This window comes from Pleurocapsa sp. PCC 7319, from assembly GCF_000332195.1.
In the GTDB taxonomy this organism is placed as follows: Bacteria; Cyanobacteriota; Cyanobacteriia; order Cyanobacteriales; family Xenococcaceae; genus Waterburya.
Genome location: NZ_KB235919.1, coordinates 375395 through 490737 on the forward strand (window position 1 = coordinate 375395; position 115343 = coordinate 490737).

The 115343-nt window shown below is 37.4% G+C and carries 104 protein-coding genes, 5 pseudogenes and 1 CRISPR repeat array (2 of these 110 running past the window's edge); of the genes and pseudogenes, 61 read left to right on the top strand and 48 right to left on the bottom strand.

Features of this window, described 5'->3' with window-relative positions; translation table 11 throughout:
* Nucleotides 1-1059: the final stretch of a hypothetical protein gene (locus PLEUR7319_RS42460; RefSeq protein ID WP_019503730.1), read on the top strand. 2016 nt of this gene lie to the left of the window's left edge; only the last 1059 of its 3075 coding nucleotides appear in the window; its start codon lies off the left edge, out of view; the stop codon is at nt 1057-1059.
* A 145-nt stretch (nt 1060-1204) separates the two neighbouring features.
* Here PLEUR7319_RS42460 and PLEUR7319_RS0103015 read toward each other — a convergent pair whose 3' ends face one another.
* From PLEUR7319_RS0103015 to PLEUR7319_RS0103025, 3 genes are all read right to left on the bottom strand, one after another.
* A complete protein-coding gene (locus PLEUR7319_RS0103015; RefSeq protein ID WP_237743499.1) occupies nt 1205-2527 on the bottom strand; it encodes a cell wall metabolism sensor histidine kinase WalK in 1323 nt (440 codons plus the stop codon).
* 391 nt (nt 2528-2918) lie between these two features.
* Nucleotides 2919-4277: a cell wall metabolism sensor histidine kinase WalK gene (locus tag PLEUR7319_RS34030; protein ID WP_051044368.1), complete on the bottom strand. Its 1359-nt coding sequence runs from the start codon at nt 4275-4277 to the stop codon at nt 2919-2921.
* Nucleotides 4228-4920, bottom strand: coding sequence for a response regulator transcription factor (locus PLEUR7319_RS0103025; protein ID WP_019503733.1), 693 nt, complete (start codon nt 4918-4920; stop codon nt 4228-4230). Before PLEUR7319_RS0103025 ends, PLEUR7319_RS34030 begins: the two co-directional genes overlap by 50 nt.
* Before the next feature lie 720 nt (nt 4921-5640).
* Here PLEUR7319_RS0103025 and PLEUR7319_RS0103030 point away from each other — a divergent pair.
* Nucleotides 5641-5949 carry a hypothetical protein gene (locus tag PLEUR7319_RS0103030; RefSeq protein WP_019503734.1) on the top strand — a complete coding sequence of 103 codons (309 nt, stop codon included), beginning with the start codon at nt 5641-5643 and terminating at the stop codon, nt 5947-5949.
* A 72-nt stretch (nt 5950-6021) separates the two neighbouring features.
* Nucleotides 6022-7296, top strand: coding sequence for a hypothetical protein (locus PLEUR7319_RS0103035; RefSeq protein WP_019503735.1), 1275 nt, complete (start codon nt 6022-6024; stop codon nt 7294-7296).
* A gap of 126 nt (nt 7297-7422) precedes the next feature.
* Here the strand turns inward: PLEUR7319_RS0103035 and PLEUR7319_RS37730 are convergent, their stop codons facing one another.
* Nucleotides 7423-8535 (bottom strand): DUF3102 domain-containing protein, encoded by a 1113-nt coding sequence (locus PLEUR7319_RS37730; RefSeq protein WP_019503736.1) that lies wholly within the window; start codon nt 8533-8535, stop codon nt 7423-7425.
* A 581-nt stretch (nt 8536-9116) separates the two neighbouring features.
* Nucleotides 9117-11828, bottom strand: coding sequence for an efflux RND transporter permease subunit (locus tag PLEUR7319_RS0103050; protein ID WP_019503738.1), 2712 nt, complete (start codon nt 11826-11828; stop codon nt 9117-9119).
* 349 nt (nt 11829-12177) lie between these two features.
* Between PLEUR7319_RS0103050 and PLEUR7319_RS0103055 the strand changes: the two genes are divergently transcribed.
* The 4 genes from PLEUR7319_RS0103055 (at nt 12178) to PLEUR7319_RS0103070 (ending at nt 15150) form a co-directional block, all read left to right on the top strand.
* Entirely contained in the window at nt 12178-12390 is a 213-nt protein-coding gene (locus PLEUR7319_RS0103055) for an NblA/ycf18 family protein (RefSeq protein ID WP_019503739.1), read from the top strand.
* A gap of 149 nt (nt 12391-12539) precedes the next feature.
* Nucleotides 12540-13349, top strand: coding sequence for a glucose 1-dehydrogenase (locus PLEUR7319_RS0103060; RefSeq protein WP_019503740.1), 810 nt, complete (start codon nt 12540-12542; stop codon nt 13347-13349).
* A 308-nt stretch (nt 13350-13657) separates the two neighbouring features.
* Complete coding sequence (locus tag PLEUR7319_RS0103065) at nt 13658-14545, top strand: sigma-70 family RNA polymerase sigma factor (RefSeq protein WP_019503741.1); 888 nt, start codon at nt 13658-13660, stop codon at nt 14543-14545.
* A gap of 167 nt (nt 14546-14712) precedes the next feature.
* Nucleotides 14713-15150: a nucleoside deaminase gene (locus PLEUR7319_RS0103070; RefSeq protein ID WP_019503742.1), complete on the top strand. Its 438-nt coding sequence runs from the start codon at nt 14713-14715 to the stop codon at nt 15148-15150.
* Nucleotides 15151-15253: 103 nt separating this feature from the next.
* Here the strand turns inward: PLEUR7319_RS0103070 and PLEUR7319_RS0103075 are convergent, their stop codons facing one another.
* Both PLEUR7319_RS0103075 and psb35 read right to left on the bottom strand, forming a co-directional pair.
* Complete coding sequence (locus PLEUR7319_RS0103075; protein WP_019503743.1) at nt 15254-15535, bottom strand: hypothetical protein; 282 nt, start codon at nt 15533-15535, stop codon at nt 15254-15256.
* A 50-nt stretch (nt 15536-15585) separates the two neighbouring features.
* Nucleotides 15586-15768, bottom strand: a complete 183-nt coding sequence (psb35, locus tag PLEUR7319_RS0103080; RefSeq protein ID WP_019503744.1) for a photosystem II assembly protein Psb35 — start codon at nt 15766-15768, stop codon at nt 15586-15588.
* 409 nt (nt 15769-16177) lie between these two features.
* On the opposite strand from psb35, the gene PLEUR7319_RS0103085 reads away from it, so the two are divergent.
* Both PLEUR7319_RS0103085 and PLEUR7319_RS0103090 read left to right on the top strand, forming a co-directional pair.
* On the top strand, nt 16178-16573 hold the full coding sequence (locus PLEUR7319_RS0103085) for a DUF2294 domain-containing protein (protein ID WP_019503745.1): 396 nt from the start codon (nt 16178-16180) through the stop codon (nt 16571-16573).
* 117 nt (nt 16574-16690) lie between these two features.
* Nucleotides 16691-17074: a Na-translocating system protein MpsC family protein gene (locus PLEUR7319_RS0103090; RefSeq protein WP_019503746.1), complete on the top strand. Its 384-nt coding sequence runs from the start codon at nt 16691-16693 to the stop codon at nt 17072-17074.
* Here the strand turns inward: PLEUR7319_RS0103090 and PLEUR7319_RS0103095 are convergent.
* Together PLEUR7319_RS0103095 and PLEUR7319_RS0103100 are read right to left on the bottom strand one after the other, a co-directional pair.
* Nucleotides 17037-17459, bottom strand: coding sequence for a PleD family two-component system response regulator (locus PLEUR7319_RS0103095; protein ID WP_019503747.1), 423 nt, complete (start codon nt 17457-17459; stop codon nt 17037-17039). The genes PLEUR7319_RS0103090 and PLEUR7319_RS0103095 overlap by 38 nt on opposite strands.
* Nucleotides 17460-17761: 302 nt before the next feature.
* Nucleotides 17762-18505: a response regulator transcription factor gene (locus PLEUR7319_RS0103100; protein WP_019503748.1), complete on the bottom strand. Its 744-nt coding sequence runs from the start codon at nt 18503-18505 to the stop codon at nt 17762-17764.
* 170 nt (nt 18506-18675) lie between these two features.
* Between PLEUR7319_RS0103100 and PLEUR7319_RS0103105 the strand changes: the two genes are divergently transcribed.
* The 5 genes and pseudogenes from PLEUR7319_RS0103105 (at nt 18676) to PLEUR7319_RS43345 (ending at nt 25221) form a co-directional block, all read left to right on the top strand.
* Nucleotides 18676-20658, top strand: coding sequence for a PAS domain S-box protein (locus tag PLEUR7319_RS0103105; RefSeq protein WP_019503749.1), 1983 nt, complete (start codon nt 18676-18678; stop codon nt 20656-20658).
* A 175-nt stretch (nt 20659-20833) separates the two neighbouring features.
* Nucleotides 20834-21265, top strand: coding sequence for a response regulator (locus tag PLEUR7319_RS0103110; RefSeq protein WP_019503750.1), 432 nt, complete (start codon nt 20834-20836; stop codon nt 21263-21265).
* A gap of 31 nt (nt 21266-21296) precedes the next feature.
* Complete coding sequence (locus PLEUR7319_RS0103115; RefSeq protein ID WP_019503751.1) at nt 21297-22571, top strand: hybrid sensor histidine kinase/response regulator; 1275 nt, start codon at nt 21297-21299, stop codon at nt 22569-22571.
* A 50-nt stretch (nt 22572-22621) separates the two neighbouring features.
* Nucleotides 22622-23686 (top strand): hybrid sensor histidine kinase/response regulator, encoded by a 1065-nt coding sequence (locus PLEUR7319_RS0103120; protein WP_019503752.1) that lies wholly within the window; start codon nt 22622-22624, stop codon nt 23684-23686.
* Between the two features lie 637 nt (nt 23687-24323).
* A pseudogene (locus PLEUR7319_RS43345) lies at nt 24324-25221 on the top strand (IS630 family transposase).
* Here the strand turns inward: PLEUR7319_RS43345 and PLEUR7319_RS34050 are convergent.
* Nucleotides 25193-25474: a hypothetical protein gene (locus PLEUR7319_RS34050; protein ID WP_019503389.1), complete on the bottom strand. Its 282-nt coding sequence runs from the start codon at nt 25472-25474 to the stop codon at nt 25193-25195. The pseudogene PLEUR7319_RS43345 and the gene PLEUR7319_RS34050 overlap by 29 nt on opposite strands.
* Before the next feature lie 102 nt (nt 25475-25576).
* Nucleotides 25577-26967: pseudogene (locus PLEUR7319_RS43350) on the bottom strand (IS4 family transposase).
* A 123-nt stretch (nt 26968-27090) separates the two neighbouring features.
* Here PLEUR7319_RS43350 and PLEUR7319_RS0103140 point away from each other — a divergent pair.
* Nucleotides 27091-27264, top strand: a pseudogene (locus PLEUR7319_RS0103140) (IS701 family transposase); the annotation flags it as partial.
* Nucleotides 27265-27282: 18 nt separating this feature from the next.
* Here the strand turns inward: PLEUR7319_RS0103140 and PLEUR7319_RS0103145 are convergent.
* The 9 genes from PLEUR7319_RS0103145 to PLEUR7319_RS0103185 form a co-directional block, all read right to left on the bottom strand.
* Nucleotides 27283-27681 carry a hypothetical protein gene (locus tag PLEUR7319_RS0103145; RefSeq protein WP_019503754.1) on the bottom strand — a complete coding sequence of 133 codons (399 nt, stop codon included), beginning with the start codon at nt 27679-27681 and terminating at the stop codon, nt 27283-27285.
* Nucleotides 27666-29870, bottom strand: coding sequence for an exo-alpha-sialidase (locus PLEUR7319_RS0103150; protein WP_019503755.1), 2205 nt, complete (start codon nt 29868-29870; stop codon nt 27666-27668). Before PLEUR7319_RS0103150 ends, PLEUR7319_RS0103145 begins: the two co-directional genes overlap by 16 nt.
* A 137-nt stretch (nt 29871-30007) precedes the next feature.
* The gene (locus PLEUR7319_RS0103155) at nt 30008-31273 is read right to left on the bottom strand and encodes a polysaccharide pyruvyl transferase family protein (protein ID WP_019503757.1); all 1266 of its coding nucleotides are present in this window, start codon (nt 31271-31273) and stop codon (nt 30008-30010) included.
* A 51-nt stretch (nt 31274-31324) separates the two neighbouring features.
* The gene (locus PLEUR7319_RS0103160; RefSeq protein ID WP_026102275.1) at nt 31325-32224 is read right to left on the bottom strand and encodes a sulfotransferase; all 900 of its coding nucleotides are present in this window, start codon (nt 32222-32224) and stop codon (nt 31325-31327) included.
* A 72-nt stretch (nt 32225-32296) separates the two neighbouring features.
* A complete protein-coding gene (locus PLEUR7319_RS0103165) occupies nt 32297-33634 on the bottom strand; it encodes an ABC transporter ATP-binding protein (RefSeq protein ID WP_019503759.1) in 1338 nt (445 codons plus the stop codon).
* Complete coding sequence (locus tag PLEUR7319_RS0103170; protein ID WP_019503760.1) at nt 33635-34513, bottom strand: ABC transporter permease; 879 nt, start codon at nt 34511-34513, stop codon at nt 33635-33637. It lies immediately after the preceding gene.
* Nucleotides 34514-34640: 127 nt separating this feature from the next.
* Nucleotides 34641-36827 carry a polysaccharide biosynthesis tyrosine autokinase gene (locus tag PLEUR7319_RS0103175; protein WP_019503761.1) on the bottom strand — a complete coding sequence of 729 codons (2187 nt, stop codon included), beginning with the start codon at nt 36825-36827 and terminating at the stop codon, nt 34641-34643.
* Nucleotides 36828-36857: 30 nt separating this feature from the next.
* Entirely contained in the window at nt 36858-38318 is a 1461-nt protein-coding gene (locus PLEUR7319_RS0103180) for a sugar transferase (protein WP_019503762.1), read from the bottom strand.
* A gap of 111 nt (nt 38319-38429) precedes the next feature.
* Nucleotides 38430-39245 (bottom strand): WecB/TagA/CpsF family glycosyltransferase, encoded by an 816-nt coding sequence (locus PLEUR7319_RS0103185; RefSeq protein ID WP_019503763.1) that lies wholly within the window; start codon nt 39243-39245, stop codon nt 38430-38432.
* A 1289-nt stretch (nt 39246-40534) separates the two neighbouring features.
* Between PLEUR7319_RS0103185 and PLEUR7319_RS0103190 the strand changes: the two genes are divergently transcribed.
* The 15 genes from PLEUR7319_RS0103190 (at nt 40535) to PLEUR7319_RS0103265 (ending at nt 59209) form a co-directional block, all read left to right on the top strand.
* Nucleotides 40535-41224, top strand: coding sequence for a cytidylyltransferase domain-containing protein (locus PLEUR7319_RS0103190; protein WP_019503765.1), 690 nt, complete (start codon nt 40535-40537; stop codon nt 41222-41224).
* A complete protein-coding gene (locus PLEUR7319_RS0103195; RefSeq protein ID WP_019503766.1) occupies nt 41214-43460 on the top strand; it encodes an N-acetylneuraminate synthase family protein in 2247 nt (748 codons plus the stop codon). Before PLEUR7319_RS0103190 ends, PLEUR7319_RS0103195 begins: the two co-directional genes overlap by 11 nt.
* 69 nt (nt 43461-43529) lie before the next feature.
* Nucleotides 43530-44639 carry a sulfotransferase gene (locus PLEUR7319_RS0103200; protein WP_144054230.1) on the top strand — a complete coding sequence of 370 codons (1110 nt, stop codon included), beginning with the start codon at nt 43530-43532 and terminating at the stop codon, nt 44637-44639.
* Nucleotides 44640-44716: 77 nt separating this feature from the next.
* Nucleotides 44717-45493: a glucose-1-phosphate cytidylyltransferase gene (gene rfbF, locus PLEUR7319_RS0103205; protein ID WP_019503768.1), complete on the top strand. Its 777-nt coding sequence runs from the start codon at nt 44717-44719 to the stop codon at nt 45491-45493.
* 63 nt (nt 45494-45556) lie between these two features.
* Nucleotides 45557-47029, top strand: a complete 1473-nt coding sequence (locus tag PLEUR7319_RS0103210) for a hypothetical protein (RefSeq protein ID WP_019503769.1) — start codon at nt 45557-45559, stop codon at nt 47027-47029.
* A gap of 84 nt (nt 47030-47113) precedes the next feature.
* Nucleotides 47114-48181, top strand: coding sequence for a glycosyltransferase family A protein (locus PLEUR7319_RS0103215; protein ID WP_019503770.1), 1068 nt, complete (start codon nt 47114-47116; stop codon nt 48179-48181).
* A gap of 144 nt (nt 48182-48325) precedes the next feature.
* A complete protein-coding gene (locus tag PLEUR7319_RS0103220; protein WP_019503771.1) occupies nt 48326-49537 on the top strand; it encodes a glycosyltransferase in 1212 nt (403 codons plus the stop codon).
* Nucleotides 49538-49577: 40 nt separating this feature from the next.
* A complete protein-coding gene (locus PLEUR7319_RS34065; protein ID WP_019503772.1) occupies nt 49578-50525 on the top strand; it encodes a hypothetical protein in 948 nt (315 codons plus the stop codon).
* Between the two features lie 6 nt (nt 50526-50531).
* The gene (locus PLEUR7319_RS0103230; RefSeq protein ID WP_019503773.1) at nt 50532-51599 is read left to right on the top strand and encodes a polysaccharide pyruvyl transferase family protein; all 1068 of its coding nucleotides are present in this window, start codon (nt 50532-50534) and stop codon (nt 51597-51599) included.
* Nucleotides 51600-51735: 136 nt separating this feature from the next.
* Nucleotides 51736-53070: a glycosyltransferase family 4 protein gene (locus PLEUR7319_RS34070; protein ID WP_019503774.1), complete on the top strand. Its 1335-nt coding sequence runs from the start codon at nt 51736-51738 to the stop codon at nt 53068-53070.
* 43 nt (nt 53071-53113) lie between these two features.
* Complete coding sequence (locus PLEUR7319_RS34075) at nt 53114-54436, top strand: O-antigen ligase (protein WP_019503775.1); 1323 nt, start codon at nt 53114-53116, stop codon at nt 54434-54436.
* Between the two features lie 94 nt (nt 54437-54530).
* A complete protein-coding gene (locus tag PLEUR7319_RS0103250) occupies nt 54531-55445 on the top strand; it encodes a sulfotransferase (protein WP_019503776.1) in 915 nt (304 codons plus the stop codon).
* A 110-nt stretch (nt 55446-55555) separates the two neighbouring features.
* Complete coding sequence (locus PLEUR7319_RS0103255) at nt 55556-56458, top strand: glycosyltransferase family 2 protein (RefSeq protein WP_019503777.1); 903 nt, start codon at nt 55556-55558, stop codon at nt 56456-56458.
* A 101-nt stretch (nt 56459-56559) separates the two neighbouring features.
* Nucleotides 56560-57975 (top strand): hypothetical protein, encoded by a 1416-nt coding sequence (locus PLEUR7319_RS0103260; RefSeq protein ID WP_019503778.1) that lies wholly within the window; start codon nt 56560-56562, stop codon nt 57973-57975.
* A gap of 31 nt (nt 57976-58006) precedes the next feature.
* Nucleotides 58007-59209, top strand: a complete 1203-nt coding sequence (locus PLEUR7319_RS0103265; RefSeq protein WP_019503779.1) for a glycosyltransferase family 4 protein — start codon at nt 58007-58009, stop codon at nt 59207-59209.
* 170 nt (nt 59210-59379) lie between these two features.
* Here PLEUR7319_RS0103265 and PLEUR7319_RS0103270 read toward each other — a convergent pair whose 3' ends face one another.
* The 6 genes from PLEUR7319_RS0103270 to PLEUR7319_RS39905 all read right to left on the bottom strand — a co-directional run bounded on the left by PLEUR7319_RS0103270 (nt 59380) and on the right by PLEUR7319_RS39905 (nt 64696).
* Nucleotides 59380-59757, bottom strand: a complete 378-nt coding sequence (locus PLEUR7319_RS0103270; protein ID WP_019503780.1) for a hypothetical protein — start codon at nt 59755-59757, stop codon at nt 59380-59382.
* A 303-nt stretch (nt 59758-60060) separates the two neighbouring features.
* Complete coding sequence (gene modB, locus PLEUR7319_RS0103275) at nt 60061-61890, bottom strand: molybdate ABC transporter permease subunit (RefSeq protein WP_019503781.1); 1830 nt, start codon at nt 61888-61890, stop codon at nt 60061-60063.
* A 59-nt stretch (nt 61891-61949) separates the two neighbouring features.
* Nucleotides 61950-62546, bottom strand: coding sequence for a class I SAM-dependent methyltransferase (locus PLEUR7319_RS0103280; protein ID WP_019503782.1), 597 nt, complete (start codon nt 62544-62546; stop codon nt 61950-61952).
* 24 nt (nt 62547-62570) lie between these two features.
* Nucleotides 62571-63398, bottom strand: a complete 828-nt coding sequence (gene modA, locus PLEUR7319_RS0103285; RefSeq protein ID WP_019503783.1) for a molybdate ABC transporter substrate-binding protein — start codon at nt 63396-63398, stop codon at nt 62571-62573.
* Nucleotides 63399-63608: 210 nt separating this feature from the next.
* A complete protein-coding gene (locus tag PLEUR7319_RS40470) occupies nt 63609-63890 on the bottom strand; it encodes a transposase (RefSeq protein ID WP_019503784.1) in 282 nt (93 codons plus the stop codon).
* Nucleotides 63884-64696 carry an IS630 family transposase gene (locus PLEUR7319_RS39905; protein WP_019503785.1) on the bottom strand — a complete coding sequence of 271 codons (813 nt, stop codon included), beginning with the start codon at nt 64694-64696 and terminating at the stop codon, nt 63884-63886. Before PLEUR7319_RS39905 ends, PLEUR7319_RS40470 begins: the two co-directional genes overlap by 7 nt.
* A 414-nt stretch (nt 64697-65110) precedes the next feature.
* On the opposite strand from PLEUR7319_RS39905, the gene PLEUR7319_RS0103300 reads away from it, so the two are divergent.
* From PLEUR7319_RS0103300 to PLEUR7319_RS34085, 4 genes are all read left to right on the top strand, one after another.
* On the top strand, nt 65111-66109 hold the full coding sequence (locus PLEUR7319_RS0103300) for an IS630 family transposase (protein WP_019503786.1): 999 nt from the start codon (nt 65111-65113) through the stop codon (nt 66107-66109).
* 99 nt (nt 66110-66208) lie between these two features.
* Nucleotides 66209-66751 carry a helix-turn-helix domain-containing protein gene (locus PLEUR7319_RS0103305; RefSeq protein ID WP_019503787.1) on the top strand — a complete coding sequence of 181 codons (543 nt, stop codon included), beginning with the start codon at nt 66209-66211 and terminating at the stop codon, nt 66749-66751.
* Between the two features lie 283 nt (nt 66752-67034).
* Nucleotides 67035-68276, top strand: coding sequence for a hypothetical protein (locus PLEUR7319_RS0103310; protein WP_019503788.1), 1242 nt, complete (start codon nt 67035-67037; stop codon nt 68274-68276).
* Between the two features lie 73 nt (nt 68277-68349).
* Nucleotides 68350-68682 (top strand): hypothetical protein, encoded by a 333-nt coding sequence (locus PLEUR7319_RS34085; RefSeq protein WP_019503789.1) that lies wholly within the window; start codon nt 68350-68352, stop codon nt 68680-68682.
* A 48-nt stretch (nt 68683-68730) separates the two neighbouring features.
* On the opposite strand, the gene PLEUR7319_RS0103320 is transcribed toward PLEUR7319_RS34085, so the two are convergent.
* The 5 genes from PLEUR7319_RS0103320 to PLEUR7319_RS0103340 form a co-directional block, all read right to left on the bottom strand.
* Nucleotides 68731-69240 (bottom strand): hypothetical protein, encoded by a 510-nt coding sequence (locus PLEUR7319_RS0103320; RefSeq protein ID WP_019503790.1) that lies wholly within the window; start codon nt 69238-69240, stop codon nt 68731-68733.
* Nucleotides 69230-69475, bottom strand: a complete 246-nt coding sequence (locus PLEUR7319_RS0103325; RefSeq protein ID WP_019503791.1) for a hypothetical protein — start codon at nt 69473-69475, stop codon at nt 69230-69232. The genes PLEUR7319_RS0103320 and PLEUR7319_RS0103325 overlap by 11 nt, the downstream gene beginning before the upstream one ends.
* A gap of 15 nt (nt 69476-69490) precedes the next feature.
* Nucleotides 69491-69820: a hypothetical protein gene (locus PLEUR7319_RS0103330; RefSeq protein WP_019503792.1), complete on the bottom strand. Its 330-nt coding sequence runs from the start codon at nt 69818-69820 to the stop codon at nt 69491-69493.
* Between the two features lie 57 nt (nt 69821-69877).
* The gene (locus PLEUR7319_RS0103335) at nt 69878-70300 is read right to left on the bottom strand and encodes a hypothetical protein (RefSeq protein ID WP_019503793.1); all 423 of its coding nucleotides are present in this window, start codon (nt 70298-70300) and stop codon (nt 69878-69880) included.
* A gap of 119 nt (nt 70301-70419) precedes the next feature.
* The gene (locus PLEUR7319_RS0103340; protein ID WP_019503794.1) at nt 70420-71280 is read right to left on the bottom strand and encodes a YafY family protein; all 861 of its coding nucleotides are present in this window, start codon (nt 71278-71280) and stop codon (nt 70420-70422) included.
* A 167-nt stretch (nt 71281-71447) separates the two neighbouring features.
* On the opposite strand from PLEUR7319_RS0103340, the gene PLEUR7319_RS43050 reads away from it, so the two are divergent.
* Together PLEUR7319_RS43050 and cas3 are read left to right on the top strand one after the other, a co-directional pair.
* Nucleotides 71448-71576: a hypothetical protein gene (locus PLEUR7319_RS43050; protein WP_256380620.1), complete on the top strand. Its 129-nt coding sequence runs from the start codon at nt 71448-71450 to the stop codon at nt 71574-71576.
* A 38-nt stretch (nt 71577-71614) separates the two neighbouring features.
* Nucleotides 71615-73795: a type I-D CRISPR-associated helicase Cas3' gene (cas3, locus tag PLEUR7319_RS0103350; protein WP_019503796.1), complete on the top strand. Its 2181-nt coding sequence runs from the start codon at nt 71615-71617 to the stop codon at nt 73793-73795.
* A 45-nt stretch (nt 73796-73840) separates the two neighbouring features.
* Here the strand turns inward: cas3 and PLEUR7319_RS0103355 are convergent, their stop codons facing one another.
* Nucleotides 73841-74134 (bottom strand): DUF3349 domain-containing protein, encoded by a 294-nt coding sequence (locus tag PLEUR7319_RS0103355; protein WP_019503797.1) that lies wholly within the window; start codon nt 74132-74134, stop codon nt 73841-73843.
* A gap of 387 nt (nt 74135-74521) precedes the next feature.
* Here PLEUR7319_RS0103355 and PLEUR7319_RS0103360 point away from each other — a divergent pair, with 387 nt between their 5' ends.
* From PLEUR7319_RS0103360 to PLEUR7319_RS0103405, 10 genes are all read left to right on the top strand, one after another.
* Entirely contained in the window at nt 74522-74722 is a 201-nt protein-coding gene (locus PLEUR7319_RS0103360) for a hypothetical protein (protein ID WP_019503798.1), read from the top strand.
* A 101-nt stretch (nt 74723-74823) separates the two neighbouring features.
* On the top strand, nt 74824-78369 hold the full coding sequence (cas10d, locus tag PLEUR7319_RS0103365) for a type I-D CRISPR-associated protein Cas10d/Csc3 (RefSeq protein WP_019503799.1): 3546 nt from the start codon (nt 74824-74826) through the stop codon (nt 78367-78369).
* A 101-nt stretch (nt 78370-78470) separates the two neighbouring features.
* The gene (cas7d, locus tag PLEUR7319_RS0103370) at nt 78471-79454 is read left to right on the top strand and encodes a type I-D CRISPR-associated protein Cas7/Csc2 (protein ID WP_019503800.1); all 984 of its coding nucleotides are present in this window, start codon (nt 78471-78473) and stop codon (nt 79452-79454) included.
* Between the two features lie 84 nt (nt 79455-79538).
* A complete protein-coding gene (gene cas5d / locus PLEUR7319_RS0103375; protein ID WP_019503801.1) occupies nt 79539-80243 on the top strand; it encodes a type I-D CRISPR-associated protein Cas5/Csc1 in 705 nt (234 codons plus the stop codon).
* An 87-nt stretch (nt 80244-80330) separates the two neighbouring features.
* Nucleotides 80331-81206 carry a CRISPR-associated endoribonuclease Cas6 gene (gene cas6, locus PLEUR7319_RS0103380; RefSeq protein ID WP_019503802.1) on the top strand — a complete coding sequence of 292 codons (876 nt, stop codon included), beginning with the start codon at nt 80331-80333 and terminating at the stop codon, nt 81204-81206.
* Between the two features lie 5 nt (nt 81207-81211).
* On the top strand, nt 81212-81802 hold the full coding sequence (gene cas4 / locus PLEUR7319_RS0103385; RefSeq protein WP_019503803.1) for a CRISPR-associated protein Cas4: 591 nt from the start codon (nt 81212-81214) through the stop codon (nt 81800-81802).
* 43 nt (nt 81803-81845) lie between these two features.
* Nucleotides 81846-82853: a type I-D CRISPR-associated endonuclease Cas1d gene (gene cas1d / locus PLEUR7319_RS0103390; protein ID WP_019503804.1), complete on the top strand. Its 1008-nt coding sequence runs from the start codon at nt 81846-81848 to the stop codon at nt 82851-82853.
* A gap of 3 nt (nt 82854-82856) precedes the next feature.
* On the top strand, nt 82857-83129 hold the full coding sequence (gene cas2 / locus PLEUR7319_RS0103395) for a CRISPR-associated endonuclease Cas2 (RefSeq protein ID WP_019503805.1): 273 nt from the start codon (nt 82857-82859) through the stop codon (nt 83127-83129).
* A gap of 237 nt (nt 83130-83366) precedes the next feature.
* A CRISPR array of direct repeats spans nt 83367-88451; the repeat unit is 37 nt; unit sequence GTTTAAACTACAATTAATTCCTATGAGGAATTGAAAC.
* A 57-nt stretch (nt 88452-88508) separates the two neighbouring features.
* Nucleotides 88509-89861: an ISKra4 family transposase gene (locus PLEUR7319_RS0103400; RefSeq protein WP_019503806.1), complete on the top strand. Its 1353-nt coding sequence runs from the start codon at nt 88509-88511 to the stop codon at nt 89859-89861.
* Between the two features lie 277 nt (nt 89862-90138).
* The gene (locus PLEUR7319_RS0103405) at nt 90139-91563 is read left to right on the top strand and encodes a DUF3854 domain-containing protein (RefSeq protein ID WP_019503807.1); all 1425 of its coding nucleotides are present in this window, start codon (nt 90139-90141) and stop codon (nt 91561-91563) included.
* A gap of 66 nt (nt 91564-91629) precedes the next feature.
* Here the strand turns inward: PLEUR7319_RS0103405 and PLEUR7319_RS0103410 are convergent, their stop codons facing one another.
* Nucleotides 91630-93342: an IS1634 family transposase gene (locus tag PLEUR7319_RS0103410; RefSeq protein ID WP_019503630.1), complete on the bottom strand. Its 1713-nt coding sequence runs from the start codon at nt 93340-93342 to the stop codon at nt 91630-91632.
* 90 nt (nt 93343-93432) lie between these two features.
* Here PLEUR7319_RS0103410 and PLEUR7319_RS0103415 point away from each other — a divergent pair, with 90 nt between their 5' ends.
* The 3 genes from PLEUR7319_RS0103415 (at nt 93433) to PLEUR7319_RS34090 (ending at nt 96443) form a co-directional block, all read left to right on the top strand.
* Nucleotides 93433-94161: a VapE domain-containing protein gene (locus PLEUR7319_RS0103415; RefSeq protein WP_019503808.1), complete on the top strand. Its 729-nt coding sequence runs from the start codon at nt 93433-93435 to the stop codon at nt 94159-94161.
* 96 nt (nt 94162-94257) lie between these two features.
* Complete coding sequence (locus tag PLEUR7319_RS0103420) at nt 94258-95499, top strand: hypothetical protein (protein WP_019503788.1); 1242 nt, start codon at nt 94258-94260, stop codon at nt 95497-95499.
* Nucleotides 95500-95585: 86 nt separating this feature from the next.
* Nucleotides 95586-96443, top strand: a complete 858-nt coding sequence (locus PLEUR7319_RS34090; protein WP_019503809.1) for a hypothetical protein — start codon at nt 95586-95588, stop codon at nt 96441-96443.
* Here the strand turns inward: PLEUR7319_RS34090 and PLEUR7319_RS40475 are convergent.
* Complete coding sequence (locus PLEUR7319_RS40475; RefSeq protein WP_144054231.1) at nt 96377-96841, bottom strand: hypothetical protein; 465 nt, start codon at nt 96839-96841, stop codon at nt 96377-96379. The genes PLEUR7319_RS34090 and PLEUR7319_RS40475 overlap by 67 nt on opposite strands.
* 24 nt (nt 96842-96865) lie before the next feature.
* Here PLEUR7319_RS40475 and PLEUR7319_RS0103430 point away from each other — a divergent pair, with 24 nt between their 5' ends.
* Complete coding sequence (locus PLEUR7319_RS0103430) at nt 96866-97657, top strand: hypothetical protein (protein WP_019503810.1); 792 nt, start codon at nt 96866-96868, stop codon at nt 97655-97657.
* A gap of 165 nt (nt 97658-97822) precedes the next feature.
* On the opposite strand, the gene PLEUR7319_RS0103435 is transcribed toward PLEUR7319_RS0103430, so the two are convergent.
* The 4 genes and pseudogenes from PLEUR7319_RS0103435 to PLEUR7319_RS43355 all read right to left on the bottom strand — a co-directional run bounded on the left by PLEUR7319_RS0103435 (nt 97823) and on the right by PLEUR7319_RS43355 (nt 100268).
* The gene (locus tag PLEUR7319_RS0103435; protein ID WP_019503811.1) at nt 97823-98176 is read right to left on the bottom strand and encodes a type II toxin-antitoxin system PemK/MazF family toxin; all 354 of its coding nucleotides are present in this window, start codon (nt 98174-98176) and stop codon (nt 97823-97825) included.
* Nucleotides 98163-98393 (bottom strand): hypothetical protein, encoded by a 231-nt coding sequence (locus tag PLEUR7319_RS0103440; protein ID WP_019503812.1) that lies wholly within the window; start codon nt 98391-98393, stop codon nt 98163-98165. Before PLEUR7319_RS0103440 ends, PLEUR7319_RS0103435 begins: the two co-directional genes overlap by 14 nt.
* A gap of 71 nt (nt 98394-98464) precedes the next feature.
* Entirely contained in the window at nt 98465-99127 is a 663-nt protein-coding gene (locus tag PLEUR7319_RS34095) for a hypothetical protein (protein WP_019503813.1), read from the bottom strand.
* Nucleotides 99128-99220: 93 nt separating this feature from the next.
* Nucleotides 99221-100268 (bottom strand): annotated as a pseudogene (locus PLEUR7319_RS43355) (ISAs1 family transposase).
* Between the two features lie 268 nt (nt 100269-100536).
* Between PLEUR7319_RS43355 and PLEUR7319_RS0103460 the strand changes: the two are divergent.
* A pseudogene (locus tag PLEUR7319_RS0103460) lies at nt 100537-100788 on the top strand (transposase); the annotation flags it as partial.
* Nucleotides 100789-101169: 381 nt separating this feature from the next.
* Here PLEUR7319_RS0103460 and PLEUR7319_RS0103465 read toward each other — a convergent pair.
* A complete protein-coding gene (locus PLEUR7319_RS0103465; RefSeq protein WP_019503815.1) occupies nt 101170-101532 on the bottom strand; it encodes an IS630 transposase-related protein in 363 nt (120 codons plus the stop codon).
* A gap of 102 nt (nt 101533-101634) precedes the next feature.
* Between PLEUR7319_RS0103465 and PLEUR7319_RS0103470 the strand changes: the two genes are divergently transcribed.
* The 5 genes from PLEUR7319_RS0103470 to PLEUR7319_RS0103490 all read left to right on the top strand — a co-directional run bounded on the left by PLEUR7319_RS0103470 (nt 101635) and on the right by PLEUR7319_RS0103490 (nt 103227).
* A complete protein-coding gene (locus tag PLEUR7319_RS0103470; protein WP_019503816.1) occupies nt 101635-101844 on the top strand; it encodes a hypothetical protein in 210 nt (69 codons plus the stop codon).
* Between the two features lie 157 nt (nt 101845-102001).
* Nucleotides 102002-102205 carry a DndE family protein gene (locus PLEUR7319_RS0103475; RefSeq protein ID WP_019503817.1) on the top strand — a complete coding sequence of 68 codons (204 nt, stop codon included), beginning with the start codon at nt 102002-102004 and terminating at the stop codon, nt 102203-102205.
* Between the two features lie 30 nt (nt 102206-102235).
* A complete protein-coding gene (locus tag PLEUR7319_RS0103480) occupies nt 102236-102577 on the top strand; it encodes a type II toxin-antitoxin system RelE/ParE family toxin (RefSeq protein WP_019503818.1) in 342 nt (113 codons plus the stop codon).
* Nucleotides 102570-102896, top strand: coding sequence for a helix-turn-helix domain-containing protein (locus PLEUR7319_RS0103485; protein WP_019503819.1), 327 nt, complete (start codon nt 102570-102572; stop codon nt 102894-102896). Before PLEUR7319_RS0103480 ends, PLEUR7319_RS0103485 begins: the two co-directional genes overlap by 8 nt.
* Nucleotides 102897-102954: 58 nt before the next feature.
* Nucleotides 102955-103227 (top strand): hypothetical protein, encoded by a 273-nt coding sequence (locus PLEUR7319_RS0103490; RefSeq protein WP_019503820.1) that lies wholly within the window; start codon nt 102955-102957, stop codon nt 103225-103227.
* Between the two features lie 13 nt (nt 103228-103240).
* Here the strand turns inward: PLEUR7319_RS0103490 and PLEUR7319_RS0103495 are convergent, their stop codons facing one another.
* Nucleotides 103241-104482, bottom strand: coding sequence for a hypothetical protein (locus PLEUR7319_RS0103495; protein WP_019503788.1), 1242 nt, complete (start codon nt 104480-104482; stop codon nt 103241-103243).
* A 122-nt stretch (nt 104483-104604) separates the two neighbouring features.
* Here PLEUR7319_RS0103495 and PLEUR7319_RS0103500 point away from each other — a divergent pair, with 122 nt between their 5' ends.
* Nucleotides 104605-104976 carry a type II toxin-antitoxin system VapC family toxin gene (locus PLEUR7319_RS0103500; protein ID WP_026102282.1) on the top strand — a complete coding sequence of 124 codons (372 nt, stop codon included), beginning with the start codon at nt 104605-104607 and terminating at the stop codon, nt 104974-104976.
* A 131-nt stretch (nt 104977-105107) separates the two neighbouring features.
* Nucleotides 105108-107063, top strand: coding sequence for a protelomerase family protein (locus PLEUR7319_RS0103505; RefSeq protein WP_019503822.1), 1956 nt, complete (start codon nt 105108-105110; stop codon nt 107061-107063).
* Here the strand turns inward: PLEUR7319_RS0103505 and PLEUR7319_RS42475 are convergent.
* The 4 genes from PLEUR7319_RS42475 to PLEUR7319_RS0103520 all read right to left on the bottom strand — a co-directional run bounded on the left by PLEUR7319_RS42475 (nt 107050) and on the right by PLEUR7319_RS0103520 (nt 109169).
* Nucleotides 107050-107202 carry a hypothetical protein gene (locus tag PLEUR7319_RS42475; protein ID WP_237743502.1) on the bottom strand — a complete coding sequence of 51 codons (153 nt, stop codon included), beginning with the start codon at nt 107200-107202 and terminating at the stop codon, nt 107050-107052. The genes PLEUR7319_RS0103505 and PLEUR7319_RS42475 overlap by 14 nt on opposite strands.
* A gap of 165 nt (nt 107203-107367) precedes the next feature.
* A complete protein-coding gene (locus PLEUR7319_RS0103510) occupies nt 107368-107910 on the bottom strand; it encodes a hypothetical protein (protein ID WP_019503823.1) in 543 nt (180 codons plus the stop codon).
* 28 nt (nt 107911-107938) lie between these two features.
* A complete protein-coding gene (locus PLEUR7319_RS0103515) occupies nt 107939-108742 on the bottom strand; it encodes a ParA family protein (protein WP_026102283.1) in 804 nt (267 codons plus the stop codon).
* Between the two features lie 205 nt (nt 108743-108947).
* Entirely contained in the window at nt 108948-109169 is a 222-nt protein-coding gene (locus PLEUR7319_RS0103520) for a hypothetical protein (protein ID WP_026102284.1), read from the bottom strand.
* A gap of 125 nt (nt 109170-109294) precedes the next feature.
* On the opposite strand from PLEUR7319_RS0103520, the gene PLEUR7319_RS0103525 reads away from it, so the two are divergent.
* A complete protein-coding gene (locus PLEUR7319_RS0103525; RefSeq protein ID WP_019503826.1) occupies nt 109295-109573 on the top strand; it encodes a hypothetical protein in 279 nt (92 codons plus the stop codon).
* Here the strand turns inward: PLEUR7319_RS0103525 and PLEUR7319_RS0103530 are convergent.
* Nucleotides 109561-110802: a hypothetical protein gene (locus PLEUR7319_RS0103530; RefSeq protein WP_019503788.1), complete on the bottom strand. Its 1242-nt coding sequence runs from the start codon at nt 110800-110802 to the stop codon at nt 109561-109563. The two genes, PLEUR7319_RS0103525 and PLEUR7319_RS0103530, sit on opposite strands and share 13 nt — an antisense overlap.
* 203 nt (nt 110803-111005) lie before the next feature.
* Between PLEUR7319_RS0103530 and PLEUR7319_RS34100 the strand changes: the two genes are divergently transcribed.
* On the top strand, nt 111006-112115 hold the full coding sequence (locus PLEUR7319_RS34100) for a GMC oxidoreductase (protein ID WP_019503827.1): 1110 nt from the start codon (nt 111006-111008) through the stop codon (nt 112113-112115).
* A 38-nt stretch (nt 112116-112153) separates the two neighbouring features.
* Here PLEUR7319_RS34100 and PLEUR7319_RS0103545 read toward each other — a convergent pair whose 3' ends face one another.
* Complete coding sequence (locus PLEUR7319_RS0103545) at nt 112154-112807, bottom strand: CBS domain-containing protein (RefSeq protein ID WP_019503828.1); 654 nt, start codon at nt 112805-112807, stop codon at nt 112154-112156.
* Nucleotides 112808-112858: 51 nt separating this feature from the next.
* Nucleotides 112859-113359, bottom strand: a complete 501-nt coding sequence (locus PLEUR7319_RS0103550) for a CBS domain-containing protein (protein WP_019503829.1) — start codon at nt 113357-113359, stop codon at nt 112859-112861.
* Nucleotides 113360-114039: 680 nt separating this feature from the next.
* Between PLEUR7319_RS0103550 and PLEUR7319_RS0103555 the strand changes: the two genes are divergently transcribed.
* Nucleotides 114040-115059, top strand: a complete 1020-nt coding sequence (locus tag PLEUR7319_RS0103555) for an aldo/keto reductase (protein WP_019503830.1) — start codon at nt 114040-114042, stop codon at nt 115057-115059.
* A 123-nt stretch (nt 115060-115182) separates the two neighbouring features.
* On the opposite strand, the gene PLEUR7319_RS0103560 is transcribed toward PLEUR7319_RS0103555, so the two are convergent.
* Nucleotides 115183-115343 carry the 3' portion of a hypothetical protein gene (locus PLEUR7319_RS0103560; RefSeq protein ID WP_144054232.1) on the bottom strand. Its footprint extends 142 nt past the window's final position, so 161 of the gene's 303 nt are visible here — the last part of the coding sequence; its start codon lies off the right edge, out of view — the gene reads right to left on this strand; it ends in the stop codon at nt 115183-115185.

Genomic DNA, 115343 nt, shown 5'->3' on the forward strand with positions numbered 1-115343 from the left:
CCCCAGAGATTAGCTGGTAAAGCACAAGAACAGTATGATCAAGCAACTTCGGCGATCACTAGTTATCTCCGTCGCACTGGGAAGCCTGAACTTAATCCCAGAGGTATTGAGCGAGATTTAACACTTTTGCTAGATAACCCCAAACTCGGCTCTAAAGCTATTCGTCAGCGATTAGCAGCAATGGATCGTGATACCTTGGTTCAATTACTCGCACAACGTCGAGACTTAAGCCAAGACGACGTAAATCGTGTAATTGATGATGTACAGTCTACTCTTCGTAGTATTGCTAAAGCACCTCGTCGTGCAGCCATTCGTACTCAAGAAAAAATCCAAGATTTCCAAAGTGCGATCGCCGATTATCTCCGTTCTACTGATAAGAGTGAATTGAATCCCTCTGGTATCAAACGAGATATGGAATTACTGTTAAATGATCCTCGTGCTGGTGCCGAAAGTCTTAAAGACAGATTGGCAAAATTTGATCGTGATACTTTAGTCGCACTATTAACCCAGCGAGGAGATATCTCAGAGGGAGATGTTAATCAAGTGGTAGATCAGGTTTTAGAAGTAAGAGATAATGTCTTAGCACAGCTACAAATTGTGCAAGATAAAATCAAATCTACACTTGACCGAATCTTGGCAAAAATTAAAGCTTATCTTAATAGCTTAGATCGTCCTGAATTGGCTTATGAAGGCATCAAGCGAGATATCAATATTTTATTTGATGATCCCCAAGCTGGATTTGAAGCTCTAAAAGATCGCTTTTCCAGTGTCGACCGCAATACCCTAGTTGCTGTGATGAGTTCTCGTGATGATATTTCCCAAGCTGATGCTGACCGAATTATTAGTCAGGTAGAGAGAACACGAGATCGTGCTCTACAACGTGCTGAACGTATTCAAACCGAAGCTGCTATGCGTTTAGAATCGGCTAAGAAACAAGCTGCTATGCAGGTCGAAGAAACTCGGAAAGCGGCTGCTACTGCTTCCTGGTGGTTATTCTTTACTGCTTTAATTTCGGCGATCGCCTCTGCTGCCGCTGGCGCTTTGGGAGTTGTAGGCTAAGTAAGATACGGTTAAAAACCAAAAGTATCAATTTTCCTGGACGTAGTTACTCATTGCTACGTCTTTTTTCTGATTTTAATGGATTTTAGTATTAGCTCCTTTTTTGCTTCAATTTTTCTTGTCGAACTCAGGTTAATTATTCCAGTCAGACAGATGGTAAACAAACTAACACATAACTACCTTTTCCCAACTGACTTGTAACTTCGAGTTGACCTCCATGTTGCTCAATCACGGCTCGGGCAATGGTCAACCCTAATCCCGAACCCTCTGCTACCTTCAGCTTGGCTGCTTCCCCTCGCCAAAAATATTGATAGATATGAGGTAACTCTTCGGGGCTGATCCCCATTCCGGTGTCTCTAATGGAGATGATGACCTCCTCCCCTCGTAATTTCCCTAATACCACTACCTTTCCTCCCGCTTCGGTATACTCAAAGGCATTCTCTAAAAGATTGTTCAATACTTTCGTTAATTTGTTGCTATTGCCCTTGACTGTTAGTTTCTGCTCAATTCTGACTTGAAAATCAATTGACTTTTTGGCTGCTGTGATTTGATACTTCCCTCTCAAATTTTGCAGCAGCAGATTCAACGACACATCCGAAAATTGCAACTCTTCTAAATTTGCCGTTAAGTCTAATCTGATTAAAAATAATAAATCTTCGATTAAACTTCTGAGTTGTTCGACCGCATCATTGATTATTTTCAGTTTTCTCGTATCTGAGGGTTGTATTTTGTCAGTGTGGGTCAACAATATTTCCGTCGCCATGCTGATTCTGGTTAAGGGGGTTCTCAGTTGATGTGATACGTCTGTCGTCATCTGCTTTAACTTGCGAAAACCTTGTTTGACCGGCATAATAGCTTGTTGCGTCAAATAGATGCTGCTCATACTAATGAGTATTAGAGCTAAACTACCTCCCAAAGCCAATCCTAGCTGCAAATTATTACGGATTTGGTCCATTTCCTCGGTCGATTCACTCGCCCGAATATACCCCTCTAACACTACTGTCTGATTCTGTTGACTATCTCCATACATGGCAATCGTTACTGTGCGCACCTGACCCTGGCGTTTAAATAAGGGAAAGTCCTCTGATTTGACCTGCTCACTGATAGTTGTCTTTAACGGGGCTTCCAAAAAGTTCTGTCCTTCTCTAGCCAACAACCGACCCTGACTGTCAAACCACTCTAAACTCTGTTTATGTTCGGCGAACAGCTCTCGCCACGATAATTGTTTCTCGATATTTTCTAGTCCTTCTGTCTTGACGATCCCTAAACTTGGTGCCGCTATTTCCACTAAACTCAGTAGCTCTTGATTTGATTCTTGATCGAGATTACGAATAATAAAAAAATATAAGAATATTTCAGATATACTAATGATTGAGATGGCTACGGTCAAATAAATTATGATTAAACGCCTTGGTGGTAGTGGAAAACCTCTCCTGAGAAGTTGTACGGAAATAGTTATTAATGACATAATCAAGATTCAGCTACTGAATGCTCACGTTTTAAACAGATATCACATCTTTTTATTTATTCTTACCACCATAGATGAAACATAGTTACAAACTCGGAACTAAATCTCGATTAGGGTCACACTTTGGGCAGGCTTGAGCTGTATATTACAGCCGTACCAAGTTGTATTAGGACAAGTTTATTTAATTGCTCGTCAGTAATCAGTAATCAGTAATCAGTAATCAGTAATCAGTAATCAGTAATCAGTAATCAGTAATCAGTAATCAGTAATCAGTAATCAGTAATCAGTAATCAGTAATCAGTAATCAGTAATCAGTAATCAGTGTCCTCATGTAAGTCCGTATTGCTATACCTTGACTACCAATGGTCTTGACTGGCTCTGGTTTTTTTTCTTAGCTACTGACTCTTTCTTTCCTTTCTTTCTCTTTGACTAAGGGTAAGTACACCTTAAAGCACGTCCCCAGCCCCAGCTCACTCTCGACGGTGATTTTTCCTTGATGTTTTTTGACAATCGTTTTGGCGATCGCCAATCCTAATCCTGAACCTTCTGTCTTTTGTTTCCTGACTCTTTCATCTCGCCAAAACCTTTGAAACACATAGCTTAAATTTTCCCGCGCGATGCCGATTCCTGTATCCTGAATCGCGATAACTGCATTCTGCTTCGATTTGGCCAACGACAGATTTACTTCTCCCCCTCTTTCGGTATACTTAATCGCATTGCCTAACAGGTTGGAAAACAATCTATTTAGTTGTGATGCATCTCCTTTGACTAGCAACCGACAATCGAGTTCACATTTAAGCTCTATTTCTTTACTCGATGCTACTGCCATCAATGGCTCTACTAGCTGCGGCAATAGTTGATCGATTCTAATTTCGGCTTTTTCGCTGTAGCTCAGACTGGTATTGGCATCGGTGCGGGCTAAAAATAACAAATCATCTAACAGATATTTCATTTGCTCTGTCGCCCGATTGATGATTTCTAATTTCTTTTTTCCTCCTGAGCTGGCTATCTGTTCGGGATAATTCAACAGTATTTCTGTGGCAAAGCTAATCTTGGTCAGTGGATTGCCTAATTCGTGAGAGGCATCGGCGGCAAACCGCTTCAGCTGCTGAAAGCTCTGTAGGGTCGGTTTGAACGCTTGATGAGTCAGATACACACTACTGAGCCCAATCAGCATGATTCCGGTCACTCCTCCTAACCACAACCCTAATTGCAGTTGATTTAAGGTCGCTTTTAGCTCTCTGGTCGATTCACTTGCCCTGATATAACCTTTCAGCTTTAAGACACTACCTTGGGCTTCATCGGCATAGACCGCGATCGTCACACTCCTGATATTATCTTCGTCTTGGAATAAGAGTGAATTTCTACTCGATGGCGAGGTTAACAGCTTTTTGTAAAACGGTGCTTGAGGAAAAAAATCCCCCACTCGATTCAACGTCTTGCCATCGACTTCAAACCATTCTAAACTCTGTTTCTTGCGCGAAAACAGTTCTTGCCACGCTAGTTCTCGGTCTAAATCTTGTTTTCCTTCTTCTTTGACTATGTCCAGACTCGGCGCTGCCGCATGAGCTAAGGTGATCAGTTCTTGGTTTAACTGTTGCTCGAGACTTCTGGCAAAGAATAGATACAATGATGTTGCCGACACGCCAAATATGGCCGCCATGACTGCCAAGTAACCCAGCATTAGGCGTCGGCGTATTTCAGGAAAATCCTGGTTGGAGATTTTGTTTGAGACGGTAACCCAATCCATAAACGGTTTCAATAAAATCATCCGCAGCTCCAGCTTTCGACAGTTTCTTTCTCAAACGTCTCATGTGAGCCTTAACTGTATTTTCATCCGGTGGCTCCTCAAATGACCAGAGATTATCTAAGATCTTGCTCCGACTCAATAAATTACCACCGTTGCGCAGAAACAGCTCTAATAAACCGTATTCTTTAGGAGTTAGTTTTAATCCTTTACCCCCATATGACACTTTACAGGTATTGGAATCGAGGCACAAGTCTCCCCACTGTAATATTGGCGATACAGAGATGGTTTTCCGCCTTAATAAGGCTCTGATTCTGGCGAGTAATTCGCCTAATTTATAGGGTTTGACGACATAGTCATCGGCTCCGGCATCGAGACCGTCGATTTGATCTTCGGTGGCATCTTTGGCGGTTAACATCATCACCGGCATTTGATATTTTTTGGCTCTCAATTGCCGACACAGCTCCACACCATTTAGTTTCGGTAACATCACATCGAGCAATACTAAGTCGTAATCACACGATTCGACAAAATCTCTTCCTTCTTCGCCGTCGCTGGCGACATCGACTAGATATTGTTCGTCACTCAATACTTCGCTGAGTAATTCACTTATTTCGCGATCGTCTTCGACTAACAACAGTTTCATGATTTATCTCTTTTTTTCTTAACTACACTACGAGGGACAAACTGATCTTCAATTGGTGTTATGTCTGCTACTTGCTTCTCAAATAGTCGCTTGTTTACTTTACGGTAATCTTTGGCCTGTTCTCAGCAGCTCACTCTATAACAACAATTTTTGGAGAGGCTCTGATTCCAACTGCTCATTTTAAGTCAGAAAGCTGCAATCTCATTCATCGCCTTATTCACAAGACGATTAAATTGAACCAACGAGACGACTTTCCCTTTACGCTGAAACTTAAACTATATCAGTCATTGATGGAAAACATCTCGTCAAGCCAAGTACGAGAGCAGTTTTAGATTATGATTTAATTGTAAAAAACTCGATAACTATAATTAACTATCATTAATTTCATCAATTATTAGTTATTTTTTGCCTTCTTTCTCTCATGATTATCGTTTTTAACCTTCCTGAGGAGACAGTTTTTATATTTTAAGTAAGTAGGCAAAATAATCTATAAAATCTGATAGCGAAATTTTTCCCCAAATCCTCAATTTCAGTTTTGCCATTTTATATTCAATTTCAACCAGTTACCTGTCTTTAAGATTATCTGCCTGACATTTTTACCAGTTTGTTACTTTTTTGTTCCGAGTTCGTTACTTTGATCGGTTTATTCTAAAGACGGAAATTAATTTCCACTGCGTCTATCCCTATTGCTATCTAGTCTAGAGGAATAATTTTTTGGTTATGACTTCTTCTTTATCTCAACTCACTAACTCCCAAAACCATTCTCACTCTATTCCCCATTACCGCCATCGCTCAATCATGACTCAAATTGCTAACGGTCGTCATGTTGTTGCTGGTGCCATTATTAACTCTCAAGTCACCGCTAACTGTTTACCCTCTGTTAATTCTGTTCAGCGCCGTAGACGCTCCAAGGCTGCTCGTCAAAAACTGTTTAATGGTAATTTTCTCTCTGTCGTTACCACTACCTCTTCCACTACTACTCAAAATAATAAAAATCATATTGTGGCCGATAGTTATCTCGCTGCCTGAAGCATAACCAGCTTGTTTTTAATAGCGATTTTTTCCCTTTAATTGTAATTTAATCTAACTTTTACCAACATAATGTCATCTGGCTTTTTCCAACGTAAATCTCCTTTGAGCCAACTCAAAGACCAATTTTTTGGCAACCCTGAGCAATCTCTCAAGACTGCTTATGAGGCTGCTTCTAAAATTAAGACGATTGAAAACCACTATTTCAGTGGCTATCGTGTCCCCATTGAATCTCTACAAAATGACCGCTTACAGGCTGAGGTCCTAGAAAATCTGGAGATTTTGCAAGCTGGAGTGGACCAATTCAACTCTAGCAGTTCCGCCTCGGGCAAACTCGGTTCCAATCATCTCGAGAAACTGATTTTTGCTGAAGGGATTTTAGCTAACTATAATCAATCTGGCTCTCCTGCTGCCTTGGTTCCCCTCTCTGAGCCTCCGACATCTGGCTCCTCCTTATCTACTAATCAGGTAGTCGATGTCCCCTCCAGCACTACCCCCATCTCTCCACCCCGAGCCCGCACTCAGCAGCCTCGTAATGTTTCTAACCCGGTTAATAACTTTTTAAACACTGGCTCGGTTGGTAAAACTTTTGACAAGATTAAAAATGACTTCAATCCCAAGTCTGAGCAAGAGGTGGTCAATGAGTTTCGCCGTTCTCGTGCCATGACTAAAGTCGCAGTGCGGCTATTAGCCTTACTGATTGTGATCCCGATTTTGACTCAGCAAGTCTCCAAGCATTTTGTGATTGCACCTATCGTCCAGGAGTATCGTGGTGACACTCCGGTTTCTCTCGATGAGTTAAATTCCGAATGGCGCGAAGAAGCACTCATGGAGCTTAATGCCTATGAAGAAGAGCTAAAGATGGAGCATATGTTCAAAGGTGTTCCTCCTATTGCTCCTGAAGTTCTCGAAGAGAAAGTTCAAGAGGAAGCTAATGAAATTGCTACTACTTACCATCGTAAAAATATCAATTCCATTAGTAATGTCTTCGCTGATTTTGTCGGTCTATTTGCCTTTGCCCTGGTGCTCTTAATTCGGCGCCGAGATATTGAGACTCTCAAGTCCTTTGTGGACAATATTATCTACGGTTTGAGTGATAGTGCCAAAGCCTTTGCCATTATTCTGTTTACCGATATGTTTGTCGGTTTCCACTCTCCTCATGGTTGGGAAGTTCTCTTGGAGAGTATGGCTAATCACTTAGGTGTTGCCGCTAATCATAGTGCTATTTCCCTGTTTATTGCGACGGTGCCGGTGGTGATGGATACTATTGTCAAGTACTGGATCTTTAGATATCTCAGTCAAATGTCTGCTTCCACTGTTGCTACTCTCAAGGAAATGGATGATTAATTTTGTTCCATCTTTCTTCAATTGCTTTCTCTCAAGTGGTTACTAGTAGATTAATAATTTAGATCGGCAACGTTTTAAAGTTAACTTGATAGAATAGCGTAGGCGATTCATTAACGAATCGCTTTTTTACTTAGCTAAAGCCATAGTTTCTACATCTCCACCAGTTTGTTTCCAAGCTTGAATTACAGCTTCACAACGTTCGAGATCTGATTCTGCGAGAAAGCATTGGCAGTCAAGACTCTCTGCTAGTAGAAGAAATGCAGGATCGGGAACAAAAGCCATAAATACTATTTCTTTACTTTCAGTATAAAGTTCTAAAGCATTACGTAATAATTCTCGTAATAGCCTTAAATCAATATCTTTATAACTACTAGAAAGAGTTAGAGAAGAATTTATTTTTCGCTCGATTTTTCCCCAATGCCAATTATGGTTAGGTGGAAAAGCAACAGCCAAAGCAATTTTCTGAGGTAATTGATTTTGAAACTGCTGTGAATTAGGTTCTCCATAGTAAAGCTTATGATTACCTAATCGCCACCACTTCTCATATTGCAGCGATTTGGAATCAGTAGATAAGGATAGATTTACAGTTTTTTGAGTAGTAGTTCTTGTAGGTTTCTCAGATAAGGGAGAATAAACTTCAAGAACTTTCTGCTGATTAAGTCGTTGCGACAAGATATGTGAATCTACTACATTAGTAGGTAGCACATGAGAATCTTTGGTGCTTTCTTTTCTATCTGTTATAACCAACTGAGATTTCCCAGATGATAAAGGCTGTTCAGTAGACTCTGATTTTAACTTAGCCAACTTATTTTGATGCTTTTGCTTAATCTGTTTAGAAACTGTGTAACTTATTTTTTTGCCAGCTTTAGCTAAAATAATTGCCTCTTTTCTAGCAGCCTCAGGGGTTGAAGGAGCTGCTAGCTCGTAAAGTGCCGAAGGTGCAAAGGTGTCCAAATTTTGGACATCAGAAAACTGTTTGGCGACATTTTCAAAAGAATTTGCTGTTGATTTACCCCAATTAAATTCAGCCTCAATCCACTTTCTGTATTGCCCATGACCCAAGCACTTTTTAACTTTGATTAACCTTTGACCGATCTCAATAATATCCTGAGCTGTTCGCTTCATCAGCGAACGGATTTCTCCAGTTTGCAGCTGTACAAAACTCAAGGTTTCAGGATCCAAGTTGGAATAATCGAAACTTTCATGAGATAAGACTTTGATCGATAAATTGGAAGACATAAAACTTGATTATGCTATCGAAACCAATGTAACTATGTAAGCAAAAATACGTATTGGATTGCTAGACATCTATCAGCATAACTGCTTAACATCTTTTATGGTTAATTATGGGAATCTAATCAATGCCCATAGTTTTATTTTTGTGATCCAAAAAGCAAAAAGTTATAGGATCAACTATGAGCATATTGCTAATATATCTGTTACTGATACTGGCTCAGAACCTTCCAGAGTCATCATATGCAGTATCTTTAGACCCTGTAACAGTAAATATCCCTAAAATCCATTTTAATTGGCTTATAAAAGACTTAGTTCCTGATTTTTGTGGCATATTGACTTATTGAACCTAAAAACAAAAATTTGTGAGCTAGATTTTGATAATGTCGAAATGTTAATTTTTATTACTATTAAAAACAATTGTTTGAAATATTAAAAGTTAAAAAATGAATAAATATAGTTTTGAATCTGCCATCCGCCAACTTCAGAAAAAGCTTCACTTAGTACCGATAGCCAATTCATTTTTAAACATAATAGCGAAGAATTAATGATTAATTGAGAATTGCCCAGGTCGCGAGAACTAAAATTCAATCATCTCCTTTGCTTACAAATAAATCTTCTAACATAGTGTACAGAACAGGAACCAGAATGAGACTAAGTAGGCTAGAAGTAATTAAACCACCAATAATGGTGACTGCCATTGGTTGACGTAATTCTGATCCTGCCCCCCAACCCAAAGCGATAGGCATCATTCCTAAAATTGTCGAAGCAGTAGTCATTAAAATGGGTCTTAGACGTACCATTCCCGTCTCTAAAATTGCTTTAGTGCGACTTAAACCCGATTTACGTAGCTGATTGGTATAGTCCATCAGTAACAGGGCATTTTTATCTAATAAACCTAGGAGAAAAATAACCCCAATTAAAGATATCATGCCAAAATCACTTTGAGTTAATAACAGAGCCAATACTGCGCCGATAATAGATAAAGGCAAACATAGACCTACTACTATTGGTTCTAATATTCTACCGAAAGGTAAGATTAACAATAACAACATACTGATAACAGATAAACTCAATGTACCAGCAAAATCTTGTAAAATATCACTACTGAGAGCAGAATCTCCTGATAATTCTATTTTTACTCCTTCTGGAATTATTGAACGTGCTATGGCTACTACTTCTGCCGTACCATCTCCAATAGCCTTGCCTTGACTAAGATTGGCATTAAGATAAACTACTCTTTGGCCGTGAAAATGTTCAATTTTGGCAGGTAAAGCGCCATTAATTTCTGACCCTGTAATCGTAACATCAACAAATTCTGGTAACTGTTGAACACGATCTTTTAAGATTTGAGCAGAGTCATTAAGGCTAACTAGATCTTTTCCTACCAAGGCAATTTGTAAGTTTTGTTGGTTTTCTATTTCTATAAAGGGAATATTTTCGACGCTTATAACTGCTTGAGGTATATCAGCTAAAGCAATTCGTAATTTTTCTTGTACTTGAGCAGTGTTGAGCAAGCGATCGCTTTTGAGCTTGACATAAAATTTGCCTTGATTAGGTTCGCCTTTAATTCCCACAATATTGTAGGTGGACTCTACTTCTGGTAGAGATAAGATGATTGGTTCAATTTGTTCTCCAACTCTTAAAGTTCTTCGGAGTAGTATTTTTTCTGGCGATCGCGCAAGATCACTTAACCAGGTAAAATTCTTTGATTTCTGACGAGCTGAATTTTGTCTGTTTACAGCATTATTCACTGGAGAGCTTGATGAGAGTTTCGGTAACGGAGTTCTATAAATGACGTTAAACTCTCCTCGGTCCAATTGAGGAATAAAACCCTTGGGAACATAGGGGATTAAAGCAATACCAATAGCAAAACTAGTTACGGCTATTCCTAAAACAATTTGTCGATGAGATAAAGACCAGTTGAGTAATCGACGATAGTAAATAGAAAATAAACCAAAAAGATGAGGAGTTTTAGGTTGTATTTCTTGGTTATTGATGTCTTCTCGCTTTTTTTTCTTAGTTTTTCTCAGCCAATAAACAGCTAAAACAGGAGTAAGAGTACGAGCAACCAATAAAGAAGTAATAACTGCGACAGAAACAGTCAAACCAAAGGGTTTGAAAAACTGTCCTACATCGTTGTTCATTAGTGCTATGGGCAAAAAAACAGCAACAATGGTTAAGGTAGAAACAGAAACAGTAAAGCCAATTTCGCGAGTAGCCAGAATAACAGCTTCCTTTACTGGATATCCAGTATCAAGATAGCGGACAATGTTTTCTACTTCTACGATCGCATCGTCAACTATGATACCAATAGTTAAGGCTAAAGCGAGTAAGGTAATTGTTTCTAAGTTAAACCCTGCTATTGCCATAACGATAAAAGTACCTAACAAGGAGATCGGAATAGCTAAAGCAGTAATTAGAGTCGCCGTAAAACTACGTAAAAAACCAAAGATGACAATAATAGCCAGTAAAATTGCTAACCACAGCACATCTATAGTTGCTTGGGTTGCTTCGCGAATATAATCTGCTTGAGTTTGAGCTAAGTTTATTTGTACTTCGGGTAGTTTTTCTTGCCAAGATTGAATCGCAATCTCTACGTGTTCAACAATCTCCAGAGTATTAGCTTGACTATCTTTGACTATCTCAATGGCTATAGCATTTTTTTGCTCAAAACTTACTAAAGTAGGAAAATCAATTTTTTGTTCTTTAGCAATACCAGTAGAATCGCCCAAAAGATTTACTTTTAAGACCCCTTCGAGTTGATTCAGAGAGGGAATTATTTTCGTTTTGGCAATTTGATTGAGCTCAGCTAAAGTTTTACTATCACTGGTTAGAGTGTAACTAACAGCCTTCGATTCATTTAAGTTAAACGGAATAATCTCCCAAGTAGTTGCAGCAGGAAGATTTGCTTGCTTAACTATCTCTCGGGTATCTTTGGTGGCTAATTCTAGATTAATACCGGGATCGAATATCGCCGTAACAATGCTTTGTTTTGCATAGGTAGAAGAAATAAACTCATCTAGTCCTGACAGAGATTGTAAAGACCTCTCCAAAGGAATTGTTACTTGTTCTTCTGTAGCGATAATCGTTTCTAAAGGTGCTTGCACTTTGACCAACACTACAGGAAAAGTGATATCAGGAAAAAGAGCATACTTAAGTGAAGTAAAAGCTAATATACCTGTGACAACAACCGCTAACCAAAAACTTAAGGTAAGACGAGGATGAGCAATTGCAAATAGAGATAAATTGAAACGATCTCTGAGAAATACTAACCTACGTGACTTGACTATGGGCATAAACTAAATGAGCTTAAGTTTAGAGATTCTATCTTTAAGCTAAAATTTTACTCTTTAATACACTTCTTACTTTCTACATCCTAATTCAGTTTTTAAAGTTTTTTCGTTCACCAAGGCTGTTGCCTTGGTCTGAAGCCCAGTCTTTCAAGACGGAATGAGTTTGGGAGAGGTTTAAATCCTCGCACCATTCTTGTCACTATTCCCTATTCCCTATTCCCTGTTCCCTTTAAACTTGTTTGGGGACTGAAACAAAAACTAATTACTATAGTTTCGGACATTACTACTCTTGATAGAGTCAAGAATTCTTAAAATTTATTTACAATATAGATAAATCAAGGAGATAGTAGTTATGGATAGCTTAGAAAACAATCTTTCTATAGAGCAAGAGTTGAATCACAGAATATTTAGCGATCGCGCGAAACAATTATCCCGTGAAGATGCTCAAGAATTGCTAATACAGATGCATAAACAAATGATGTTTAAAGATAATCTCTATAAAGAATTATTTTTAAGCCAGGAAAAAGATATTGTCGATGCTCTGTTTGGGGCAAAGAAGAATTGAATAGTCTTGATCTTGCGTCCGTACTTAAACTTCTTTCACCCAAGGAAGAAGTTTATTTTTATAGCTACAGAAAGATGCGTGCTGTCCTTTTAAGTTGCTAAATATAACTAGGTAATAAAAAATTTCACCAAATCAAAAATTCAAATAGAATGAAGGGATTAAAGGGTAAAAACGTATTGGTTACGGGGGCAACTTCCGGTATTGGACAAGCGATCGCCGCCTATTTTGCTCAAGAAGGTGCTAATGTAGCTCTAAACTATCGTAATGATCCAGATAAGCTTGACGATACAAAAGAGTTAATCGATCAAATGTGTAATCAAGTTAAGGGTTGCGGTGGAAAGGAATTACCAGTTGAAGGAGATGTCTCGAAAGAAGCAGACATTATTAGAATGTGCAATGAGGTTATAGAAAAACTGGGTAGCCTCGACATTTTAATTAACAATGCAGGCATTCAAACCGCAGCTCCTTCTCATGAATTAGAAACTTCTGATTTTGATAAAGTAATCGAAGTTAATCTGCGAGGTGCTTATCTTTGTGCTAGAGAAACCATCAAACATTTTATAAATCGAGGTCATAGTGGTATTATTATTAATGTTTCTAGCGTTCATGAAATTATTCCTAGACCTAACTATGTAAGTTATTCTATGAGTAAAGGTGCAATGGAAAATATGACCAAAACCTTAGCTTTAGAATACGCACCTCATGGTATTCGGATTAATGCAATTGCTCCTGGTGCTACTGCCACACCAATTAATAGCTGGACAGATAATCCTCAAAAAAGAAAAGAAGTAGAAAGTCATATTCCGATGGGTAGAGCAGGGACTCCCGAAGAAATGGCAGCAATTACAGCCTTTTTGGCCTCTGATGATGCGGCATATATCACTGGTCAAACTCTATTTGTTGATGGAGGTCTTACTCTATATCCAGACTTTCTTAAACCTTGGTCTGCGGGAGAATAATTTTTAGGAAACTAAGCAAGTAGGACTCCATTATCTTTTGAATCTAACTCCAATATTTAGCAGCAAAAAGTATAAGTAGGTAGGCAGAATAATCTATAAAACCATACTATTAAGCTGTTTCTCTATTCCCTATTTCCTGTTCCCTTCTTACGAAGTTTGCTCAAGCGGGGGAACCCCGCCACCGCAACTTCGCGCTGTTCCCTATTCTCTTGCCGTAGGCATTTTATATTTAATTGTACCTACCTACTTATTTCCATATCAATAAATACAAATTACTCAAATATACAAATATAGAAACAAAACATATTATGGCAAGTAACTCTAATAACACTGTCCGAAACTATTTAAAAGAAATTGCTCGTACCCCTTTATTGTCAGCGGAAGAAGAAGTCAAGCTTGCTAATCAAATTCAAGCAATGTTAGCTTTGCAAGATAAAAAAGATTTAACTCCCGAAGAGAGGAAAATTATTTACCAAGGGGAAAAAGCAAAACAAAAAATGGTGCAAGCCAATTTACGTTTAGTAGTTTCTATTGCTAAAAAATATCACAATCGTGGTTTATCAATGCTCGATTTAATTCAAGAAGGTAGTATTGGTTTGATGAGAGCAGCAGAAAAGTTTGATGCCACTAAGGGTTATAAGTTTTCAACCTACAGCTATTGGTGGATTAGACAAGCGATGACTAGAGCAATTGCTAATCACGCCAGGACGATTCGTTTACCAATTCATATTACTCAAGATCTAAATAAAATTAAGAAAGTAACTCGTCAACTATCGCAAGATTTGGGTCGAAAACCCAATGATCTCGAAATTTCCCAAGAGCTAGGTATAGATCTCAAAAAGCTAAGATCTCTGGCGCAATCGGCTAGAATTACTAGACCCAAAAGTCTGAATATTACTATTGATGAGAATCAGACTGAGTTAGGACAAATTTTAGCTGATGATTCTACCTCTCCTTCAGATTTTATAATCAATCAAGAAGTTAACTCACAAATTCAAAAACTATTAAATAGCCTATCCCCCAAACAAAGAAATATCATTACTCTACGCTATGGCTTAAATGACGGTAAAACCATGACCTATGAACAAATAGGCGAACTCTGCGGTGTTAGCCGTGAGAGAGTTAGGCAAATTACAAATAAAGCTATGAAATTACTTAAGAAAAGAGCGTTGCAACAGTCAATTTTGGCAGGATAATTTAACAATGATTCAATTTAATGCTATTCTCCATTGGTAAAATCATCAAGCATCTAAAGTTATCTTGATTTTGATTTTAGTTATTTCTCTAGTTTGAGATAATTAAACTAAGAGGGGTGCTTAGTATAGCGAAAATATATTTAAACTAAGGCAACAATCTAAAAATTATGAACCATGAAGATTTTATACGCGAAGCACTTATAGAGGCTAAAAAAGGTGACTTGCCCTATGGTGCTGTGATAGTTAAAGGGAATAAAATTGTGATTCGTAGTTACAATACAGCCCAGACAGACAATGATGTTTCGGCACATGGAGAGATAAATGCTTTGCGAGCTTTTACTAAGAAATATGGTTATTCGTTAGACGCACTGGAAAACCATACTCTTTATACTACTTGTGAACCATGTCCTATGTGTGCGGCAGCCTGTGTTTGGGCAGGAGTTTCTCAAATAGTTTTTGGTGCATCTACAGAACAACTGCTCGATTTAGGTACAAAACAAATTGATCTAGCTTGTAAAACTGTCGTTGAGAAAAGTTTTCAGAATATAGAGGTAATTGGTGGGATCATGGCTGATGACTGTTTAAAACTATTTAAACAACTTTAGAAGAGAATAAAGTCATTGCTAATTTTAGTGCTATAAACAAAATAATATAGCTCTAAAAACCTATTTTAAAGCTATATTATTCTTTCTGATATTAATTTTAAGCTTAGATTACACCAGGACCTTTGCCACCAGGAGTATTCACTTCTTCAATTTCTTTAGCACGCTGCTCTTTTTCCGCCTCTAAAATTTCTTTGCGATCGCCTGGTTCTTCATAATACATTTCAGGCTCGACTGCATAATTGTTAGCCAGCCCTTCTTTATCTACTGTTTGACCAGGATTAGAGGCTTGCTTAAAGTCTTCCCCTTCTCTTTCCATCCTGGCAGCAGTTTCTGCTGAGGTAATGGCACGATCATAATTAGCATCGTCGGGTGTTTTATTTTCCATTATTTTTATCTCCAAAGTAAAGGTATAAATACTGACTTAAAACAGAATAATTACTTATCAATATCGGGAACAATATCGGGGCGTTCTTTATTTTCCCAACCAGCAGGACGTTTAGAGTTATACCATGCAATAGAGCCAATAGTAACCGCTGCAATAAAGCCTAATCCTAAAACCGCTGTTGCTGCATAGGGGAAATGAGGTTCATTGCTGGCAATTTGTAATAGGAGATTCATAAATTTGCTTTTTCTTTTTCTTAACTACATATAAGCTTACCCCTTAAACTATATCTGTCGCATCTCTCTTACTATAGATAAGTAAGTATATCCAAAGATAGATAATTAAGAAAGTTAGAAGTACAAGCTTTTTTCAAAAATCAGTTACTATTATTAATTACATTAATTAGTGTAATTATATCTATTGGCAGATAGAAAATACTTTGGTTGATTGATAGCTTAGGTATAAGATAAATATAATTAAAAACTTTTTTTAATGTGAAAACATAAGAGTTAATGTAAGTAGTAACTCAGATTATAACTGGCTAAAACTACTTTAATTTGAAGTAACTTTTAAATTTTCACTATTGTTCGTAACCTGTAATTAATACAGCTTATAAGTAGTAGTCTAGATTTTGAGAATAAAGAAATGGATGATAATGTACCAACTCGCGGACAACTAGAAAGAAAACTTTCGCAAAAAATTCAAGCATTCTATCGCCAAAGTTTAGGACATCAACCTTCTAAAGTAACTTGTCAATTTTTTAATACTAAATTAGCACTAGTTATTGAAGATTCAATAACTAGTGCCGAGCAAATTTTATTAGAAGAAGGTAAAAACGATTTGGCTAAAAAAGTGCGTTCAAACTTAGACGATGCTATCCAGCCAGAACTAAAACAGTTGATTGAAGAAGTCACTGGCACTGGAGTAGTTGATATTCTGAGCGATGCTACTTTGAATACTGGTCGAACTGGAATCATTATTGTTCTAGATCAAATTCCCAAAGTGCGTAATCCACAGAGTATTCCTAAAGCTAAAATTTAGTTTTCTAGGAAAAAAATCAAGAAATTTAATAACGCTCTCAAGAAAGTATCGTTCTCTATAATAGTTGCTAGTTTTAGTATTGCATATATTTTTTAAAACCTTTATAGAGATAAAATCATGAATGAAGAAGCTTTAAAAATCAAAAAAATTGACTCATTACTTTCTCAGAAAATAAGAGATGTCTACAAATATAAATTAGAACATCAGCTAGACAACATTTCCTATCAATTATCTGGGCACACTTTAGTTATAGTGCTGGAAGGTATAATTACTACTCCAGAAAAGCTACTAACAGATAATGATAATATTTATTTAGCACAACAAGTAAGAGCAGAAATTGATAATGTAATTCATCTTCAAATTCAAAAAATCGTTGAAGAAATATTAGATGTTAAGATAATGGATTTTATAAGTGATACTAGCATTCATCGCAATTTGACAGGAGCGATCGCCGTTCTTGAATTTAAATCAAATTACACTTTAGATGATTATAAATCTTAAATTCTAGTTCTTCAATCATATACGGTTTGCAAAGATAATCATCAAATCCTGCCGCATTAAGCCTAGTCTTATCTTCTGTACTAGTTAACCCCGTAACAGCAATAATTGGAATTTGAGAGAAGTTTCTATTCTGTTTGATTAAATTAGCAATTTCTAACCCGTTAAGTTTAGGCATTACGATATCCAGTAAAATAATATCTGGTAATAGTTTAGATACTAAACTAAAACATTCCTCGGCATCTTTGGTAGTAATAAAATACATTCCCAAAGACTCAATTACACAACTTGCAAACAACAAATTATCGCGATCATTATCGACAATCAAAATTAAAGGTCGATAATCTTTTGACTGCTTCTCGAATTCTTTTTTCAATGTAGAATACATTCTTCTGCAACATATTTGTGTTAACAGAGGCACTCTAAAAGCGGAGATATACGCCTATAGTAAATTGGCTCTTAAAATAAATAAACTAAGTCAATAATCTTAATCTTTGCTCAATTGAGGAAAGTAGATTTTAAGTTAGAAAGTTATGCTTATAAATAAGCTATAAGTATCGTACTTTAAATATTCAGAACTTTCAATATATCTTAATAATTTTAATAACTTTTAAAAAGTGGACAGTTTGGAGAAAAAGTGCGGTGGCTATTTCTCTGTTACATTCCCCAGATAACTAACACATTTATTTATTACTTAACTAATCCCGCCCGCAGAGCTCTAACTGCTGCTTGAGTGCGATCGTCAGCACATAACTTGTTGAGAATATGGCAAACATGAGTTTTGACTGTTCCCACAGTAATATATAGCTTTTTAGATATGTCTGCATTGCTACAACCAGCTACAATTAACTCCAGAACTTCCAATTCTCTGTCAGTTAAAGGATAAGTTTCGATTAGCTGCTGGTATTCTTCGGCTACAGCTGTAATTGCTTGAGTTTCATCATCTTCCGTGGTTGAAGAGATATTGACATTTACTGGGGTAGAAGTTGCCTTACTAGATTGAGCTTGCTTGAGTACGATACGGGCGATCGCAGGATCGATCCAAGCATTCCCCTCATGAGTATTGCGTATTGCTTGAACCAAATTATCCATGCTGACATCTTTAAGACTATACGAATCAGCACCAGCCGCAAATGCAGCCATAACTGAATCTTCGCTATCGTGCATAGTAAGCATTAAAATCTTGGTCTTAAAATCTTGTTGATCTGCTTGATATTGTTTGAGTTGCTGAGTAACTTCAATACCGTCTATGTCAGGTAAACCAATATCCACTAAAGCAACATCAGGTTGATGAGTTTTGACTTTATGCAGGCCATCATTGCCATTAGCAGCGTTATCGATAACTTCGACATCTTCATACTGTTTTAAAGCAGCACATAAGCCAATTCGACTTAGATCGTGGTCTTCAATTAAAACAACGCTAATTTTACTCATCGCTACCAATACAACTGTTATTTAAACTAATTATTCATATACTTTAATTATCTAATCTTCGGTTTTTTATTTCATCGTCCTTAAGATGTATATTGATTAGTTGTCAGTTATCGATTATCAGTGTTGAAAGATAATTTATTATAGATATAAATTTTAGGTCTTGTGGTTAGATGAACGAGTTGGCTACGATTGCTTCTTTTATGCCTCACGGGATGTGCTATCTATGGAAGCCTGGGCTAGTAGGTTTACATCTGGTTGGCGATGGGATTATTGCTTTATCATATTTTTCTATTCCGATTACCTTGATGTATATCTTGCGTAAGAGAACAGATATTCCTTTTAATAGTATTTTTTGGTTATTTGCAGCCTTTATTCTATTTTGCGGTGCGGGTCATGCTTTTAATATTTGGACGCTGTGGCACCCTGATTATTGGATATCAGGTGTGATTAGACTATTGACTGGTTTAGTTTCTCTAGCAACTGCAATTGTATTAATAATCAAAATTCCTCAAATACTAACCTTACCTTCACCAAAGCAAATAAATAGGATCAATCAAAAGCTACAGGAGAAAATTGTTGAATTAGAACAGCAAAAATCGATTATTCGTCAGCAAGAAGAATTTCTTCGTAGTATCTACGATAATGTTCAAGAGGCAATTTTTGTAGTTGATATGGAAGCAGATGGGATATTTCGCTATCAAGGATTCAACTCTGCTGCTAAGAGATTAACCGGTATTGAAGATGTCAATAAGAAAACTCCCTCAGAGCTATTTCCTTCGGCAATAGCTGCCGTAGTTGAACAGCACTATCGCGAATGTCTAGACTCAAAAACAACTATTTCTTACGAAGAATGTTTGCCCTTTTGCGGAGAAGAAACCTGGTGGTTAACTACTATCAATCCCATTCCAGATAAGACAGGCAAAATAAACCGCATCGTTGGAACCAGCTTAAACATCACTGAGCGCAAACAAGCTGAAACAGAATTAGATCGGGAAAAAAACTTTTTGCAAGCACTACTAGATAATTTATCTGACGGGATTGTTAGTTGTGATGAAAATGGCTTTTTAACTCTGTTTAATAAGGCTACTCAAAAATTACATGGATTACCACACCAAGCTATACCTGCAAATGAATGGGCAAAATACTATGATCTGTATCTGCCAGATGGTAAAGCCATCATGTCCCAAGACGATATTCCCCTATTTCGAGCATTACAAGGAGAATCGGTTAGGGACGTAGAGATGATGATCATTCCCAAACAGGGAAAACCCCGAATTATATTAGCTAACGGAGATCCAATTGTCGATCGCCATGGTAAAAAAATTGGTGCGCTTGCAGCTATGCGGGATATTACCGAACGCCGTCAAGCAGAAAAGGCTTTAGCCCAATTAAATGATGATTTGGAAGCTAGAGTAAAACAACGTACTATCCAATTAGAACAAGTTAATGCCAAATTGTTAACTATCACTGCTCAGTTAGAGAAACGCAATCAAGAACTAGATCAGTTTGCCTATGTAACTTCTCACGATCTCAAAGCACCTCTTAGAGCGATCGCCAATCTTTCTGAATGGATTGAAGAAGACTTAGAAGACAAACTAGATGAAGATACTAGATATAACATGAGCCTTTTGCGGGGCAGAGTTCGTCGCTTAGAAAATCTGATTAATGGATTACTTGATTATTCTCGTGTAGGTAGATTACACTCTGAACCTCAATCTATAAATGTCGGAGAAATGCTGGCTGAAATAATTGATCTGCTAAATGTTCCTGCAGATTATACGATTGAAATCCAGGGAAATATGCCAACTCTTATCACCGAGTTAATCCCGTTACAGCAAGTATTTCACAATCTAATTAGTAATGCTATTAAGCATAGCGATCGCCAAAATAGTAAAATTACAATCTCAGTAAGAGAGCAGGATAATTTCTACGAGTTTGCTGTAGCTGACAACGGTAAAGGAATTGACCCCCAGTATCATGAACGCATCTTTAGTATTTTTCAAACTTTGGAAGCGCGAGATAACCAAGAAAGCACAGGAATTGGTTTGGCAATAGTGAAAAAAGCTGTTGAGAATCAAGGTGGCAAAATTGCAATTGAATCTCAAATTAATCAAGGAACAACCTTTTACTTTACTTGGCTCAGAAAAAAATAGCTTATAAGTAGATACTAAATAAATATATTCTCAATATTTTGTAGATTATAAATCTAACTTTTAGGTGAGGCTTCATTAAATATATAAGTGGTATCGTAATACTATACATTGAGAAATATCTAGTATTATTAGCCCATTTATACTAACTAGATTCTAAATTACAAGTAGATTAATTATGGCAGAAAGAATAATTAATATTTTATTAGTAGAGGATGATGAAGTTGATGTAATGAACGTCAAACGGGCATTTAAAAAATATAAAATAACAAATCCTCTATACATAGCAGGAAATGGTATAGAAGCCTTAGCAATGTTGAGTTCGCAAAATGGGCAACGTCCGGAAGTACCAGAAGACAGACGATTAATTTTATTAGATCTCAATATGCCCAAAATGAATGGTTTAGAGTTTCTCCATGAATTGAGAAAAGACGAAACTCTAAAACGTACCCCTGTAATTGTTCTTACTACTTCCGATGAAGATAGAGATAGAATTGAAGCATATAACCTAAACGTAGCAGGATATATTCTCAAACCAGTTACCTTTACTAATTTTGCCGAAGTAATGGTGGCATTGAATAAATATTGGACTCTGTGTGAAATGCCTTAATTAATGAGTAATGAGTAATGAGTGAGGAGTAATGAGTGAGGAGCAGTTTTCAATATTGTTAGTTGATGATGATGAAGTTGATCGCCTGACGGTCAAGCGAGCATTAAAAAAAGCTGGTCTCCGTGCTTTATTGATTGAGGCTAAAAAGGGTGCAGAGGCGATCACCAAACTTCAACCAAGTGGAAATAATTTAGTTCCCGTTCCAGACACTAATTACTCTTCCCAGACAGTTGATTCTACTAATCACATTTTTGACTTAATCTTACTTGATTATCGCCTACCAGATATTGATGGTCTACATTTAATTGCCAAGATTAAAGAGTTAAATCTAGATTTACCTTTAATTGTCTTAACTGGGCAAGGAGATGAAGAGCTCGCTGTCGAGATAATGAAAGCTGGAGCAGCCGACTATCTCTCAAAAGCTAAAATTGAACCGAAAAGTTTGGCTAAAGCAATTGAGAATGCTATTCGTATCCACAGAGCAGAACAAGCAGTACGTTTAGCTAACCAGCGTCTCCGCGCCAGTAATGAATTATTGGTGCTAAAAAACCAGGAATTAGAAAGACAACAGCAGCAAATTAAACTACAGAATATTAAATTACAAGAATCTTATAATTTAAAGTCAGAGTTTTTAGCAACCATGTCTCATGAACTACGAACTCCGATGAATGCGATTATGGGTTTTTCTCAACTGCTATTACGCCAATATCCCGATCCTCTCACTGAGCAACAGCAGAATCTTGTGCGGCGAATTTTTAATAATAGTAAAAGTTTGCTCGATATGATCAATGAAATGTTAGATTTTTCTAAAATTGAAGCGGGAAAACTAGAAGTAAATTCACAAAAGTTTGATTTAAATTATTTAGTTAAGTTGACCGTAGAAGAATTACGTTCTTTAGCTATCCAAAAACATCTTAATTTAGCTGTCGATATTCAATTAGAAGATCAATTCATTATTCAAGACTTAAACTTTGTTAAACGAACTTTAATTAACTTAGTATCTAATGCTATTAAGTTTACCGAAGCTGGAGAAGTAAAGGTAAAAGTTTGGTCAACAGATGAAACTAAAGTTGCAATTTCTGTTACTGATACGGGTATAGGAATTGCACCAGAAGATCACGAAAAAATTTTTCAAGCTTTTCGTCAAGGAGATCAAAGTTTCACTCGAAAACACTCAGGAACTGGTTTGGGTTTAGCAATTACTCAATCCTTAGTCAAAATGATGGGAGGCAAAATTTCATTAGATAGCGAATTGGGCAAAGGAGCGACTTTCACTGTAGAAATCCCTCGTAAGTATGATGTATAAATATATCAATATTATTTAATATAATTTGTATTTAAACTCTCCTTATAAAAATGCCTGTTACGAAACTCATTAAAGATAATTATATTCTGGCAGTTGATGATATTCCTGACAATCTTTTATTAGTTCAATTGGCTCTCGAACAAGAGGGTCATCAGGTCGTCTTGGCTCATAATGGAGAAACAGCATTAAAGCAAGTTAAACAAGCACCTCCTAGTTTGATTTTATTGGATGTGATGATGCCTGGAATGGATGGCTACGAAGTTACACGTCGTATTCGTCAAGACAAAAATATTCCTTTTATTCCCATACTTTTAGTTACTGCGCGAGCAGAATCTAGTCTGGTAGAAGGATTAGATGCAGGAGCAGATGAATTTGTCCGCAAACCATTTCAAATTGATGAATTACAAGCTAGAGTGCGTTCAATGTTACGTCTCAAGGAAACTATCGATCAAAGAGAAAATTTTGTCTCTTGTCTAACTCATGACTTACGTACTCCCTTGGTAGCTGCTAATCGAATGCTAGATCTAATTACTCAACAGGCTTTTGGTGAAGTTACCTGTGAGCAGGAAGAAGCGATCGCCAATATTGTCAGCAGCAATCAAAATATGCTAAAAATGCTCAACACTTTGTTAGAGACTCATCACTACGAGTTAGGACAAAAAAGTCTTAGTTTTATTCCTGTGGATATGCAACAGCTTATTTCTGAGGTCGTTACCGAACTCGAACCTTTAGCCATAGATAAAAATATTGAGTTACAACACAATTTAGAACATGATGTAGCTGAAATTCAGGGCGATCGCTTAGAGTTACGTCGGGTAATTACTAATTTAATTGGTAATGCGATCAAGTTTACCGACACCGGAAGTGTCAAGGTATCTCTATCCCAAAATGAGACAGAGATTTTAATTCAAGTGGTAGATTCAGGAATTGGGATCTCTCCCCAAGAACAAAAAACTATTTTTCAACGATATCATCAAGGCAATCACAGGCGATCGGGAAAAGGCTTAGGTTTATATCTTTGTCAGCAAATTATTAATGCTCATCATGGGGAAATTAAAGTGCGATCGCGAATAGACGAAGGAACTACTTTTACTTTTTCTATTCCCAAGCCTTAAACTGATCAAAGAGCTATCATATATTAGCTATTAGCTTTTATTGGTTCTAAAAAATTGTGTAACCTGAGTTTGACGGAATTAAAAACACGACTTGGAAGGTTTCTCTAAAATCTTTGCACAAAAAAGATTTTGCATATAGAACATATATACTATTTTACTGAAATTACGTTGTTTTAATAGTGGATAAATATGCTAATCTTCCAAGTTATGTTTAATAACTTTCCAAGTCGTGTCTGATACCTAAATTTTCTGGCACTTACCTTGCTAAATCAAAAGTTTTGCAGGAATTCTAGGGGGATAGTTAAAAAATGCTTGTCATATCCCATCTAGCTTCTGCTGGACTTTCGATCGTGCCACGAACCCAATGTTCAACCAAATCTGACTTTTCACGGTATCTTGGGTCGAAAAAAAACTAGGTAATAATGTTCGCTAACTTTTGTTCAATCTTGAGGTTTCCTCAACCAAATCTGACAAACCCATTGAAAGTGTACTCATCCCTCGCTCCAAAGCTTCAATTCGACCACGACGTGATAGAGCTTCAACCGCTTTCAAATAAGCTTGACTTCCAGCTTTATAGTCATTCTAAATAGGAAACATATGAAATAATATAAGCTAGATGAGAAATCAATCAGGTTAGATGACTTATAGTGTAGATTTGCGAAAGCGGGTAGTGGACTTTGTAGCGGCTGGAGGCTCCAAAGCCGAAGCATCAAGAAGATATGAGGTAAGTCTATGGTGTGTGAATGATTGGTGTCGAAGAAAGAATTTGACTCCAGCACCACAACTTGGAAGAAAGCGAAAACTAGACTCTCTAGCAATTGCCCAACATATTCAAGAAAATCCAGATGCTTTGTTAAGAGAAAGGGCGCAATATTTTGGAGTGCATACGAGTGCTATTGGGTATGCCCAGAAGCAAATGAAGTTAACTCGTAAAAAAAACGCTGAAATACACTGAACGTAAGCATAGTGAGCGAATCAGCTTTCTGAGAAATTTACGTAAAATTGTCATTCTTGACGGATCAAGCAATTTAGTTTACTTGGATGAATCAGGCTTTGAAGAATATGTCTATCGTCCTTATGGCTGGTCAAAACGAGGACAAAAAACTTACGGCGATTGCCCGAAGGGCAGTGGCTTCGCCAATCGCAATGGTAAAAGAGGAACAAGAACAAGTCTGATAGCTGGCAAAAGAGGCAAAGAGTTGTTAGCACCAGTTCTTTTTAAAGGAAGTAAATGGTGCTTTATGGTTTAATCAATGGCTCGAAGAGCATCTAATTCCCGAATTGAAACCAAACTCCACTCTAATTCTTGATAATGCGGCATTTCATCGCAAGGATGATGTGTTTCGCATTGCCGAACAAGCGGGTCACAAAGTTTTGTTTTTACCACCCTATTCACCTGATTTTAATCGTATCGAACAAGACTTTGCGACGCGAAGCTAATCCTTTAGGGCATCCTCAAAAAAAGACGTATTTATTCCGCTCCTGGTACTTCCTTGGATGACATCGTTAAATCATACGGAAATTATTTAGAATGACTATACCTAAATATTGATGACGAGAAGGATTGCCATTTTTGGTGACAAAAATCGGCTCATGGGACATCCATTTGTAATACCAATAACGACCACCCTTTTTTCCTTTAGCTTGGTAGCGCACAATCCAACAACCAGACGGAGCAATTTCACCTTCGTCCCTTATGTCTTGAATATCTTGTTGGAGTTGTTTAATAAGATGTTTAAGTTCATCTAGACGAGTGGCTAGATCCTTCTGTTGACGGGCATTAGCCATAGTTCAGCTCAGAAATAATCGGATATAGTTGTGTAACAAAGTTCGCCAACTATATTCTCATTCTAGTCCTCTCCAAAGTTACAATCAACTCGCTTCTAAACTTCAACCAGGGGAGCGTAATTGCCATCCTTCACATAAAGATTGCAGCTCTAAAAAGCCACGCCATAACACCGTGATGCCAATATTACTCTTTCGGCGATGACTCAAGTAACCGCCCAAACGAGCTACAGCTTGTATCGCCCAAGCTACCGTTAAATCTACTGCGGTGACTGATTTTCCAAATTTGGCAGCTAAAACCTCAATTTGTACCTGATTTAAAATTGAAGATGCAGGTGCATCTGGTTTGGTTCGATGAACATAGGTCATTTTTAACAATTGTGCAGCGATATTCGTTAAAAATCCCAGTAAAACTTGCATACTATCTCCAGATAGACGATAGCTTTCCGCTTTACACCCTGACTTGAGAATTTTATGATATTCTTCAATTCGCCAACGGTAAGTATACCATCGTAAAATGGTTTGTGCTTGTTCCCCATTGGTAACGGGTTCGGAGGTCAAGATCATCCATTCTACGGGTTCACAGCCTTCTGGGGGGTCAATTTCTACGGCATAAACCCCATAAACTTCAAAATATTCTGGTTCTTTCATTCTGGCAGGACTGCGAAGTTTGATGGGTGCATATCTAATTGCCAGAGTAGCGGTTCGCTCTTTTCGATTGGGGGTTTGGCTAATTCTACTGCTACTTCCATCTTGATAGATTGAGATGGGAGCCATGACCATAAATAACTGTTTGACTCTGATAATGCCCTATTATGTGCTGCTCTTACCACTAACCCTGTATTTGCGGTTTGACTGACTTGTTCAAAGACTTCCGCGATATCTCCTTCTCGGTCAAATACATGAATTACTTTGGTGCTAATACTCTCTGGTTCGGATTTTTCTAAGAGTTTCTGGACGGATTGGAGAGCTTCTATCCATTTATAAGATTCTTTTTGTTCAATCGGACGTCTTCTTGCTTCCGCTTGCTTTTTCTGCTTCTGTTTCTGAGTTAAACTCTTACTTTCTTCATGATTTCGATGCCACAGTTTTTCTGTTAATAATCCTATGGGTTGTCCATTCTCCCCATTTACAGCTAAGGTGCTATGTAAAATTAGTCCATTCCCACCATTGCCAATGGGTCCATATTCGGCTCTTTTTTCGCGGATTTTCTTGTAATCGAGATAGGTTGTATCTCCTACTGCTAATACGATTGAGAGTTCTTTAATCTGCTCTGCTGTTTGAAGATGATAGGGTTGGCACACACTGTTTAGGCTAGTTTTCGGATTGGCAAAGAATTCATAAGCTCTTTTCAGGTCACTTGCTCTCTCAAAAATCGCGGAGAGTGGTTTGCCATATTTTAACGATAATCTCGATTCGATGAACATAGCCCTTTTGGTTAAACGCTGATCTCCAAAGTCACATTTTTCGGTTATTAAATTTTTGGTCTGATTCATTCACCACTCAAAATCTGCTCAATTATTTTGCTCTATCGAGAGGGCAGATTTCTCGAAATGGATAAAATTGTTAGCGAATATTGTTACACAACTTATATACCCTTCAAAAGATGCCGTGAAAAGTCAGAATCAGGGAAGACTACTTTGAACAACCTACGTTTAATTATTCAACCAACAATTATCTTCTGGATGATTATTCCCTGGTTAGATGTTTTTCCCAATCGCTCTTTACTACTTGGTAAAGAGCGACTTATCGCTACCATGAACCAATTTTCTTTCTATTTGCCTGACGGGTAAATTTAATTTTTGCTACTCTTAAATCTCGGAGAGTGACAAAAGAGGGATAAATTCGAGAGCGTAGGTATTGGGTATATCTATATCCGAACGAAACACCTGAGTGGTTGTATCAGCATTATCAAAGAGACGCAGCATACTCTCAGGCAGGATTGATATATCAGTGCCATTCTGATTCCAACCAGACAAGCTATACCAATCCGTCGAGAAAATTGAAGGATCTTCGGCTACATTTACTGTGACATTAGCTTGGACATCTCCACCTCTACCATCACTCGCATCTGGAGGATCAATACTTTCTTCTGTCAACCATTCAAAATTAAAGCTGGCAAATGAAATATTAAATGCTGGATTGAGACTAGGGTCGGCATCAGAACTAAGACCTTCATACAACAAACCAAAAATTATGTTGTAAACCAAGTACTCGGAAGTTTTCTAAATCTTGAACCTCCAAAATCACCATCATTTTGCCCATAATAAGTTAGATAAGCATCTTTATTGCTATCAAAATAGATTGAGCTATAGTGAAAAGCAGTAGGGCCTCCATCATCACCTCCGTCATATTCGATTATTTTAAAATTTTCCCATGTTTCACCATCATCATTACTAATGAAAGAGCCTAAAACTGGTCTTCTAATATAATCAACAAGTATTTCATGCCAGGGTTCAAAGATTAAAACTAACGTGTTTTCTCCTGGTATTCTTGCAATATTGGGAGGGGATTTTGGTTGAACTATATTGGTCGTTTCTGGTTCAGACCATGTATCTCCATTATCAGTAGAGACAGATTTGTAAATAAAGCCTGAATCAGTTCTACCAACCATAAGCAATTTATCAAGCGTAGCAGTAGTTGTAATTGCACATTCCCAAAATCCAAAATCTTTCCTGTTTCCAGTTCCAATTAAATCTATTTCATTTCTTAGCGGTCCAGCTTTTCTAATCCAGTTTAGACCATTGTTATCAGAGATATAAACATACGTAGCCTGTTCATCATGACCACCACCAAAACTTTGAAACCTAGTATGTATCGGGTAAAGTAAACGATTATTTGATTGAATTAATCTATCGTGAGAACCAGTCATACGGGGAAAGACCCCATCTGAAATATCAATCGGTTCAGACCATGTATGGCCCGAGTTTTCTGAAAACCTAAAAATGCGCCTTCCACTATTACCTGAAGTATCTACATCGGCATAAGATAAGCCCAAATTTTCATTAGGTAAATTAATAATGCTGGGAAGGATATATGTACGGCCACTGGGAGGTTCAAAGAGAACCTCTTCGGATGACCATGTATCTCCACCATTATTAGAGGTTTGAAAAGTAATGGCAGCGGGGGCTGTGTCACCATTGCCTTGATATCGACCATAATAATATCTAACTAAATCATCTTTGACTACTATTGAGCCTTCACCTCGTCGAGGATAGATATTATCTTTGGGTGCAATAAGAAAGCCGATTGGTGCAGGAAAATGATTTGAAGTTGTCGCAAAATCTGCATTCACATAATTACTGACACCGCTATCATTAAAGGCTCGAATCCGATGATTCCAACTCTGATTTGCTCCCATTCCTACGCTTTCAAAGCTAGTTTGACTAGCAGAGGCATCGCCAATCCAGTCCCAGCTTCCGCTACCTTGCATACGTTCAATTCTATAACCTGTTACATTACTGGGACTGGCTTCCCAGGTAAGCCTCATACTGGTAGCTGAAGTGACTATCTGTGATAGGTTCGATGGAGGAGTAACGCTGATTGGAATTAGGGTTATTTTATCAACAGAGATTTTGTAGCCGCCTTGCTCGCCAACAGCAGTTGTTTGAAACCGGAATGTGTAATCCCCATCTGTTGCAAAGGATTTAGCTCCTAACTCAACCGTTCTGTAAGTGTTATCAGGACCTACTGACTGGTTCTCCGCTGCTCCTTGGTTTACTTGACCAGTACCATCGGCATTACCAATAGACATCTGGACAATGCCTCTTACGGAAAACGACTTATATCGATATTCAATCATATAGTCTCCAGCCAAGATATTGGGAACCAAGAATTGAATATAGTCACCCACATTATCTGCATCCAGAATGATCCAATTTCCTTCGCTGGCATTAGAATCAGATATTAAGCGTGAGCTAGCCCCAGAAACTAATTGAGTTAAATTTTCGGCCTCCAATTCTGCAATAGTGCTAATTGGAAATAGAGTTATTGAATCAACAGAGATTTTATAGCCGCCCTGATCGCCAACAACAGTTGTTTGAAAACGAAATGTGTAATCCCCATCTATTGCAAAAGATTTAGCTCCTAATGCAATTGTTCTGTAAGTATTATTAGGACCTACTGACTGGTTCTCTGCTGCTCCTTGGTTTACTTGACCATTACCATCAGCATTACCAATGGACATCTGGACAATACCCCGTACGGAAAACGACTTATATCGGTATTCAACCATATAGTCTCCAGCCAAGATATTGGGAACCAAGAACTGAATATAGTCACCCACATTATCTGCATCCAGAAGAACCCACTTATCTCCACTGGCGTATATGTCGTCGATTATGCGTGAGCCTGCTCCAGAAACTAATTGAGTTAAATTTTCAGCTTCAAACAATTGCATATTTCAGTACCTGCGTAAAATCAAATTTATCTTTAAAGATTGGTAAACGGGTAAGTGATTGTACTGTCAACTTTGATACTTCTAGAACTTGTTTGATCAATTGTAAGGTTGGAAAAATTCTAGTGTTCCTTCCTCCGTTATCTATGAGACGGGATTGCATTGAGCTGAGAATTTATAAGCTCAATAACTTCTCTAGATTCCTCTGCTCGCTTACTGACAACGTGTTTAATAGATTGTCGAAGACTATCTCCTCGATTAATTAAATCTTTTGCTAAGTACAAAATCTCATCACACTCCTCAGCTTCAGGAAAAACATCAAATTCCCTGATTTTTTCATATTCAAGTACGCTTTGTAAGCTTTTCGTTTTATGAGAGTTAGAGCCAAGAAATATACAAGGTGTTCCACCTAATGAAGCTAAAATAGACGGATGATAACGTCCTGATATAAATAGTCGAGCATTAGCTAAAACAGAAGCTCCCATTAGAATAGGAACATGAACAGGTACTATTGGGGTCTCTGTTAGTTCCGCTATTTTCTCCAGAAACCTATCTCCGTTACAAGTTGTAACCAAATAAACATTCAAGCCTAATTTTTTGATTGTTTCTACTAATTTTTTATAAACAAGAATAGCTTTTGCATGATTACGAGCAGCAAGAGAACTACCACCGATACATATATATGGCTGGGAAAAATCTAGTTTTCCCAAATATTTATCTGACTCTGAAAATGGAATGATGAAATCACCGTTGTCTGGAAGGTAATTTTTCTCTCCAAATTGATATCGTTCTTGCCAGCTAAAAAGGGCGTCTGGAATCATTTTACAGTTGACATCAGAAACATAATCTTTAATCATTTCATATGAATAATTATCTCTGAAAGAAATACCATGACATTTTAAAAGTGTTTTAATTGCAACTTTAAAAGTTAATGCATTACGACCACTAACAGGACAGTCAGAAACCATAGCATTAACATAATAAACTGGCTTGTTTAAAAAATTAGCCAATTCTATCATCATAAGTTGAAACTTTAAGTCTGTTCTAGGAGGAGTAGTAAATATCATACTACCCTCACCATTAATAACAACTATTTCTACTGATGATACTTTTTCGTAAATTGATTTCAAAGCCTGATTTTTTTCTTTAAGCTTAAAAAGCTGACTCAAACTTTGAGCTGGATCTTCACTTAAAAAATCTTCTCTAAGCTTAATATTTAATAAATCCGTAAACTTAGATAAATGTTTTATTTTCCCTCTTGGTAATTGTCCCTGATTGACAGTTCTTTTATCAATTGTTGCAGTAATACTATTTTCTTGAGATAGTAATTGGTGTAAGCTTATACTTGTAGCACGGCATCCCCAATTGGGAATGTCTCTATTATCGTCAACAAGAAGTATATTCATTTTTTTCTCTTTCTTTATTCTTTATTCTTTATTCTTTTGTATCGTCTACTTTCACTGTAGCCATTTTGAGAGATCGCGGTGAATCAAGTCTTGTAGCTTCAATATGTCTTCTCGGTAAACCTGGATCAACTGTTTACGCACCTGTGGCAAGAGTGGTGGTTTGGTGAGATTTTGACTTTTTAGCCTATTGATAAGATCATATCTGATTCCATTTGGGATAAGAGGCTTTAGAATTGATTTAAGCAAATTGGGCTTAGTTAATACATTATGCAAGTATTTGTTTTTAGGAATAACAGATACATTATGTCTTGAGGAAATATTTGGAACAAAGTTTTCCTCAACCCCTATGAATTGAAAGATATCTTTGAGGATATTAATGGGATCAGCATTCCAGTCTTCGTATAGATAAACTTTAATTTGATCGTGATTAAATCTATCAAAATATGGCTTTAGCTGATTATAATAAAAACCTCTATTTCTATATTGCCAAGTCCATCCCCAGTTTTTGCTTACACGGTATTCTTCTTCTTGTAAAGCTTGGGTAAAATCAGTAAGAACTTCACGACCATTGCGTACAAGATGTAAGAACTGAGAGTATGCCCTGTCAGCAGGATCGCGAAGTATAGCGATCAGTTTTACATCAGGTATGTGATATTGTATTCTTTCAGCAGCTCTCGGACTACAAATATACCAAGGAGAAGCTTCTCCAATAGCGATCTCATGGGAAACTTCTTCAAAAAGCTTATGGTAATCTTTGATATCAGTAATATAATTACTAAATGCTTCTTGATCGCCTGGGCCTTGCCAATCAACCTGTACTCCCTCAAAAGCAAAAAATTTTGGTTCCTTTACAGGACTCATATAAATTTGGGGATGCACTTTTAGAGAATGATACAATGCAGTCGTTCCAGCTTTAGCTGCACCTATAATGAGGAAATTTGGCATCGACATAATATTTTAATTCTTCTAAAAATCATCTAATTTTTCACTAAGACAGTCTTTCTCTCTAAACCTCAGCACGGTTCAAGGATTTTCAGGATTTTTATTGATTTCTTGCTGGCTTTTGCTTAGAACTTTCCACGCTCTTGGTTGATAAAATATGCAATTACTCATACTTCCATCTCCTTCCACCTTAAATCTATAAGACTCCACAACATCAAAGGTAAATATCGGAGCTTTCCTCAAAATAATTTTCATCGAATAGATGCCAGGTTTTAAGCCCACATATGGCATCTCTATTTGTATTTGATTTTCTCCTGATGACATAGTAAACGGTTGTTTATCATTATGGTTACTCAGCGTCAAAGCTACTTCGTCACCTCCAGAAATTTCTCTAATTATCACCCGTACTATGACATCTCTAATACTATTTTTGGCATGGCAAACTATACAAAGATAGGCTGGTTCACCACTTTTTAGTGAATCTTTGATATTACCAAAAATATCCCTAAATGAAAGTGCAATAATATCTAAACCGAAACTCTTATGTTTGGGTTTTTTTGGAAATATTATTTCTCCTGGATATGTTTCTACCCCTCCTAAAAATAAGTCTTCTTCATATCGATTCATGACTACGTCTGGAGCGTCAGATACAATCAATTTTCCCTTGATTAGGTAAACTGCAGAATTACATACAGATAGTACTGATTGTGGATTATGAGAAACTAAGATAAAAGCTACACCCTTCTGGCGTAGCTCATTCAATTTGCGATGACACTTAGCTCTAAATTTTAGATCTCCTACAGCTAGCACTTCATCAATCAATAAAATATCTGGTTCTGTATGAATCGCACTAGCAAAACCTAACCGCGCAGCCATACCAGAACTATAGGTTTGCACAGGTGCGTCAATCGCGTCACCAATTTCGGCAAACTCAACTACATCATCAAATCTCTCGTCAATTTCTTTTTTAGATAAACCCAAAATTGACATATTGGCATAGATATTCTCTCTTCCTGTCAAGATAGGATTAAAACCTGCTCCTAAAGCAATTAGCGGTGCTACTTTACCTTTTACTTCAACAGAGCCAAGATCGGGTTTGATTAAACCGGCAATAATCCGTAGCAAAGTTGATTTGCCACTGCCATTTTTGCCGACTAGTCCTAGAGCTTCTCCTTTACGCAGTTGAAAAGTCACATCATCTAAAGCCCAGAACTCTTTTGCTCGCAGGCGATCGCTTTTAGTTCGTAATCCTGTTAAATCTCCAGCAATGTCTTGTACTCCGTAAAATAAAGAACGTTTTAAATCTCGACAAAACTTTTTAGCAACTCCTTGGACAGAAAGAACAACTTCGCTATCGCTAGAGGAGTTATTATTTGGCTGTTGAGCGGTATCAATTTTGGGGTTTGTATCAATAATCATCTATGAACTAATCCTCTCAACTACATAAGGCATTGCTACTCGATAAAAAATCCAAGTCAAAAACAATCCCAGCATGGCAAAAATGCTCGCCAACCAAAATCCTTGAGGATTAGAAACCAGACCAGTAGTTGCTAACTCCCTGGTAGTAACTAATAAAGGAGTAACAGGATTGAATTGTACTATTGTGCCAAATATACCTTCATTGGGTACTGGATAAACAACTGGGGTAATAAACAGCCACCAGCTAGTGGCCAAAGTCAAACCCATAGAAAAATCTTTGTATAATGCTCCCATAGGCGCCAGAAGAAGACCAAAAAATGTTCCCAGCATCACTAAGTGAATCAAAGCTACAGGAGCTAAGATTACGCTCCAAGTAACAGGCATTTTAAACCAAATAAATAACCCAATTATTAATATCAGCTTAATTCCAAAGTTAAAAAATACTTCACCCAACTTAGCCATAATTAATGCTTCACGGGGAAAGTTAATTTTTGCCATCATTGCTTTGGCTTGGGTAACAGCTTGCACTGGTCCTTGCAATGATTCCACAAAGGTTTGCCACAGTGTCATACTAAACATGACATAGGCTGGATACGGCAGTTCCGTATTACCTAAATTAATTACTCCCCCATTTTTAGCCAAGGTAAAGCCAGCTGCGGTTATAATTGGCGGAATTATGGCCCAAAAAATACCTAAGAAAGATTGACGGTATTTGGCACTAATATCTCTAATTAATAATCGCCATGCTAGTTCTCTAGAGCCCAGTAAATCTCGCCACATCAATCCCAATAATTTCTTAGGACGACGCATTTGACTTTCAGGAGTGTAAACAGTTTTAATTAATTTACGTCTTTTTTTTCGTTTGATAAGAGAATTCATATTTTAAATATGACAGTTTGATTTGGTAAAAAATTAGAATGTTGTAAACAAAACTTGGTCATTCTTTTTTTGGCAATATACAGTGGATTAAATTTTTCATATTGCTTAAAATCCGAAAAGAGAAAAATTAAACCGTAGCGTCTAAATACTTTTGATCTTGATAGTAATAGCTATGACTATGAAGTTCTTGACTGATATCTACTCCATTGGCCACAACTCCTAATAAATTAAAATCCCGATCGCCTAATAATTCTGTAGCAGCTGCCACACTATTATAATTAGCAACTCCAGGTCGCACAATTAAAAGTAATCCATCAGCTAACTTACCTAAAATTTTACTGTCAGCTAAACCAACTAGAGGAGGCGTATCAAAAATAATACAATCGTAATAATCGGAGAGATCAGCAATAAAAGTCTTGATTAATAGAGAATTAAGCAAAGATATTGGATGTTTAGATGTTGTTCCTGAAGTAATTAAATCTAGATTTGGCATTACCTTCTGTATGGCATGGTGCCACTCAATTTCTTCTCGAAGTACATTGGTTAATCCTTCATCATTAGAAACTTCCCATAAATTATGTTGAGTTGGGCGACGTAAATCTCCATCGATTAACAAAACTCTTTGGTCGCACTGAGCTTGGGCTACAGCTAAATTAGCTGAAACAAAAGATTTACCTTCTCCTGAAACTGCGCTAGTGACAACTATAACTTTGTTGGCCACTTCGTTGTCTAGCAATTTTAGATTAAGTTGAATATTGTGATAAGCCTCTCTAATAGGCAATACTGAGATGTTTCTAGCTGCTATACGAGGCAAATTTACTGTCGAGCTATCGGGCAAAAGTAATAGTTCGCTGGCTTCAAATTTATTTAAGTCTGGAACTTCGCCAGTCAAGGAATAAGGAAAAATCGCTTTAATTTCTTGAGTATTTTTAATTGTCTGATCCCTTATATCAATTAAGAATGCCGCGCCTACACTTAGTAGAGCTCCAGCTACTCCAGCACCACCGACGATCATTTTTTTTCTCGGTCCAACAGGGTCTTCTGGAATATCAGCCTCAGATACCACCCGAACATTACCAACATTCTGTTGCTCGGCAATTTGGGTTTCTTGTAACTTATCAAGCAGAGTTTGGTAAGTAGATTGAGCAGCGTTGACGCGACGTTCAAGTTCTCTTTTTTGCTCTTGTAGTCTTGGTAAAGTGTCAGACTTTTGCTTGTGGGATTCGTAGGTATTTTTAAGAGTTTTTAATTGTTTTTCTAATCCTTCTTTTTGTAAGCCTAAGTTAGTAAATTCAGCTATCTGGTCCTGTTTTAGTTCACCCAAGCTCAGAATATTAATATTTTCAACTATGGCTTGCTGTCCCTGACCCAAAGTTTGAGCTATATGTCTATCCAACAGAGCAGCTAAATCTGCTTCTTCTTCTTTGAGGGTAATAACTTGGGGAGCATTATCGGATAAATAATTCTGCCTTTGCGCTAGTAATACTTTTACTTCTTGTAGTTGCTCTAATACCCTCTGTACGGCTAAAGATTGACTTAAAGCACTAACTGCCGAGGCTTCTTGTCTACTCATATTTAATTGCACCTGGAGCCAACTGTAGCGCGCGTTAACATTTTCTAGTTCAGCTTCTACTTCATCAATCTGATGGGAAACATTAGAGAGAGAATTAATATTAGCAGTTGTTTCTTCTTCCAAACTAGCGATACGATTTTGATTTTTAAAATCACGAAGATTTGCTTCAGCTTTTTTAACATTTGCTTCTACTTCGGGCAATTGTTTATCGATGAAATCTCTGGCTGAGGCAGTTTCAGAACGGTTATTTAAAGTATGATCTTCGACGTATAGTTCGATTAATTTGTTGACAACTAATGCTGCGAATCCAGGATCTTTATTAGTATAGGTTATCTCTAATATATCTGTTCCCGTAATAGGCTTTACCTTAACTGCTTCTTCCAGGTTTCTGGATCTTAATAGTTGACCATCATCATCTCTTAAATCTAGCTTTTGAATCAGCTTTTTAAGGACAGGTCGAGATTGTATAATTTCTGCTTCAGTTGATAGAGGATTACTATCAGTGGTTAGACCCTTTATTTCTCCAGTACCATTTTCTAACCCAGTAAGCTTTGCACTTCGGTCGACTTTAATTAGTAGTTTAGCTTCAGCTTCATAAATTCTATCTAGAGACAGTGCATATACTAAAGAAAAACCAACGACCCCCAAAAATATTCCTATGGAAGGTATCCAGCGCCGCTTTAACACCAACCAGTATTTTTGAAAGTCAATATACTCATCCAAATGTGCGTTTGAAGTCATCAAAATCTTATACCTATAGCTAATATGTATTTAATAAGCACCTTTACTATTTAGAACTACTCCAATAGTTCGTAATAAAATCTCAAAATCTAATGCCAAAGACCAATTTTGAATGTATTCAAAATCCAAGTTAAATAGATTTTCCGAATCAGTGTCAGAACGACCACTTACCTGCCAAAGACCAGTAATTCCTGGTAGAACTTCGTGACGAAAGTAGTGTTCGGGAGCAAATTTTTCAACATCTCGTAATGGTAAGGGGCGGGGACCTACCAAACTCATTTCTCCCCGTAAAACGTTAAATAACTGAGGCAGTTCGTCAAGGCTATATTTACGAAGATACTTGCCAACTCTGGTAATACGAGGATCGTCTTTAATTTTAAATAATACTCCTCCATTAATTTCGTTCTTGCTTTCCAATTGCTGTTGTAGCTGATTGGCATTTTGCACCATAGTGCGGAACTTCCAAACTTTAAAGTAATTACCTTTTAGCCCAACACGAGTTTGTTTGTAAAAGACCGCTCCAGGGGAGTCCAATTTGATTAACAAAGCGATCGCCATGATTGGCAAACTCAAAACAACTAACAAGATAAACGAGAATGTAATATCAAATATGCGCTTGCTTAAAAAATCAATCCCCACAATTGGTAGCTCACTGATACTCAAAGCTGTGATTCCCTCAAATTGGGAAATTTCTAGATCATTTCGATTGATTTGAGTTTCTAGCTCAAGTATGCGCCAGTATACACCACAAGAGCGTATTTTCCAGAGAAAGGCTTTTGACTCTTTGATTTGGTGCCCAGAGCAAATCAAAATTTCATCTATTTGTTTCAGATTGAGTTTATCAATCATGGTGACAACTTTATCGTAATCATCAAATTTTGATAAATCTAACTGAATTCCTATTTGATACTCTTTGCTGTTTTTTAATAGTGGTATGCACTTTTTCAGATCTTCCCGCTCTCCAATCAGCATTACTTTGACTTTCAAGGGAGAATATCTTTGACGTAAATGTAATAGCACCTTAAAGATCGCCAAACGAAAACTATTACTCAGCAACAAAGTAAGTAACCAAGCCCAAAATAGCTGAGAAAAGTGATTTGTTCCATACAGTTCCCAAACTATTGGGATTAAAGCTAAATAAGCTAGAGTTATTGCCTTTAATGAATTGATTGGATTTCTGCTTTTGTCTCCTCGACCGTAAGCTTGAAAAGCTGATAACAAGAATATACTAAGAAATAAGAAAGATGAAAACAATAAGTCGATTTCCGAACCCTGCCACTCGGAAGAAAACAAAAGTGTGAGTCTATTGTCATTAGTAGCCAAATGCCATCCTAAGGCGATCGCTACTAGATCGGATGTAGTTAGCACTACTAATCGTGTAATATTGCGAACGTCGAATCCTATATTTTGAGGTAAACGAAGATCACGAGCTTTATTGCTAACTGCATATATCTTTTTCTTGTTTGTTAAGAAATAAGCTGGTCTATACATTTTTTTGTTTTGTATTTAAATGGTCTTAACAGCATCACCTTTATCAGCTTCTCCAATACATTTTCTGAGGCTCGTGGGCTGAAAACTAGAAAAAAATTGCTATATAACTTATTAATTCCTGATTACGGAAGTGGACTGACTTTTCCTCTTCTTCCTCAAAAGATGAAGTTTACTGCCGATTTGATAAAGGAATTCTTGAAAAAGTAGTCCAACTATGAACCAAGGTTCTATCAAATACCGCCTCCATAGTCTTTTAGGTTCATTGATGAGGCGATACAGCCACTCTAGACATATTTTTCCCATCCAACGAGGAGGAGTTGCTACTGCTCCGGCTACATAGTCTATGCAAGCACCACTAGGAAGAATAGCATTAGTCTCGATCTTTTCGATATTATCGAGAATCCATTGTTCCTGACGAGGCATTCCCATCCCTACCATCAAGATATGAGGCTGATAAGCATTTATTTTACCTAAGATTACCTGGTTTTCTGAGCTATTTAGGTCAAAATGACCATTTACAGTAACCATTTGCAAACCTGGATACTTATCCTGTAGAATCTGAGCTCCTTTGTCAGCAATTCCTGGTTTAGAACCCAAATATAAGATACGCCAACCTTGTTGTGAGGCCTCTGCTATCAAAGACCATACCCAATCTGCATAAGTAACACGGTGTTTTCTTTTGCAGGGGAGACGAAAAAATTTACCTAAAAAGACTAAAGCCATACCGTCTATATGAATATAATCTGCAATACCGTAAAAGTCTCTCATTTTAGGATTGTGATGATAAATATACAGACTGTTGAGATTATGGTTAGCAATAATCCACTTGGTGTTGAGCGCAATAGCTTCACTAATTAAGGCGTTAAGCTGGGTCATACTAAGCAGGTTTATTCTAACGCCGAGCAACTCGTACCATTTATTTTTCATAATTTCTTTTATCAGAAGAAAATCGTACAGCTAAACTGAATAAAATAGTTAAATTGAGTGTCATGAATGCACCACAACTAGCTTGATTCGTCAAATCTTTACTGAATCAGGAAGAAGATTAAATGTTATTTGTAAAGTAAATAAGTTGAATCACTAAAAGTAAGTTAAGTAGTCAGGCAGATTGATTTATAAAATGCCAACAAGTAAATCAATACACTCTGAAACAATTAGACTAAAAGTTACCCAAATTTTGGTTTTACATTTTATTGTGCCTTTCTACCTAACTTAGGAAACATCATCAGCCAAAATTCTCCGAGAAAATACGTACGTGATATTACTGATCTAGTTAAACGACCACGAGCTTAAACGCTATTTCAGAAAACGACAAGAGTTATAACCAGATTGTTACAAATCTACAAATAAAAATATTAGTACATCACAAACATGAATAGATTACGAAACTCCTATTCTCTGTCAGATAAGCTTTACAGGTCATCTTTTTCTCCTTCCTAAAACCATCCATAAGGAGTGAGTAGTGAGAAGTCTCACTTCAGACGTGACACGCCATACTTCAAGTTTCAAATTAGGATGAAAATGTTATTTATTATACAAGACTGCTCGCTAAAGCTTAATTTTCATACCAATTCACTAAATGAACGCTGTACATCAGACAAGTACAGCCTTTGATTTAACTGAATTCATTTCTAGCAAAGTTAAAGTGAATTTATATCAGATGAGAGAGTTTTGGCTCTTTGATGGGGAAATTCGTCCCATTTTACTCTTCCTCAATCTCAAGTCACGCTATTCAACGCAACTTGGTGTTGTGAAATCAACTGTGTAAATGGATCAAATTCTCGATCATTGCCGAATGTGTAATTATTTTCTCTTAACTGTCTAGGGAAAAATAACATTTATAGATTTGATAACTACTAGGTATCATTACCCGATCAATAATGCCAATTCTCTGTGTCGCTTGATTCAGCTTATCTTACAGAAATTTTTGATAGCATCAAGTTCCATTTTCGTTGAATCCCAAACATTAATACGAATCTTTTATGTGTAGATTTATAACAATCTGGTTGTAACTCTTGTCGTTTTCTGAAATAGCGTTTAAGCTCATGGTCGTTAATCTAAATCAGTAATATCACGTACGTATTTTCTCGGAGTACTAGAGTATGAAAAGTAACTAATATGTGTTGCTTGTTTTTGAGTGTAAATCTATTCTTAAGTTCTTTCTTTTCAGAACGAGCTAATTAAAAGTAAACCTATTACCTGGGGAAGCATTGCAAATGTCAATAATTGCTATAATACCTGCCCGTGGTGGCTCTAGAGGTTTACCTGGTAAAAATATTAGGGAATTAGCTAATAAACCACTGATTGCTCATTCTATTATCAATGCTAAAGAAGCAAGATTTGTAGATCGAGTTTACGTTTCTACAGATGATCGCGAAATTGCCAGAATTTCTCTAGACTATGGTGCAGAAATAATTAATCGCCCTCATGAATTAGCTAATGATACTGCTTCTTCTGAATCAGCTTTAATTCATGCAGTTGATACTATTGCAGCTACTGGTGTTGCCATAGATTTGGTGGTGTTTTTGCAATGTACTTCTCCCATTAGAACGGGGAAGGATATTGACAATGCTATTCGAAAATTGAACCAAGAAAATACTGATTCTTTGTTGTCGGTTTCTCCTTCTCATCGATTTCTCTGGCAAGAAACTGATGGTATAGCCCAATCGATTAATTACGACTATCGTCACCGTTTGCGCCGTCAAGATATGGAGCCACAATATGTGGAAAATGGTTCAATTTATATTTTCAAACCTTGGGTATTAAAAGAATTAAATAATCGCTTGGGCGGTAAAATTGCTCTTTTTCCTATGAGTGAAGCAGCAAGCTGGGAAATAGATTCACTTCTCGATTTTGAAATTGCCGAATCTTTACTAAAAAAGCAGGTGACAGTAAATGCTTATTGATAGAAGTATTGCTAAATATATCGTTTTTTCCGAAGACAACATCATTAATGCCTTGAAAAAGATTAGTGATAATAAAAGTAAAGTTATCTTTTCTGTAACTGAATCTGGCAGACTTGAAGGAGTCATGACTGATGGTGACTTTCGGCGGTGGTTAGTCAGTCAAAATACCATCGATCTCAATCAGTCGGTTTCTAAGGTTGCAAATAAAAACTTTAAATATGCCTTTGACGGTGATGAACCGGAAAAGATTCAATCTTATTTATCAGACACAATTGAATTTATTCCCCTAATTGATAAAAACCACCATTTAGTAGCAGTAGCCAGAAAGCGATCGCAAGTTATTCAGATCGGTAAGTTCACTATCGATGCGGAATCTCCAAGCTTTATTATTGCTGAGATTGGGAACAACCATAATGGTAGTTTAGAAGTAGCTCGTCAACTGATAGACGCAGCATTGTTAGCTGGTGCCAACTGTGTCAAATTTCAACTACGGGATTTGAGTTCGCTTTATGTAAACGCTGGTAATGCTAATGATGCTAGTGAAGATTTAGGTTCTCAGTATACTTTAGATTTACTATCTCGTTTCCAGCTCAGTCCTGAGGAAATGTTTACCGCCTTTGATTATTGTAAAGAGCGGGATATTTTACCCTTATGTACTCCCTGGGATGAGAGAAGCTTAAGTCTGTTAGAAGAATATGGAATGCCAGCTTACAAGGTAGCCTCGGCAGATTTAACCAATCATGACTTTCTCAAAGCGTTGGCTAATACAGGAAAGCCATTAATCTGTTCCACAGGAATGTCAACTGAAGCTGAAATTACTGAAACTGTTAGTTTATTGCAGCGTTTAGGTGCAATGTATGTACTACTACACTGCAATTCTACTTATCCCGCCCCTTTTAAAGATGTGAACTTGGCTTATCTTGAACGTCTGCAAGAGTTGGGAAATTGTCCCGTTGGTTATTCTGGTCACGAGCGAGATATTAATGTTGCGATCGCATCTATAGCCAAAGGTGCCAAAGTGATCGAGAAACATTTTACGCTTGATAAATCCATGGAGGGCAACGACCACAAAGTCAGTCTGTTACCTCAAGAATTTCAGGCGATGGTGGAAGGAATACGCCAGGTAGAAGCAGCGATCGGTCAATCTGGCGATCGCCGTTTGAGTCAAGGGGAATTGATGAACCGCGAAACCCTTGCCAAAAGCCTTGTCATTAATTGTGACTTGCAGCTGGGAGAAGTAATTAGCGAAACCATGATTGAGGTTAAAAGTCCTGGAAAGGGTTTACAACCCAATCGCAAAGTGGAATTAATCGGCAAAAAAGCCAAAAGAACATTTAAAGCAGGAGACTTTTTCTTTCTCAGTGACTTAGAACGAGAACGTGTTTCTGCCCGTTCCTATAAGTTTAAACGTCCTTGGGGTTTGCCGGTACGCTATCACGACTTTAAAAGGATCTTGGCTAAAACTAATCCCGACTTATTAGAGTTCCACCTCAGCTATAAAGACTTAGAACAAGATATTAAGCAATATTTTGATCGCATTTACGATTTAGATTTAGTGGTACATAGTCCCGAACTATTTGCGGGCGATCTAGTTTTAGATTTATGCTCCACCAATGAAGACTATCGCCAGCAATCAATTAAAGAATTACAAAAAGTAATTGATTTAACGCGATCACTTAAACCATATTTTAGTCAAGCATCTCGGCCTTGTATCGTAACTAATGTGGGTGGCTTTAGTGAAGACAAACCCTTACCAAGTTCTCTCAAAACTGAGTTATACGAACTACTGATTGATAGCCTCTCAACTTTAGATAAAGATGAAGTAGAAATTATTCCCCAAACTATGCCACCTTTTCCTTGGCATTTTGGCGGACAACGTTACCACAACCTCTTTGTAGATCCTCAAGATACGGTTCAATTCTGCCAAGAACAAAACTACCGTATATGTTTAGATGTTTCTCACTCTAAATTAGCTTGCAACCATCATAAATGGTCGTTTAAAGAGTTTGTCGAACAGGTTAGTCATTACACTGCACATTTACACATTGCTGATGCGGAAGGTATAGATGGTGAAGGTTTACAAGTCGGTGAAGGTGATATTGATTTTCCTGCTTTATCAGCAGACTTAGCTAAAAAAGCAAGCCAAGCTTCTTTTATTCCAGAGATTTGGCAAGGACACAAGAATGAAGGAGAAGGTTTCTGGGTTGCGCTGGAGAAATTAGAGGAGTTTTTGTAAATTTTGCATTAAAGCAAGCTTAATTTGAGTGGAATCCACAGCATAAATCATGAGGGAGAAAAACGAGTTATGAGTTCAAAATTTCAAAATGAGCCGTTTTTTCTAGTTAGTTGTCCGCGCTCAGGAAGTACTATGCTGAGATTAATGCTCAACGAGCATCCCCGCCTAAGAGTCCCCGATGAATCCTTCTTCCTTACTGAATTGATGAATAAGCTACCACTAAATTCCCCTCTGAGTCAGGAGGATAAGCGGTTGGCTTTTGATATCATATCTAACCATGAGCGATGGGCAAATCCGAAATTTAAATTTCGAGCAGCCTCTAATAAAAAGCTCTGGGACACAATTTCTTGTCTAAAGCAGCCACTTCTTAGTCAGCTAATTGATGCTGTATTTCGGAATTGTACCCATCTAAAAAATAAACCTCGCTGGGGGGATAAAACACCACAATACATCAGTGACATAAATCGCTTGCATCAGGTGTTTCCTTCTGCTAAGTTTATTCATCTCATTCGTGATGGACGAGATGTTTGTATCTCTTTGCGCACTCTATATCTTAATAATCGTCATAAGGAAGGTCACGTAATCAGACGCTTTTTGTGGCATGCGGGTCGAACAATACATAGCGCAGCAAAACTCTGGCACAAAAGTGTTGAAGCAGGTATTGAATCAGGGCTGAAGCTGCCTACCGAATCATATCTTGAGATTCATTATGAAGACCTCATTCTTCGAACTGAAGATACTCTCAAAAATATCTGTTCATTTATTGGAGAAAACTATGACGACAGAATGCTTGGTTTTTATAAAAACTCATCTAAGGAGACTATGAAAGAACCAGAAGCATTCCAACCCCATGCTAAAACTCACCGTCCACCTACTCCGTCTGATACTTATCGCTGGCGTACAGAAATGAATTTGATTGAGGTGGCTCTTTTTGAATCATATGCTGGAAAAACAATGGATCGTATCGGACAGACGAGACATTTTCGAGGAGCGCTGAAATTCATTCCCTATAATTTAAGGGCTTTTGATAAACTTAGACGAATATTCATACCAACTAACCAAGATCGTGAGCTTCTAGAGCTACCAGACTTTGCCTATTTTCTTTACTATGTGCTTCGGCCTATTCGTTTGCTGGTAAAGTATACGCTAATTACGGGCAAACGTTTTCTTCCGACTTGATTATCTCTAGTTGAAAAGTTTTTTACGATTATTCCACATTAATAAAATGGACTTTAGATTGTTTTTGAGGAACTTTAATGAAAGCAATTATCCTCGCTGGCGGGTTTGGAACTCGATTGAGTGAAGAAACCAGTATTCGACCAAAGCCAATGGTAGAAATTGGTGGCAAACCAATCCTTTGGCACATTATGAAAATTTATTCTGCTCACGGTATCAACGACTTTGTAATCTGCTGTGGCTATAAAGGTTACATGATCAAAGAGTACTTTGCCAACTATTTTTTGCATATGTCCGATGTCACCTTTGATATGCGATTCAATAAAATGAATGTTCACAATGGTTATGCTGAACCTTGGCAAGTTACTTTGGTAGATACCGGTCAATCGACTATGACTGGTGGGAGACTCAAAAGAGTCAGAGAGTACGTTGGTGATGAAACCTTCTGCTTAACCTATGGGGATGGAGTAAGTAATATCAATATTACTGAGTTGATTGCTTTTCATCAAGAACAAAAAACCTTAGCCACCCTAACGGCAACTCAACCCCCTGGACGCTTTGGGGCGATTAATCTCGGACAAGAGCAAACGAAAATCACAAATTTTCAAGAGAAACCAGAGGGAGATGGAGCTTGGATCAATGGAGGTTATTTTATTCTTGAACCCCAAGTAATTGACATGATTGAGAATGACTCTACTGTTTGGGAGCAAGAACCCTTAACAAAACTAGCTCATCTAGAGCAGCTATCTGCCTATAAACATCAAGGTTTTTGGCAGCCGATGGATACTTTGCGAGATAAAAGATATTTGGAAAAGCTCTGGAATGATAGTCAAGCTCCTTGGAAGGTTTGGAAGTAGAAGTCAACTTCAGAACGCCAAAGAAGCAATTAAAAAATTAAAAATTTATATGCAATTTTTGAGATGAGTACCTCATTTATCAGCTGCGATGATTTCCAGACTAAAACAACTTGTGAGCTTTATCATGCAGTTAATCCTTCAGAATTTCGACTAAGCATTCAATCTTCTCTTTATTATTATCTACACCATGTATGGGTAGGTAGAACCAAATTATTAAAGCAAAAAAAAGTTGACTATCAATTAAAGCTTGAGATCAAAGAAAAGCTCAAAGGTTCAGCAAGAAATTTAAGGAATTCAGCAAATATTTTTTTTGATGATTATCAATTAAAGTATCGATTAAGGAATTACGATCAATGTGATGTAATATTCAATCATTTTATTTCTAGCCCTCATGGTCTTGGCATTCAGAAACTATTAGCGAAGCAATGCCAGATGCAGGGATTAAGAACTGGAATAGTTGGATTTAGTAATAATCTTTTGGCAATGGAATTGCCAGAGTTTAATGAGGTTTTACCCTTAAGACAATGTGATAGGGTTTCTGAATTCAATCTCTCATCGAAAACTTGTCAAGAAATCATTGAACAATGCAGTTATATTTACTCGTTTTTTGAAAAATTTCACTCATTTAAGGTAGCTCCAAAGGTTTTTGTACATTTAACTGAACTTGCAATTCAGATAGAGCAGAATTCATGTCTCTTGAAACACCTATTGGAAATGACAAATCCTAAACTAGTGATCTTGTCTCATGGAAAATACTTGGCAGATACAGCAATGCAAATTGCTTGCCAAAATACAGATATTCCATCAATGTTGATACCTCACGGTTTCCCACAGAGAAGTCTATCTCCATTAAGTGCATCATTTGTGATGTCTTATTGTCCTCATCATGACAATTATTTACGAAAAATTAGTTTAGCTTCTACTGAGATAATTAATTTAGGATGGTTGGAGCCTAAGGTTAGACTACCGAAAGATTTCGATATTTCTTCTGATCGCGTTACTCAAGAAAGAGGAAAATTCAACATTTTATTTTTATCCTCACTTTCTGGCTGGGATAGACATCGATGTGAATCTCTTTTAGAACGTGTTCCTGAAATCCTGAAAGCATTAAATAAAATGCCTGAAGTCGAGACGATTAATGTCCGTTTACGTAGTGATGAATACGATGATTTAGTTATCAAAACCTTGCTAACTGCATGCGCAGGTTCAAAGCTGCGGATATCGGGAATGAACAGTCCCATTACAGATGATGTGAAAGCATGCGATATTGCGATCTCTTTTAACAGTACGGGGGTACTGTATGCTCCATACTTAAGTAAGAAAGCTATAGAAATTCGCGATCAAAAAATTAATTCAGTTTGGGGCGGTACTGTACTTCCCAGTGAGCAAGTATATCAAATTGAAGATGTATTTGATGCAGAAGATTTTAGTCAATTTGTTTTAGAATCTCCGATACTAAATGGCAAAAATGTATTTTATAACTGGGGTAACGAGCTTGAAGCTTTTTCAGAATCCTTAAGCAAAATTGTCTCATAGCTTATTAATCAAATTTTATTTTGTGAATATATAGATCACGAAAAATAACCTTTAATCATCTAGTTTTCTCAATTTTTACTCCTTATGACTCCTCTTGTATCCGTTTGTGTTCCAACCTTCAATGCTGCCAAATATCTGAGAGAGTGTCTCGATAGCATTCTTGCGCAAATATTTACTGACTTTGAATTACTAATCGTCGATAATCATTCATCAGATGAAACTCTCAGTATTGTTAAGGAATATGCTGAGCTTGATTCGCGAATTCGTGTAATCATTAATCAGCATAATATTGGAGCCGTGCCTAACTTCAATCGATGTCTTGAGTTAGCTGAGGGTGAATGGATTAAATATGTTCATGCCGATGATTTTATTGCACCTGATTGTCTAGAGCAGATGCTCGCTGCAAGCCAACCTGAAAGTGCTATTATTTGCTGTCGTCGTAATTTTTTGTTTGAGCCTGATACAAACGAACAAACCAAAAAGTTCTTTCTCAAATTTTTGTCAGATTTGTCAATAGACAGTCTATTTCCCAATTCGACGGAGGTTTCTGCAAGTGATTTTTGTAACGTTATAGTAAACTACTTTTGGTTCAATATTGTTGGCGAACCAACCGCTGTAATGTTACATCGAAACGCATTTGATCGTTTTGGCACCTTTAATACTAATATTATAGGCATTTGTGACATTGAGCTTTGGGCAAGAATTGCGATCCATACAGGACTGACCTATATTCCACTGACTTTAGCAACATCACGAATACACGATCGCTCTTTAACAAATACTAATAAAATCAACCGTCATTTTCGTAAAAAATTGGATCAGCTCGTGCTGTTACATGATTTCGCGTTTCATCCCCTCTATACTCCACTGCGTGCTGCTGCCAGCGATCGCCAACCAGCGCTCAACTTTGAAGATTTACTGGCAGTGCAAGGATGTAAAGCACGAAAACTTGCGGCACAATCACAATCAAATTTCTCCGTTACGCAGGAGTGGGAAAAGATCGTACAACAATATCCCATATTGTCAGTTCTCTCAACTCCAAATCCATTACGCTACACAAGACGTTTACTCCGAAAAGCTCCAAGTTTACTTTCATTGCTGGTGCAGTCAATTGAGTCTTATCAGCGAGAAGCCCCAAGTTTCTACTTTTAAGTAAAAATTATCGCGCGATTGGGCTGAAGCCCACCGCCCTAAGGGCGATCGCTCAAGCAAAATAACCCCTTAAACTACAAATCCAAAAGTGTATCAGACTATATCATCAGATTCTCCAAAATCAATAACAGGGAGGTTAAAAAATTGAAAACTATTGCTCTCATTGAAGATAATTGGGGAGGGCATCGTCCAACATACCTCAAGATATTCACTAAAACTTTGCTTGAGTTTGGTCACCAAGTTATTGTCTTCTGTCCGGAACCTAAAGAACTGAGTGAATGGATTATCCAAAACTCTTGTTTACATCCAGAGAGACTCTACTCCTTTAAATTTCAAAAACCAGAACCTAGCTCATTTCCAGTCCTGCAAATTCGCCTAATTCTAAATGCAGTAAATTGTTGGCGTAATGTTAAAAAATCAATTCAGTATGTTTCCTTAAAAATAGGAAATTCACCAGATTTAGTATTTTTTCCCTGGCTTGATAGTTACTTGGCTCCCTATTTGACACATCATCTAATTGACACAATATTTCCTTACCAATGGTCTGGTTTGTACTTTCACCCTCGACACTTAAGACTCAGACAGAAGTTTTGGTCTATTTGTCGTGGTCCTTTGAGAGAACATGCAATGCTAAAATCTGCTCATTGCCCAGCGATCGCAGTTCTTGATGAAGGGATCTCGGAAAAATTGCAAAGTAAGATTGGAGGTAAATCTGTAATCACTTTTCCTGATTTTACAGATACATCACCACCTGACTTTAATTTTCCAATTATTCAGCAAATAAAAGAGCAAGCTCAGGGGAAAAAAATAATTGGTTTGTTGGGATCGCAAAGCAAGCGCAAAGGACTTTTGACACTTTTAGAAGTGGCTCAACAAATGGCGCAAGAAGAATATTTTTTTGTTTTTGCAGGTCGATTGGCAGAACAGACCTTTACAGTACAAGAGCTAACTAATATCCAAAATTTTGTTAATTCAGGACAGTCTAACTGTTTCTTTTATTTTGAAAGCATTCCAGATGGAACAGCATTTAATACTTTAGTTAATATCTGTGATATTTTATTTGCTGCCTATGAAAAATTTCCTCACAGTAGCAATATGTTGACCAAAGCAGCAATCTCAGAAAAGCCCATCATAGTTAGCAAGAAATTTTGCATGGCAGAAAGAATTGAAAAATTTAAGTTGGGTTTGAGTATCAATGAGGGAGATGTGGATCAATGTATTGAGGCAATAGAAGATCTATGTTATCAGGAAGAAATGAATAATAGAAACTTACAACCACATTTTGAAGATTATAGAAGTCTTCACTCTACAGCACAACTTAAAAGTGCGTTTCAAAAGATTTTAGATAAATTATAAAGTTTTTCAAAATTATGTTTTAGATATTGACTATTTACTCATGAAAACACCAGTTGCATTCATAATTTTCAAACGTCCAGATACAACAGAAAAAGTATTTGAAGCTATTCGCAAAGTAAAACCTCCAAAACTTTTAGTCATTGCTGATGGAGCACGTCTAGACCAACCAGGTGAATCAGAAAAATGTGCTGCTACTCGCGCCATCATTGATCGCGTTGATTGGGATTGTGAAGTCCTGAAAAATTATTCGGATGTCAATTTAGGTTGTGGAAAGCGAGTATCTAGTGGTCTAGATTGGGTTTTTGAAAATGTGGAAGAAGCAATTATTTTAGAGGATGATTGTCTACCCGATCTTACTTTCTTCAGGTTTTGCGAAGAATTACTCAAACATTACAGATACGACGAGAGAATTATGTCTATTTCTGCTCTAAATGTTCCTAATAGAATTAGATTGACTTCAGATAGTTATTTCTTTTCTCGCTATCAACGTTCCTGGGGTTGGGCTACTTGGAGAAGAGCTTGGAAATACTTTGACTTGGGTATGCATTGCTGGCCATTAGTCAAAAATAATAATTGGCTAGAAGATGTCCTAGAAAATAGTAATGATGCCAAAGATTGGACAAAAATATTTGAGTCTGTTTACGAAGAGCATGTAAATATTTGGGATTACCAATGGATGCTTGCCTGTTGGCTACAAAGTGGTTTAAGTATTTTGCCCAGCGTGAATTTAGTTACTAATATCGGTTTTGGTAAGGATGCTACTCATACTCATGATACTAATGAACAACGTGTCAATCTGAAAAGACAGTCTATGAGTTTTCCTCTAGAACATCCGCAATTTATTGTTAGGGATTCGCAAACAGATACCTTTATACAAACAAATATTCATCGGATGACTAATGTTGCACGCCTAAAAAATAATGTTAAACAACTTAAGGGCAGACTTGGACAATATTTAAATATGCAAAAATTAGGTTCAATAAAATAAGTAATCATGAAAGTAGCTATTTGGGGTTCATACAATCACGGCAATTATGGCGATGATTTAATGGCAATTCAATTTGCCAAATATTTTAAAGATTTAGGGGTACATCCCTGTGTTTATCGTCTTGATGAGCGTCTTGCTCAAAAATATTCAATAGAATCAGCAAAATCCCTAAATGATCTCTTGGAGAATGCTAGCTTTGGTGTTATTGGTGGTGGTGGAATGTTGACAGGAACTAGTGAAAAAAAATCTCCACAAAATCAAAGTAGTACTGATATTTTAGAAAATGATTTTCTTGAACTTACCAGGCTATGTTCTGAGAAGAAATGTAAGATTTTTCCTATTTCTGTAGGTGGAGATGGCAGAGGTATTGATACGCCCCTCAATCATCGAAGGGAAGAATTCTGGAAAAGTGATAACTGTGGTGATTTTACAGTTAGACTCCAAGAAGATGTGCCATTAGTAAAAAAATTAGGCAAAAATGCAGTTTATCATCCTGATATATTACTAACGGTATCTGATACGTGGGTTCTCCCTTCATCGCCCAACTCAGATGATAAGCTGCACGTAGGCATAAATATAGGTAAATCCAAAGCAAACTACTTCTTGGCTTTTTATTTGAGTTTGATTGCAACGATGCAAAAAAACATAGTTTTTCATTTTATCCGAACACACTTACCAAATTCCTCCCAAGATTATGAATTATTGCCAAAAATCAGATCCCCTTATATCAGACATCATACCTATACAGATCCAGATTTAACTCTTAAATTTTTAGCTAGTCTCGATTTATTAATATCATCAAAACTTCACCTTGGACTAACTGCTTTAGCTTTAAAAGTACCTTTTTATAGTTTTGAAGGACAAGCAAAAACTATAAGTTTTTTAAAAAGCATTAATGCTGACTTTGCTTTTTTCTCTCATAATGAATTGTTTAAGTTGGCAAAGCTTATTACCAATGTCGAACAGATAAATAAGGCAAAATCAAAATTTAATTTTGTAGCTCTAGAACATTTAAAAGTAGAGAGCAAGAGTCATCTTGATTTTCTTCAAGAGCTAGTTAATAGTTATAGCTAAAATTTCTCATGAAAACATCAATGATTAACACTTTCGATCCTCAAGACGGAACTTCTCTCTCTAGTTATTGTCTCCATCAAGGTTGGCAGAATATTGGTAACAATAGTATTCAGCATATTTGAGGTGTAATTTAACTATGAAAGCTTTATTATTGAATACTTCAGATATTAAAGGTGGTGCAGCTCGTGCAGCTTATCGCCTACATCAAGGTCTGAATCAGATTTCAGTCAAATCTCAGATGTTATCGCAACTAAAGTACAGCCAAGACCCAAATGTTTTCGGAACTAATCTTGCCTCAGGGATTGGACAAGTTAAAACTGGTCTTCGGCTGACTCTAGACCAGATACCATTGAAACTCTATAACCAAAGAGGAAAACAACGTTTTTCTGCCAATTGGCTACCTTATCAAATAACTACTCAAGTTGCTCAACTAGACCCAGATATCATTAATTTACACTGGATTGGTGCAGGTTATCTTCAAATCGAATCAATTGCTAAATTTAATAAGCCAATAGTCTGGACATTCCATGATATGTGGGCATTTACAGGAGGCTGCCATTACGACCAAGAATGTCAAAAGTATACTAATTCGTGTGGTGGTTGTCCTCAACTGGGTAGTGATAAAAATTGGGATTTGTCTAGTTGGGTCTGGCAACGCAAACAAAAAGCTTGGCAAAACTTAAACTTGACCATTGTTACCCCTAGTAAATGGTTAGCAAATTGTGCCAAGGCTAGCTCTTTATTTAAAAATAAACGAATTGAAGTAATTCCATACGGTTTAAATCTAAATATCTTTAGACCAATTAATCAGAAAATAGCTAGACAACTACTGAAACTACCACAAGATAAGCAGCTTGTTCTATTCTTGTCCTTAAAAGCCACCAGCGATCAACGTAAAGGCTTTCACTTATTACAGCCTGCATTACAAAAACTAAGTGCTTTAGGCTCGAATGACTGCATGGAATTAATTGTAGTAGGAGCTTCAAAACCAGAAAAAGCGGTTGATTTTGGTTTTAAATCTCATTATTTAGGAACTTTAACTGATGATTTAATGCTGGCTTTGGCTTACTCAGCAGCAGATGCATTTATTGCTCCATCTATCCAAGATAACTTACCTAATACTGTGTTAGAGGCAATTTCCTGCGGAACTCCTTGTATTGCTTTTAATATTGGAGGAATGCCTGACATGATTGAACATCAGCAAAATGGCTATCTAGTAAAACCCTACGAAATTGATGACTTAGTTCAAGGTATTACTTGGACATTAAAAAACAAAGAACGGAATCAGAAACTAGCTTATCGTGCTCGTGAAAAAGCTGAACAAGAATTTGCTCTAGAAATTCAAGCGCATCGCTACAATTCCCTTTTTACTGAAATCCTTGAGGGGAGCAATAATCAAAAGAGACAGAATTTCAGTGAACAGCAACAAAATAGCTTTAGAGAGATAGCACAACTCAGTGAAAGTATTTAAGAAAGGAGAATAATCTCTATGAAAATGCCAAATAAACCAATTCATGAGTAGGCAGATAGGAATGATACCATTATTCAATCTCTCAATTCATCGTCGCTTATTAGAGAAATTGGAAATAGTAGTCACAGTTATCTGGCTACTGTATTTCATGGATGTTAGAGTTCCACCACCTATTTCATCATCATTGGTTAATGCTTTAAGCTATCCTGTTACTTTCTTTTTAGTTGCTTTACATTGGAAGCGTATAGCCTACGTTGCAACTAGAAATATTCCTCTAATGATCTTCGTAGGGATTGCGATGTTCTCTGTGGTCTGGTCTACCAATGTAAATAGCACTTTAGATATTAGTAGAGGTTTGTTGCGTACATTTTTATTTGGGGCATACTTTACAACTCGCTACAGCCTTAAAGAGCAGATGAAAATATTGGCTTTAGTATTTGGTATGTCAGCAATTTTGAGTTGGGGGATTTGTATAGCTATTCCTAGTTATGGAATTGGGTCAAATGGATGGCAAGGTATTTTTCCCTATAAAAACTATATGAGTCGCGCAATGATTTTAGGAGCGATCCTGTTTTTAATTATTGCTCTCAATAAATATCAATGGAGAAGAAGTTGGTTAGGCTGGATAGGACTTGGTATAGCAGTACCTTTGGCTATATTTGCTAGAAGCTCAACAGGTCTGCTTCTTCTATTTGTATTACTGTTACAGATGCCACTTTATGGCATGGTCAAACAACAATATAAGCTGAAAGTGATTCTTTTGAGCTTTGTTTGCATTTTAGTAGGTACTGTAGCTATACTCATTGTCGCTAATCAGGAAACCATTCTAGTTGACCTTCTAGGAGAAGGTACAACATTCAACGGACGTATACCAATATGGACTTTGATTATAGAAAAGGTATTAGACGAGCGGTTCTGGTGGGGCTACGGCTATGGTGCTTTCTGGAATTCCGATGCAGGTGTCCACGTTATTCTTAACACCTGGGCATCAAATACAGGAATTCCTAGTACGTTTAATGCTCATAGTGGTTATATAGAAATATTTGCTAATTTAGGCTTTTTTGGACTAATATCGTACGGTATTGTTCTTATAACAGTCTTTTTTAAAGTATTTATTTTATTATTCTCAACTAAGAAGGTAGAATTCTTTTGGGTCTTTCAATTCTTAGTATTTACTTGTTTAGCTAGCTTGGCTGATGTTGGAATGGGGTTGGGATCTACTAGTGTATATGGGATTCTTTTTATCGCAGTATGTTTATCAAGCTCTGTTGAATATAAACGCTTGATGAAAAAACGATACCCTAAAAAGATTTTAGGGATTAATTATAGCTACAGTCCAAGACGATACTTTTTCAATGTTAGGTAAATCAGTTATCAATAAAAACTTTATAGTTTACTACGATCAATACTTTTAAGTACAACCTAATTAAAAATTGATTAGAAAAATTAAGAGGCTACTCATGCAAAACAATTCCAAAATGAAAGTACTTTATATATCTGGCTTTGAACGCAGTGGAAGTACAATTGTTAACAGGGTACTAGGACAAATAGATGGCTTCGTTGCTTGGGGAGAACTTAGAGATATTTGGCTGCATGGAATCGTAGAAAATAGAATTTGTAGTTGTGGACATTTATTTACAGATTGTTTAGTCTGGCAACAAGTATTTAATGAAGCTTTTAATGGTATAAATAAATTCAAGGTATTAGAAATGATCGAGCTACAAAAGCTAACTCGCTCTATGGTTTTACCTCACTATTTTGGATTAATAAAAGATAAGTCTTTCAAAAAAAAAGTAGGTCAATATCTAACTAATTTAGAAAAACTTTATCAAGCTATTCAAGTCACAACGAATAGTAAAGTTATTGTTGATTCAACAAAAGCCTCTTGGTATGGTTATATTTTGAGTTTATTGCCTTCTATAGATTTATACGTTATTCACTTAGTACGTAACCCAAAAGGTATTTGTTATTCTTTGGAACAGCGTAAACTGAAAGGGGAACTAGAGTGTCAATGGTACAATCCGCTACATGCTTCTTTATCTTGGAATCTTAAAAACTACGCTGTAGAAATGCTGTTAAATTCTTCTAGCAAACGTTATTTGAGGATAAGCTATGAAAATTTCATTCAAAATCCCCAGATGATTGTAGAGCACATACTCAATTTTCTTGACGAAAAGGCTACAAATCTTCCTTTTATAGATAGTTCAACTGTAAAAATGAGTACAGATCATATTATTGCAGGTAGTCCAAGTAGTCGTTCTGATATTGGAACTGTCAAATTATCTTTGGATGAGAAATGGCAACAGTCAATGAGGAAATTAGATCAGGCTTTAATCAGTATTTCTACTTTTCCAATTGCGAAGAAATATTATTAGTCAAAATAAAATTAATTTTGAGTTAATCAAGCTTAAATTTAAACAATCAGTTAGCTTAAATAACATTTCAACATAAGTCATTAATCACAAAAAGCAATTACATTTTTTCTATGTCTCAAAATCAAAAAAATAATAATCTAAAATTAGCGGTTCTCATGACTTGCCATAATAGAAGTCATGTAACATTAAAATGTCTTAAAGCTTTATACAGACAAAATAAATCTTTTCAAGTTTACTTAGTAGATGATGGTAGCTCTGACGGAACTTCAGAAGCAGTAAAAAATCATTATCCTGACGTAAAAATTTTGCTGGGTAACGGTAATCTGTTTTGGGTTGGAGGTATGTATTTCGCATTTGCCGAAGCAATGAAGCATAATTATGAATACTATCTCTGGCTAAATGACGATACTATCCTAGAGCCTGATGCTTTAAGTAAATTGCTGGATACTCATACCTTATTAACAAGTCAAAACAAAACTAAATCCATTGTGGTTGGTTCCGTTAAAGATCCTGCTAGTGGAGAATACAGCTACGGTGGTAGAATTCGTTCTCGAAAAAAACTTTCTCATACTTTTGAAGCAATTAAACCAGGAAAAGAGCCTCAAGAATGTCTTACTATGCAGGGTAATATAGTCTTAATTCCTCGTTCCGTAGCTAATATTGTAGGTAATTTAGAGTCTAATTTTACTCACCAAAGAGGAGACTTAGACTATGGACTGAGAGCAAAAAAACTAGGATGTTCTATTTTTGTCGCACCTGGCTATTTAGGAAGTTGTCCGCAAAATTCGGTCACTGGTAGCTGGATAGATATGAATCTTTCACCTTACCAACGTCTAAAAAAGGCATTTCACATTAAGGCTTTTCCACCCAAGGAGTGGACAATTTTTATTAAGAGGCATTCGGGTGATTTCTGGTTTATTTATTGGAGTTTTCCCTATATCAGAGCCTTAATTGGATATAGAAATTTAGATTATTCACCTACATTTAAGCGAGAAACAAAAGCAGATATATAGAATAATTAGTTATTTTGTTTACTAATACTCTTGAGAAATTGTTCTTAGAATAACAAATGCAAGAATTCAAAATCTAGCTATATTCTTAATTTGAGTTCAAAATGAAATTAATCAGTAATAAAATAAGCAAAATATTTTTAATATCAACTTTATCCTGCTTAATATACATTCATACTCAAACTATAGCAGCTAATCAACAGATAACAGTGGATGTTAATAACGTTATTGCAGATGTTTATAACAATCCTGTAGGAATAAATCTCAATTTTTTGCTAGATGAAGAAAGTGCTGCCATACCTTTTAAAGAACTCAAATTAGGTTCTTTACGTTATCCAATGGGTGAAATTGCTGATTATTATTTATTTGATCGTAACAAACCCACTCAACCTAAAATATCTATTCGAGATTCTAGTGTTTGGTTCGCCAATTTTACTAATACTGATGGTACTTGGAAAAATTCTTTAAACTTTGATCAGTTTGTGACTGTATGTCGCTCCGTCAATGCTGAACCGTTTGTAGTAATTGGAATTGATGCTCTAGCTTATACAGGAAATTCTCCTCATGCAACATCAGAAGAAGTATTACAAGCAGCGGTCGATTGGGTTGAATACGCCAATGTTATTCAAAGATATCAAATCAAATATTGGGAAATCGGAAATGAAACTGATTTATCTAGCGCACATTTAAATTGGACGGCAAAAGATTATGCTGAAACTGTGGTGCGATTTTCTCAAGCTCTGAAAAAGGTTGATCCCTCAATTGAAATTGGAGTCAATGGAATGACCGGATCTACTTGGTGGGATAAAGTTATGCCAATTGTTAATAATAATGTTGACTTTTTAGTTACTCATCAATATTCATCCATGCAAAGTTACAAACAGTGGAAGTCTAACGATTGGAACTATACATCTAATATAGAAACAGCTAAACAAGCAATCGAAACATATAATCCAATATTGAAACTGAATGTAACTGAGAATAGTTCGTTTAACCCAGGCAAATCTCATTTCAATAATATATGGAAAATGCTTCATAATTTTGAAATGTTAGGTAATATTCTGTATATCGATAAAGTTGATTACTTTCATTTTTGGACATCTCGATGGTTGGAAAAAAAATCTTATTCTGAGGATTTCAGTGCCTTTGATGCTAATTACCAACTCATGCCAATGGGTTATCCTCTTAAAATCTGGGGAAACTTTCTTAAACAGAAAATGGTTTATTCTTCAAAATCAGGTCCAGTTGGCTCTTGGGCCAGTTACGCTCCTGATGATAACTCCTTGAATGTATTTCTGCTTAACAAAAACAAAATACCTCAAAATGTAAATATAAAACTAGATAACTACACGGAAAGTACTCAAAATGAACGTTGGGTTCTTAAAGGTTCTACACCAGAATCTACAAATGTAACCTGGAACAAGTTTGGTTCGGTTTCAGTAAGTAGATCAAAGATTAAGACCAAACTAGAACCTTTATCTGTTACTGTTATTGCTTTTCAGGCTAGTAGGACTAATTAAATTCAAGGTTAAATTATTCAGGAGTATTGTAGTGACTAAAAGACTAGGTTTTCTTGCGGCAGCGCCTAGAATTTCAACTCGATTTGATGCCGAAATGTCGGGTCCTCGTTCTCGTGTTTTGGGATTAGTTAAAGGCTTTGAATCTCTAAATTGGTCAGTTCTACCATTTATTGTTGGTGATAGAACTCCCTCCAAATGGTCCACTAAAGGCTCTGGAGCAGCAATTAGTAGTGGATATCTGCGAACTTTGGCAGTAGATATAGTTCGTCTAGGTTTGGGGATCTTTAATAGTTGGCGAAGTTGGCGCGAGTTGGGCAGACAGGTAGATTGGGTATACGAATATGCTGCTACTCTTCAATGTTTAGGATGGATTTTTCAACGCCAAGGTATTCCTTGGATTTTGCAGGTAGAAGCTTTGCTTTATTATGAAGCTAAAACAGAACGTAAAGCCCTGATTTTAGATGGAATTGCTCGTAAATTAGAATTATGGTCATATCGGCAGTGCGATGTTATTGCTTGTGTTAGTGCTACCCTCAAAGAAATACTGGTTCAGGAAATAGGCATCAACCAAGATAAAATCGTCCTAGTACCTAATGGAGTTGATATCGAATTTCTTAACCCTCAACTACACGAACCAAAACGATTATTTTCAGGTTTTACGGTGGGATTTGTGGGAAGTTTATATTCTTGGGCTGGATTAGACCTCTTGCTGGAGGCAATTTATGAACTGCAATCAGAAGGGTATCTAATATCCCTTGTAGTTGTAGGGGACGGAGAAATGAAACAGGCTTGGGAAGAGCAATCTCAAACCTTGGGTCTTGAAGAACAGGTACAATTTGTTGGACGAGTGCCTTGGCAAAAAGTACCACAGTATATAGCTGGATGTGATATTGGTTATTCAGGACAAATACAGTTGCAGATGGGAAAAATGTATTTGTCACCGATGAAACTTTATGAATATATGTCAATGGCCAAACCAGTTATTGCCTCGGCTTTTGAGGATGCCCGAAGATTAGTTGTTGAAGAAGAAACAGGATTCTTATTTCGGCCTGGAGATAAAAATGCACTCAAAGAATCTTTGATTAAAGCTCTTGTAGCCAAAAATAAATTGAAAGAAATGGGCGAGCAGGCACGCAGAGAAATAGAAACTAATCATAGTTGGACTAATCGAGTTCAAGTTCTGATCGAGAAAACTGAGCATATTTTAATGAATCGGTTGTGTCGCAAAAACTAGGATAGAGAAGTAGTAGTCCACACGGCTTGGAAGGTTTTTAAATCAGAAGAGATTTAATCAAGATCAAGAGTACTATAAAGGCATCATCACCTTCAAAACTTGTTCTGTAGATTTCCCTTGGACAAATAAGTTTTGACTAAGTTCAAGCAAGTTGTGTAAGGCTTCACGAGTTAGAGAATCAAGTCGTTGACTAATATAGGATGTTGAACTTCTACGGCAATTCCATCGATTCTTTGACCATTGGATATTGATCCTGTGACTACTGTTTGATAACAACTCCAACATCGATTTACATAGTCGTATGCTTCTTTGGCTGCGAAGATTTTTTCACTGTGAGGATGATACGAGAATGTCCAATCTAAAGCTATTACTTCCCTTCCTTTTCCTTTATGTAGAGGAGATACAATTTTCCTATGCAGCAGCATCAATTCCTCATATTTCCATCCTGATTCAAATACTGCTTCGTGCATTGCACAACGACTTACTTTTTCTTGTTCATCCCATACCAATTGGCTGTAAATTCCTTGAAGAGTTTTATTCGGACTCATTAGTAGCCCATTAATGTAACGACTGATATGTTTAAATCCTGCTTCTTGGCGACACGGCTTGGCGGTACAATTTCAGAAACTTAACTATGGTTGCTGGGATGCCAACTAGAGGAAACATTTTTATTGGGCGATATTTCTTTTTTCAGTTTCCCACTTTTCATATTATTTGAATACTCGTGACCAATTCTTGATTTTTCTGTTTACGATTGGCTCTGCCAGTGCGCGGAGCGCAATCGCTCTAACCTTCCAAGTCGTGTTTAATGTGACTTATGTAACATTTACATTATATTTTAGACATTAGATTTATAGCAGCATAATTCGTAATGGATTCAGTTGAATTTTCCAGGGAAAAGAACGACCTTTTAATTTCATCCATTTATCTTTAAAAACTTCTGCTTGTAGATGATAATCATCAGGATTATTAGCAGGTTGATTTAATTTGAGGTATAAGGTTACTCGATGTTGAGTTTCGCTGATTGTTGCCAACCAACAAGGAAAAGTATTTTTCTCATCGTCTGTATCAGGAAAAATTAGCTGATGAGCACGAATACCTACATATTCTAATAATTCTGGTACTGGTTCTATTGTTTCTAAAATACAATTCCAGTCCATCGCTTTAATTTGGTGTTGAGAAATAGCTAAGGCACGAGAAAAGTTTTTACAGCCAGTTAGCTGGGCAGTTCTAAAATTACCAGGATGCTCAAAAATATCTTGTTTTGTACCATGAGCGATCGCTTTTCCCTTGTCAATTACCAACAGGTTAGGACATACTCGATAGACTTCTTCTAGATTATGAGTAATGAATAAAGTCACTCCTTGATAACGTATGAGGTTATTTCTTAGAATTTTTTCTTGTTTATCTCGCAAATAAGTATCTAATGCCGAAAAAGGTTCGTCCAATAACATTATCCCTGGTTCACTTGCTTTCGCTCTGGCTAATGCCACTCTTTGTTGTTGACCTCCTGAAAGTTCTCCAGGATAGCGATCGCCCTTACCAGGTAAGTCAACGACGATTAACTGTTTTTCGATCTCTTGTCTAGTTTCCTGCCTAGATTTCTTAGTCGGCATTCCAAAGGCGATATTTTCGGCAATAGTTAAATGGGGAAACAAAGCATAATTTTGAAATAAAAAACCACAAGCGCGATCGCGTGGCGGTAAATTAATACCTCGGTTGGAATCAAATAACACCCTACCATTGAGAACAATACGACCTTTGTCTGGAGTGTCTAAGCCAGCAATACAGCGTAAAATCAAGCTTTTACCGGCACCAGAACCACCTAACAACCCTAAGGAAGTTTGATCTGTCTGAAAAGCAACATCTAATAAAAATCCTGGTAGCTGCTTTTGAATCTCGACAGTTAATTTAATTTTGGCTTGAGGTACGGGATAATCTAGAGATTTTTGGCGTTTTTCCAGTGTACTCCAATTAATTTTAGGAATATTACCTGGAAAATTTCTACGGGGTTTTGATTTATGATATCTATTAGCTTCAGTCCAATAATTAACCGCCGTAATTACCCCCAGAGAAATTGCCAGCATAACTATTACCAACATTAACGCCCGATCCATTGCCCCTCCTTCAGCAGCAAAGAAAATCGCGATCGGAATTGTTTCAGTTTTGCCAGGAATCGAACCAGCTAACATTAAGGTGGCACCAAATTCCCCTAAAGCACGAGCAAAAGCCAATAAAGTAGCTGCAATCAATCCAGGTTTGGCTAATGGTACAATAATCCGCCAAAAAATCTTCCATTCTGAAGCCCCTAAAGTTCGGGCACAAGCAAGTAGATTAGAATCAATTTGTTTAAATGCCCCTAAAGCAGTTTTATACATTAAGGGAAAAGCCACAACTGTCGAGGCGATAACAGTAGCATACCAAGAGAAAATAACTTTAATGCCAAAATAATCTAATATTTGACCGATAAACCCATTTCTCCCGAATAACAGCAATAGCAAAAAACCAACAACTGTAGGCGGAAGTACTAAAGGAGCAGTTAATAACCCTTCAATTAATCCTTTAGATTTACCTCGATAACTCAACATCCAACGCGCTGCCGTAATGCCCAAGAAAAAGGTAATTACCGTGGCAGTAGTAGCAGTTTTGAGGGATATCCAGATGGGAGTTAAGTTAGTCATTTTGGGCAGAGGCGGTTCGCGAATCCGCCCATACAATAATAAATTACAAAGGAATAAAATTATTTTTTGCGGGCAACAATATGAAAAATGTGCCAGTCTCTATCTTCCCCTAGAGGAGTTTTGCCTGGATGTTCTTCTTCTTCGAGCAGTTCGATCTCGTAGGGTTTTAGTAAGGTTTCTACTTGCGATCGCGTAAAGCAATTGATTAATTCACTGTTGCCCCAAGAATCGCGATCGCCGAATAAATGTCCGCAAAATCTACCACCAGTAACCAAAGAATTAAAAATTTGATTCCATAAGGTAGGAAAGACTTCTGGGGAGCAGAATGGTATTGAAAAACTGGCATTGATTAAATCTACTGATTTGGGAAGTTGTACCTCTTCAAAGCCGACTATTTGAGTAGTTAATTGCAAGGTATTCAGGTTCGGACGAGCTAATAAACGATGAATAGCATCTGGTTCTCGATCAATAGCCAGTACTGCCCAATTTTGACGTAATATTTCTACTGTATCCCTGCCAGCTCCACAACCAAGATCTACAGCTATACCTGGTTGCTCAAAAGCTGCGAGTGCCGTCAAAATCGTTTTTCTTGGCGGACGATCAGCTACGATATCGTAATAAGCTTTCCAGTCTCTTTTTAGGGTTGGGGAGTTCATTGATTACTGATTACTGATTACTGATTACTGAATTACTGACACAAACCCATGCTCTTTAAATACCGTTTGAGCTTCGGGGGTGGTTAAAAATTCTATTAATTTGGTTGCCAATTCTGGGCGATCGCTATCTTTAATTACGGCAACAGGATAAATTACGGGGTAATGGCTAGTTTCTGGGGCAGTAGCAACTATTGCAACGTTATCCGAAACTTGGGCATCAGTACGGTAAACAATTCCTGCATCTACGTTACCAGTAGCTACATAATTAAGAACCTGACGGACATCTTTACCGTAAATAGCTTTAGAATTTACTTGATCGGCAATCTCTAAAGAAGTTAATACTTCTTGAGCATATTTACCAGCAGGAACACTTTTTGGTTCTCCCAGGGCGATCGTATTTATTTCTTTAGTAGTTAAATCGTCAAAATTATCAAGTTTGAGATTATTTTTATTATTATTTGTAGGAGCAATCAAAACCATTTGGTTTTTTAATAAATCCCGACGAGTTTCTGTTAGTATCAGACTCTGCTTTTCCAAAGCATTCATTTTATTGTTAGCAGCAGAGATAAAGATATCTACAGGCGCACCTTGTTCGATTTGACGCTGTAGTGAACCAGAAGAAGCAAAATTATAAATAATTTCAGTCTCAGGATATTTTTGCTGGTAAAGAAGCTCAATTTCTTCCATTACATCTTTAAGACTAGCTGCTGCGGATACCGTTAATTGAGTTAATGGAGTAGCTTGAGTAGGATTTTCTAGACTCAGATTGCTTAGGAGACTGCATCCTCCTACTAATAGCAATGATACAATACCGATACTTAAAACCCCTAAGTTCTTTTTGTTATTTATCATAATAATAAGTTTAAAATAATAAGTTCAAAAATTGATAATAAGGGAATAACCGCTAACCACTAACAATTTTGAGCCAGCTTGATGTTACGTTGTGCCCTTGGGTAGTCCCTACAAAGCAGTGGAGGTGGAGAATTCATGGGCGTTTTCAGGAATGGGTGCAAGAATCAAATCTTGCCATTCTAACTGAGTTGAAGTAATACTAAATCCTATTTAGAAAGTAGGTAAACAACAAGTGTTTTTTAGCCAATGATAGTTAGTCAATTTACGAACTTCATCTTTCATTTCACTGACTACACAACAACGCTCAACTAAAATGTCCTCTATCTCATTAATAGTTTCAAAATATTGATTTACTAGAGGTTCATCTACTAACTGCCACAACCTTTCGGCTGGCTGTAACTCTGGAGAATAAGGAGGTAAAAAATCAATCTCTATTCCCTCTGGAATTATCACTTTTTTGCTGCGATGCCATCCTGCATTATCTTCTACCAAAAGAATTTTTTTTGATTATTAATTCCAGCATCAATAGCAAACTGTTGATAAACTAGATTAAGCCAGTTAGTATTAACCCTGGGAATTAAATACCATAAAGTTTCTCCAGTTTTCGGTTTGACGAATCCATAAACATACAACCATTCATAGCGATGTTGTACAATTGCTTCGGGTCGATTACCAATTTTCGACCAAACTTTTTTCAGTATTGGTTTTAGTCCCACCCTATGCTCATCAAAAAACCATATATCTACCTCCACATCTGGGTTTTCTTGTTCTAGTTTTTTGACTTTTAAGGGAAAATTTGCCTTAAATATTTCTTGTTCTAATTTATCTGCTTTTTGATGTGTTGGTCTTGGACTCTGCCAAGAGTAACCGCACTTTTTTAAGTAATCCCATCCTCTCTGATTCCAGACTTTTTCTCTGCCCGTTTCTTTTTCAATCCAGCGAGCTACCTTCGTTCCTGTCCAGATTCCTCCGTCTGGTGACTCTTTAGCGATCGCTCTTGTGAGTTTTTCTAACTGTGGTGGTGATAGTAACCTTTTTTTCCCTCTAACGTGATTGCTGGTTTGATTTTGGCGATTTGCAACCCCTTCTTCTCCATGGAGGTTATACTGACTGAGAATCTTTTGAGCATAAGCATAAGAACACCCCACAGCGATGGCACTATTTTTAATCGTCCAGCCCTGAGATACTTTCCATAGTAGATGCCATCTTCTAGTTTCTACAGAGTCTTTACTTTTAAGATATTTTTCTTTAAGTTCACCTGAACTTAAATGATTGGCTAAATAAGCTGTTTTTGGCATTCAATTTTTTTCCCTTCTCCAGCTTTATTTTATACTTACTTTGGTAATCGGATTTAGTATAAGTCCTATTTTCATCGCTGGTGTTAAATGTTGATAACGACGTTTAAATTTTTGAGTTTCACCAGTCACGTCTAGACGAAGACTTTGGTGAAAGGTGCGATAGTTGTAGTCGAATAAATTAATCCATAAAACTGATTGAAAGTTTTTCTGATTCTTGCAATAATACTAAATCCGATTGTAAAAACCCACTTAAGTAGTAAGACAGAATTAATTGTATATTTTAAGATAAAGTTTTAAGTGACTATTTTCAGGTTAAATTAAGGGGTCATTATAGGAGAAGTTGAGGCAATCGCTGAAAGTTCGGGAGAACCCAAAGTGCTCGGCGATCGCCTAAATAAAAGAAACCAGATTAAGATGAGATATATTAAGGGTTTAAACAAAGATACATTAAAACTTTTAAAGAGAATTTACCAGCAGAGTAAATATTATCAAGTAAGACAGAGAGCCCATTGTATTAAATTAAGTTATCAAGGCTATAAAATCTCAGAATTAAGGGAAATATTTCAAGTAAGTCGCAATACAATTTACAATTGGTTTAATGCTTGGGAATCATCTAAATTTTCGGGACTTTATAATAGTCCTGGTCGGGGAAGAAAAAAGCTATTTACTGTTGAGCAACAGCAACAAATAAAAAATTGGGTAAAAGACACGCCCAAAAATCTGGAAAAAGTCCAATCAAAAATTTTAAGAGAATGGGGAAACACCGTAAGTAAAAAGACTATAAAAAGAATAATCAAATCAGCTTATATGGGTTGGTCTAGAATCAAAAGAAGGGTAGGGGGAAATCCTATCCCTGAATTTTACGACCGAAAAGTCAAGGAATTAGACAAATTAAAAGAACAAGAGTCAACAGGAGAAATTGAAATTAGATACGTAGATGAAAGTGGTTTTTGTTTAATTCCATATATCCCTTATGCCTGGCAAGAAAGAAAACAAAAAATCGAAGTCCCTAGTCAACAAAGTAAAAGATTAAATGTCTTAGGCTTTTTAAGCAGACAAAATGAACTAGAAGTATACACTTTTAAATGCAGTATTAATAGTGACGTCATTGTAGCCTGTATAGACCAATTTTGTGAAAAAATCACCAAAAAGACCATTCTAATCATGGATAATGCTTCAATCCATCAAAATAACTTTCTCTGGAATAAGGAAGCAGAGTGGTCAGAAAAAGGACTAGAGATTTTCTTTCTACCAACTTATTCCCCTCATTTGAATATCATAGAAATTCTCTGGCGTTTTATTAAGTATAAGTGGTTAGAAAGTGATGCTTATGAAAGTTATTCTGCTTTAGTAGATGCTGTCGAAAATATTCTCAAAAACTTTGGTACGGAATATACAATTAATTTTGTCTAGTGCAGCTAGGCGGAAATAGCCCACCAGGTTAAAAAGGAAGCTCTCATCAGATAAAATGAAACTTACTCTATTAAGCAAAAGAGTGAAGCCAAGGAATCGATGCCCATTAACAAAGCAAAACTAATCAACCTCTCCAGCAGACAAGAAACACTACTACAACAGATAGTTAGAGGGACTACCAACCCTGATCGTTTGGTGAGAAGAGCCAAGCTGATTTTAGCCGCAGCATCTGGAGAGAGCAATAGTTCTATTAGTCGAAGATTAGAACTAGAAAGAGGGCAAGTACGCTTGTGGCGAGAACGATGGAGACAGGACAAAGAGAAACTAGCAGCAGCAGAAGAACAACAAGTAACTGACAAAAAGTTAATGGTCTTGATTAAACAAGTTTTAGAAGATCGCCCACGTTCAGGCACGAGCAGGTTCTTTAGCGTAGAACAAGTCGTTCAAATAGTGGCACTAGCCTGTGAATCTCCCGAAGAATCAGAAAGACCAGTAAGTCATTGGACAGCCAGAGAGTTAGCAGCAGAAGCAGTTAAAAGAGGAATAGTGTCAAAGATTTCCCCTCGAAGTGCGGGACGTTTTTTAACAAGAAGCCACACTAAAACCAGATCTCCATCGTTACTGGTTAAATCCCAAAATTGATGACCCCCTAAAATTTAAAAAGCAAGTCAAATATATCTGTCAACTGCATCAAAATGCCTTAAAGTTATTAGAACAAGGTATTCATTTGGTTAGTACCGATGAAATGACAGGTATTCAAGCTCTTGAAAGATTATTTCCAGCCAAACCAGGCAAGCCTAAACCTGGTTCTAACGGATTTTGTGGGTAGTAGAAATACTCAGGATAATGGGGCTTGAAGCACAAAAGAAATCAAATTGAGATAAAGTCAACAAACAATCAATTGATTTTCAGTAAAAATTCAAGCATGGCAGTTTCTATCAGAGGAGATAAAAGTATTTGTTTACCCGTTAGCAGTGAAGAACAATATCAACAACTAATCGCCAATAATCACAATTATAGAGCCTATTTGCTGCAACTTTATGCCAAGTATCCTGAAATTTTTCCCAGAGAAATGGAAGCAGGGTTCAGCTTTCATGATTGGGTGGTCTCCAGCAAACAGGAACTGTCAATGCGCCGCATTAAGCTCAAAGCTAATCAGCAGGTCTATCAATTGCGTCCTGACTTCATTATGCCTTATATGGTAGGAAAAACCGACGAAATAGACAAACCAATGTATTTAAGACAATTTGGTGTGCCTTTTGACGCTTTAAGTTATGTTTTCGGTCGTAATGCCATGTACTGGTATCGTATTTACCTGTCTTTAGGTCGAGCCTCGATTGTGGGAACGACAATCAAAGACGCTCAAAAACTGCCTCCACATCTGGTAGCGGATGAAAAACATACTTGGTTAGGGGGTTCACGAGTTTATCTTCCTACTACCGTAGCATCTGGCTGTATTTTGGGAGTTAGCTTGACCGAATCAGCTAGTGCGCCAGCTTTAACTAAAGGATACGCAGAATTTCAAACCGAAGCTCGTCTTCTCGACCCCAATTATACCCCAGTGACAGTCAATACAGATGCTTGGGACGGAACTAAACAGGCTTGGCTTAATCTATTTCCCACGGTGACTTTGGTACTGTGCTTTTTGCACGCGGTGCTAAAAGTGCAGAAAGGAAGCCCCAGTTATCGCAATTTAAGAAACAAGCTCAAAGCTCTGCTCTGGAAAGCTTATAAATCCTCTACTGCTGCTAAATTCTTGCAAGGAATACGATTAGCTTTGATTTGGAGCAAAAAACATATCAGACGGAAACGCACTTTAAGCAAGATGCGTCAATTATGCCGTCGTGCTGCTCAATTCACAGTCGCTTATCAATTTCCCCAAGCTCATCGCACTAGCAATATGGTAGACCGGTTGATGAATCACCAAGACCGTTTACTCTACACTATGCAATACTTTCATGGTGACAAGGAGTCGGCAAGATTATATCTACGTTCGATGGCACTGATCTGGAATTTCCATCCCTACGCAGCTAGAACTCGCTCAAAATGCTCGTCACGGATATCGCCGTTTAGCGATCTCAATGGTTTTAGCTATCATCACAATTGGCTTCACAATTTGTTGATTGCTAGCTCGATGAACGGTCGCCAAACCCTTCAAAGTGGTTGATCCACAAAATCCGTTAGAACCAGGCCTGGGCGACCCCGCTGAGACAGTTTCTCTGTCATTAGCCTGAGTTTTTGTGGCGAGCCCCCCAGACTTTTTTGAGAAGGTTCATATTAGTTTAAATGGGAATTTAGATTATCTAGTCTGGGGCAATAATGAACTATTAATTATTGAACCAAAAAATGATGATTTTGTTGGAGGAACAAAGCAATTAATTTCTGAACTAGTAGCAGTAACAATTGAGCAGCAAATATCATTTCTGTACGGTGCTGTATCTAACGGTATTACATGGCAGTTTATAAAGTTAGAACAAAATCAAATAATTCAAGATACTAACTATTACAGTTTTCCCCAAAATAGCCAAGAATTATTTTTAGCATTATTAAAAATTTTCGATAAAAAATCATGAGCAAAATTTAAAAAACAGAAGAAATCCTAACCAATATTCAAACAGATATTAATCCCACCAATATGTAACCATCGTGCCATCCTTTCTCTTAGAAAAATCCTTGCCATATAAATCCTCTTTTAAGCAGCGTCTTGTCGGGTTAAATTTTGAAGAAACTGCTGCTATAATATCTTCACTTTCTACGACCTCAAACTCATCAACTTGCCACTTTTCTTTAAACTCTAATAGTTTGCTAAGTTTGGCATTGTCCTTATCGGTAAGAATGTACAAGGTATCGACGGGATACTCAACAAAGTCCAACAAGGCTGGATTTTTTTGGTTCGCCATTGCCACAAGAGTTTGCGCTACTTTGGAATAACTGTAGCCAAGATCATCGTCATAGTAAACTGCATAAGAAAAGATGAAACTCAGCCATAAATCCTGGTTTTTGATCAGGTCAGTCAGAACCTGACGACCATTAAAATTGTTAAATTCGCGCTTAAGCATTAAGGCGGCGAACATCTCCTGGGCGCAATATGAATCAGCCAAAGCTTGAATTTTGTTGATCTTAAGTTCCATGATGAAAACTTTTGATAAAAATAGCTATTTGCAAAATAAACATCAAGAAAAAAGCCCACTTTAAGCGGAGGAAATTTAACTCGATATTTTCAATTCTTCTGGTTCTTTTGGCTGTCCTTTCTGCCTTCTCTTTGACTACATGATCAAGTTGTGCTTTTACCTCTTTTGAATCCAGTCTGTCTTGTTTTTCTGTCTCCTCTTTCTTTTGTCTCCACTGTTCTTGCGATGAGGACAAACTATCTATTTCCGACTAGGTTTTTTTTAAAAGTTGCTTTATATCATCCCTTTGAATTTTCAAGTCACTTTTTTGTTCTTGATTACATAATTTTCGATAATTTGACAATTTATAAGAAGCATTTTGACATACGATGATGATACTCAAAAGTGTGTTTCGTATGTCCTTAGTTAGCTCAAGATAGGTATCATTATGTTCTAAATCAAAACCATCGAGCATCGGAATGACTTGAGCTTGGCTTTGTTCTAATTCTGCAAAAAAATACAGCAAAGAATCTAATAATTCTTGGTAACGAAGCAGTTCCTTCTTCTTTTTTAATTCGTTGTATTCTTGATCGTTTTTCATTGAACTAGTTTTTTTAAAATCGTCTAATACTCCTCATCAGAAACTTGGTTATAAAGATCATTTATTGGATTTAATTTGTTTTTGAAGTTTGGTTATTTGTTCTTCTAAACGATTAATTTTGCGATCAGTTGCACTTTCTAACTGTAGTTGAGTCTCTTCCTTAAAGATTTTTTCTCCACGAGGAAAGACGTAATAAACCTCACCTTTAGCAGAGACTAATTTTTCTCCTTCTAATTCTTGAATGTATTTATCTAATGCTTTTTTGGCTTCTTTGGGACTTATTTCTGCTTCGGTTGCCAGATCGAATGCCGTGATACATCCATTATTAGTACTTCTGTCTGAGAGATATTTAAGCTTTCGGAGAATTTTCTTCGGTTTGTCGATGCGGTAAGGAAGATAAAAAACCGCACCAAACACTGTGCCAAAAACACCAGCTATTAAGCTCATATCAATAAAAAATTCGGAAATAGGTTCAATCATTTTGGATAGATTATGTTGTTTAATTAAAAAATATCAAAATTATTATTCGGCAAATTTTTGTGGGGAGATAATTCTTGCTTTAACCGTCTCAACTGCATATTGTTTATTTCACTGTTGAACTAAATTTCAATATTGTATAACTGGCATATTTCAATTAATTCTTGTCGAAAACAATTACGCAATCCATCAGGGTTAGTTATATTGCAGTATTTTCCATATCCTTTAATTTCCCTAATCAACCAAAAAGGATTAAAGACTCTACGAGTTACATTTCTAAATCTGTTACTAATCGCATCCGCAATATCTTCCTCTCTAGGTTTATAGGCTTTTACCATCCAGTCCGTAAATTGTAAGTGTACTTCTAGATAATCTAAACTCCCGCGCCATTCTCCAGATTTGGGAATAATTCCCTGAATTCGATCAAAGCGTAAACATCGATTATGAAGGATTTCGGGGAAATACTTTTTATTTTCGGCTGAGACATCTTCTGTTTCTTCGCACCAAATATTTAAGTAGAAACGCTTCTCGTGAAAGTCTATTTGGGCAAAGTGTACGTTAAAAATTAATTCTTGCTCTTGACTATTCGTATAAAGTATCTCGAAGGGTTGCTTATTTTTAATATATTCTTCAACAACCAATCGCCATTTATCTAAATGTTGATTTATAACCTTGAGTAATTCTTTTTTTACTGAAAGCTCTAATTGAGATTTATCTAAAACATGAAGAGCGATCATTTCTGCTTCTGCTGTATATCCTGTATCTATTAGAATCCTTATGGCTTGTCTTAGAGCTTTTATTTGATTATCACTTAAATAAAAAGGCTCTCCTACTTGTACTTCTTTATTAGCGATCGCCGTCACAAATGCAGATGGAGAAGGACTTTTACCCCAAAAAAAGCCTAATTCACGGGCTATTTCTTCTAATTTGGCTTTTGTACCTGGCGAAAGTGAAAGTGTAAGCGTTTCTTTTTTCCTTGACATTGCTAATTTGTAATTGCAAAATGCGATTTAACGTCATATACTTATTATTGTAAATACAAATCGTCAATATTTGAGAAAAATTAATTGCTTTTGCTAGATAAACCATAAAATCTCGAATCATTCAAGATAAGTATATTTAAAACATTTTTGTAATATAGAGAGAGATCATGATGAGTAAAGAAAATTTGTTATCTAGGATTGCGATCGATCGCAATATCTGTTCGGGAAAACCCTGTATTAATAGTTACGTAGAAATTCTCTTATATGGAAGTAAAGAGGAAGTAATAGCTAAATAGTTAATTTTGAAGTTGAAAATTCTGGAAATAATTGAACCATGAACAATTTTATTCAACTTAAGCCTATCTATTCATGTCCTGCTCATGAAATACCGAAAGAAATTAAACTTCCTAATGGCTGGATTTTATCTTGGCATCAACGGGAAACTTACTTATCGCTTAATGATTCCAAAGTCGATGTGGTTATTAATACAGGAATGACTGGAGATGGTAAAACTTTAGCAGGAGATTTAGATGTTATTGTTGGTGATTCTCTGGCTTTGAAAATGTACCCTACTAATGAATTAGCCAGAGATCAAGAAATTTCTGCCAAAGAATACCTCAAGCAATTTGAATTAGAAGATAATTTAAAAATTAATCGTCTTAGCGGGCAAGATTTAGAACTTTATGCCGAACAAGAAGGACTAAAGAAAAAAGCTGCTTTCAAAACTCGTGCATTTAATTCAGAGATATTATTAACCAATCCCGATATCTTTCATTATCTGCATCGAGGAGCTTATCTAACAACTTACGACAATCCCGATTTATTGTGGAACAAAATCGATAAAAGATTTGATTTGTTTGTTTTTGATGAATTTCATGTATTCAGTGCACCACAAATCGCAAGTGTAATTAATACGATGCTATTAATTCGCTATACTAATCGTCATAAAAAGTTTTTGTTTCTTTCTGCTACTCCTGATCGCGACTTTATAGATCGCCTAGTCAAAGCTGGTTTTAAAGTTAAAGTAATCGATCCTGTTGCAGAAAATAAGTATCGATTTCCCGCAACTAAAGCCGAAGCACTGAAATTGAAAAACGATAATTGGCGTGAAGTATCTCGTCAAATAACTTTAAACTTTATTGGTTTAGAATCTGGTTCGACAAGTTCGGAAACCTGGCTGAAAGAAAATAGCGATCTCATTTTAGAATTATTTGCTAAACACCCTGGAAGTAAAGGAGCAATTATCCTCAATTCAATTGCTGCGGTGAAACGCTTAGTACCTTGGTTTACTGAGTTATTAGAGCCTTTAGGTTTAACTGTTGGGGAAAATACGGGATTGTCGGGAAAAGAAGCTAAAAGTCTATCTTTGGCAGCAGATTTAGTTATTGGCACAAGTACTATTGATGTGGGAGTTGATTTTAAGATTAATTTTCTTTTCTTTGAGTCTGCCGATGCAGGTAACTTTATCCAAAGGTTAGGCAGGCTTGGCAGACATGATGGTTATGAAAAAGATGGAAAGTGGATTGAGTTTGATATCTATACCGCTTATGCTTTAGTTCCCAATTTTTTAGTAGAAAGACTGTTTCTTAAAGATTCAGCATCACTTGAAAATGGACAAGAATGTGATCGCCCTTTTTTCCATCAGGTAATTAGGAATGAATACCGTCAGATTAATGATTTTCGTGGTTACTACTCTCGTTGGGGTGCAGTTCAATCTACTAAGTTATGTTGGCAATTAGGACATCCTAGAATCAAACACGCCTACTATAGTGAAGGTAGTCAGGAAGCCTTCAGGCAAGATTGCGAGAAGATATTTAATACCAGTCTGAAAAAAACCATTGGCAGAATTAAAGGATGGGAAAAGGAATGGCAACAGTTATCAGGTAATAAATCTGGTAATCCTATAGCGGAAGATGCTAGTAGTTTTCGTGGCGTGAGTTGTTTGGAATGTGGCTTATACGATCTGACAGAAACTAACGAAGCAGATCGTTTTAAAACTTATGTTTTACCAGGAATATTAAGTAATTTAGAAATTGAAACTATTACCAAGGCTGAATTCGATCGCTTACTAAAAGCAACTAGCCAGAAAATAAAGACACCCATTCCTAAAAGTAGATTTAATTACTGTTTGGGATTCATGAAGTTACGCAACTATCGGGAGTCAAGATTAGATTGGCGATTTACTTATCAAGGTAATCTCAAAGATATCGCAGAAGCCTATAAAGTTATGATTTTAACTCAAATTCAAGTATGGCAACCAGATAACTATTGGATAAGCCAGATTAACAAGCAGCTAAAGAAACAGGCTTTAGTTAGTTATGTATTGCCTTTTCCCGTAGCCGAAATTAGAAATCGTTTGCGTTTACCGATGCACTTTCAAATTTATCCTATCAGCGATCGCAATAGTATTCATGGAACGATACCTTATTCTATTGCTTTTGGGCAATCGGCATTATTAATCGATACTTTGGCACATTGGCTTAAAAGCAAAGGGGGTGAATCATGGATTGTTTAAAATTTGTATATTTTTATCCTTCAAGTTTAGAACGTTCACCACCGATTATTCTTCATTCAACCATTCTTCGTAACCGCAAGCCAACAAACGAGTTTTTACTTTGTTTATAGCTTCGGTAGAGGGAATAGAAGTAGATTTTACAGCATAAATATCGTTGAGAATTTCACTGTAATCTCTTTTTGTATAATAAGCGATCGTCCCTGCTAGATTGCGATCCGACATTTCTGATTCGAGCAATGCTAACAAGGGAAAATAGCTTTCTCTATCTATACCATCTGGAAAAGTGCGATTTATTAGTTCGTGGGTATTTTTAAGATGATGTGCGATCGTATTACTCATGATATTTGTTTTTATATCACCAAAAATAAGTCCCTACACAGTGGAGTGAAACAAGATAACTTGTCTCTATCCCTTAATACTGGAGTTTCAATTCCTCATAGGAATTAGTTATCTAAAGTGGGAGAAAATAGCTTACGCCATTAAGTTCCGACGTATTTATTTCAATTCCTCATAGGAATTAGTATTCTTCGTCTCAAAATTTTGAGCAAAGCACCCATTCACTTTCAGTGTACCTGAAAGATAATCAGAAAACCTTAATTCTATAAGTCGCCGACGTATTTAACGTAAAAATAGTCAAATAAGTCGGAACTTATAAAAATATTTGCAATCGGTTATCGCTTAAGTTAATTTTTGGAAATAGTCAATTTGTAATATGGAGTTACAAAAATGAAAAAGCGCAAAAAAACAAAAGTAGAGTTACTGCTAGAAGTACTTGCTGATGGCAAATGGCATTGGGGAGAAGAGTTAGCTATCAAAGTTGGCTATCGTTTTGGAGATGCGGTTTATAAAGCCCGTCACGATCTAAATCTCGAAATAAAAAGAGTTAGAATTGGACTTCAAAATCAATATTACTTAGTTCCGCAGTAATTAAGTTTATAAGTTTGGGAAAGCTTTATTAACTAAATATTACCGTTAACATATTTTTAGCAACATGAAAGCCGAACAAAATTCATTAGAAAAAAATCATTATGAATACAAAAAATGATAAAAATATACCGCAGCAGTTATCTTTGTTTAACGAAACAGAAATTGATTTGAATGATAGTAATTTATTTGGCGATGATTTTGATTCTAATTTTGAAAAAAGCGATCGCGCTATTGAAACAGAATCAGAATTATTAACACTGAAGTTATTACGAGAAGCAATTACTGCCGAACATACAGAAGATTTAGTAATGGCGGATTTTGCCGAATATCCATTACCTAATTTATTAAAGTTTGCTATTGGTGTGACGGCTAAAGGTGGTAAATTCTTTGATCGCATTGATAGTGAAAGAAAAGCAGAAAATAAAAGTAGAGTCAGGCGAGATAATGCAGGAGATCAGTCTTTAAATACTCATTTGTTAAATGGTTTGTTTCCTGCTTATTTAATTTGCAAAATACTAAGGCAAACCGACACAACTGTCAAAAGAGAATTTAAGAAGTTTGGCGATCTTAAACTAAGAATTTTAGTAGCAAGTTTTATTCTCCACGACTTTGAAAAATTCGTTCTGAGTTTATTCGATTCTCTATCAGATAAATACAAGGATAAAAGTATAGATATTCGGAAACTATCCATTGAAGAACATCGAGAAATGATCGGCGCGATTATTACAGAACTTTGTTTAGATAAGTTTCTTGATATTGGTTTAGAAGAAGATGAAAAATGGCAATATTATCTAGATGACTTGTTATTTATTGCTTATAATACTCAAGTTCGTTACGGTACAAATCTCAATCTTTCAGAACATGGATTAAGCCCGAAGTTAAAAGATCGTACTTTAATTTGTATTGCCGATCTTTGTTGTTTGGCTGACTCTTTAGCTTCGATAGTTAAACATCCTCAAGATGCCGAACATCAAAGGCTTAAAAACTTAATGCACAATCTCAGTGATGGGCAGTTAAAGTTTACCTATCATCGCTTGGCGGAAAATCGAGGTGTATTAACCAATGTAGTAAACAATGCTTTAATTCAGGCGCATACTGAGTTAAATACAGCAGACAATAATTACTACCAACCTCTTTTATATCTGCCTACAGGAGTTATATATTTAGCTGCTAAAGATGCGCCGAGTATTTCTATTGCATATATCCCAAATAAAGTAATTACTAGTATCAAACAATTGTGCGCTGACAGATTAATGCAAAGCCAGACTGGTTTTGGTAGAGATGGGAAAGGAATGAAATATGCAGACTATTACGAACAGTTTTTTACTATTGTCGGTTTAATGCAGGTGGCGTTAAGGGCTACATTGCGGATTTTAAACGATAAAAAACTTTCTGTTGCTAAAAGTCGTAGTGATAATTTAGTCAAGTTTCAGCAAAAGGATGTTTTACCCACAGATTATGACTTTACCTTTGAAGATGATATCAGATGCGATCGCCTGGCGGAATTTGGGGATGTTATTTGTCGCAAGATATATGGGGAAAAGGCTAAGAAGATTCAAGCTTTAATTAAAGCTAGTAAAAAAGATAAAAAAGCTGAAGACTTACCAGAGCTAAATTTGTTACCCGAACATTTAATTATTAAGGTAGCTGAATATTGGAATTTAGAACAATATGTTCCGCAAATCAGAGAAATACAGAATATTAATCAAAGTCTTAAAGAACTAAAACTAAAAGGGAATACTGGAGGAGTACCTTATGAATGGTATTATCTGGCAGCTAAATATTTACAACATAATCCTGGAATTGAAGATGTTAGGGAAACGGGAGAAAAGTTAATTGAAGTTATTGCAGAATTGATTCAGCCTATTGTTGATAAATATGAGTTACCTGATGGTTGGGATGACTTGAGACTCTGGGTAAATCGTATTGTGATGTTACCTCTCCCCCAACCCCTCTCTCTTGGTCAGCATTCCCTTGCGTCTTTCGCCGACGCGGGGTCTGACCGCTCCTACCAGGAGAGGGGAGAAGAGGAAGATGGGAGTAATTCAGCGCAGGTATTTCTTGATGAACTAAATAATTATCAACTAGCTAAAAAACCAGGGAGGGGAAGACAGCCTATTTGTTCCATTTCCCATTCTGCTTACAGCGTTACGGAACAAATGGAGTCGGCGGTATTGTTCACTCCCCAGGTATATACCAATAAACAAATGCTAGGAGGTTCAAATGCTAAACGCAACATTTCTAGTATTGCTGGGATTGAGATGATGCTGAGGCAAATTTTGATGAACAATACTCAGGCAGTAGGCAAACGATTTGAAGATGGCAAATATCGTTACATCTACTTTTACCCTACCTATTACTTCACCCCAGAAACCAACAAATTCTTACAGAAAGCCTATGCCAATATTGCCCAGACTCGTTTTAGCACTGGGGTACGAAATCATTTTATTAACGATGAGTTACAAGCTGACTTTAGTAAACAACGCTATCAAAATGTAGACACTTTCTTGATTGATGAGGATTTACAACTCAAGCAAAATTTACCAGAAGATGACCCTAATTATAAGAAAGATTATAGCTTTAAACTGTCCTATCCCGATGACTTACCCCTGACGTTTTATTTCATGGCATTGCCCCCAGGCAGAGACAGTACCGATACAGAATCCTGGGTCATGCCTACTTGGTTGGCTTTTGCCTTCCCCATGATTCTAGATGTCAAAACAGTGGTTTCCGAATCTCCCATTCCCCCATTTACTGACGGTACAGAGTTTGAAGAAACAGTATTTCTCGATAGTGCGCCTCAAGCTTTTAAAGTTCTTACAAAAGGAGATCGCTTTAGGCTCGATTATATCTTAGAAGGTTGGCAAGAAGGAGATCAAAAGTATTCTGCGCCCCTTAATGTTTTAACTGCTGCCTATGCCATTCATTTAGATGTAAATGCCAAACAAGGTAAGTCTGGTTACAACGCTAACTGGGGTAAATTAACCGAACTGGCAAAAGATTTAGAAACTAGCCCTCTTTATGTTTTTAATTATCTCAATCAATGGGTACGTAGACATGATGTAGATACGGCAAGAATCGAAAAGATTAAGCTTTATGCTTATCATTTTTATCCCTGCTTTGATGCTTATGCTCAATATGATTTCACTACAAAAAAATGGACTATGACAGAACAATCAAAACTCAATCATCCACTAAAACTAACAGAACTTTATCGTGTATTTTACCGAGCCAAAAAACTATATAGCCCTAAAGCTAATGCAGTATTAAAACCAATTGATATTGCAGCAAATACTATTTTAAAAGCCGAATTAACCGTTTTTTATGGTGAAACATTGGTTCATGCTGTTGCTGCGGAGATTACTAAACTAATGGATCGAGTTCATGCTAATACTGCTGAGGGAACATGGATATTTACTAACCAAGAAAGAGATAAAGAAAGACAAGCAATACTAGAATTTGCCCGTTATTTTGTTGAAGAAGTATTTGAAAAATCTTTTTCAGGCGATCGCGCTCGCTTGGCAGGAAGACAAATTAATTTGATTAAGGATACTTGTGAGTTTTTATATCGTTTGGAAAATGATAAGGATATTAAAATTTTTGAGAGAGAAAAGGCAAAGCAAAAAAATAAAGATGAATCCAAATAGTCTAAATTGCTCGACACTCTTCTAAACATAAAAAACTTAGAAGTAAAAATTATGATCTGCAAACTATCCCATCACAATAGTTACACTACAAGGAGAAAAATATGACATTTCTAAAATCTCTCGATGCAAAATATTTCCACACTGAAATTCCCTACAAACCAATGGGGAAATATGCTCATTTTTTAACTACTCGCGTTACCGAATCCTATCCTCTATTTCAAACCGATGGAGAGTTAAATAAAGCCAGAGTAAGAGCAGGTATTACTCATCAAAAGCCAATTAGTAGATTAACAATGTTTAAACGCAAACAATCTACCCCAGAAAGATTAATTGGTAGGGAATTATTGCGTAATTATGAATTAGTAAAACCAGATGAATGCGAATACAACGTTGACTTTGCCAAAAACAATGCTGATTGTATCATCTATGGTTTTGCGATCGGCGATGGAGGTTCAGAAAAATCTAAAGTAGTAGTAGATTCTGCTTATTCTATTACTTCTTTTGATGAGTCTCACGAAACCTTTACTCTCAACGCTCCTTACGAACATGGAACTATGAGTAAAAATGGTGAGGTTACTAGCAGAATTAACCAGCAAGATCACATTCGTCCTCAAGTATTTTTTCCCAGTATTGTTACTCTAAAAGACCCCACAGAAGCTAGTTTTCTTTATGTATTTAATAATATTGTGCGTACCCGTCACTATGGCGCACAAACTACCAGAACGGGAAGAGTAAGAAATGAATTAATCGGTGTAATTTTTGCCGATGGAGAAATAGTCAGCAATTTACGTTGGACTCAAGCAATCTATGACAAATTAGGAGATAAATTAGATTCTCTAGACCCTTTAAATGAAAATGAAGTAAATCAAGCAGCAAAAGAAACAATTGAACAACTAATGTCAGAAGAATCCATCGTACACAAAGACTTTATTGGCGATAGTTTTACTCCTATTTTAAATGAAGTAAAAACTTTAACTAGCAAAGAAGAAAAAATCAAAGAAATTCTGATTCAAGCTAATCAAGAAGCACAAAATTATTTTAGTAAATATATCGAAAAACCCAAGAAACCCACTAAATCAAAATAATTTGTAGTCTATCTTCCAAAATACATCTAGGGGCGATTCGCGAATCGCCCCTAATATAACCTGTCATCTGTTCCTTATCTTCTCATGACTATTATCTATCGCTGTAATCTAGAACTCCATGATAGTCTTTATTTTGCTACCCGTGAAATAGGTAGACTATACGAAACTGAACCAATTCTACATAATTATGCTCTTTGCTATGCTTTAGGTTTGATTGATAGCCAAAAATACGCTACCACTGTTGCAGAAAAAGATTCTTATCGCTATTTTTGTGCCGAACAAATACCAAAATATAAACAGCATTTAATACCTTTAAATCAGCAAAAAATCTATGTTACTCCAGCACGCTCTCTGATTCATACTTCTGTCTTAAATACTTGGAAATATGCTAATAATAACTATCACGTCAAAATGGAAAAGACTCAGAAAAATATTCCTAGTTTTGGTAGAGCCAAAGAAATAGCAGCAGAAAGTCAATTTGAGTTTTTTATTTTTTCTGAAAACTTACTACATTTCCCTAAATGGAAATGGATACGCCTTGGTAAATGGATGAGTAAAGCCCAGGTAATATTTGAACAACTATCATCTATCAAAATACAGCAAGGATTATTTAATTGTACTCATCCTTTAAACTCTCTAGATGTCATGTTTACGAATCAAGTCTTTAGTTATGACGTGATTAATATGCCACCCGTTAGCTTAATTCGGAATGCTCAAATTCAGGGTCAATATTATCAAGTTGATAATAATCTAAAACTTCCTGTAAATATGCAATATCGTTTCAGTTAAGAATACTTGAAGATTTCAGCATATTTCTTATTGGAAAATTAGTAAGTTTCTATACCCTGTAACCTATTACCTATTACCTAATTATCTATGCCCTATAGTCTAGTCTTAAACCTACTCCCTCTAGCTCCCATATCCCCAGGATATTCCCAAGGAAAACATTTACACGCCCTATTCCTTAATATTGTAAGCCACTACGATCGCTCTCTGGGAGACTACTTACACGAACAAAAAACCAACAAAGCCTTTACTATTTCTCCTTTACAGGTCAGAGGTTATAGGTTACTAGGGACAGGTGACAAAAAGTCCTCCTTTTCTAAAGATGGATTTAGGGGGGATCGAATACAATATCAACACAAAAAACCCATACCCGTAAACACTCCTTGTTGGTGGCGCATATCTTTGTTGGATGAAAGCCTATTCAGGAAATTAACTCAACTATGGTTGAATATCAACCCCGAAAAACCTTGGCATTTAGGGAGTGCAGATTTAAAGATCGCCAGTATTCTTGGTACATCTCAACCCAATCAACCTTGGGCTAATGCTATCCCATACGATCGCCTGTACGAAGAAGCTTCTAGTGCTAATAACAAATTCACTTTCTCCTTTGCCACTCCCACAACTTTTGGTAAAGGAAAATACAATAACTCCTTACCAACTCCAGAAAGTATTTTTAAGAGTCTCCGCAAACGTTGGAATACATACAGCAATATTGAAATCCCAGAAGCAGAATTAGCTTTAGAATCTTTATTTCCCAGTTATTTCAACATTCGCACTGAAGTAATCAGCGACTATAGCAAAAGTAAACTAATCGGTTGTGTTGGGGATATTAACTATCAAGCTTTGGGAAATATTGACCCCCAACAAATCAAGTATCTAAACACTTTAGCCGATTTTGCCCTCTATTGTGGCATGGGAAAGAAGACCACTATGGGAATGGGAATGGTTAGAAGAATTAATCTTTAAACGTCATGAATAAAGAAGAAAATTATGTTCCAATAGCAGCACTTAACCATTACGCTTATTGTCCTCATCGCTGCTGGCGAATGTTTTGTGCGGGGGATTTTATCGATAATCACTACACTATTGAAGGAACAAGTTTACACGATCGCGTTCATACTCTTAGTCAAGAAAATTATGAAGATACTTGGCAAGTAAGAGCAATCTGGCTCAAATCTGAAAAATATGGACTTGTTGGTAAGTCAGACTTAATTGAATCTAATTCTGGCGAACTATACCCTATTGAATACAAACGAGGTAAAAGAGACGATTGGGAAAATGATGCTCTCCAAGTATGCGGTCAAGCTTTATGTTTGGAGGAAATGACAGGGAAAAACATTGGTACTGGATATGTATACTATGCCCATTCCCACCAACGTCAGCCAGTAAACATAGATAGAAATTTACGAGAAAAAGCGATCGCCACAATCTCAGATATTCAAGCTATGATGCAAACTGGAAAAATGCCACCTCCAGTTTACAAACCTCGTTGCAAAGATTGTAGTCTTTACACTCGTTGTCTACCCCAGGCTGTAAACAAAGTAAAGCGATACAAGGAATAAAAGTACAATTTTTAGTCAAAAATTATATTAAGAGCAAGATTTTATGGGAACAGTATATATTACTCAAGAATATGATTCATTTATTGGTAAAACTGATGAAAGACTAATAGTTAAAACTGACAAAAAAAAATTACTAGACGTTCCACTAATTAAAATTGATGGCTTAGTAATTCTGGGACAGGCTACAGTTTCCCCTGCGGTTGTTAACGAATTACTAGAGAGAAAAATACCTCTGAGTTTTTTAACAGCTACAGGTAGATATAAAGGCTGTTTACAGCCAGAATTAAGCAAAAATATTTTTGTCAGAAAAGCCCAATGGTTGGCTGCGGGAGAAACAAAGAAAGCTATTCATTTAGTTCGAGGCTTCGTTCGAGGCAAATTAAAAAACTATCGTAATCTACTAATGCGCCGTCGTCGAGAATATCCCGAACTAGATTTAGATACAGGAATAACTAAATTAGAACAAGCCATAGAACCAATAGATTTTACCAATAATATAGATTCTTTAAGAGGATTAGAAGGTACAGGAAGTGCAGCTTATTTTGGCAGTTTTAATCAACTCTTGAGAAATCCTAATTTTGAATTCAAGTCTCGCGTTCGTCGCCCACCCATCGATCCAATAAACTCTTTACTGAGTTTAGGTTATTCATTACTACGTCACGATGTTCAAAGTGCAGTAAACATAGTTGGTTTCGATCCTTATTTGGGCTATCTTCATTATCAAAGATATGGTAGACCATCATTAGCTTTGGATTTAATGGAAGAATTTCGCCCTTTAGTAGTTGATACAACAGTTTTGAATGCTATCAATCAAGAAAAGCTAACTCCTAATGACTTTACTTGCGAACCTTTAAGTCATGCCGTTTCTTTAACTAAAGAAGGATTGAAAATATTTCTCCGTTTATACGAACAAAAAAAACAATCCTTATTTAAACATCTTGTTCTCAAACGTCGATGTACTTATCAGGAAGCTTTTGAAATTCAATCTAGGCTTATGGCTAAATATCTAATGGCAGAAACAGATAAGTACCCTCCACTAATATTAAAGTAATTTATGTTTGTAATAGTTAGCTACGATATATCTGAAGATAAGCGACGTACCAAAATTCATGACATCCTATCTTCTTATGGTCAATGGATGCAATATAGTTTGTTTGAGTGTGATTTAACTAAAACTGAATATGCTAAATTGCGATCGCGTCTCAATAAAATAATTAACTCCGATACCGATAGTATTCGTTTTTACTTTCTCTGTAGTTGTTGCCAAAATAAAATAGAGCGTATTAGTGGCGAAGCTGTTCGAGATAATACTATTTTCTTTGCTTAGTAAAATATTTGCGCGAAAGGATAGGTGTAGAAAATGACAAGATACAAAAAATACTGGAAATTCATACTAAGTAAGGTTTTGAGTATAATCAAGCCAACTTGTACACCGCGCACTTTACGGAGTATGGCTTTCAGCGATTCCCCCTCTATTTATCTATTTTTTTTGTGCTATTATCAACTCAGTACCGCGCCAATAAACTTTAAAAACCAAATATATCAGAGGTTTTGAAGTCTTGCGGTTTAAACTACAATTAATTCCTATGAGGAATTGAAACGTTACACTTTTATGCTTTGCGACGTTGCTATCAACCTGTTTAAACTACAATTAATTCCTATGAGGAATTGAAACCTGTTGAAAATCTTCAATATCTTCTGGTTCATTGTTTAAACTACAATTAATTCCTATGAGGAATTGAAACGAAGGGCAATAACTTTCCCCAGCACAATGGAAATCTTTGTTTAAACTACAATTAATTCCTATGAGGAATTGAAACAGCACCAAGGCGAATTTTTGTAATTTTAATGGGAGTTTAAACTACAATTAATTCCTATGAGGAATTGAAACGCTAATAAGCTCGACGCTACTAACATAATCTCAACTGTTTAAACTACAATTAATTCCTATGAGGAATTGAAACTTCAATTCCTTCATGATCAACAAAACTCTCGGCTTAAGTTTAAACTACAATTAATTCCTATGAGGAATTGAAACTGAATTAGTTGTAATCGATTAACAAATAACTTAAGTGTTTAAACTACAATTAATTCCTATGAGGAATTGAAACGCTTCTGACCAATTGGCACAAATTAAGTCAATAATTGTTTAAACTACAATTAATTCCTATGAGGAATTGAAACAAACGCTCTAAAAAGCCAAAATGCGCCGACTGTCCCCGTTTAAACTACAATTAATTCCTATGAGGAATTGAAACATAGACCAGGGCAACTTGGCAGGAACTGATATTGAAGGTTTAAACTACAATTAATTCCTATGAGGAATTGAAACCCCCAGCACCACGGCAGCGGCGCACCATAGTTCGATTGTTTAAACTACAATTAATTCCTATGAGGAATTGAAACCCTTGATATCATTTGAAAGCAGAATACCATTGTGTAAAGTGTTTAAACTACAATTAATTCCTATGAGGAATTGAAACGTAAACTCTGACCATCTTCCCGCTATGTCTAGAGTTTAAACTACAATTAATTCCTATGAGGAATTGAAACGCGTGTTGTAATTTTGAAATATTTCTATGTGTAATCACGGATTGTAAAGTTTAAACTACAATTAATTCCTATGAGGAATTGAAACATTTGTCCAAATTGATCGTTCCTCGATACGTAGTCTCCAGGTTTAAACTACAATTAATTCCTATGAGGAATTGAAACTCATTAAGTCGAAGGGGCTGGATAAGCATTTGAGAGTTTAAACTACAATTAATTCCTATGAGGAATTGAAACTCAGACAGATGCTTTGAAAGAGTTGCAACAACAGTTTAAACTACAATTAATTCCTATGAGGAATTGAAACGTTTCGCTGGCATCGATGGATTCGGGATCGCCGCGATCGGTTTAAACTACAATTAATTCCTATGAGGAATTGAAACACATTTCGCGGGGAATACTGGGTAGACAAGGATTGTTTAAACTACAATTAATTCCTATGAGGAATTGAAACCTATCTGGGAATACTGATCCACCAAATTAGATATATCACCGTTTAAACTACAATTAATTCCTATGAGGAATTGAAACAAGGAAGATTGATTTACCTCGCAGCTACCAGGTTTAAACTACAATTAATTCCTATGAGGAATTGAAACATAGTTAGGTGTAATTATTGGAATAACTGTAAAAGGTTTAAACTACAATTAATTCCTATGAGGAATTGAAACACTTTGCCATCTGCCCTCTGCCTACATGCGGCGAACGTTTAAACTACAATTAATTCCTATGAGGAATTGAAACAGGGGAAGATAGGCTTAACCCTTATGACTTGGCGACGTGTTTAAACTACAATTAATTCCTATGAGGAATTGAAACAAGCTTTTCTAGATCAGGAAATTACATTTGAAGAGTTTAAACTACAATTAATTCCTATGAGGAATTGAAACACGGAAATGATGGTATTTCCATCGCAAGTTTCCCGTTTAAACTACAATTAATTCCTATGAGGAATTGAAACAGATCAACTAACAGCCAATTTAGATTTATATCGTGGCGAGTTTAAACTACAATTAATTCCTATGAGGAATTGAAACATAAATTTAATTTGTTTATCAGAGAGCTAATAGAGTTTAAACTACAATTAATTCCTATGAGGAATTGAAACTGTTTAATTTACTTTGTGCGCGACCTTATAAGTGCCGCGTTTAAACTACAATTAATTCCTATGAGGAATTGAAACGAAATGATGATTGACTTTACGGGAACGTATTTTTCCAATGTTTAAACTACAATTAATTCCTATGAGGAATTGAAACTCTTGGATCGATATCGCTCACAATTACGAAGAGTGTTTAAACTACAATTAATTCCTATGAGGAATTGAAACCTCTGCACCTTCAACTTTGTATTTAATCCCTAAAGTTTAAACTACAATTAATTCCTATGAGGAATTGAAACGCTCATGCCTACTGGCTCTAAAGCTGCCCCTACTGTTTAAACTACAATTAATTCCTATGAGGAATTGAAACAATCCGCTGCTGCTTTTGTGATGAAGTTGATAAATATCGTTTAAACTACAATTAATTCCTATGAGGAATTGAAACCCGCTTGAAGCTATTGCCGCCCGCTTAAAGAAACTGTTTAAACTACAATTAATTCCTATGAGGAATTGAAACAAATCTAATCGTGTAATTATCAATTGAGTACCTAGTTTAAACTACAATTAATTCCTATGAGGAATTGAAACAATCTTATCTTTTAGATCTTGCAACTCGGCTTTTGGTTTAAACTACAATTAATTCCTATGAGGAATTGAAACAAAGAAACAGAAGTGCTTACTTCTGGTTTGAAAAAGGGTTTAAACTACAATTAATTCCTATGAGGAATTGAAACCTTTGATCAATTGGACAAGGCGGATCAATTTCATACGGCATGTTTAAACTACAATTAATTCCTATGAGGAATTGAAACATCTTGGCAGGGGAGAAAAATTTGAATCTTTCGAGTTTAAACTACAATTAATTCCTATGAGGAATTGAAACTAGCCTGCTGCGCCTCATCTTTAAAGTTTTCGATGTTTAAACTACAATTAATTCCTATGAGGAATTGAAACCCTACACTTTCTTTGGTGTAGACGAAAAAATTCATGTTTAAACTACAATTAATTCCTATGAGGAATTGAAACATAACCCTTATGGTGACTTTACCATTAGCCATGTTTAAACTACAATTAATTCCTATGAGGAATTGAAACATGCACTGAGAGCTATTCAACCGCCTACCTCTACAGTTTAAACTACAATTAATTCCTATGAGGAATTGAAACGGAATGTAGTTGGTCGGAGAATAGCAGCGTCGGGTTTAAACTACAATTAATTCCTATGAGGAATTGAAACAGATTTCTCCAATAACTACCAGAAGAGAGCAAAAAGTTTAAACTACAATTAATTCCTATGAGGAATTGAAACCCTCAAAAGCGGCTCAAAATCTGGGATTCATCACACGTTTAAACTACAATTAATTCCTATGAGGAATTGAAACAAAAGAAGCTCGATTAGAGACAGAAAGATTATTATCTGGTTTAAACTACAATTAATTCCTATGAGGAATTGAAACTTACGCCTATTATTTATCCATGCGAACCTACAAAGTTTAAACTACAATTAATTCCTATGAGGAATTGAAACTTTTTCCTCCTTGGTGTACTTTTGATACCCTACAAATGTTTAAACTACAATTAATTCCTATGAGGAATTGAAACAAACATGAATTTGTGACTCCAAGGCATTGGGGGATAAGGTTTAAACTACAATTAATTCCTATGAGGAATTGAAACTTGCATATCCTACTTTCATCGGGGGCTTCGCAAGGAGTTTAAACTACAATTAATTCCTATGAGGAATTGAAACTCTAACCTTAAACATTTGTCTTTATGGTTATAAACGTTTAAACTACAATTAATTCCTATGAGGAATTGAAACAGAAGCGACGAGAAGATTTCTTCAAAAAGTCCAGTTTAAACTACAATTAATTCCTATGAGGAATTGAAACAAGCTGAAAGTAGTACCCTTCTTTTTTATCAACAAAGGGTTTAAACTACAATTAATTCCTATGAGGAATTGAAACAAAGACGATTGTGATTAATGGTTTACAACCGCCAATGTTTAAACTACAATTAATTCCTATGAGGAATTGAAACAATGCTGGCTCTACAGCTTTTACACCCTTACCCTTAAGTTTAAACTACAATTAATTCCTATGAGGAATTGAAACGGTATTAACGAGGGAAAACCCAATTGGTTTTTCGCGTTTAAACTACAATTAATTCCTATGAGGAATTGAAACAGAGAGTTAATAGAAATAGGTGAAGAAAGGTGTGATTGTTTAAACTACAATTAATTCCTATGAGGAATTGAAACGAGGAGGTGAGCGGCGAAGCACTTGAGATAAGACAAAAGTTTAAACTACAATTAATTCCTATGAGGAATTGAAACCCCTCTTTAGGATCTTCAAGTAAGCTGGCAGGAAGGTTTAAACTACAATTAATTCCTATGAGGAATTGAAACTCACCTGTATAAGCGTAAATCCTGATCGTGGCATCTTGTTTAAACTACAATTAATTCCTATGAGGAATTGAAACAAAGAGACAAGTAAGTAAAACACTAACAATAATTAAAGTTTAAACTACAATTAATTCCTATGAGGAATTGAAACGATAGGACAGGTCATCATCCCCTAGCACTCATCATGACTCCATGTTTAAACTACAATTAATTCCTATGAGGAATTGAAACATGCCACACATGGACTAGAGGCGGCTTTTAACCTAGCGTTTAAACTACAATTAATTCCTATGAGGAATTGAAACAAACACATGCCGTTTCGATACAGTGTAGTAATTGTTTAAACTACAATTAATTCCTATGAGGAATTGAAACCAAACAAATGTTGAATATCTAGCCATATCCCAAGGTTTAAACTACAATTAATTCCTATGAGGAATTGAAACACAAGTGCTGTTAGTTCATGAGAAACAAGACATAACCGTTTAAACTACAATTAATTCCTATGAGGAATTGAAACATCAATCGAAAAGGTTGCTGAATATTTAGCTAAAGTGTTTAAACTACAATTAATTAAAAGCGTAACAAATTTGCATGAAATGAGAATTTTACGATATGCTCGTTATCAGTGTTAGAAATAAAGAGCGACCATGGAATTTGAACTGAGAATAGTAGTAGAAAAGGTTGCCATCAGTACTCAAGAAGTTGTTGAGCGCAATACCCTCAAAACCTACGATATCGAAGCACCTCAATCTATTCTAGAACTCGGATTGCGACATGCAGAACAGATTTCATTATTGTCTAAGGTTCAAAACTCGATTCTGGCAGAACAATGCAAACTAATCCGAAAAGACCACAAGACTTGTCCTAATTGTGGTGGAAAGTTGGGGCGTAATGGCACGACTAAATCGAAATTTCACGCCGTGTTCAGCGATCATCAACTAACCATCCAAAAACATCGCTGTCAAAACCCAGATTGTCGTTGGCAACAATCTTCCACCACTAATGCTGTGTTTGGCAGTAATATTCATCCCGATTTAGCCAAGCTACAATGCGAGCAAGGAGCCAATTTCAGCTACCGTCAAGCACAAGAAAATCTGGAGAAGATTAACACCTGCCATCGCAGCATTAATAATCATACTCAAATTAGTCGTCTGAGCGCACAAGTAGGAGAAATGCTCTGCCAACAAAATTTAATGACTCCTCAATCGGAAGAATGTGCCGAGCCAGTAGAATCAATAATTTTACAAGTTGATGGGGGACATATTCCCATTAAAGAGAAACAGAAAAGAAGCTTTGAGGCTTTGTTTGCAGTTGCTTATCGTCCCGAAAATCTGCAACCAATAGATAACAATCATCGAACCATAGTAGATAAATCTTGTGCCATCTCAGCTAGAGAAGATAATCTCGAAACGATGAAAACTTATGTTTTAAATACGGCACTCAAACAAGGACTTAATAGCAACACCATCGTCACTGCATTAGCCGATGGAGCACAGAATTGCTGGTCGGTGATTCAAGCTCTCCAACCACATTGTAAGCACATCGAAGCGATTTTGGATTGGTTTCATATTGGTAAAAAATTTCAGCCCTTACTGAATTCATTAGCAGAAAACGAGCGAGAATCATTAGAGAATGCGAAATGGAAATTGTGGCATGGTCAAGCAACAGAAGCTCTAGAAAAACTTACAATATTGAGAAACCAGATTAAAGACCAGAAACAAAAAAGTAAACTCAAAGCCTTACAAGACTATCTCCAAGGCAATCAAAAATATCTCATCAACTATGAGCAACGGCAACAATCAAATCAAACATTTACTTCTCAAGTGGCAGAATCCCATATCGATAGTGTAATTAATGCCCGTCATAAAAGAGATGGCAAAATGCAGTGGAGTCGAGAAGGGGCGCATAATGTACTTCAAATTAGAGCAGCAATGGTTTCTCAAGAATGGCAAAATAATTGGCACAAAGCAGTTCTTCCAGCTTTAGGAGTAGTAGCATAAAACAACTATTCATGCAATTTTGTTACGCTTCCTCAAAATTAAGTCCATATTTGTCAAGGTTAGGAACTCAAAAGATTTTGTGATATTTACTAGCGTTTGATTGAAAGCAAAAAGCGATCGCAGTTCTTTGGTCGGAATAGAGCGATCGCTAAGTACACATTAGTTTCATAAAAGGAAACCAAATGAATATCTATATTTTAAGATGTGTAGTGAAAAACTGCACTAGCCAATCATCACAGCAGCAAGGAATTCGTCTAAATAAAGATGGAGGTGTCGCATGAGTAATACATTTGCACCAAACATTAATTCTAAGCACGCTTCTGAATGGGTTCCTGGGAGTGGGGTTTCAGAGTCAATTACCAAGCTGAATTCCAAGAGTATTAGCGAGAAAAAAGAAATTGCCAAGTTACTGAACTGGAGTAATTATCTGGGGAGTCCAGGGTGGTACGTAAAAGGGGTAGATTTAGAAACGGGACAACTAAGAGAATTTGGACAATTCAAGCCAAATAAAGCAATCCAGTTTCCAGATAGCGAGAAACCAGTAAAGTATTTTACGTTTCCTAAAGGACGGGAAAATGAAGTAATTCTGTTGATTCCCGACAAAACGGCATGGTCAAAGATAGCGAAAAGATATAATGTGCCAATTCTGCCAGAAGATATCGACGAATCAAGACTGGACAAAGGGTTTTGGAAATGGATACATAATAACCCTCAAATACCCATCGAAGTAACAGAGGGAGCGAAGAAAGCGGCTTGTTTGTTGGCGAATGGATTGGTGGGCTTATGTTTAACAGGGGTATGGAACGGGAAGGTTAAGCGCTCGCTAAAGGCGATACCGACTCTAGCGCCATTTTTGGCTAACGGTAGGGGAATTCATCTACTGTTTGATTCGGATGTGGCAGTTAAGCCTAAAGTACAAGAAGCACTCAAAACAATTGGATATCTAGCCCAAAGAGCAGGATGTATAGTTGGGGTTGGCAGTTGGGAGTACACCGAAGCCACGAAAGGACTAGACGATTTGGTAGTAAATCAAGGAGTCGAAGCCTTGGAAGAAGTAATCGAAAACATCCAGCCATATAAAGAATGGCTAAAATCTATCTCGCCACAAAAAAACGCTTCAAAAATGCAGTCAAGAAATACAGCGACCGCAGCCCTGCTAGATTACGTAAGGGATAAATATAGCGATTGCCCAAAGGGCAGTGGCAGAGCCAATCGCCTACGTCTAAATGAACTAGAAATGCAGATTGAATTAGATGGGAAGCAGTTTAATTTAGAGCGATTTTATTTGCATTTGGCAGAATACGATCGCCTGGAAGTGAACAAAAATAAAGCGATCGATGTGTGTACGAAAGTAGCAGAAGAAAACGCCTATAATCCAGTAGCAGAGTATCTAGAGCAAGTTGTCCGAAATAGTGAACTTGCGGATATCAATTCATTATCAAGTACCTTTTTTGGGACATCAGATCCTATATATGATATTTTCCTGAAGAAGACTTTAATAGCAGCAGTAGCGAGAGTTTATCAACCAGGGTGCAAGCATGACAATACACTAGTGCTTCAGGGAGAACAGGGGATTGGTAAATCAACATTCTTTGATATCTTGGCAGGAGAATGGTTTGGGGATTCGATGAGATCAGGAAAAGATAAAGATGATTTGTTAATTCTGCATAAGTCTTGGATTCAGGACTCACGGTTCGCTTAAATAAAATGCATTGAATCAAATAAAGAGGATAGAATCAAGTCACAGCAATTATTTGCTGGATTGGAGTCAATCAGGAACTAGCTGGGGAAGAATGTAAATCGATTCAGGAATCTTCATCAGATTTAAAATCTGTCTTTGAAGAGAATTAAGAGAACTAATTTCAGTAGAGCCATCAGGATAAAGATACAAAGTTAGATCGCCAAAAGCAGCTAGCAATTGTTCAGCAGTGGGACGAAAAGTAGTGCGCTTGGGATTGCCTGAATAAAGTCCAGGAAGTGATTGCTTTGTCACCGCTAGTTGGCGACGAACCACAAATTCCATCAAGGTAAACAGAGTCAGGGCGATCGTTAGTAAAAACATCAGCCCTCGAATCCGTTCTTCATCTTGAAAATAGATGGGTAAAGCGGGAAGACGACCTCGTTTAAAACGATGAAAACCTCTTTCAGGTTGCCATTGCTCCCGATAAGAGTTAACAGCTTGCTCAAGAGAAAGACGCTGTGAATTAGCATTAGTTACATACAATCTCCAACCAGCGATGGATTGTTGATGGGTGATAGCGGTCTCACAACGTTGATAAGTCAAGGAAAGAGTAGTTTGACGAACACGACGAGAGGGACGATTCTTACTTCCTCGACCAGCACCTTGATAAACTTTTTGATAGCCAATTTTCTTCTCAATCGCAGTTAAGATCTGCCCCGTAACTCGATAACGTTTCAGAATAGTCTCCACTTTGGTTTGTAGAGCTACCTCATCTTGTGGTGGTTTTTTAGCGAGTTTTTCTAGGGCAAGTTCCGCTTTACTCAGACGAGCTGACAAGCTTTTAAGTTGACGCTGTTGTAAAGCATAAGAACAAACCACTAACCATCGTTCTGACCAACGATGCCACTTTTGATGTTCTTTTTCATACCAGAGACTGCCCAACGGAACTTCAAAACCCTTACCAATGGGAGATTCTGACTCGGCTTCGGAGTTGAGACAAATTTCTTGCACTGCTGTTGGTGGATTAGCCACCCATTGCGATAACAGTTTGGGACGAGGCTGATGCATCGCTAGCGGAAAACAGTAAATTCCTCCTTGTTGATTAATTTTCCCCCGATTATTCCAAGTAGAGCCTTTAGAATCGGCGAGAAACAAGAAATCTTTGTGACCAATAATCTCCACCAATTGTTGCCATGTTGGTAGATAATGAGATTCATCTGTTCCATTTCCTGATAATGTAGCTCCCAATAGAGGCATTCCCATGGGGTCGAGAGTAGCTAACATTTGACGATATTGAACCAAATCAGGGCGGCGGTCTTTACTATAACCAAAATTCAGCAAGTTAGTTCCTTCTGTTTCTTTTGTGGGCTGATGATAGACACTAAAACTTGTGGTATCGCTTCTGGCTTTGTCCGTTGGTAATTCATAAGCTCGTATTGTGCTTTGTCCCAATTGAATTGCTACTTTCTCTCGCCCTTGATTTTCCGATGAACCGATGACACTTAATAAGTCAGCTAGTCGGTCATCTGTGGCATCTTTGCCCCCAATGTTCCATCCTGTTGCTATTTCTAAGGTTTGCCGATGTTTTTCTACCCATGGTTCTACGGCACATAATCGATGGTCTGATTGGCTCACTACATAACTTAGAAATAGGACTGATAATTGACCGTAGCTTAATCCTTTTCGATTCCCATGAGGAACAGGTAGCTCTCGATCAATTATTGATGCTATTTCCATTTGCTTTAGCCAATGAATAATTAGAGGAAGATCATCTGCTCTTTCTGAGTTAGTTCCTTTCAAGACGGGTTGGTCTCTCTATTCTTTCAACTTCTTTCTCAGCATACAGTTGAGCTGTTTTATTTTTCTAGCCATCTTTGATTTAAGCGAACCGTGAGTCAGGAGTGGGGCGAACTCGACAAAATCTTCTCTAAAAGACAGGCTGGCGACCTAAAAGCATTTCTGAGCTGCCGAAAAGATACGTTTCGAGAGCCATACGCACGCACTACAAAAGATTATCCTCGACACTCGATTATCGTCGGTTCAGTGAACGATTCAAGCTTCCTGGTAGATTCGACAGGAAACAGACGTTATTGGGTGATACCAGTACAGACAAAGGAAATAGACATCAAGCGGTTAAAAGAGGAAAGAGACGGGATATGGGCTTCTGCTGTGGCAGCATATCGGGAAGGAGAGACATGGTGGTTATCAAAAGAAGAAGAAAAAAGAAATCTGAAAAATAACTGCCGATTCCAAATAATAGATGAGTGGGCAGGTTTCGTAGCAGATTACGTTCGTAGTAAAACTGGGGTATCAATATCTGAGGTGCTACTTCAAGTATTTGATTTTGAGCTGAATAAAATAGGAAGGCGCGAACAGATGCGGGTAGCCAATATTCTTCAGACCTTAAACTGGCGGAAAGTAGGGCAGAAATTACATCAGGGAAAAAGGCAAGTAGTTTGGGAGGAGGCTTCGACTATACCTCCCTTCGGTATAGCAGAGGTATTGCAGGGTGAAACCCAGTCACAGCAGGGGATATCTATACCTACTATACCTACTACACCTAATTCAGAAACTTTTATTTCAGAGTCAAGAGCTGGTTCTAACGGATTTTGTGGGTAGTAGAAATACTCAGGATAATGGGGCTTGAAGCACAAAAGAAATCAAATTGAGATAAAGTCAACAAACAATCAATTGATTTTCAGTAAAAATTCAAGCATGGCAGTTTCTATCAGAGGAGATAAAAGTATTTGTTTACCCGTTAGCAGTGAAGAACAATATCAACAACTAATCGCCAATAATCACAATTATAGAGCCTATTTGCTGCAACTTTATGCCAAGTATCCTGAAATTTTTCCCAGAGAAATGGAAGCAGGGTTCAGCTTTCATGATTGGGTGGTCTCCAGCAAACAGGAACTGTCAATGCGCCGCATTAAGCTCAAAGCTAATCAGCAGGTCTATCAATTGCGTCCTGACTTCATTATGCCTTATATGGTAGGAAAAACCGACGAAATAGACAAACCAATGTATTTAAGACAATTTGGTGTGCCTTTTGACGCTTTAAGTTATGTTTTCGGTCGTAATGCCATGTACTGGTATCGTATTTACCTGTCTTTAGGTCGAGCCTCGATTGTGGGAACGACAATCAAAGACGCTCAAAAACTGCCTCCACATCTGGTAGCGGATGAAAAACATACTTGGTTAGGGGGTTCACGAGTTTATCTTCCTACTACCGTAGCATCTGGCTGTATTTTGGGAGTTAGCTTGACCGAATCAGCTAGTGCGCCAGCTTTAACTAAAGGATACGCAGAATTTCAAACCGAAGCTCGTCTTCTCGACCCCAATTATACCCCAGTGACAGTCAATACAGATGCTTGGGACGGAACTAAACAGGCTTGGCTTAATCTATTTCCCACGGTGACTTTGGTACTGTGCTTTTTGCACGCGGTGCTAAAAGTGCAGAAAGGAAGCCCCAGTTATCGCAATTTAAGAAACAAGCTCAAAGCTCTGCTCTGGAAAGCTTATAAATCCTCTACTGCTGCTAAATTCTTGCAAGGAATACGATTAGCTTTGATTTGGAGCAAAAAACATATCAGACGGAAACGCACTTTAAGCAAGATGCGTCAATTATGCCGTCGTGCTGCTCAATTCACAGTCGCTTATCAATTTCCCCAAGCTCATCGCACTAGCAATATGGTAGACCGGTTGATGAATCACCAAGACCGTTTACTCTACACTATGCAATACTTTCATGGTGACAAGGAGTCGGCAAGATTATATCTACGTTCGATGGCACTGATCTGGAATTTCCATCCCTACGCAGCTAGAACTCGCTCAAAATGCTCGTCACGGATATCGCCGTTTAGCGATCTCAATGGTTTTAGCTATCATCACAATTGGCTTCACAATTTGTTGATTGCTAGCTCGATGAACGGTCGCCAAACCCTTCAAAGTGGTTGATCCACAAAATCCGTTAGAACCAGGATTGGATTACAGCCTTAACCAAGAGTCAAATTAGAAAACTGGCAGGAGTTGACCAGATTCAATTGGGATTATTTGATGAAAGAGATGTCATAGAAATAGAAAGTAATGATTACCCAGGAGAAAGATTAATTGCTTGTCGTAACCCTTTGATTGCTGAGAAAAATGCTCAAGTTAGAGAAGAATTATTACTCGCAACAGAAAAAGAGCTAGACAAAATAGAACAAGCTATGACTAGAGAAAAGAGAGCATTAAAGGGAGCAGATAAAATTGGCTTAAGAGTAGGAAAAGTTTTAAATAAATTTAAAGTAGGAAAGCTATTTGAGATTGAGATCTCAGATTCTCATTTTGCTTATCGCAGAAAATCAGAAGTAATCGAAAGAGACAAAATCTTAGATGGAGTCTATATTATTCGTACTTCTGTTGAGTTGGAAAAAATGGATGTAGCAACCACAGTAAGAGCATATAAAGGACTATCAAAAGTCGAACAAGCTTTTCGATGTCTGAAAACAATTGATTTAAAAGTACGTCCCATTTATCACTATCTAGACCATCGAGTCAAAGGGCATATTTTTCTCTGTTTTCTAGCTTATTATGTCGAATGGCATATGAGAAAAGTTCTTGCTCCCATTTTATTTGAAGAAGAAGACATCGAACAGATTTCCTCCTCAGACAGAGAGGAATTATTGAGATATCAACCCTCACCAATTGCCAAGCAAAAAGCTGGTAATAAGCGAAATCAAGAGAACTTGCCTGTTCACAGTTTTTCTACTTTATTGAATGATTTAGCCACAATTGCCCAAAATAAAATTCAAATCAATTTACAGGGAGAGAGAGTGACATTTGAGAAGATAACTCAACCTACAACACTACAACAATCATGCTTAGATTTACTGGGTGTTTCCCTGATTTGTACCCAGTAAATGACTGGCTCAACAGGGCTGTATCCCTCACGATGCATAGCTTTTGCTGTTTTGTCAATCTGAAAGTTCCGTTGATAACCATTGTTCCAGTAAAAGATAGGACTATCTTCGTGGCGATCGCCATAGACGGTTAGTAATTGTCTGAGTGCCAGTTCATAGTCACTGGCGTGAAGTTGGATGGTGGTTATATCTGTATTCTGAAATAAATCTTGTAGCTCGGTAAACATGGTCAGTTGCTGAGTGGGGCTTAGTTTTAGATTGCCCAATTTGTAGTTAAAAAGGCTACTCGCCTGGCGGATTGGCGATCGCTCTTTTTTTTTTAACTTTAGCCCTGTCGGGCAGGAGTAGGTGAATAGATTAGAGAGTCTTCTAGTTTGTTCGACTAACGTTTCATTCAAAAATCGCTCGGAGTACTATAATACATGAATTACGTACAGCCTCAAGGTGCAAGCGCACCCATGCCCCAACAGGGATATGCACCAATGCCTCAGCCTCAACAAGTGAACCAACCTCAACAGGGTTATGCGCCCATGCCACAGCAGGTTCAGCAAGCGCAAGTTCAGCAGCCACAAGTTCAACAACCAGGTACTGAATTTTATGGTGCGACTATCGACCCGCAAACTATGGCGGTAGTTCAGCAATGCTATGGCGCAAGCAATACTGCTCTTAATACGACCCTAAATGACAATTCTACAGTAGCCAAATCTCTGTATTTTGGCGCGAGAGATATGTTCAAAACTCTCTATGTCAATCAAATTAGCTCTCAACGTGGTTCAAAACCTACGACTCCCGACTATGAGCTAGCTTCAAATATATTTGAACAAACTTTTGGTACAGTAGGTCAACCCAAAGTCGATCAGATGCAGCTTTGTCTGACTATGAAGACTTTTGCCCCTAACATGCTACCCGATTGTGTTCCAGGAAATAGACCTCATGAAGCTATCTTGAACTATATTCTTAACCAAAACTGGCATTCTCAGAATGTTCGTACCAATAATGGCATCAGCCGTAACAACAACGGTAACGGCAATGTCACCAATAGTGCTAATCCATTTAACACTAATAATAATGGAGGAGCGCAATCTAAGGCTGCTGCCGCTGCTGGATTTGTTCCTCAACAGCAAGTTGGATTTATGGCGCAACCACAAGCTGTATATACTCCTCAGCAAGCAGCACAGACTGTAATGGGGGCTATGCCTAGTTATGGAGGTTAATTAGTCTTAAAAGTTGAGACTGATATTTTGGCAATATTAGTCTCAGTTAATTATAGGAAAAAACTAGAACATCCTAGTTTTTTCTTTTTAATCAATACGCCGATCTTGATTTTTGCGATTGACTGAAAAAACTACATAAAAGTTTTAAGTTGAATTACTTTCGGCTCAGTTAAACATATCATCAAAACCTAACTGTATAAGGATAGCTTTTTTTATATCTGACCAGTATTTGGCTTCAATTGAGCCGAGTTTATTATTGATTCGCTGAATTGAAACAGAGCGAATATGCGATAAATCCAATCCCCTCTCTTTATCTAAACCATTTTGCCGAGATGGAGTAACATTGACTATAAAAGGATAATTTTTAGCTTTCAAAAAAGGAGCAACGATAGTTTTTTTTGAATGACGATTACCCAAGTCGTTCTGAAGAATTAAACATGGACGAGTCTTAGCTACTTCATCTCCTATCGTCGGATCTAGATTAACCCAGACAATATCCCCTCTTTTAATCTTCGTCATCAATTCCGTCAGCTATAGTCACATCCCAAAGTTTGATTTCAGCGATTTCATCTTCATCTCGACTCTGTTCTATGTAGGCTGCTTCTAGCTCACTTAAAGCTTTTTGCTTCTTCAAATTGTTAAAAACTTGATTTATTAATTGACTTCTATTTTTGGTTTGAGAATCGATAAAAGCCAAAACTTCTTCATCTAAGGTAATGCTTATTTTTTGTGCCATAGTTAAATACTATTTTATAATCTTACTATATAGTAGCATTTTGCAGACAACTATGTCTTTTCCAGAATGAATCACACCCCAGGTCCTAAGATAATCCAATTTTCCCTATTAGCAGGGAGAAATGGAATTGGACCGATAAAGTAAGGAGTACAGCCCAGATCGGGAATACCACGTTTGCAGATACGGAAGAATATAGCCGTACCAGCCTCATCTTTGGTTTCATCAACGCTCCAGAGGGCTACTTTGAATCCAGGACCATAAGGATTGCGACCAGTAGGTTCTTTGCCACAGTTCAAAACGCCTAGTATACCTTCCCCTCCATCTACGCCCCATGGGGCTTCAGGACAAATGTTTGCGTTATTAGGATCGTTGCCGAGCATCCATCTGCGACCTTCTGAGATCCAACGAATATCGCGACCAGAATTCTCAATATCGTCTAGTTCAATGTGAGCGCAGTTTTGTTGACAGGGAACTGCGTAACCAGCCTGGTTGCTACCAGAGACACTATGACCTGGTTTGATTTCTCCGTGGGCATCGCTCCAAATTGTGTCTATGCGAGAGATAAAAGCTAAAGTCGTAGCAACGGGGTTGGGAAAATCATCAAAAGATATATCAGCCAATCCTTCGATGTCGCTAAGATACTCGTCTTTCCAATCTTCGTAGTCTTCGATAAAGCTATCTCCGATGCCTTCTACATCTTCTAATGTGTATTCGCTCAAATCCAAATTATCCATTTCAAATTCGGATACGTCAAATTTAGGTGATTCAGTCTGAGCTAATTTTTTAACATTTTTGTTTAAAGATAGTTTTGAGTAAGAGTGTCAGGGCTATTTCATTCTAAAAAGAGAAGCAATCTGTTTTAAACTGAATTGGCATTTACGTTGTGCCTGAGCCATATTGTCAAATCCAGAATCTCGATATAAATTGAGAGCTAAGTTACGTGCGATCGCTAAAATCTGAGGTAATGGTAAGGTACGAATTCTAGATTTGTCTTCTCCTTGAGTAACATCGCGAACATAGTGAACTTTATTTTCTACACCCCAATAACCACGAATTCTTTGATAAAACTCGAAGGCTGATTCGGTCAAATCAGAGATATAGTATCTGGTACTAAACTCCGTTTTATACTTGAGTTGGCGTTCTGATTCTACTTTAATGAGCGTTTTAATACTCGACCATTTAGGCAACTTCAAATCTAAGTAAGCAGTACTAACTCTGCGTTTTTCGATTCTTCCGTGACCTTTAAAAATATTGTAAAAACTGTCATGTTCGACAAATTTCGTTTTTACAGCTTGATCTAGTTTGGGTTGATTTCCTTTGACAGCAGCAAGATAGTGATTTCCGCTATTGATAATTGTTTCAATAGTTTTTTTGTGTATTGATTGCATCAAATGCAAAAACTACCCCTTCAACGGCTAAAGCCTCAATAAATTTGGGTATTGCGGTAATTTCATTACTCTTGTTTTTAACTTTTTCTGGTCTTAGGATTAGTCCTCTTTCAACTAGGTAAGCCGTAACTAATGTGATTGCCTTGTGTGGCTCACAATGAGGGTTGTCTGACGAAAGTAAGTATGAGCCTTTTAACACTTTTCCGTCCAATGCCAAAGTCTCACCTGCTAACGGTTTGATTTCAAAAAAACTTGCTAATCTAGCTGAATACTCCTCGTAATCCAAATTTAATAATGCTCTCCTAATTGTGCTGTAAGAAGGGATTCTTCTGACTTCAAATAACTCTTTTAATTCTTCACTGTACGATTTTAGCCAATCTCCGAGCGCAAGAAAGCCTTGGTTGCCTGCTGTCACCCCCAGTGTAAACAGAGCCAAACATAATTGTAATGAATGCCTTGTTCCCTGTTTTCTTCTACGATCTGGCATTCGAGAGAATGCTTCTATTATCGCTATTTCACTCACTTTTCTAGTTTATTTACACTACCACAATTACAATATCACCTAGAATGAAATAGCCCTGCCGTCTGAGAGAGATTAATCCTTGGACTTACATAGCTGAAGTTTTAGCTCTGGCTCGAAAAGGTCTTTCTCCTCCACCATTTCCTGTTGGCAGTTAATTAATGGACATAGCGATCGCATCGCCAGTGTCCTAATTTTTCCTTGCTTTTTTGGAGGGGGGAATGAACGGTTACATGCTCAATTGCTAGCTCATGCTCAGGGCAGTCATTGGGAAGTTGGGAACAAAGTCCATTGGCTATTGGATGTAGCCTTTAAAGAAGATGATTGCCCAGTTCACTCTGACCATGCCCCTGAAAACCTATCTCAATTAAGGAAGATGGCTTTGAATCTTCTATCAAACGAGAAGACCGCCAAGGTTGGTGTGGCTAATAAACGACTCAAAGCAGCTTGGGATAATCAATATCTGGCTAAAGTTTTAGGTCTTTAAAAACCCTCAATCATCTCTCGATAGACATTAAAATATTTGTTCTCTGAATCACGAGAATCAAACAGAATTTTGAGCTGTCAAAATTTGCCTTATATACCTCTATTTTTCTTGTATCAAGGTTATTTTGGCTTGTTTCAACTTATCAGATAAGTTGATTTTAATAATTTCATCCTAACTCTTTTTTTCTTCTAATTTAGATGCGTTCGCCCTAGGTTGTTGACCAAGCTCCAATCACATTGGTTCTACCCTGTCTTTTTCCATAGGTCAGACCATGTACTTTTTCTCCTTTAGGGGCATACCCATGGGTACGTTGTAAACGATGGCATAGTCCACTCTCATCTAGATAAACTCTCTGTTGTTCGGGATATTGTTCTATTTCCTTTAGATAAGCGTTTCGTTTTTCTTCATCTCGTTCTCGGTACTGCGGTGTCTTTTTTTTCGACTAATTTTCAAACGCTTGAGTGCCCGACATACAGTGTTTTCTTTCGCGCCAATGGCTTCTGCTATCTCTGCTTGATATGCATCAGGATTTTGTGCGACATAAGCTTTTAGTTTTTCATCATCCACTCTGAATCCACCTCGTTCTTTAGGATAAGTTGCCCCAAGCTCCCCCCTAGAGGCTCGCTTTGACCATCGAAGTATGCTGGTTCGGCTAACCCCCAGCATCTTGGATATCTCTGTCTTGCTTTTTCCTTCTTTTCCCAGCTCTAATGCACGTTGCCGCATGTCTAAAGAATATGCCATCTCTTGCTCCTATTTTCTTCTTAGAGGGCATTTTAATTTAACTTTAATCCTTTAGTGATTCAAACTTATTTCAGTTAGCTATATAAACGACGTGGATGGAAGATGTTTCCTCAGATTGAAAGGGTATACGTCAACAAAAAAGCTAGAAATGAACTCGGTTGGATACCCCGACATAATTTTAGTGATGTACTAAAGCGTCTGAAAGCCAATGAGAAACCACTAAGCGATTTAGCATACACAATCGGAGCAAAAGGATATCATTCGACGAAGTTTACCGATGCTCCTTACCCAGTTGAAGATGGAGTTTTATAAAAAAATTGTCAGGTCATTAACAATAAACATTAAGCAAATTTTAACGATAATTTAGTTTTATTTTTGCTTTCTGCTTTTTATGGGCAGAAGTTATTTTTTCATCGCGTGACTATTGCTGACGCTGGGGATAAATAAAATATTATTCTTAGCTTTTTTTATGCAGCCTATTGTCAAACGCCTCAGATTTAGTGAAAAAACTAGATATCAAATAATCAATATCAAAACCAAAACCCAGATTCCTACCTATGCTGCTATCTGCCGTTGGGGAATTTGCTATAGCTTAGCTCAAGATTCTGTTCAGCAAAAAGTTCTAGAGTCGCATTTTAAATTTTATAGTAAATTTGCTATAATTCAATGGTGATTATCAGTGACTAATTTGAATACGCCAATAATGCGACCTGTGCGATGGATGGGAAATTCCAAGAGAAATCTTTTACAATTTCCCCTGGAAGTCCGAAAAATTATTGGTGACGAACTGCAATTTATACAGTTCGGTGGTATGCCAAAGGATGCAAAACCGTTTAAAGGTATTGGTTCTGGAGTCTTTGAAATTGCCGTAAGATACAACAAGGAAGCCTACAGAACCGTTTTAGCTGTTCAATTAGGAGAAACAATTTATGTGCTTCATGCTTTTCATAAAAAATCTAAGAGTGGCATAAGTACCCCAAAAGAAGATATCGATTTGATTAGACGACGGTTAAAAGATGCTAAGGAGATTGCTAAAAATGACTGACAGTAAACAAATCGAGTTTGAAGAAAGTTCTGGTAACGTTTTTGCAGATCTAGGTCTGGAAAATTCTGATGAGTTGATGATCCGTGCGAAAATAGGTTTTCATGTAGCTTCACTGATCGAGGAATTAAAACAAAAAGAGGCAGCAAAAATTTTGGGGATTGCTCAACCAGATGTATCCCATTTAATGAATGGACATTTTAGTCGTTTTACTACTGATAAACTTCTAGATTTTCTCAGACGATTAGACCAGAAAGTAACAATTGAAATTAGCACTCGTAAAGACGGTGAGCCATACCAAGAGGTGGCTTTGAAAGCTTAAAGAAAAAACAAAAAGCTTGCGCTTGAGATAACCAAACTACTAACCAACCCTAGATTTGATGTTTAGTTATTCTCAAGACAAACAAACTCCCCTGGTAAATTCTGAACTCAAAAGCTCAGAACATCAGGGCAATCGCGATTACGAAGTTAGCCGAAGGCATCGCTCGCAAGAGCGTTTAATTCAAAGTCTTTTTCTTTTGCCTAACTATTGGAAACTCGTACCTTGTATCGATAAGCGACCTTTGGGTAGAAAGTGGCAAGATAATTATTATTCACCCCAAAGTTTGTTTCGCTCTTTGTCTCAAGAAGGTCAAGTGAGGGTCTGGTTCTAACGGATTTTGTGGATCAACCACTTTGAAGGGTTTGGCGACCGTTCATCGAGCTAGCAATCAACAAATTGTGAAGCCAATTGTGATGATAGCTAAAACCATTGAGATCGCTAAACGGCGATATCCGTGACGAGCATTTTGAGCGAGTTCTAGCTGCGTAGGGATGGAAATTCCAGATCAGTGCCATCGAACGTAGATATAATCTTGCCGACTCCTTGTCACCATGAAAGTATTGCATAGTGTAGAGTAAACGGTCTTGGTGATTCATCAACCGGTCTACCATATTGCTAGTGCGATGAGCTTGGGGAAATTGATAAGCGACTGTGAATTGAGCAGCACGACGGCATAATTGACGCATCTTGCTTAAAGTGCGTTTCCGTCTGATATGTTTTTTGCTCCAAATCAAAGCTAATCGTATTCCTTGCAAGAATTTAGCAGCAGTAGAGGATTTATAAGCTTTCCAGAGCAGAGCTTTGAGCTTGTTTCTTAAATTGCGATAACTGGGGCTTCCTTTCTGCACTTTTAGCACCGCGTGCAAAAAGCACAGTACCAAAGTCACCGTGGGAAATAGATTAAGCCAAGCCTGTTTAGTTCCGTCCCAAGCATCTGTATTGACTGTCACTGGGGTATAATTGGGGTCGAGAAGACGAGCTTCGGTTTGAAATTCTGCGTATCCTTTAGTTAAAGCTGGCGCACTAGCTGATTCGGTCAAGCTAACTCCCAAAATACAGCCAGATGCTACGGTAGTAGGAAGATAAACTCGTGAACCCCCTAACCAAGTATGTTTTTCATCCGCTACCAGATGTGGAGGCAGTTTTTGAGCGTCTTTGATTGTCGTTCCCACAATCGAGGCTCGACCTAAAGACAGGTAAATACGATACCAGTACATGGCATTACGACCGAAAACATAACTTAAAGCGTCAAAAGGCACACCAAATTGTCTTAAATACATTGGTTTGTCTATTTCGTCGGTTTTTCCTACCATATAAGGCATAATGAAGTCAGGACGCAATTGATAGACCTGCTGATTAGCTTTGAGCTTAATGCGGCGCATTGACAGTTCCTGTTTGCTGGAGACCACCCAATCATGAAAGCTGAACCCTGCTTCCATTTCTCTGGGAAAAATTTCAGGATACTTGGCATAAAGTTGCAGCAAATAGGCTCTATAATTGTGATTATTGGCGATTAGTTGTTGATATTGTTCTTCACTGCTAACGGGTAAACAAATACTTTTATCTCCTCTGATAGAAACTGCCATGCTTGAATTTTTACTGAAAATCAATTGATTGTTTGTTGACTTTATCTCAATTTGATTTCTTTTGTGCTTCAAGCCCCATTATCCTGAGTATTTCTACTACCCACAAAATCCGTTAGAACCAGATCTGGATTTGGTTTGTTACTCAAGAATTTTCTCGCTTCCCCTCGAATTGGCGAGAAGAAATTGAATTAGCAGAGCGAGTCGGTATTTCTCCTGTCTCTTGTTATGAAGTAGCATTAGCACACCAAAAAGGTAGACTAGAATTGCCTTGTAGCGTTCCCCTTTGGCTGGAAAATGCTCTCAACCCAACAGGTATTGAATTGCTTCCTCTAACTGCCAATATTGCCTTTCAAGCAGTCAGCTTGTCTCCCGTTCACCAAGACCCCTTCGACCGCCTGATTATTGCTACAGCTATCATCTATCAAGCTAAATTAGCTAGTATTGATGGTTTGTTTTCTCAATATCCCGAAATAAATCCCAACCTAATGCAATAGTTTATTCAGTTTCTTTTTTCTCAGACTAACCATATCGCGATTGCTTTATCTATATCATTTCTTTTGACCTTCACTAATCTATAACGTTATACTATTGATATAGATATTAATGCCTTATCTTTCTATCTACCATGCTCGATACTTCCTCTCCACAATACGAAAGAGCTATTAACTGCGCTCGTACTCAATGGCTCAGACAGCTTTTAACCGAAATTCTCCCTCAGCTTATTCCTCTCCACAATACCCCGCGCGACTTGGAGAAAGCTCAACTTTTTGATGCTTTTATCAAAGATAAGTTTGTCGAGCGTGGTCTTACTTCTCTCTCTCAACAAAAGAATCGTCTTACCGATGTCCGAAATGCGATTAAGGTCTTTGACCCCCATCATCCTACCCTCGATGTTATTGGTTTCTCTTCTGATCAATGGATCGAAATTAATCAAAAAGCTGCTCAACGTGCCCATCGTTCTACTCAATTCTTGGATAATCCTCATGCCATCGCCCAAACTGCTTTGGACTTACTCCAGAGCCATACTTGGTCTGATCTTGCTGCTGGGTTGGCTGTCGCCACTGGTCGCAGGATTGGCGAAGTTCTTCAAACTGCTTCCTTTGAACTTGTTTCTCAGTTTTCAGTCCTCTTTGTTGGGGCTGCTAAACGACGCAATGAATCCATACCTTTACAGTTTGAAATTCCTACTTTAGTTCCTGCTCCTTTAGTTCTTGATGCTATTTCTCGCTTACGCTCCCTTTTGGAAACTCAAGGTCTGACTAATCGACAAATCAATGACAAGTACGAACAAATTGTCGCTCGCGCAAGCGATCGCCATTTTCGTGATTTAATTCCCACTAGAGATGGTAAAAATCATCTTTATACTCATTTAATGCGCGGTGTTTACGCTACTATCGCCTCTCATTGGTTTTGTCCGACCTCTGTCAGCGACCTCGAATTTCGCGCCTACGTTCAGGGTCATTTTCAAGTTTTAAATGAACCTGATGCCAGTAAACAAACTAATATGGCTTCCCAACGCCACTACTGGGATTATAAAATTGCTGACGGTCATGGTAATGTTGACGGTCGTTTGGGTATTCGTCTCGATGAAGATGGTGTTGAGATTCTTAAGGCTTTTGCTCCTCAACCCCAAAAGACTACTACTACTGAAAATCTCGGTCGGCTCGTCAAAATTACTGTCACACAACACGACCGCTCTGCCCTGGCTCACATTCAAGATCGCTTTGGTCTGCAAACCCGTGCCAATGCCAATCATTACGTTCTGAATCTTGCTCAATCTCTAATTGACGCTGCTGATCGCCTCCATCTTTCTCCTGAAGTTCTGAGCAAGCGATTAGATGCTTTTGAAGAGTCTTCTTCCTCGGTTTCCGTTTCCGAAACTGCTACTGAAGTACAAGAACAAGAGTCGGCAGATAATTTGCCTATGGATGATTCGCTTTCTTCGACGACACAACCAGGAGTTCCCCCCGAAGGCGGTCACAGTAAACCAGGGGTGATGATTGCCCCTGAACCTTTGACTGAATCAGAATCTTCAGTCCCTCATACTCAAATTCTTTTTGAGAAGATGGATCGGCAATTAAACCAAATGAGTCAGCAGCAACAGTCTTTGGATCATTTGACTCATGCTATTGGCGAACTTGTTCGTGTTTTTTCCCCTAGTCTTTCCTCCATCTCTCCTCCCCAGGTTCGGGAGCAACCAGCTAAGTCTTCTCCTCTTTCTCAGAGTGCATTGGTTCCATCAAGTAAACCTACACAGAAGACTCAAAAAACTCCACCTAAACCACAATCTGAAGTTTCCCCGCGCAAGTCACATTCGATGCAGGTTCGTCAAAGAGTCAATCAATATATCGATGCGATTATGGCTTTTAATGATGTCCTAGATCGTCCGAGGGGCGAAAAATGGGCTATTAGTGTTGCTGGCTTAAAACGTCTGGCTGGTTGTGGTCAGCATCCTGTCTATGCTGTCTATAACTCTCGTAAATCTGAAATCGACGCTCATCACCACAAACATCAACTCTCTTCTACTCACAATAAGAAAGATAGTTCTTTTCCTCCCATTGAATCTGTCATTTCTCTCTAACTTTTCTTGACTCTCCCTTTGGTGATGCAACTTTTGTATTTGCCAACTTACGAGAAGGGGCGATTGCGCTCCGCGTACTGGCAAAGCCAATCAGGTCATTCGTCGAGTCATTCAGGAACGGCAAAGATGCCCCCAGCATTATTGACCTTATCCCTCTATAAACTAATCCGCGATTTCTTTGACTTCTGATTTTTCTCCGCTTTGTCTAGATTATAAATTCAATCAATGAATCACATCTGAATCAAAATGATCAACCTTAGCCAAAAACTACTCCTCCAATTACTAAGACTTTCTGGCAGTTTCCTTATTTACTATTATCAAAACCAAGTTTACGACTCATAGTTTGTAATTTCTTCAATTCTCCTAATCGTTTACGATTTTGATATCTGTCTTTAGCATCTGTAATTACCTTGTTTAAAGTTCGTTGATTTTTGCCGCAAATTAAAATCGCTGCTTCAATCAAAGTTTCTCTAGTCACTCTATTTTCTTTGCACAAAGTATCCATATATTCGTCCACTAAAGGATCGAGCCTTATTGTTCTACGAATAGGCTCAGCTCTAAGATTTATTGCTTGACTACTTTCAGTTAATAAGTCATTATTGTTTGACTCATTTATTGTTTGACTACTTTCAGTTAATAAGTCATTGTTGCTTGATTTATTTGCTGTTTGACTACTTTCAGTTAATAAGTCATTATTGTTTGATTCATTTGCTGTTTGACTACTTTTAGTCAGTAAATCATTGTTGCTTGACTCATTTGTTGTTTGATTATTTTCAGTTAATGAGGAACTTCTAGCATTTACTTTTTTTCTTTGCCTATTTTTCAGGCGCTCTATTGCTTCAGTCATTTTTTCTCTTCTGGCAATTACTTCTCCATTACGCTGTCGTTAATATATTTGACAACAATTTTTGGGCAATATGTTGAAAAGGATACTCTAAACCCTCATGTTCTAGCTCTTTCAATGTCTTTCCTGAATCCATCGCTTTTTTGAATTGCTCTGATTCTATTAGCGACGGTAATATTTCTATTCCTTTTAGTCTCGTTCTCGTTTCCTCTTTTAAAAATAGCTTGATCGTCTCCAGACTTTCTTTACTTTTTTTTGTCTGACTTCTTCCTACCCAACGTTCTCTAAAGGGTAACACTCCCATGATTTTGCCCTTGAATGCTTCTATTTCCCCTTGCTCATCCACTAAATCTAATGTTCTACATATTGAATTTATTCCTTTGCTTGATACCTCTGCTGGTACTAGTAGTAAATCTGCCGCTCCCAGTACCGTCAAACTTATTTGAGATCTTTGAGGTGGTGAATCTATAATACAAAAATCGAATATATCCGATATTCCTGCTAGTCTTTTCCTTAGTACTACTGACCCCATTCCACTGTTTGACAAGTATTCTTGCGCTTGATTTAAGGCATCGTCTGACGGAATCATCCAGATATTTGAATACTTTGTTTCGTATATTCCATCCTCTATCTCTATTTCTTTCCTTAACACTTCCAGTAATGTTGGCTCGTCCGACTCCACCGATACTGATAAATAAAACGTTAAGTTTGACTGCGGGTCACTATCTATTAGTAATACTTTGTATCCTAATAAACTCAAATGCAAACCCAAGAAAAAACTACAGGTCGTTTTTCCCATTCCTCCTGAAAGACTTAAACAAGAAATTACTTGCATTTTCTTTTCTCTCTATCTGAACTTCCCCAATTTAACCAATCAGTTGTAAATTGCCAAGTTATTAACTTTACTCTTTTAGTTATTTAACATTTATGTAATAGTTAATTGGTTAATTTAATAATTGACTAACTTATTGTTTGACTAAATTCAAAAAACTTACCAAGCCTACTGTGATGGATGAATTTATAGCTAGTGATAGATCACCTCAACTATCCGTCACGCTTTGATTTATATAGCTTTCAACCTCCTTCTGTGACGTAGGTGACGGCAAAATCGAAAACTCTTCTACTGAATCATTTTTTGACTCTTGACCCTCATCTAACGTATTACACTTAACCTTGCTTTTTACAATATCATTATTTTCATCAGACTTTTTAAAAATGCCATCACACACGTAACATTCATCACTAGCAATGGTTTCAGTCATCACGCTATCTATCACAGTCGTCACTTTTATCCATCACCATTATTTAATCTAATAGATACATTTATACTACTAAAGCGAAAAACACTACCCTTGAAAAGGCTATTACAGAATCAAATTTCACTCCTATGACTTATACCCGAAGAACAAATACCAGAAGAAGAAGAACTCGCTTAACCAGTTCTCCAGATCAACAAATGTCTATCTTGACCTCACCTGAGCCGCAAGAAAAGCCTACCCCTAACCCCCTCTCTGAATCCACAGAGGCGAATCAGAAAACTGACAATCCTCAACTAGAAAATCCTTCCCTGACCAACAGCATCGATCAAATTCGCTCCGAAATCGACGAGGAACTTCGTTCTACCCTCGTTCTGGTTCTAACGGATTTTGTGGATCAACCACTTTGAAGGGTTTGGCGACCGTTCATCGAGCTAGCAATCAACAAATTGTGAAGCCAATTGTGATGATAGCTAAAACCATTGAGATCGCTAAACGGCGATATCCGTGACGAGCATTTTGAGCGAGTTCTAGCTGCGTAGGGATGGAAATTCCAGATCAGTGCCATCGAACGTAGATATAATCTTGCCGACTCCTTGTCACCATGAAAGTATTGCATAGTGTAGAGTAAACGGTCTTGGTGATTCATCAACCGGTCTACCATATTGCTAGTGCGATGAGCTTGGGGAAATTGATAAGCGACTGTGAATTGAGCAGCACGACGGCATAATTGACGCATCTTGCTTAAAGTGCGTTTCCGTCTGATATGTTTTTTGCTCCAAATCAAAGCTAATCGTATTCCTTGCAAGAATTTAGCAGCAGTAGAGGATTTATAAGCTTTCCAGAGCAGAGCTTTGAGCTTGTTTCTTAAATTGCGATAACTGGGGCTTCCTTTCTGCACTTTTAGCACCGCGTGCAAAAAGCACAGTACCAAAGTCACCGTGGGAAATAGATTAAGCCAAGCCTGTTTAGTTCCGTCCCAAGCATCTGTATTGACTGTCACTGGGGTATAATTGGGGTCGAGAAGACGAGCTTCGGTTTGAAATTCTGCGTATCCTTTAGTTAAAGCTGGCGCACTAGCTGATTCGGTCAAGCTAACTCCCAAAATACAGCCAGATGCTACGGTAGTAGGAAGATAAACTCGTGAACCCCCTAACCAAGTATGTTTTTCATCCGCTACCAGATGTGGAGGCAGTTTTTGAGCGTCTTTGATTGTCGTTCCCACAATCGAGGCTCGACCTAAAGACAGGTAAATACGATACCAGTACATGGCATTACGACCGAAAACATAACTTAAAGCGTCAAAAGGCACACCAAATTGTCTTAAATACATTGGTTTGTCTATTTCGTCGGTTTTTCCTACCATATAAGGCATAATGAAGTCAGGACGCAATTGATAGACCTGCTGATTAGCTTTGAGCTTAATGCGGCGCATTGACAGTTCCTGTTTGCTGGAGACCACCCAATCATGAAAGCTGAACCCTGCTTCCATTTCTCTGGGAAAAATTTCAGGATACTTGGCATAAAGTTGCAGCAAATAGGCTCTATAATTGTGATTATTGGCGATTAGTTGTTGATATTGTTCTTCACTGCTAACGGGTAAACAAATACTTTTATCTCCTCTGATAGAAACTGCCATGCTTGAATTTTTACTGAAAATCAATTGATTGTTTGTTGACTTTATCTCAATTTGATTTCTTTTGTGCTTCAAGCCCCATTATCCTGAGTATTTCTACTACCCACAAAATCCGTTAGAACCAGAATCAGTTTAATCAATTTGGGCAGCGAACCCATAGTGGCGTGTCTCTGCTGAATTGGTATGAGAACGAACGACTCGACTTTATGACACAGCAGCGGGTGACTCAGTTGCATCTAGAGACTAGGCATGGAGGGCAACGATGTACGGCAATTACTGTTTTTAACTTGGTTGAAGGGGAACTAGAGACCTATCATTTAGGTCCCAATACCAAATTGCTGCTCTGTGCCGGTGCCGCGACACCCCAGTTACTCTATGAGCATCGGGAAAAACTCGATAACATGGAGATTGGGGAACATGTGAACGATCATATTCTTCTGCCTTTGGGGATTTATCTACTCCCAGACGAGCTTCAGGTGACCTTGAAGGACCAGTACGTTTCTCTATTTGCGACGACAGAAGAATTTTCTACTGACGATGGTCACGGAGAACCTACGATTTGCAATTTTGATTTTTTCTCGGGTCAGTTAGACGTTCTTCTGTACTTAGTGTCTCATTTGTTTTTAGCTTTTTGGGTTCCTAATTGGTTAAAGTTTTGGATGATTAGAAACCCCAGACTCTTTCAATGTCTCAAACAAGTAAGCAGAGGTCTTGTTAGTGTTTTCAATAGTTTAGACGATCTTCTCTGGTCAATTTTTCATCCCTCAAAGATGGGCAAACATCAATGGAATCTCATTTCAGCCATTGTCAAATTTAATATTGCCCGCGAAGGCTTCTATAAACCTCAGTCTGATACTAAGACTCCTGCCAAGGAAGAGCCAAAACGGTATGAAATTATCCTCCGTTGCTTTGAGAAGGCATCTCTGGAGCAAGATCCAGACTTCAGGGTAGCTAAGACTGCTATCACTAGACAAATTCCGCTGATGGATTCTCTGGGGGCTAAACCCCACCCGTTCTTTCAATTTTTGATTCGGCTATTAACCAGAATGCCTTACAAAACTCAACAAGTTGAGGACTATATCAAACACTACAGTCGCTACGATCTACTTACGGAGCAGCATTTATCTGGAGGCTGTGTCTTTGGTCAAGCTATAGATTTGGGGCAGGAATCGTCACAAGATACAGGCAAAGTATTGGGGAGCGAGAATATCTATGTGGCAGATCTATCTGCATCACCTCTCCCTAGGGTCAGTCCCCAGATGACCGCTTATTTAATTGGGCATCATGTGGCAACTCAACTCTGTCGAAGGGACTAAAAGTAAAGTTATACTGTATCTCACCGATTTGTCATCAATTAAAGGCTCTTATTATATTGTTCTTCTTCCCAATGGCAAAACCAAGGGTCGAATCGCTTGATATCTTTGGCTTCTGGATATTCTTGGCAATATTCGTCAAAAGCAGTTTGATTTAGTCTTTCTGTTTGCTGATGTGCTTTTTCAGCCTGTAATTCTTCGACTAAATCCCAAGCACTGGCGCATTCAGAAGAGGCAAAGCCCTGTTCGTTACAGATTTTACGGGCCTCAGCGAACCTTTGTTCGATTTGTTGTTGGAGTGAGACGGAAGTGGGTTGTTCGACAAAGTTACTTCTCAGCAATAGATCGGTTGTGGAGATGACACCTAAAAGTTGGTCTCTAATTATAGGTGCGCGACGAATGCCAGTATTAGCAAATAGCTGGGCGACGGATTTGGTGCTGAGATCGGGATTAACCACAATACAGGGTTTGGTCATAATTTCACAAACTCTCACCTGGTCAGGATCGAGTCCTTTGGCTGCTACTTTATGAATGATATCGGTTTCAGTAATGATGCCATAACTGTCTGATTCATCGAGGCGCTCAACAATCAGCGAACTTAAACGATGATCTCGCATGAGCTGGACCGCATTGGCTACTGTGGCAAAATTACGAACAGTTATAACTTTTTTGCTCATGATATCTTTGACTTTCATCATTCTTTCTCTCCAATTTGGGTTTTAAATCCATAAAAATTCTCTGATTCACTATCCACTACACCAATTTTCATAGATGCGATCGCACTCAGTGCCCCATTCGTTTTCTATCGATTCATCTAAAGGCAGTTCGATTAATTCTGGGATTTTTTGAAGCCTTAATTGGTCTTCAATGGGGATTAAACAATTAGTTTTTGTGAGGATGTCGGTAATCGAAACAATACCTAAAAGCTGGTCTTTAATCACTGGCGCTAGGCGAATTTGTGCTCTAGCAAATAATTTGGCAATATGTTCGACAGCTAGATCGGGATTGACCACAATACAAGGCTTGGTCATCACTTCGCGGACATATGTTGCTTGGGGATTTCTAACATTAGCAATCGCTTGTGAGATATCGGTGACGGTGATGATGCCATAAGCATCTTGAGCTGAAGTCCGAGCAACAATTAAAGCCCGTAGGTGATTCTGTTTCATGACTCTAGCTGCCTCGGCAATTGTGGCGAAACTATCGATAGTGATTAGCTTGGTGGTCATAATATCTGCTGCTTTCATCAAGCTCTTTCTCCTCCATGGACTAGCAACAAAGAGTCAATTACCAAGTCGCTCTTGCCTTTCAGTCTTAAGTTAAATAAATAACTTGAGAAACTTGTGAGCTTAAGCTTAATTAGGCGTTGCTGAATCGAGATATGATTTTATGATTTTCACTCCTTTAGCAAATCAATCAAAAAGCTAATAGCTAATAGCTAATAGCTGATAGCTGATAGCTGATAGCTACGAGCAGATTACTTTTTGGTTTCATACTTCAAATCAGCAACGTCCTTAATTAAAGTCTGTCTATATAAGATAAAAAGCCATATTTATTTAGAATCAGTCTAATTTTTCATCTCTCAATCTACAGCGGTGTTCAGACTTACTTAAGTACACTTAGTTTGCTTGTTCATTAGGATTGAAATTTCAAACTGTACTTAGCCTGTTTGCACACCGCTATATATTTATTTGAGCAAATTAAACTCAACCAAATCATTGAGGTAACAACTCAAACAAGGTACGTATTAAATTTAACTTTTGAGTGACCAAATTTACTTTTCAGATGACCTCTCAGCAATATTTTATTTGACTATTCCCTTTAAGGATGAAATTAACTGAGTGTCTTAATTACCATAGTTGATAACTGCTGAATGGGATGTTCCTTTTCTGCTATCAGTTTTTTCGATTTAAATATACATTAGCTGATGAATTTCAACAATACGCGAAAACTTGGTAAAGCACCATTATCGGTAACACAGCTCGGATTCGGCGGGGCTCCTCTCGGCGATCTCTACGCACCGCTGCCAGAGTCCGAGGCACTCGCCACGGTCGAGACTGCCTACTCCGAAGGCATTCGCTTGTTCGATACTTCGCCGTTCTACGGGTATGGTTTGAGCGAACATCGGTTCGGTCACGTACTGCGCCAGTATCCCCGGGATAGCTTCCTGCTTTCCACCAAAGTGGGTCGAACCTTAAAGCCTCAGGAACCTTCTCTCATTGATCGAGGTCAATGGCGCAACACCCTGGCCTTTGAACCAGTTTATGATTACAGCTATGACGGCGTTATGCGCCAGGTGGAAGACAGTTTACAGCGTCTGGCCACTCATCGAATCGATATCCTGTTGATCCACGATGTCGATGTCTGGACTCACGGTACTATTGCCGAGACCGAAAAACGTTTCTCGGAAGCCATGTCGGGTGCATATCGTGCTCTGGAGCAATTGCGCAGCTCTGGTGTAGTTAAGGCAATTGGTTGTGGCTTAAACGAATGGGAGATGTGTCAGCGTTTTGCCAACTCTGGAGACTTCGACTGTTTTCTGCTTGCGGGGCGCTATACTCTTCTGGAGCAACCGGCTCTCGATCAGTTTCTGCCACTGTGCGTGGAAAAGAACATTGGCATTCTACTGGGTGGCCCATACAATTCGGGCATCTTGGCGACTGGAGCCAAAGAAGGGGCATTCTATAACTACCAGAAAGCCCCGCCAGAAATTAGAGCCAAAGTGAAGCGGATTGAAATGGTGTGTGCTCGCTATAATGTGCCTTTGGCAGCGGCAGCGATTCAGTTTCCCCTCGGTCATCCAGCGATCGTCTCAATCATCCCGGGCGCGGTTAAGCCAAGTGAAGTCAAGCAAAACATCTCTCTAATGAGTATTGATATTCCACCATCATTGTGGGAGGAGCTGAAACAGGAAGGGCTTTTACATCAGGAAGCACCGACACCATGAGAGTGCTAATTGTTTAATTGAGAAATATCTGGGTCGTAGCCTTCGCTGCCGTTCATTTAGGTATTATGATTCTCTTATTGACAAACAACAGTAACAACTTGCTTAAGTCAGCAAGTCAGTAAATTAATAATCAAGGCTGTCTAATGCTTTATGGATGATAGTTCTAACCAACTCAGTTTTAGGTTTTCCAGTATCCACACTTAACTGACTAAGTCTTTTATTGAGTGATTTTGGTATATCGACGGTAAATCTGATGCTGGATTCTTTTTCTTGACGATCGCCGA

Excerpts from the sequence above, each read along its gene's own strand:
- PLEUR7319_RS0103015 (WP_237743499.1), bottom strand. The coding sequence starts at position 2,527 with ATGTCATTAATAACTATTTCCGTACAACTTCTCAGGAGAGGTTTTCCA.
- PLEUR7319_RS34030 (WP_051044368.1), bottom strand. The coding sequence starts at position 4,277 with ATGGATTGGGTTACCGTCTCAAACAAAATCTCCAACCAGGATTTTCCT.
- PLEUR7319_RS0103025 (WP_019503733.1), bottom strand. The coding sequence starts at position 4,920 with ATGAAACTGTTGTTAGTCGAAGACGATCGCGAAATAAGTGAATTACTC.
- PLEUR7319_RS0103030 (WP_019503734.1), top strand. The coding sequence starts at position 5,641 with ATGACTTCTTCTTTATCTCAACTCACTAACTCCCAAAACCATTCTCAC.
- PLEUR7319_RS0103035 (WP_019503735.1), top strand. The coding sequence starts at position 6,022 with ATGTCATCTGGCTTTTTCCAACGTAAATCTCCTTTGAGCCAACTCAAA.
- PLEUR7319_RS37730 (WP_019503736.1), bottom strand. The coding sequence starts at position 8,535 with ATGTCTTCCAATTTATCGATCAAAGTCTTATCTCATGAAAGTTTCGAT.
- PLEUR7319_RS0103050 (WP_019503738.1), bottom strand. The coding sequence starts at position 11,828 with ATGCCCATAGTCAAGTCACGTAGGTTAGTATTTCTCAGAGATCGTTTC.
- PLEUR7319_RS0103055 (WP_019503739.1), top strand. The coding sequence starts at position 12,178 with ATGGATAGCTTAGAAAACAATCTTTCTATAGAGCAAGAGTTGAATCAC.
- PLEUR7319_RS0103060 (WP_019503740.1), top strand. The coding sequence starts at position 12,540 with ATGAAGGGATTAAAGGGTAAAAACGTATTGGTTACGGGGGCAACTTCC.
- PLEUR7319_RS0103065 (WP_019503741.1), top strand. The coding sequence starts at position 13,658 with ATGGCAAGTAACTCTAATAACACTGTCCGAAACTATTTAAAAGAAATT.
- PLEUR7319_RS0103070 (WP_019503742.1), top strand. The coding sequence starts at position 14,713 with ATGAACCATGAAGATTTTATACGCGAAGCACTTATAGAGGCTAAAAAA.
- PLEUR7319_RS0103075 (WP_019503743.1), bottom strand. The coding sequence starts at position 15,535 with ATGGAAAATAAAACACCCGACGATGCTAATTATGATCGTGCCATTACC.
- psb35 (WP_019503744.1), bottom strand. The coding sequence starts at position 15,768 with ATGAATCTCCTATTACAAATTGCCAGCAATGAACCTCATTTCCCCTAT.
- PLEUR7319_RS0103085 (WP_019503745.1), top strand. The coding sequence starts at position 16,178 with ATGGATGATAATGTACCAACTCGCGGACAACTAGAAAGAAAACTTTCG.
- PLEUR7319_RS0103090 (WP_019503746.1), top strand. The coding sequence starts at position 16,691 with ATGAATGAAGAAGCTTTAAAAATCAAAAAAATTGACTCATTACTTTCT.
- PLEUR7319_RS0103095 (WP_019503747.1), bottom strand. The coding sequence starts at position 17,459 with ATGTATTCTACATTGAAAAAAGAATTCGAGAAGCAGTCAAAAGATTAT.
- PLEUR7319_RS0103100 (WP_019503748.1), bottom strand. The coding sequence starts at position 18,505 with ATGAGTAAAATTAGCGTTGTTTTAATTGAAGACCACGATCTAAGTCGA.
- PLEUR7319_RS0103105 (WP_019503749.1), top strand. The coding sequence starts at position 18,676 with ATGAACGAGTTGGCTACGATTGCTTCTTTTATGCCTCACGGGATGTGC.
- PLEUR7319_RS0103110 (WP_019503750.1), top strand. The coding sequence starts at position 20,834 with ATGGCAGAAAGAATAATTAATATTTTATTAGTAGAGGATGATGAAGTT.
- PLEUR7319_RS0103115 (WP_019503751.1), top strand. The coding sequence starts at position 21,297 with ATGAGTGAGGAGCAGTTTTCAATATTGTTAGTTGATGATGATGAAGTT.
- PLEUR7319_RS0103120 (WP_019503752.1), top strand. The coding sequence starts at position 22,622 with ATGCCTGTTACGAAACTCATTAAAGATAATTATATTCTGGCAGTTGAT.
- PLEUR7319_RS34050 (WP_019503389.1), bottom strand. The coding sequence starts at position 25,474 with ATGGCTAATGCCCGTCAACAGAAGGATCTAGCCACTCGTCTAGATGAA.
- PLEUR7319_RS0103150 (WP_019503755.1), bottom strand. The coding sequence starts at position 29,870 with ATGCAATTGTTTGAAGCTGAAAATTTAACTCAATTAGTTTCTGGAGCA.
- PLEUR7319_RS0103155 (WP_019503757.1), bottom strand. The coding sequence starts at position 31,273 with ATGAATATACTTCTTGTTGACGATAATAGAGACATTCCCAATTGGGGA.
- PLEUR7319_RS0103160 (WP_026102275.1), bottom strand. The coding sequence starts at position 32,224 with ATGTCGATGCCAAATTTCCTCATTATAGGTGCAGCTAAAGCTGGAACG.
- PLEUR7319_RS0103165 (WP_019503759.1), bottom strand. The coding sequence starts at position 33,634 with ATGATTATTGATACAAACCCCAAAATTGATACCGCTCAACAGCCAAAT.
- PLEUR7319_RS0103170 (WP_019503760.1), bottom strand. The coding sequence starts at position 34,513 with ATGAATTCTCTTATCAAACGAAAAAAAAGACGTAAATTAATTAAAACT.
- PLEUR7319_RS0103175 (WP_019503761.1), bottom strand. The coding sequence starts at position 36,827 with ATGACTTCAAACGCACATTTGGATGAGTATATTGACTTTCAAAAATAC.
- PLEUR7319_RS0103180 (WP_019503762.1), bottom strand. The coding sequence starts at position 38,318 with ATGTATAGACCAGCTTATTTCTTAACAAACAAGAAAAAGATATATGCA.
- PLEUR7319_RS0103185 (WP_019503763.1), bottom strand. The coding sequence starts at position 39,245 with ATGAAAAATAAATGGTACGAGTTGCTCGGCGTTAGAATAAACCTGCTT.
- PLEUR7319_RS0103190 (WP_019503765.1), top strand. The coding sequence starts at position 40,535 with ATGTCAATAATTGCTATAATACCTGCCCGTGGTGGCTCTAGAGGTTTA.
- PLEUR7319_RS0103195 (WP_019503766.1), top strand. The coding sequence starts at position 41,214 with ATGCTTATTGATAGAAGTATTGCTAAATATATCGTTTTTTCCGAAGAC.
- PLEUR7319_RS0103200 (WP_144054230.1), top strand. The coding sequence starts at position 43,530 with ATGAGTTCAAAATTTCAAAATGAGCCGTTTTTTCTAGTTAGTTGTCCG.
- rfbF (WP_019503768.1), top strand. The coding sequence starts at position 44,717 with ATGAAAGCAATTATCCTCGCTGGCGGGTTTGGAACTCGATTGAGTGAA.
- PLEUR7319_RS0103210 (WP_019503769.1), top strand. The coding sequence starts at position 45,557 with ATGAGTACCTCATTTATCAGCTGCGATGATTTCCAGACTAAAACAACT.
- PLEUR7319_RS0103215 (WP_019503770.1), top strand. The coding sequence starts at position 47,114 with ATGACTCCTCTTGTATCCGTTTGTGTTCCAACCTTCAATGCTGCCAAA.
- PLEUR7319_RS34065 (WP_019503772.1), top strand. The coding sequence starts at position 49,578 with ATGAAAACACCAGTTGCATTCATAATTTTCAAACGTCCAGATACAACA.
- PLEUR7319_RS0103230 (WP_019503773.1), top strand. The coding sequence starts at position 50,532 with ATGAAAGTAGCTATTTGGGGTTCATACAATCACGGCAATTATGGCGAT.
- PLEUR7319_RS34070 (WP_019503774.1), top strand. The coding sequence starts at position 51,736 with ATGAAAGCTTTATTATTGAATACTTCAGATATTAAAGGTGGTGCAGCT.
- PLEUR7319_RS34075 (WP_019503775.1), top strand. The coding sequence starts at position 53,114 with ATGAGTAGGCAGATAGGAATGATACCATTATTCAATCTCTCAATTCAT.
- PLEUR7319_RS0103250 (WP_019503776.1), top strand. The coding sequence starts at position 54,531 with ATGCAAAACAATTCCAAAATGAAAGTACTTTATATATCTGGCTTTGAA.
- PLEUR7319_RS0103255 (WP_019503777.1), top strand. The coding sequence starts at position 55,556 with ATGTCTCAAAATCAAAAAAATAATAATCTAAAATTAGCGGTTCTCATG.
- PLEUR7319_RS0103260 (WP_019503778.1), top strand. The coding sequence starts at position 56,560 with ATGAAATTAATCAGTAATAAAATAAGCAAAATATTTTTAATATCAACT.
- PLEUR7319_RS0103270 (WP_019503780.1), bottom strand. The coding sequence starts at position 59,757 with ATGAGTCCGAATAAAACTCTTCAAGGAATTTACAGCCAATTGGTATGG.
- modB (WP_019503781.1), bottom strand. The coding sequence starts at position 61,890 with ATGACTAACTTAACTCCCATCTGGATATCCCTCAAAACTGCTACTACT.
- PLEUR7319_RS0103280 (WP_019503782.1), bottom strand. The coding sequence starts at position 62,546 with ATGAACTCCCCAACCCTAAAAAGAGACTGGAAAGCTTATTACGATATC.
- modA (WP_019503783.1), bottom strand. The coding sequence starts at position 63,398 with ATGATAAATAACAAAAAGAACTTAGGGGTTTTAAGTATCGGTATTGTA.
- PLEUR7319_RS39905 (WP_019503785.1), bottom strand. The coding sequence starts at position 64,696 with ATGCCAAAAACAGCTTATTTAGCCAATCATTTAAGTTCAGGTGAACTT.
- PLEUR7319_RS0103300 (WP_019503786.1), top strand. The coding sequence starts at position 65,111 with ATGAGATATATTAAGGGTTTAAACAAAGATACATTAAAACTTTTAAAG.
- PLEUR7319_RS0103305 (WP_019503787.1), top strand. The coding sequence starts at position 66,209 with ATGCCCATTAACAAAGCAAAACTAATCAACCTCTCCAGCAGACAAGAA.
- PLEUR7319_RS0103310 (WP_019503788.1), top strand. The coding sequence starts at position 67,035 with ATGGCAGTTTCTATCAGAGGAGATAAAAGTATTTGTTTACCCGTTAGC.
- PLEUR7319_RS0103320 (WP_019503790.1), bottom strand. The coding sequence starts at position 69,240 with ATGGAACTTAAGATCAACAAAATTCAAGCTTTGGCTGATTCATATTGC.
- PLEUR7319_RS0103330 (WP_019503792.1), bottom strand. The coding sequence starts at position 69,820 with ATGAAAAACGATCAAGAATACAACGAATTAAAAAAGAAGAAGGAACTG.
- PLEUR7319_RS0103335 (WP_019503793.1), bottom strand. The coding sequence starts at position 70,300 with ATGATTGAACCTATTTCCGAATTTTTTATTGATATGAGCTTAATAGCT.
- PLEUR7319_RS0103340 (WP_019503794.1), bottom strand. The coding sequence starts at position 71,280 with ATGTCAAGGAAAAAAGAAACGCTTACACTTTCACTTTCGCCAGGTACA.
- PLEUR7319_RS43050 (WP_256380620.1), top strand. The coding sequence starts at position 71,448 with ATGATGAGTAAAGAAAATTTGTTATCTAGGATTGCGATCGATCGCAAT.
- cas3 (WP_019503796.1), top strand. The coding sequence starts at position 71,615 with ATGAACAATTTTATTCAACTTAAGCCTATCTATTCATGTCCTGCTCAT.
- PLEUR7319_RS0103355 (WP_019503797.1), bottom strand. The coding sequence starts at position 74,134 with ATGAGTAATACGATCGCACATCATCTTAAAAATACCCACGAACTAATA.
- PLEUR7319_RS0103360 (WP_019503798.1), top strand. The coding sequence starts at position 74,522 with ATGAAAAAGCGCAAAAAAACAAAAGTAGAGTTACTGCTAGAAGTACTT.
- cas10d (WP_019503799.1), top strand. The coding sequence starts at position 74,824 with ATGAATACAAAAAATGATAAAAATATACCGCAGCAGTTATCTTTGTTT.
- cas7d (WP_019503800.1), top strand. The coding sequence starts at position 78,471 with ATGACATTTCTAAAATCTCTCGATGCAAAATATTTCCACACTGAAATT.
- cas5d (WP_019503801.1), top strand. The coding sequence starts at position 79,539 with ATGACTATTATCTATCGCTGTAATCTAGAACTCCATGATAGTCTTTAT.
- cas6 (WP_019503802.1), top strand. The coding sequence starts at position 80,331 with ATGCCCTATAGTCTAGTCTTAAACCTACTCCCTCTAGCTCCCATATCC.
- cas4 (WP_019503803.1), top strand. The coding sequence starts at position 81,212 with ATGAATAAAGAAGAAAATTATGTTCCAATAGCAGCACTTAACCATTAC.
- cas1d (WP_019503804.1), top strand. The coding sequence starts at position 81,846 with ATGGGAACAGTATATATTACTCAAGAATATGATTCATTTATTGGTAAA.
- cas2 (WP_019503805.1), top strand. The coding sequence starts at position 82,857 with ATGTTTGTAATAGTTAGCTACGATATATCTGAAGATAAGCGACGTACC.
- PLEUR7319_RS0103400 (WP_019503806.1), top strand. The coding sequence starts at position 88,509 with ATGGAATTTGAACTGAGAATAGTAGTAGAAAAGGTTGCCATCAGTACT.
- PLEUR7319_RS0103405 (WP_019503807.1), top strand. The coding sequence starts at position 90,139 with ATGAGTAATACATTTGCACCAAACATTAATTCTAAGCACGCTTCTGAA.
- PLEUR7319_RS0103420 (WP_019503788.1), top strand. The coding sequence starts at position 94,258 with ATGGCAGTTTCTATCAGAGGAGATAAAAGTATTTGTTTACCCGTTAGC.
- PLEUR7319_RS0103430 (WP_019503810.1), top strand. The coding sequence starts at position 96,866 with ATGAATTACGTACAGCCTCAAGGTGCAAGCGCACCCATGCCCCAACAG.
- PLEUR7319_RS0103435 (WP_019503811.1), bottom strand. The coding sequence starts at position 98,176 with ATGACGAAGATTAAAAGAGGGGATATTGTCTGGGTTAATCTAGATCCG.
- PLEUR7319_RS0103440 (WP_019503812.1), bottom strand. The coding sequence starts at position 98,393 with ATGGCACAAAAAATAAGCATTACCTTAGATGAAGAAGTTTTGGCTTTT.
- PLEUR7319_RS34095 (WP_019503813.1), bottom strand. The coding sequence starts at position 99,127 with ATGGATAATTTGGATTTGAGCGAATACACATTAGAAGATGTAGAAGGC.
- PLEUR7319_RS0103465 (WP_019503815.1), bottom strand. The coding sequence starts at position 101,532 with ATGGCATATTCTTTAGACATGCGGCAACGTGCATTAGAGCTGGGAAAA.
- PLEUR7319_RS0103470 (WP_019503816.1), top strand. The coding sequence starts at position 101,635 with ATGTTTCCTCAGATTGAAAGGGTATACGTCAACAAAAAAGCTAGAAAT.
- PLEUR7319_RS0103475 (WP_019503817.1), top strand. The coding sequence starts at position 102,002 with ATGCAGCCTATTGTCAAACGCCTCAGATTTAGTGAAAAAACTAGATAT.
- PLEUR7319_RS0103480 (WP_019503818.1), top strand. The coding sequence starts at position 102,236 with ATGCGACCTGTGCGATGGATGGGAAATTCCAAGAGAAATCTTTTACAA.
- PLEUR7319_RS0103485 (WP_019503819.1), top strand. The coding sequence starts at position 102,570 with ATGACTGACAGTAAACAAATCGAGTTTGAAGAAAGTTCTGGTAACGTT.
- PLEUR7319_RS0103490 (WP_019503820.1), top strand. The coding sequence starts at position 102,955 with ATGTTTAGTTATTCTCAAGACAAACAAACTCCCCTGGTAAATTCTGAA.
- PLEUR7319_RS0103495 (WP_019503788.1), bottom strand. The coding sequence starts at position 104,482 with ATGGCAGTTTCTATCAGAGGAGATAAAAGTATTTGTTTACCCGTTAGC.
- PLEUR7319_RS0103505 (WP_019503822.1), top strand. The coding sequence starts at position 105,108 with ATGCTCGATACTTCCTCTCCACAATACGAAAGAGCTATTAACTGCGCT.
- PLEUR7319_RS42475 (WP_237743502.1), bottom strand. The coding sequence starts at position 107,202 with ATGCTGGGGGCATCTTTGCCGTTCCTGAATGACTCGACGAATGACCTG.
- PLEUR7319_RS0103510 (WP_019503823.1), bottom strand. The coding sequence starts at position 107,910 with ATGACTGAAGCAATAGAGCGCCTGAAAAATAGGCAAAGAAAAAAAGTA.
- PLEUR7319_RS0103515 (WP_026102283.1), bottom strand. The coding sequence starts at position 108,742 with ATGCAAGTAATTTCTTGTTTAAGTCTTTCAGGAGGAATGGGAAAAACG.
- PLEUR7319_RS0103520 (WP_026102284.1), bottom strand. The coding sequence starts at position 109,169 with ATGACTGAAACCATTGCTAGTGATGAATGTTACGTGTGTGATGGCATT.
- PLEUR7319_RS0103525 (WP_019503826.1), top strand. The coding sequence starts at position 109,295 with ATGACTTATACCCGAAGAACAAATACCAGAAGAAGAAGAACTCGCTTA.
- PLEUR7319_RS0103530 (WP_019503788.1), bottom strand. The coding sequence starts at position 110,802 with ATGGCAGTTTCTATCAGAGGAGATAAAAGTATTTGTTTACCCGTTAGC.
- PLEUR7319_RS34100 (WP_019503827.1), top strand. The coding sequence starts at position 111,006 with ATGACACAGCAGCGGGTGACTCAGTTGCATCTAGAGACTAGGCATGGA.
- PLEUR7319_RS0103545 (WP_019503828.1), bottom strand. The coding sequence starts at position 112,807 with ATGAAAGTCAAAGATATCATGAGCAAAAAAGTTATAACTGTTCGTAAT.
- PLEUR7319_RS0103550 (WP_019503829.1), bottom strand. The coding sequence starts at position 113,359 with ATGAAAGCAGCAGATATTATGACCACCAAGCTAATCACTATCGATAGT.
- PLEUR7319_RS0103555 (WP_019503830.1), top strand. The coding sequence starts at position 114,040 with ATGAATTTCAACAATACGCGAAAACTTGGTAAAGCACCATTATCGGTA.